The 111946-nt window shown below is 68.3% G+C and carries 107 protein-coding genes, 2 tRNA genes, 3 pseudogenes and 1 riboswitch (1 of these 113 only partly in view); of the genes and pseudogenes, 70 read left to right on the forward strand and 42 right to left on the reverse strand.

Features of this window, described 5'->3' with window-relative positions:
- Positions 1-81: 81 nt before the first annotated feature.
- The 5 genes from E3T40_RS05040 to guaA are packed head-to-tail and all read left to right on the forward strand — an operon-like array spanning position 82 to position 4960.
- On the forward strand, positions 82-609 hold the full coding sequence (locus E3T40_RS05040; RefSeq protein WP_104100916.1) for a cation:proton antiporter regulatory subunit: 528 nt from the start codon (positions 82-84) through the stop codon (positions 607-609).
- A 3-nt stretch (positions 610-612) separates the two neighbouring features.
- Entirely contained in the window at positions 613-2121 is a 1509-nt protein-coding gene (locus tag E3T40_RS05045; RefSeq protein WP_104194008.1) for a cation:proton antiporter, read from the forward strand.
- Positions 2118-2903 (forward strand): SURF1 family protein, encoded by a 786-nt coding sequence (locus tag E3T40_RS05050; protein ID WP_104194009.1) that lies wholly within the window; start codon positions 2118-2120, stop codon positions 2901-2903. Before E3T40_RS05045 ends, E3T40_RS05050 begins: the two co-directional genes overlap by 4 nt.
- A gap of 9 nt (positions 2904-2912) precedes the next feature.
- Complete coding sequence (locus tag E3T40_RS05055) at positions 2913-3371, forward strand: DUF3817 domain-containing protein (protein WP_134542823.1); 459 nt, start codon at positions 2913-2915, stop codon at positions 3369-3371.
- A complete protein-coding gene (gene guaA / locus E3T40_RS05060) occupies positions 3368-4960 on the forward strand; it encodes a glutamine-hydrolyzing GMP synthase (RefSeq protein ID WP_241981674.1) in 1593 nt (530 codons plus the stop codon). Before E3T40_RS05055 ends, guaA begins: the two co-directional genes overlap by 4 nt.
- A gap of 249 nt (positions 4961-5209) precedes the next feature.
- Here the strand turns inward: guaA and E3T40_RS05065 are convergent, their stop codons facing one another.
- Both E3T40_RS05065 and E3T40_RS05070 read right to left on the reverse strand, forming a co-directional pair.
- Entirely contained in the window at positions 5210-6016 is an 807-nt protein-coding gene (locus E3T40_RS05065; RefSeq protein ID WP_134542824.1) for a Bax inhibitor-1/YccA family protein, read from the reverse strand.
- 77 nt (positions 6017-6093) lie between these two features.
- Positions 6094-6630: a hypothetical protein gene (locus E3T40_RS05070; protein WP_134542825.1), complete on the reverse strand. Its 537-nt coding sequence runs from the start codon at positions 6628-6630 to the stop codon at positions 6094-6096.
- A 38-nt stretch (positions 6631-6668) separates the two neighbouring features.
- Here E3T40_RS05070 and E3T40_RS05075 point away from each other — a divergent pair, with 38 nt between their 5' ends.
- The 8 genes from E3T40_RS05075 to E3T40_RS05105 all read left to right on the forward strand — a co-directional run bounded on the left by E3T40_RS05075 (position 6669) and on the right by E3T40_RS05105 (position 14491).
- On the forward strand, positions 6669-7685 hold the full coding sequence (locus E3T40_RS05075) for a glycerophosphodiester phosphodiesterase family protein (protein WP_104171798.1): 1017 nt from the start codon (positions 6669-6671) through the stop codon (positions 7683-7685).
- Between the two features lie 59 nt (positions 7686-7744).
- Positions 7745-10201 carry an ATP-dependent helicase gene (locus tag E3T40_RS05080; RefSeq protein WP_104194013.1) on the forward strand — a complete coding sequence of 819 codons (2457 nt, stop codon included), beginning with the start codon at positions 7745-7747 and terminating at the stop codon, positions 10199-10201.
- A gap of 61 nt (positions 10202-10262) precedes the next feature.
- Positions 10263-10907 carry a hypothetical protein gene (locus E3T40_RS16935; RefSeq protein ID WP_241981675.1) on the forward strand — a complete coding sequence of 215 codons (645 nt, stop codon included), beginning with the start codon at positions 10263-10265 and terminating at the stop codon, positions 10905-10907.
- Between the two features lie 6 nt (positions 10908-10913).
- On the forward strand, positions 10914-11315 hold the full coding sequence (locus E3T40_RS16940; protein WP_241981676.1) for an FUSC family protein: 402 nt from the start codon (positions 10914-10916) through the stop codon (positions 11313-11315).
- Between the two features lie 66 nt (positions 11316-11381).
- Positions 11382-12797 (forward strand): ferric reductase-like transmembrane domain-containing protein, encoded by a 1416-nt coding sequence (locus E3T40_RS05090; protein WP_233193966.1) that lies wholly within the window; start codon positions 11382-11384, stop codon positions 12795-12797.
- The gene (locus tag E3T40_RS16310) at positions 12794-13303 is read left to right on the forward strand and encodes an FMN-binding protein (protein WP_166786582.1); all 510 of its coding nucleotides are present in this window, start codon (positions 12794-12796) and stop codon (positions 13301-13303) included. The genes E3T40_RS05090 and E3T40_RS16310 overlap by 4 nt, the downstream gene beginning before the upstream one ends.
- Positions 13287-14099 carry an FAD:protein FMN transferase gene (locus E3T40_RS05100; protein ID WP_241981677.1) on the forward strand — a complete coding sequence of 271 codons (813 nt, stop codon included), beginning with the start codon at positions 13287-13289 and terminating at the stop codon, positions 14097-14099. The genes E3T40_RS16310 and E3T40_RS05100 overlap by 17 nt, the downstream gene beginning before the upstream one ends.
- 158 nt (positions 14100-14257) lie before the next feature.
- On the forward strand, positions 14258-14491 hold the full coding sequence (locus tag E3T40_RS05105) for a hypothetical protein (protein ID WP_104194015.1): 234 nt from the start codon (positions 14258-14260) through the stop codon (positions 14489-14491).
- A gap of 317 nt (positions 14492-14808) precedes the next feature.
- On the opposite strand, the gene E3T40_RS05110 is transcribed toward E3T40_RS05105, so the two are convergent.
- The gene (locus E3T40_RS05110) at positions 14809-15201 is read right to left on the reverse strand and encodes a DUF3054 domain-containing protein (protein ID WP_104194016.1); all 393 of its coding nucleotides are present in this window, start codon (positions 15199-15201) and stop codon (positions 14809-14811) included.
- A gap of 78 nt (positions 15202-15279) precedes the next feature.
- Positions 15280-15990 carry a VIT family protein gene (locus E3T40_RS05115; protein ID WP_104171802.1) on the reverse strand — a complete coding sequence of 237 codons (711 nt, stop codon included), beginning with the start codon at positions 15988-15990 and terminating at the stop codon, positions 15280-15282.
- Between the two features lie 234 nt (positions 15991-16224).
- Between E3T40_RS05115 and sucC the strand changes: the two genes are divergently transcribed.
- The 9 genes from sucC (at position 16225) to E3T40_RS05160 (ending at position 29168) form a co-directional block, all read left to right on the forward strand.
- Positions 16225-17394: an ADP-forming succinate--CoA ligase subunit beta gene (gene sucC, locus E3T40_RS05120; protein WP_104194029.1), complete on the forward strand. Its 1170-nt coding sequence runs from the start codon at positions 16225-16227 to the stop codon at positions 17392-17394.
- Positions 17395-17407: 13 nt separating this feature from the next.
- Positions 17408-18295: a succinate--CoA ligase subunit alpha gene (sucD, locus tag E3T40_RS05125; RefSeq protein WP_134395088.1), complete on the forward strand. Its 888-nt coding sequence runs from the start codon at positions 17408-17410 to the stop codon at positions 18293-18295.
- A 301-nt stretch (positions 18296-18596) separates the two neighbouring features.
- A complete protein-coding gene (locus tag E3T40_RS05130; RefSeq protein WP_134542826.1) occupies positions 18597-20141 on the forward strand; it encodes a DUF6350 family protein in 1545 nt (514 codons plus the stop codon).
- Between the two features lie 9 nt (positions 20142-20150).
- Positions 20151-20744 carry a phosphoribosylglycinamide formyltransferase gene (gene purN, locus E3T40_RS05135; RefSeq protein ID WP_134542827.1) on the forward strand — a complete coding sequence of 198 codons (594 nt, stop codon included), beginning with the start codon at positions 20151-20153 and terminating at the stop codon, positions 20742-20744.
- Entirely contained in the window at positions 20741-22417 is a 1677-nt protein-coding gene (gene purH / locus E3T40_RS05140; protein ID WP_134542828.1) for a bifunctional phosphoribosylaminoimidazolecarboxamide formyltransferase/IMP cyclohydrolase, read from the forward strand. Before purN ends, purH begins: the two co-directional genes overlap by 4 nt.
- Before the next feature lie 94 nt (positions 22418-22511).
- Positions 22512-23708 (forward strand): mechanosensitive ion channel family protein, encoded by a 1197-nt coding sequence (locus E3T40_RS05145; protein ID WP_104194019.1) that lies wholly within the window; start codon positions 22512-22514, stop codon positions 23706-23708.
- A 119-nt stretch (positions 23709-23827) separates the two neighbouring features.
- Positions 23828-24913: a Glu/Leu/Phe/Val dehydrogenase family protein gene (locus E3T40_RS05150; protein WP_134542829.1), complete on the forward strand. Its 1086-nt coding sequence runs from the start codon at positions 23828-23830 to the stop codon at positions 24911-24913.
- Between the two features lie 731 nt (positions 24914-25644).
- Complete coding sequence (locus E3T40_RS05155; protein WP_134542861.1) at positions 25645-27366, forward strand: ABC transporter ATP-binding protein; 1722 nt, start codon at positions 25645-25647, stop codon at positions 27364-27366.
- On the forward strand, positions 27363-29168 hold the full coding sequence (locus tag E3T40_RS05160; protein WP_134542830.1) for an ABC transporter ATP-binding protein: 1806 nt from the start codon (positions 27363-27365) through the stop codon (positions 29166-29168). Before E3T40_RS05155 ends, E3T40_RS05160 begins: the two co-directional genes overlap by 4 nt.
- A 28-nt stretch (positions 29169-29196) precedes the next feature.
- Here E3T40_RS05160 and E3T40_RS05165 read toward each other — a convergent pair whose 3' ends face one another.
- The 3 genes from E3T40_RS05165 to E3T40_RS05175 form a co-directional block, all read right to left on the reverse strand.
- Positions 29197-29643, reverse strand: a complete 447-nt coding sequence (locus tag E3T40_RS05165; RefSeq protein ID WP_198411933.1) for a cupin domain-containing protein — start codon at positions 29641-29643, stop codon at positions 29197-29199.
- A gap of 64 nt (positions 29644-29707) precedes the next feature.
- Complete coding sequence (locus E3T40_RS05170; protein ID WP_104171810.1) at positions 29708-30028, reverse strand: MGMT family protein; 321 nt, start codon at positions 30026-30028, stop codon at positions 29708-29710.
- A 10-nt stretch (positions 30029-30038) separates the two neighbouring features.
- On the reverse strand, positions 30039-30491 hold the full coding sequence (locus E3T40_RS05175) for a GNAT family N-acetyltransferase (protein WP_104171811.1): 453 nt from the start codon (positions 30489-30491) through the stop codon (positions 30039-30041).
- A gap of 173 nt (positions 30492-30664) precedes the next feature.
- On the opposite strand from E3T40_RS05175, the gene E3T40_RS05180 reads away from it, so the two are divergent.
- The 5 genes from E3T40_RS05180 to E3T40_RS05200 all read left to right on the forward strand — a co-directional run bounded on the left by E3T40_RS05180 (position 30665) and on the right by E3T40_RS05200 (position 40153).
- Positions 30665-31879 (forward strand): NADP-dependent isocitrate dehydrogenase, encoded by a 1215-nt coding sequence (locus E3T40_RS05180; RefSeq protein WP_104100190.1) that lies wholly within the window; start codon positions 30665-30667, stop codon positions 31877-31879.
- 137 nt (positions 31880-32016) lie between these two features.
- On the forward strand, positions 32017-33942 hold the full coding sequence (locus tag E3T40_RS05185; RefSeq protein WP_134542831.1) for a heavy metal translocating P-type ATPase: 1926 nt from the start codon (positions 32017-32019) through the stop codon (positions 33940-33942).
- 148 nt (positions 33943-34090) lie between these two features.
- The gene (locus E3T40_RS05190) at positions 34091-37180 is read left to right on the forward strand and encodes a S8 family peptidase (RefSeq protein WP_241981678.1); all 3090 of its coding nucleotides are present in this window, start codon (positions 34091-34093) and stop codon (positions 37178-37180) included.
- A 197-nt stretch (positions 37181-37377) separates the two neighbouring features.
- Positions 37378-38595: an MFS transporter gene (locus E3T40_RS05195; protein WP_233193931.1), complete on the forward strand. Its 1218-nt coding sequence runs from the start codon at positions 37378-37380 to the stop codon at positions 38593-38595.
- Positions 38596-38692: 97 nt separating this feature from the next.
- On the forward strand, positions 38693-40153 hold the full coding sequence (locus E3T40_RS05200; protein WP_166786583.1) for a DUF222 domain-containing protein: 1461 nt from the start codon (positions 38693-38695) through the stop codon (positions 40151-40153).
- 208 nt (positions 40154-40361) lie between these two features.
- On the opposite strand, the gene E3T40_RS16315 is transcribed toward E3T40_RS05200, so the two are convergent.
- The 3 genes from E3T40_RS16315 to E3T40_RS05215 all read right to left on the reverse strand — a co-directional run bounded on the left by E3T40_RS16315 (position 40362) and on the right by E3T40_RS05215 (position 41992).
- Positions 40362-40652 carry a hypothetical protein gene (locus tag E3T40_RS16315; protein ID WP_104193844.1) on the reverse strand — a complete coding sequence of 97 codons (291 nt, stop codon included), beginning with the start codon at positions 40650-40652 and terminating at the stop codon, positions 40362-40364.
- An 82-nt stretch (positions 40653-40734) separates the two neighbouring features.
- Positions 40735-41091, reverse strand: coding sequence for a YrdB family protein (locus tag E3T40_RS05210; protein WP_233193932.1), 357 nt, complete (start codon positions 41089-41091; stop codon positions 40735-40737).
- Positions 41092-41119: 28 nt separating this feature from the next.
- Positions 41120-41992, reverse strand: coding sequence for a formyltetrahydrofolate deformylase (locus tag E3T40_RS05215; RefSeq protein ID WP_104171818.1), 873 nt, complete (start codon positions 41990-41992; stop codon positions 41120-41122).
- 166 nt (positions 41993-42158) lie between these two features.
- On the opposite strand from E3T40_RS05215, the gene E3T40_RS05220 reads away from it, so the two are divergent.
- On the forward strand, positions 42159-43475 hold the full coding sequence (locus E3T40_RS05220; protein WP_134542834.1) for an MFS transporter: 1317 nt from the start codon (positions 42159-42161) through the stop codon (positions 43473-43475).
- 81 nt (positions 43476-43556) lie between these two features.
- On the opposite strand, the gene E3T40_RS05225 is transcribed toward E3T40_RS05220, so the two are convergent.
- Both E3T40_RS05225 and E3T40_RS05230 read right to left on the reverse strand, forming a co-directional pair.
- The gene (locus tag E3T40_RS05225; RefSeq protein WP_104100180.1) at positions 43557-43976 is read right to left on the reverse strand and encodes a GreA/GreB family elongation factor; all 420 of its coding nucleotides are present in this window, start codon (positions 43974-43976) and stop codon (positions 43557-43559) included.
- A 106-nt stretch (positions 43977-44082) separates the two neighbouring features.
- Positions 44083-45678, reverse strand: coding sequence for an amino acid permease (locus E3T40_RS05230; RefSeq protein WP_134542835.1), 1596 nt, complete (start codon positions 45676-45678; stop codon positions 44083-44085).
- Positions 45679-45797: 119 nt separating this feature from the next.
- On the opposite strand from E3T40_RS05230, the gene E3T40_RS05235 reads away from it, so the two are divergent.
- From E3T40_RS05235 to E3T40_RS05270, 8 genes are all read left to right on the forward strand, one after another.
- On the forward strand, positions 45798-48713 hold the full coding sequence (locus E3T40_RS05235) for a Na+/H+ antiporter subunit A (RefSeq protein ID WP_134542836.1): 2916 nt from the start codon (positions 45798-45800) through the stop codon (positions 48711-48713).
- Positions 48710-49198 (forward strand): sodium:proton antiporter, encoded by a 489-nt coding sequence (locus tag E3T40_RS05240; RefSeq protein WP_134542837.1) that lies wholly within the window; start codon positions 48710-48712, stop codon positions 49196-49198. Before E3T40_RS05235 ends, E3T40_RS05240 begins: the two co-directional genes overlap by 4 nt.
- Positions 49195-50754, forward strand: coding sequence for a Na+/H+ antiporter subunit D (locus E3T40_RS05245; RefSeq protein WP_134542838.1), 1560 nt, complete (start codon positions 49195-49197; stop codon positions 50752-50754). The genes E3T40_RS05240 and E3T40_RS05245 overlap by 4 nt, the downstream gene beginning before the upstream one ends.
- Positions 50751-51377 carry a Na+/H+ antiporter subunit E gene (locus tag E3T40_RS05250; RefSeq protein ID WP_134542839.1) on the forward strand — a complete coding sequence of 209 codons (627 nt, stop codon included), beginning with the start codon at positions 50751-50753 and terminating at the stop codon, positions 51375-51377. The genes E3T40_RS05245 and E3T40_RS05250 overlap by 4 nt, the downstream gene beginning before the upstream one ends.
- The gene (locus E3T40_RS05255; RefSeq protein WP_104100174.1) at positions 51377-51640 is read left to right on the forward strand and encodes a monovalent cation/H+ antiporter complex subunit F; all 264 of its coding nucleotides are present in this window, start codon (positions 51377-51379) and stop codon (positions 51638-51640) included. The genes E3T40_RS05250 and E3T40_RS05255 overlap by 1 nt, the downstream gene beginning before the upstream one ends.
- The gene (gene mnhG / locus E3T40_RS05260) at positions 51637-51975 is read left to right on the forward strand and encodes a monovalent cation/H(+) antiporter subunit G (protein WP_104171824.1); all 339 of its coding nucleotides are present in this window, start codon (positions 51637-51639) and stop codon (positions 51973-51975) included. The genes E3T40_RS05255 and mnhG overlap by 4 nt, the downstream gene beginning before the upstream one ends.
- A 6-nt stretch (positions 51976-51981) precedes the next feature.
- Positions 51982-52071: riboswitch (ZMP/ZTP riboswitch) on the forward strand.
- 42 nt (positions 52072-52113) lie between these two features.
- On the forward strand, positions 52114-53412 hold the full coding sequence (gene glyA / locus E3T40_RS05265) for a serine hydroxymethyltransferase (RefSeq protein WP_134542840.1): 1299 nt from the start codon (positions 52114-52116) through the stop codon (positions 53410-53412).
- Positions 53413-53656: 244 nt separating this feature from the next.
- Positions 53657-54541, forward strand: a complete 885-nt coding sequence (locus E3T40_RS05270) for a bifunctional methylenetetrahydrofolate dehydrogenase/methenyltetrahydrofolate cyclohydrolase (RefSeq protein WP_134542841.1) — start codon at positions 53657-53659, stop codon at positions 54539-54541.
- A 172-nt stretch (positions 54542-54713) separates the two neighbouring features.
- Here the strand turns inward: E3T40_RS05270 and E3T40_RS05275 are convergent, their stop codons facing one another.
- Positions 54714-55262 carry a gamma carbonic anhydrase family protein gene (locus E3T40_RS05275; RefSeq protein WP_134542842.1) on the reverse strand — a complete coding sequence of 183 codons (549 nt, stop codon included), beginning with the start codon at positions 55260-55262 and terminating at the stop codon, positions 54714-54716.
- Positions 55263-55311: 49 nt separating this feature from the next.
- On the opposite strand from E3T40_RS05275, the gene E3T40_RS05280 reads away from it, so the two are divergent.
- Entirely contained in the window at positions 55312-55788 is a 477-nt protein-coding gene (locus tag E3T40_RS05280; RefSeq protein ID WP_104171828.1) for a YbaK/EbsC family protein, read from the forward strand.
- Positions 55789-55988: 200 nt separating this feature from the next.
- Complete coding sequence (locus E3T40_RS05285; protein WP_104171829.1) at positions 55989-56885, forward strand: ABC transporter substrate-binding protein; 897 nt, start codon at positions 55989-55991, stop codon at positions 56883-56885.
- 178 nt (positions 56886-57063) lie between these two features.
- Here the strand turns inward: E3T40_RS05285 and galK are convergent, their stop codons facing one another.
- Positions 57064-58224 (reverse strand): galactokinase, encoded by a 1161-nt coding sequence (gene galK, locus E3T40_RS05290; RefSeq protein ID WP_104193852.1) that lies wholly within the window; start codon positions 58222-58224, stop codon positions 57064-57066.
- Positions 58221-59432, reverse strand: coding sequence for a galactose-1-phosphate uridylyltransferase (galT, locus tag E3T40_RS05295; protein ID WP_134542843.1), 1212 nt, complete (start codon positions 59430-59432; stop codon positions 58221-58223). Before galT ends, galK begins: the two co-directional genes overlap by 4 nt.
- Positions 59433-59516: 84 nt before the next feature.
- Between galT and E3T40_RS05300 the strand changes: the two genes are divergently transcribed.
- Complete coding sequence (locus tag E3T40_RS05300; protein WP_134542844.1) at positions 59517-60395, forward strand: DeoR/GlpR family DNA-binding transcription regulator; 879 nt, start codon at positions 59517-59519, stop codon at positions 60393-60395.
- A 9-nt stretch (positions 60396-60404) separates the two neighbouring features.
- Complete coding sequence (locus E3T40_RS05305; RefSeq protein WP_104171833.1) at positions 60405-61388, forward strand: aldose 1-epimerase family protein; 984 nt, start codon at positions 60405-60407, stop codon at positions 61386-61388.
- An 88-nt stretch (positions 61389-61476) separates the two neighbouring features.
- Here E3T40_RS05305 and E3T40_RS05310 read toward each other — a convergent pair whose 3' ends face one another.
- The 3 genes and pseudogenes from E3T40_RS05310 to E3T40_RS17530 form a co-directional block, all read right to left on the reverse strand.
- On the reverse strand, positions 61477-62829 hold the full coding sequence (locus tag E3T40_RS05310) for an APC family permease (protein ID WP_134542845.1): 1353 nt from the start codon (positions 62827-62829) through the stop codon (positions 61477-61479).
- 114 nt (positions 62830-62943) lie between these two features.
- Positions 62944-63345, reverse strand: a complete 402-nt coding sequence (locus E3T40_RS17280; RefSeq protein WP_198411935.1) for an aldehyde dehydrogenase family protein — start codon at positions 63343-63345, stop codon at positions 62944-62946.
- A 67-nt stretch (positions 63346-63412) separates the two neighbouring features.
- A pseudogene (locus tag E3T40_RS17530) lies at positions 63413-63688 on the reverse strand (aldehyde dehydrogenase family protein); the annotation flags it as partial.
- A 28-nt stretch (positions 63689-63716) separates the two neighbouring features.
- On the opposite strand from E3T40_RS17530, the pseudogene E3T40_RS05320 reads away from it, so the two are divergent.
- The 4 genes and pseudogenes from E3T40_RS05320 to E3T40_RS05335 all read left to right on the forward strand — a co-directional run.
- Positions 63717-64039, forward strand: a pseudogene (locus E3T40_RS05320) (histamine oxidase); the annotation flags it as partial.
- A gap of 69 nt (positions 64040-64108) precedes the next feature.
- Positions 64109-65443, forward strand: a complete 1335-nt coding sequence (locus tag E3T40_RS05325; RefSeq protein ID WP_233199392.1) for a DUF445 domain-containing protein — start codon at positions 64109-64111, stop codon at positions 65441-65443.
- 64 nt (positions 65444-65507) lie between these two features.
- Entirely contained in the window at positions 65508-65945 is a 438-nt protein-coding gene (locus tag E3T40_RS05330) for a hypothetical protein (RefSeq protein WP_104171835.1), read from the forward strand.
- Complete coding sequence (locus tag E3T40_RS05335; RefSeq protein ID WP_134542846.1) at positions 65946-66251, forward strand: GAF domain-containing protein; 306 nt, start codon at positions 65946-65948, stop codon at positions 66249-66251.
- Between the two features lie 23 nt (positions 66252-66274).
- Here the strand turns inward: E3T40_RS05335 and E3T40_RS05340 are convergent, their stop codons facing one another.
- Together E3T40_RS05340 and E3T40_RS05345 are read right to left on the reverse strand one after the other, a co-directional pair.
- On the reverse strand, positions 66275-66712 hold the full coding sequence (locus tag E3T40_RS05340; protein ID WP_104171837.1) for a hypothetical protein: 438 nt from the start codon (positions 66710-66712) through the stop codon (positions 66275-66277).
- A gap of 169 nt (positions 66713-66881) precedes the next feature.
- Positions 66882-66954 (reverse strand) — tRNA-Lys (locus tag E3T40_RS05345).
- A gap of 119 nt (positions 66955-67073) precedes the next feature.
- On the opposite strand from E3T40_RS05345, the gene E3T40_RS05350 reads away from it, so the two are divergent.
- The 4 genes from E3T40_RS05350 to E3T40_RS05365 all read left to right on the forward strand — a co-directional run bounded on the left by E3T40_RS05350 (position 67074) and on the right by E3T40_RS05365 (position 70357).
- Positions 67074-67703: a DNA-directed RNA polymerase subunit beta gene (locus E3T40_RS05350; RefSeq protein WP_104100162.1), complete on the forward strand. Its 630-nt coding sequence runs from the start codon at positions 67074-67076 to the stop codon at positions 67701-67703.
- Positions 67704-67949: 246 nt separating this feature from the next.
- Positions 67950-68534 carry an ECF RNA polymerase sigma factor SigK gene (sigK, locus tag E3T40_RS05355; RefSeq protein WP_104171909.1) on the forward strand — a complete coding sequence of 195 codons (585 nt, stop codon included), beginning with the start codon at positions 67950-67952 and terminating at the stop codon, positions 68532-68534.
- A complete protein-coding gene (locus tag E3T40_RS05360; RefSeq protein ID WP_134542847.1) occupies positions 68531-69385 on the forward strand; it encodes an anti-sigma factor domain-containing protein in 855 nt (284 codons plus the stop codon). The genes sigK and E3T40_RS05360 overlap by 4 nt, the downstream gene beginning before the upstream one ends.
- Before the next feature lie 69 nt (positions 69386-69454).
- Entirely contained in the window at positions 69455-70357 is a 903-nt protein-coding gene (locus E3T40_RS05365; RefSeq protein ID WP_233193934.1) for an aminodeoxychorismate lyase, read from the forward strand.
- Between the two features lie 178 nt (positions 70358-70535).
- Here the strand turns inward: E3T40_RS05365 and pstB are convergent, their stop codons facing one another.
- From pstB to E3T40_RS05405, 8 genes are all read right to left on the reverse strand, one after another.
- A complete protein-coding gene (gene pstB / locus E3T40_RS05370) occupies positions 70536-71315 on the reverse strand; it encodes a phosphate ABC transporter ATP-binding protein PstB (RefSeq protein ID WP_134542848.1) in 780 nt (259 codons plus the stop codon).
- A gap of 41 nt (positions 71316-71356) precedes the next feature.
- Positions 71357-72457, reverse strand: coding sequence for a phosphate ABC transporter permease PstA (gene pstA / locus E3T40_RS05375; RefSeq protein ID WP_104171841.1), 1101 nt, complete (start codon positions 72455-72457; stop codon positions 71357-71359).
- Positions 72457-73401 (reverse strand): phosphate ABC transporter permease subunit PstC, encoded by a 945-nt coding sequence (gene pstC / locus E3T40_RS05380; protein WP_104100157.1) that lies wholly within the window; start codon positions 73399-73401, stop codon positions 72457-72459. The genes pstA and pstC overlap by 1 nt, the downstream gene beginning before the upstream one ends.
- A 144-nt stretch (positions 73402-73545) precedes the next feature.
- Complete coding sequence (pstS, locus tag E3T40_RS05385; protein WP_370287874.1) at positions 73546-74634, reverse strand: phosphate ABC transporter substrate-binding protein PstS; 1089 nt, start codon at positions 74632-74634, stop codon at positions 73546-73548.
- A gap of 176 nt (positions 74635-74810) precedes the next feature.
- Positions 74811-75749 carry an NUDIX hydrolase gene (locus tag E3T40_RS05390; RefSeq protein WP_104171843.1) on the reverse strand — a complete coding sequence of 313 codons (939 nt, stop codon included), beginning with the start codon at positions 75747-75749 and terminating at the stop codon, positions 74811-74813.
- Complete coding sequence (locus E3T40_RS05395; protein ID WP_134542850.1) at positions 75746-77920, reverse strand: RNA degradosome polyphosphate kinase; 2175 nt, start codon at positions 77918-77920, stop codon at positions 75746-75748. The genes E3T40_RS05390 and E3T40_RS05395 overlap by 4 nt, the downstream gene beginning before the upstream one ends.
- 56 nt (positions 77921-77976) lie before the next feature.
- On the reverse strand, positions 77977-78897 hold the full coding sequence (gene mshD / locus E3T40_RS05400; RefSeq protein WP_241981680.1) for a mycothiol synthase: 921 nt from the start codon (positions 78895-78897) through the stop codon (positions 77977-77979).
- Positions 78872-79564, reverse strand: coding sequence for a response regulator transcription factor (locus E3T40_RS05405; protein WP_134542862.1), 693 nt, complete (start codon positions 79562-79564; stop codon positions 78872-78874). The genes mshD and E3T40_RS05405 overlap by 26 nt, the downstream gene beginning before the upstream one ends.
- Before the next feature lie 74 nt (positions 79565-79638).
- Here E3T40_RS05405 and E3T40_RS05410 point away from each other — a divergent pair, with 74 nt between their 5' ends.
- The 4 genes from E3T40_RS05410 to E3T40_RS05425 all read left to right on the forward strand — a co-directional run bounded on the left by E3T40_RS05410 (position 79639) and on the right by E3T40_RS05425 (position 82810).
- A complete protein-coding gene (locus E3T40_RS05410; protein WP_104171846.1) occupies positions 79639-79902 on the forward strand; it encodes a hypothetical protein in 264 nt (87 codons plus the stop codon).
- Between the two features lie 206 nt (positions 79903-80108).
- Positions 80109-80723: an FABP family protein gene (locus E3T40_RS05415; RefSeq protein WP_104171847.1), complete on the forward strand. Its 615-nt coding sequence runs from the start codon at positions 80109-80111 to the stop codon at positions 80721-80723.
- Between the two features lie 66 nt (positions 80724-80789).
- On the forward strand, positions 80790-81977 hold the full coding sequence (locus tag E3T40_RS05420; RefSeq protein WP_104193862.1) for a folate-binding protein YgfZ: 1188 nt from the start codon (positions 80790-80792) through the stop codon (positions 81975-81977).
- Positions 81978-82057: 80 nt separating this feature from the next.
- Complete coding sequence (locus tag E3T40_RS05425) at positions 82058-82810, forward strand: phosphoglyceromutase (protein ID WP_104100149.1); 753 nt, start codon at positions 82058-82060, stop codon at positions 82808-82810.
- 86 nt (positions 82811-82896) lie between these two features.
- Here E3T40_RS05425 and phoU read toward each other — a convergent pair whose 3' ends face one another.
- Entirely contained in the window at positions 82897-83553 is a 657-nt protein-coding gene (gene phoU / locus E3T40_RS05430) for a phosphate signaling complex protein PhoU (RefSeq protein ID WP_104100148.1), read from the reverse strand.
- 180 nt (positions 83554-83733) lie between these two features.
- On the opposite strand from phoU, the gene E3T40_RS05435 reads away from it, so the two are divergent.
- Both E3T40_RS05435 and E3T40_RS05440 read left to right on the forward strand, forming a co-directional pair.
- Complete coding sequence (locus E3T40_RS05435; RefSeq protein ID WP_104171849.1) at positions 83734-84888, forward strand: cell wall metabolism sensor histidine kinase WalK; 1155 nt, start codon at positions 83734-83736, stop codon at positions 84886-84888.
- Positions 84885-85565, forward strand: coding sequence for a response regulator transcription factor (locus E3T40_RS05440; protein ID WP_104100146.1), 681 nt, complete (start codon positions 84885-84887; stop codon positions 85563-85565). Before E3T40_RS05435 ends, E3T40_RS05440 begins: the two co-directional genes overlap by 4 nt.
- A gap of 70 nt (positions 85566-85635) precedes the next feature.
- Here E3T40_RS05440 and E3T40_RS05445 read toward each other — a convergent pair whose 3' ends face one another.
- Positions 85636-86112 (reverse strand): hypothetical protein, encoded by a 477-nt coding sequence (locus E3T40_RS05445; RefSeq protein WP_104171850.1) that lies wholly within the window; start codon positions 86110-86112, stop codon positions 85636-85638.
- Between the two features lie 165 nt (positions 86113-86277).
- Between E3T40_RS05445 and E3T40_RS05450 the strand changes: the two genes are divergently transcribed.
- The 4 genes from E3T40_RS05450 (at position 86278) to rlmB (ending at position 90728) form a co-directional block, all read left to right on the forward strand.
- Entirely contained in the window at positions 86278-86760 is a 483-nt protein-coding gene (locus E3T40_RS05450) for a CarD family transcriptional regulator (RefSeq protein ID WP_104171851.1), read from the forward strand.
- A 205-nt stretch (positions 86761-86965) separates the two neighbouring features.
- Entirely contained in the window at positions 86966-88204 is a 1239-nt protein-coding gene (ispD, locus tag E3T40_RS05455) for a 2-C-methyl-D-erythritol 4-phosphate cytidylyltransferase (protein ID WP_134542852.1), read from the forward strand.
- Positions 88201-89616 carry a cysteine--tRNA ligase gene (gene cysS, locus E3T40_RS05460; protein ID WP_104193778.1) on the forward strand — a complete coding sequence of 472 codons (1416 nt, stop codon included), beginning with the start codon at positions 88201-88203 and terminating at the stop codon, positions 89614-89616. The genes ispD and cysS overlap by 4 nt, the downstream gene beginning before the upstream one ends.
- Positions 89616-90728, forward strand: a complete 1113-nt coding sequence (gene rlmB, locus E3T40_RS05465) for a 23S rRNA (guanosine(2251)-2'-O)-methyltransferase RlmB (RefSeq protein ID WP_104100141.1) — start codon at positions 89616-89618, stop codon at positions 90726-90728. Before cysS ends, rlmB begins: the two co-directional genes overlap by 1 nt.
- Before the next feature lie 121 nt (positions 90729-90849).
- Here the strand turns inward: rlmB and E3T40_RS05470 are convergent, their stop codons facing one another.
- Together E3T40_RS05470 and E3T40_RS05475 are read right to left on the reverse strand one after the other, a co-directional pair.
- The gene (locus tag E3T40_RS05470) at positions 90850-92178 is read right to left on the reverse strand and encodes a DUF4032 domain-containing protein (protein WP_104193780.1); all 1329 of its coding nucleotides are present in this window, start codon (positions 92176-92178) and stop codon (positions 90850-90852) included.
- A 93-nt stretch (positions 92179-92271) separates the two neighbouring features.
- Positions 92272-93369, reverse strand: coding sequence for an ABC transporter ATP-binding protein (locus E3T40_RS05475; RefSeq protein ID WP_104171855.1), 1098 nt, complete (start codon positions 93367-93369; stop codon positions 92272-92274).
- A gap of 252 nt (positions 93370-93621) precedes the next feature.
- On the opposite strand from E3T40_RS05475, the gene E3T40_RS05480 reads away from it, so the two are divergent.
- Both E3T40_RS05480 and E3T40_RS05485 read left to right on the forward strand, forming a co-directional pair.
- A complete protein-coding gene (locus E3T40_RS05480; RefSeq protein WP_104171856.1) occupies positions 93622-94536 on the forward strand; it encodes a thioredoxin domain-containing protein in 915 nt (304 codons plus the stop codon).
- 73 nt (positions 94537-94609) lie between these two features.
- Positions 94610-94682 (forward strand) — tRNA-Thr (locus E3T40_RS05485).
- 16 nt (positions 94683-94698) lie between these two features.
- Here the strand turns inward: E3T40_RS05485 and E3T40_RS05490 are convergent.
- Positions 94699-95277 carry a nitroreductase family protein gene (locus E3T40_RS05490; RefSeq protein WP_104171857.1) on the reverse strand — a complete coding sequence of 193 codons (579 nt, stop codon included), beginning with the start codon at positions 95275-95277 and terminating at the stop codon, positions 94699-94701.
- Between the two features lie 3 nt (positions 95278-95280).
- Entirely contained in the window at positions 95281-95682 is a 402-nt protein-coding gene (msrB, locus tag E3T40_RS05495) for a peptide-methionine (R)-S-oxide reductase MsrB (RefSeq protein ID WP_104171858.1), read from the reverse strand.
- A gap of 191 nt (positions 95683-95873) precedes the next feature.
- On the opposite strand from msrB, the gene E3T40_RS05500 reads away from it, so the two are divergent.
- The 5 genes from E3T40_RS05500 to groL all read left to right on the forward strand — a co-directional run bounded on the left by E3T40_RS05500 (position 95874) and on the right by groL (position 100164).
- Positions 95874-96185: a DUF3263 domain-containing protein gene (locus E3T40_RS05500; protein ID WP_104171859.1), complete on the forward strand. Its 312-nt coding sequence runs from the start codon at positions 95874-95876 to the stop codon at positions 96183-96185.
- A 62-nt stretch (positions 96186-96247) separates the two neighbouring features.
- On the forward strand, positions 96248-96826 hold the full coding sequence (locus E3T40_RS05505) for a LytR C-terminal domain-containing protein (protein ID WP_104171860.1): 579 nt from the start codon (positions 96248-96250) through the stop codon (positions 96824-96826).
- A gap of 212 nt (positions 96827-97038) precedes the next feature.
- Complete coding sequence (locus E3T40_RS05510; RefSeq protein WP_104100133.1) at positions 97039-97242, forward strand: cold-shock protein; 204 nt, start codon at positions 97039-97041, stop codon at positions 97240-97242.
- A 157-nt stretch (positions 97243-97399) separates the two neighbouring features.
- Positions 97400-98413 (forward strand): DUF3048 domain-containing protein, encoded by a 1014-nt coding sequence (locus E3T40_RS05515; protein ID WP_206750354.1) that lies wholly within the window; start codon positions 97400-97402, stop codon positions 98411-98413.
- Positions 98414-98544: 131 nt separating this feature from the next.
- Complete coding sequence (gene groL / locus E3T40_RS05520) at positions 98545-100164, forward strand: chaperonin GroEL (protein WP_104100131.1); 1620 nt, start codon at positions 98545-98547, stop codon at positions 100162-100164.
- A gap of 172 nt (positions 100165-100336) precedes the next feature.
- Here the strand turns inward: groL and E3T40_RS05525 are convergent, their stop codons facing one another.
- From E3T40_RS05525 to E3T40_RS05535, 3 genes are all read right to left on the reverse strand, one after another.
- On the reverse strand, positions 100337-100627 hold the full coding sequence (locus tag E3T40_RS05525; RefSeq protein ID WP_104100130.1) for a WXG100 family type VII secretion target: 291 nt from the start codon (positions 100625-100627) through the stop codon (positions 100337-100339).
- 144 nt (positions 100628-100771) lie between these two features.
- Positions 100772-102487 carry a cell wall metabolism sensor histidine kinase WalK gene (locus tag E3T40_RS05530; protein WP_104193784.1) on the reverse strand — a complete coding sequence of 572 codons (1716 nt, stop codon included), beginning with the start codon at positions 102485-102487 and terminating at the stop codon, positions 100772-100774.
- A gap of 30 nt (positions 102488-102517) precedes the next feature.
- Positions 102518-103210, reverse strand: a complete 693-nt coding sequence (locus E3T40_RS05535) for a response regulator transcription factor (protein WP_104171863.1) — start codon at positions 103208-103210, stop codon at positions 102518-102520.
- A 108-nt stretch (positions 103211-103318) separates the two neighbouring features.
- Here E3T40_RS05535 and E3T40_RS05540 point away from each other — a divergent pair, with 108 nt between their 5' ends.
- From E3T40_RS05540 to E3T40_RS05550, 3 genes are read left to right on the forward strand one after another with little or no spacing between them, the layout of a single operon-like run.
- Positions 103319-104563, forward strand: a complete 1245-nt coding sequence (locus tag E3T40_RS05540) for an NAD(P)/FAD-dependent oxidoreductase (protein WP_134542853.1) — start codon at positions 103319-103321, stop codon at positions 104561-104563.
- Between the two features lie 10 nt (positions 104564-104573).
- On the forward strand, positions 104574-105482 hold the full coding sequence (gene folP / locus E3T40_RS05545) for a dihydropteroate synthase (protein WP_104171865.1): 909 nt from the start codon (positions 104574-104576) through the stop codon (positions 105480-105482).
- A complete protein-coding gene (locus tag E3T40_RS05550) occupies positions 105482-106210 on the forward strand; it encodes a pyrimidine reductase family protein (protein WP_104193786.1) in 729 nt (242 codons plus the stop codon). The genes folP and E3T40_RS05550 overlap by 1 nt, the downstream gene beginning before the upstream one ends.
- A 19-nt stretch (positions 106211-106229) precedes the next feature.
- Here the strand turns inward: E3T40_RS05550 and E3T40_RS05555 are convergent, their stop codons facing one another.
- Genes E3T40_RS05555 through E3T40_RS05565 form a run of 3 tightly spaced genes read right to left on the reverse strand, consistent with a single transcriptional unit; the run spans position 106230 to position 110078 of the window.
- Positions 106230-107885 (reverse strand): DNA repair helicase XPB, encoded by a 1656-nt coding sequence (locus E3T40_RS05555; protein WP_134542854.1) that lies wholly within the window; start codon positions 107883-107885, stop codon positions 106230-106232.
- Positions 107886-107925: 40 nt separating this feature from the next.
- Positions 107926-109800 carry a helicase-associated domain-containing protein gene (locus tag E3T40_RS05560; RefSeq protein WP_134542855.1) on the reverse strand — a complete coding sequence of 625 codons (1875 nt, stop codon included), beginning with the start codon at positions 109798-109800 and terminating at the stop codon, positions 107926-107928.
- A gap of 2 nt (positions 109801-109802) precedes the next feature.
- The gene (locus E3T40_RS05565) at positions 109803-110078 is read right to left on the reverse strand and encodes a hypothetical protein (protein ID WP_134542856.1); all 276 of its coding nucleotides are present in this window, start codon (positions 110076-110078) and stop codon (positions 109803-109805) included.
- A gap of 95 nt (positions 110079-110173) precedes the next feature.
- Here E3T40_RS05565 and E3T40_RS05570 point away from each other — a divergent pair, with 95 nt between their 5' ends.
- Positions 110174-110554 (forward strand): cold-shock protein, encoded by a 381-nt coding sequence (locus E3T40_RS05570; protein WP_104171911.1) that lies wholly within the window; start codon positions 110174-110176, stop codon positions 110552-110554.
- On the forward strand, positions 110547-111170 hold the full coding sequence (locus E3T40_RS05575; RefSeq protein WP_233193922.1) for a DUF3027 domain-containing protein: 624 nt from the start codon (positions 110547-110549) through the stop codon (positions 111168-111170). The genes E3T40_RS05570 and E3T40_RS05575 overlap by 8 nt, the downstream gene beginning before the upstream one ends.
- On the opposite strand, the pseudogene E3T40_RS05580 reads toward E3T40_RS05575, so the two are convergent.
- Together E3T40_RS05580 and serC are read right to left on the reverse strand one after the other, a co-directional pair.
- A pseudogene (locus E3T40_RS05580) lies at positions 111099-111266 on the reverse strand (DUF2530 domain-containing protein); the annotation flags it as partial. The gene E3T40_RS05575 and the pseudogene E3T40_RS05580 sit on opposite strands and share 72 nt — an antisense overlap.
- An 8-nt stretch (positions 111267-111274) precedes the next feature.
- On the reverse strand, positions 111275-111946 hold the 3' portion of the coding sequence (gene serC, locus E3T40_RS05585) for a phosphoserine transaminase (protein WP_104193788.1). It continues 447 nt past the right edge of the window; the window shows 672 of its 1119 coding nt (coding positions 448-1119); the start codon falls outside the window, past its right edge; it ends in the stop codon at positions 111275-111277.

Here is a 111946-nt window from a genome sequence, read left to right on the forward strand (position 1 = left end):
GCGGCGCGACAGCGGGCGGGAGGCACGCAAACTCGCTCCGGTAGACTGGGCTGACTGCCCACAAACCTCAGGAGTTGCACCATGGTTGACGTTCGGCGGGTCAAACTTCCCGGGGTGGGAGTGCTGCACACCTTCATCACGGATGACGGCGGCAAAGTGGGCGTCATCGCCCACCGCTCGGGGCACAGCGACCTCATCACCTTCGCGGACGACGAGGGCGGCCCCGACGCCGCCAAGGTGTCCCTGCGGCTGAACGAAGACGAAGCGCACACACTCGCCGAGCTCCTCGGCGGCACCCAGATCACCGAGTCGCTCACCGCGCTCGACCAGATCCCCGGCCTCAGCATCGACTGGTTCACCGTCGACTACGAAGACCACATCGCCGGCCAGGCGCTCGGCAACCCCGCCGACCGCGGCATAGCCGGTCTGACGGTCGTGGCCGTCGTCCGCGGGGAGTCCGCGAACCCGGCGCCCGCCCACGACTTCCGTGTCTTCCCCGGCGACACGCTCGTCGTCGCCGGCTCGCCCGAGAAGGTCGCGAAGGCCTTCGCCTTCTTCCGCACCGGCGAGGTTAAGGCCAAGTCCGTCGACGCGCCGCCCGGGGGCTAGTTCATGCAACTCGGCGAAGACCTCATCACTCTTGGCATCCTGCTCGTCGTTGCCTATCTCCTCGGTCGTGCCGGAAAGCTGATCGGGCTGCCGTCCATCCCCATCTACATGATTGTCGGGCTCCTGGCCAGCCCGAACACCGGCTGGTTCCCGCTGGACTTCCAGTCGGCGGACATCGAACTGATCGCCATTTTCGGGCTGATCCTGCTCCTGTTCAGCCTCGGCCTCGAATTCGACCAGGAGGCGTTCTTCGGCGACGCCGGAAAACTTCTGATTTCCGGCGGCTCCTACGTTCTGATCAACATGGGAGTCGGCTTCGCGTTCGGCCTGATGGTCGGCTGGGGCAGCCGGGAGGCCCTCGTGATCGCCGGAATGACCGGCACCTCCTCGAGCGCCATCATCACCAAGCTCCTGATCGAACTGCGCCGGCTTGCCAACAAGGAAACTCCGATGATCCTCGGCGTGACCGTCGTCGGCGACATCTTCATCGCGGTCTACCTGGCGATCGTCTCCGTCGTGCTCAGCGGCAAGACCGAGGCCTGGCCGATCGTGCTGCAACTGAGCATCGCCTTCCTCTTTCTCGTCGTGATGTTCTCGGTGGCCCGCTGGGGCGCCAAAGTCGTCTCCCGGCTGATGCGCACCAAGGACGACGAACTGTTCACCATCCTCTTCTTCGGACTCGCGGTGCTCTTCGCCGGGATCGGTGAGATCATCGGCGTGACGGATGCGATCGGGGCCTTCCTGATCGGGGTGGTGCTCGGCGCGAGCACGTACCGCGGCCGGATCGAGCGCGTCGCCGTGCCCCTGCGCGACGTGTTCGGGGCTTTCTTCTTCCTCAACTTCGGCCTCGCGCTGAACGTGGCCGAATTCGGGTCGGTGATCACCATCGTGTTTGCGGCCGTCGGCATGACCTTCGTGCTCAGCCTGATCTCCGGAATGCTGATGGCGAAACTGCACGGCATGGGCCCGCGGGAGGGACTCAACACCGCGGCCATCTTCGTCAACCGCGGCGAGTTCACGCTGATCCTGGCAACCCTGTCGGTGACCGCTGGTCTCGACCAGCGGCTGCAGCCCTTCGCCGGCCTCTACGTGCTCACGATGGCGATCCTGGGGCCGCTCTTCGCGGCGAACTCCGAGAAGATCGGCGCGGCCCTGCGGCGACGCCGGAACGCCGTCCCGGCCCGGAAACGCGCCCACGACGTGATGCTGGCGGAGGAAATCGCCCTGGTCGAGGCGGCCACCGCCGCCGACACCGGCACGGATGCCCAACGCGCCGCCGACCGTCTCCTCGCCGACCACCGCCAGCGCCCGGCCGCCGCGGCACCCGGCGCAGTGGCGGCCATGGCGCCTGCCGACGCGACCGCCGACTCGGAAGCAGACGCCGCCGCGGCCGACGGACCGGCGTCCGCGGCCCCGGACTCCATGCTCGACTTCATCTCCGGCCGGCGCCCGGCCGAAACCGGCCCGGTTGACAAGCCGGCGCGTGACACCGCTTCAGGGGACTACTCATGATCACAACCATGCTCCGGCCGCGCTGGCTGATCGCGCTGCTGCTGGCGCTCGCGATCGCCGCGGCCTTCGCCCTGCTCGGCCGGTGGCAGCTCGAACGCGCCATCGCGTCCGGCGAAGTCGTGGAGCGCAGCACCGAGACCGTGCAGCCGCTCCACGAGGCGGTGTCGCCGGACGGGCCGCCGCGCGAGTCAGCGACCGGCCAGCTGGTCACCGTGGCCGGCTCCTTCGTGCCGGGGGACGACGTGCTGATCAGCGAACGCCTCAATGGGGGCGACAGCGGTTTCTGGGTGGTGAGCCGCTTGTCGACGGTGGAAACGGCATCCGTGCCCGTCTCCACCATCGCCGTGGCTCGCGGCTGGGCCGCCACCGAGGAGGAGGCCAGGTCGGCGATCGAGGCGCTCTCGGCGCAGGCCGCCGCGCAGCAGCAGACCGTGACCGGCCGCTTCGTTCCCTCCGAGGCTCCCGTCGTGCCGGACGAGGACAGCGACCCGCGCACCCAGACCACGGTCTCCACCGCCGCGCTGATCAACCGGTGGGCGGACTTCACCGACCAGTCCGTCTACGCCGGCTACATCGTCGACACGGATGCTGCCGCGAACCTCACCGTGATCGACTCGCCCGTGCCCGGCAACGACGCATCGGTCAACTGGCTGAACATCTTCTACGCCCTCGAGTGGGCAGTCTTCGCCGGGTTCGCGGTGTTCCTCTGGTACCGCCTGGTTCGGGACGACTGGGAGCGTCAGCAGGAGCAGGCCGCCATCGACGCGGCGGAGGCCGTCTAGAATTGGCCCATGCCACTTGACCCCAAGCCTGCCGACATCCCCAAAATCCCCGGTGCGCTCCGGCTCTACAAGGTTTCCTCGGTCATCACCGGTGTCTTCCTGCTGCTGCTCTGCGTCGAGGTCTTCCTGAAGTTCGTGCTGCAGCTCGAAATCGAAGTCGGCGGCCCGAACGGGATCATCGCCCTCGTCGCCCGGGACTCGGTGACCGCATTCAACCTGAGCACCGGCATCCTGATCGTGCACGGCTGGCTGTACGTGCTCTACCTGTTCAGTGACTTCCAGCTCTGGAGCCTGATGCGCTGGTCATTCCCCAAGTTTCTGCTGATCGCACTCGGAGGCATCATTCCTACCCTGTCCTTCTTCCTCGAGGTGCGAGTCGCGCGCGAGGTCAACGCCTTCCTGGCGACGCACGCCGACTCGTCTGCCGCTGCCGCTGCCGCTGACGCTGGGGCCGAGGCCCGCTCGTGAGCGCCGCTGTGAGCGCCTCGACCGGCGCCCGCCCAGTCTTGGTGGTCGACTTCGGTGCCCAGTACGCGCAGCTGATCGCGCGCCGGGTGCGCGAGGCATCCGTCTACTCCGAGATCGTGGCTCACTCGATCACCGCGGCCGAGGTCGCGGAGAAGAACCCGCTCGGCATCGTGCTCAGCGGCGGGCCGTCCAGCGTCTACTCCGAGGGTGCCCCCACCTTCGACCCGGACATCTTCGACCTGGGCATCCCGATCCTGGGCATCTGCTACGGCTTTCAGGTGATGGCCACGACCCTTGGCGGCGAGGTGGCCCGCACTGGCCGGAGCGAGTACGGTGCGACCCCGGTCAGAGTCACCGACAGCGGCAACGCGCTGCTGGCCGGGCAGCCGGCCGAGCAGACGGCGTGGATGAGCCACGGTGACTCCGTGTCGAAAGCCCCCGCCGGCTTCTCGGTGCTCGCGTCCACGAGCTCCACCCCGGTCGCCGCCTTCGCGAACGATACGCGCCGGCTCTACGGCGTGCAGTGGCACCCCGAGGTCAAGCACTCCGAATTCGGCCAGAACGTGCTCGAGAACTTCCTGCACCGCGCCGCCGGCATCCCCGCCGACTGGAACAGCGGCAACGTCATCGCCGAACAGGTGGCCCGCATCCAAGCCCAGGTCGGCACCGGCAAGGTCATCTGCGGGCTCTCCGGCGGAGTCGATTCCGCCGTGGCCGCTGCCCTCGTGCACAAGGCCATCGGCGACCAGCTCGTCTGCGTGTTCGTCGACCACGGCCTGCTCCGCCAGGACGAGCGCCGTCAGGTCGAGGAAGACTTCGTCAGGGCCACCGGCGTGCGTCTGGTCACCGTCGATGTGCGTGAGCGGTTCCTGACCGCGCTGGAGGGCGTCAGCGACCCGGAGAGCAAGCGCAAGATCATCGGTCGTGAGTTCATCCGCACCTTCGAGCAGGCTCAGGCCGAATTGATCAAGGAAGCGGCAGCAACGAATGAAGACCCGATCCGCTTCCTCGTGCAGGGCACCCTGTACCCGGACGTCGTCGAGTCCGGCGGCGGCAGCGGCACCGCCAACATCAAGAGCCACCACAACGTCGGGGGCCTGCCGGAAGACCTGCAGTTCGAATTGATCGAACCGCTGCGCACCCTGTTCAAAGACGAAGTGCGCGCGATCGGCGCCGAGCTGGGACTGCCGGCCGAGATCGTGCAGCGCCAGCCGTTCCCCGGACCCGGCCTCGGCATCCGCATCGTGGGCTCGATCACCCAGGACCGGCTCGACCTGCTTCGCCACGCGGATGCGATCGTGCGCGCCGAGCTGAGCGCCGCGGGCCTCGACCGTGAGATCTGGCAGTGCCCGGTGGTGCTGCTCGCCGACGTGCGCTCCGTGGGCGTGCAGGGTGACGGCCGCACCTACGGGCACCCGATCGTGTTGCGCCCGGTGTCGTCGGAAGACGCCATGACGGCCGACTGGACCCGCCTGCCGTACGACCTGCTGGCGCGGATCTCGAACCGGATCACGAACGAGGTGGACGGGGTCAACCGCGTCGTGCTCGACGTCACGTCCAAGCCGCCGGGGACCATCGAATGGGAGTAGGGGAATGCTCCCGGTTGTGACGCGGGGAGTGGGCGTGTCGCTCCTCAGCTCAAACAATGGGCGGCGGATGCCGTACCCTCCGCTTCGCTCCGGGGCCGGCATCCGCCGTCCATAACTCGACACCCCGCGACACACCCTCTCCCCGCCTCGCGATCGCTGAGGGACAAGCAACTTTGGGGGTGAGGACGACGAAAGGGCCGCTCCGATGGGGCGGCCCTTCCTACGTGCGGTCGTGCGGCGGGGTGGGTGCTACTCGCGGGCGATGGCGAAGATGCGGAGCATCTCGACGTAGAGCCAGACGACGGTGAGCATGATGCCGAAGGCGCCGGTCCAGCCGTACTTGCGGGGGATTCGGTTGTTGACGCCGCGCTGGATGAAGTCGAAGTCGAGCACCAGCGAGTACGCGGCCATGATCACGGCGAGGACGCCGATCAGGAGGCCGAGTGGGATGCCCATGAACGTCGCGCTGCGGAGACCGAACGCAGCGTCGGTCGCGCCGAAGACCATCATGCCGAAGTTGATCAGCGAGAACACGCCGTAGCCGATCATGGCGATCATGAAGACCTTGGTGGCCTTCTTGGAGGCGCGGATCTTGCCGCTGGCGAAGAGGGCCAGCGTGACGCCGACGACGACGAGCGTGGCGAGCACGGCCTGGGTGACGACACCCGGGTAGATCTGCTCGAAGACGATGGAGATGCCACCGACGAAGAGGCCCTGGGCCGCGGCGTACGCGAGGATCAGGGGCGGCGACGGCTCCTTTTTGAACGCGTTGACCAGTCCGAGGACCAGACCCGCGATCGCACCGACGATGAGCGGCAGCATCGTCACCGGGGTGACGAGCCAGCCGATGGCTGCGGTCACCAGCAGCAAGGCGAAGCTGAGCACCGTCTTGCGGATGGTGTCGTCGTAGCTCATCCGGTCGGTGTCCTGTGAACCGGCGGAGGGAGCGTTGAACATGCCCTGCAGGTCGCTGTCGGAGAGCACCTTGCCACCTGCAGTGGCGCCAGGAGCGCCGAACGCGGCGTTTCGGGAGAATGCGGGGTTGGAGGATGCCATGGTTGCCGTAGCTCACAATCAAGTGCGTAGAGAGCGGAGCCAACACCGGTAAGTGCTGGACAGTTCCTAGATTCTATTCAGATCTGCTGGGGATCCGCCGTATTCACGTTTGCGACTCGCGGTGACCGGGGGCGGCGCCCCGCCGACCAGCCGGCCAGCCACCAGGCGAGCCAGGAGGCGGCCGCCGTGGTGATGAAACCGACCAGATAGCCGACCCAGTTCTGGTCGTAATTGTTCAGCGCGTCCTTGAGCAGGAAACTCATCGTGATCGACGGGATCAGGGCCAGGTAGCTCAACCACGGGCGGTGCCGCACGAGCAGCCAGCAGGCCAGCAGCACGGCGAAGACACCGTTGAAATCGGCTCCGCCCAGCAGCAGGATGCTGCAGAGCAGGGCCGGAACCAGAACCGTCAGTCGCCGCCACAGGGCCCCCGGCAGAATCAGCCAGGCCAGCACGTGCAGGGGCGGGCCGATGGCCAGAAGGAACAGGCTGTAGGTACTGGTGAAGTTCGTGGCGAGCACCCCGAGCACGACCAGCGTCAGTCCGGTCACGTAGCGGGCGCGGTAGCTGCCCCACCGGTGCAGGCGGGTCGGTGGAACGGTCCAGGGTGTCATCGCCTCGATTCTGGCAGGTGCACGCGTAGGGTTGGCAAATGCAGCCGATTGTGATCGGTCACCGCGGGGCGAGCGGTTACCGGCCAGAGCACACCCGTTCCGCCTACGAACTGGCCGTCGCTCTCGGCGCGGACGCGGTCGAGCCTGACATCGTTGCCACCCGCGACGGTGTACTGGTGGTGCGCCACGAGAACGAGATCGGGGCGACGACGAATGTCGCAGCGCACCCCGAGTTCGCCGGCCGCCGGGCGACCAAGGTGATCGACGGCATCCGGCTCACCGGCTGGTTCACCGAGGACTTCACCTGGGCCGAGCTGCGAACCCTGCGCGCCCGGGAGCGCCTGCCCGAGGTGCGGAAGGCAAGCGCCACCTTCGACGACCGGTTCCCCCTGCTGCGCCTGCGGGACGTGTTCAAGCTGATGGACCGGCTCTCCGGACGGGTGCGCCGGCCCATCGGCGTCGTCGCCGAGCTCAAGCACGCCACCTACTTCGAGTCGATCGGGCTTCCGCTCGACGAGCTGTTCGCCGCTGAGGTCAACGACGCCGGTTGGAACGCCGGCGACGGCCGCCTCACCATCGAGAGCTTCGAGCGCAGCCTCCTCGACAAGGTCTACGCGCGCGGCATCTACGGCAAGCGTGTCTTCCTGCTCGAGGCGCGCGGCAAACCCGTCGACGAGGTCGCGCTGCTCGGGCCGAAAGCGCCCCACTACGCCGACTACCTCTCCGACACCGGGCTTTACGGGCTGAGCGGCACGGTCGACGGGATCAGCGTGCCCAAATCGCTCATCCTGGCCACGGATGCCGACGGTCACGTCTCCGGCGCCTCCGACCTGGTCGACGCCGCGCACGCCGCGGACCTGGAGATTTACTGCTGGACGCTGCGCCCGGAGAACCGGTACCTTGCGAAGACGTTCCGCCGTGGGCGGCTGCGGGCCGACTTCGGAAACTGGCAGGCCGAGTTCCGCACCATCCTCGGCACCGGGATCGACGGGGTCTTCGCCGACCACCCCGACCTGGCGGTGCTCGTGCGGGACGAGCTGGCCGCGGAGGACTGACCGGGGCGCTGCGCCGCACCGGGGCGGTGTCAGACGCAACACCTAGAATTGGGAGCGATATGACGACCCTCTCCGACCCGGACCACACGCCCGCCCGCCAGGTTCCCTCCGCGGTGCCCATCATCCTGGACGGAGCGGCTCCGCGCGACCGGGAGAGTCCACTGCTCGAAGGGCTCAACCCCCAGCAACGCGAGGCCGTGCTGTACCGCGGACCGGCGCTGCTGATCATCGCGGGCGCCGGCTCCGGGAAGACCAGCGTGCTCACCCGCCGCATCGCCAGCCTGCTGGAGAGCCGCGAGGCCTGGCCGAGCCAGATCCTCGCCATCACCTTCACCAACAAGGCCGCGGCGGAGATGCGCGAGCGGGTGCGGGCGATCCTCGGCCAGGGGGCCGACGGCATGTGGATCAGCACCTTCCATTCCTCCTGCGTGCGCATCCTGCGCCGCGAAGCGGAAAGCGCGGGCCTCTCCGCCACGTTCAGCATCTACGACTCGGCCGACACCAAGGTCACGCTCAAGCGCATCATCAAGGCCCTCGACGCCGACACGCTCGGCTTCACGCCCGGCAATGCGTCAGCGAAGATCTCCAAGCTCAAGAACGAGCTCGCGGACGCCGACTCCTACGCCCGCAACGCGAACATGAGCGACCCGCAGGAGGTCATGTTCGTCGAGATCTTCCGGCAGTACACCCACCGGCTGCGCGCGGCCAACGCCCTCGACTTCGACGACCTGATAGGCGAGACGGTCTACCTGTTCCGCGCGTTCCCGAAGGTCGCGGCCCTCTATCGGCGCCGGTTCCGCCACATCCTGGTCGACGAATACCAGGACACCAACCACGCGCAATACTCGCTCGTGCGCGAGCTGACCCGTCCCGTTGAGCCCGACCTGGCCGAGGAGATGGAGGCGACCGGTGTGCACGTGCGCAACCTGCGCGACGCCTCCGGCGGCATCCCGGGAGCCTCGCTCACCGTGGTCGGCGACTCCGACCAGTCGATCTACGCCTTCCGCGGCGCGGACACCCGCAACATCAGCGAGTTCGAGCGCGACTTCCCGGGCACCAGGGTGATCCTGCTCGAGCAGAACTACCGCTCGACCCAGAACATCCTCTCGGCCGCCAACGCGGTGATCGGCCACAACTTCGACCGCACAGACAAGAAACTGTGGAGCGCGGGCGGCGACGGCGAGAAGATCGTGGGCTACACGGCCTATTCCGGCCACGACGAGGCCCAGTTCGTCTCCGACGAGATCGAGGTGCTGCACCGAGCCGGCATGGCCTACCGCGACATGGCCGTGTTCTACCGCACCAACGCGCAGACCCGTGCGCTTGAAGAAATCCTGGTGCGCTCCGCGGTGCCCTACCGGGTCGTCGGCGGCACCAAGTTCTACGAGCGGGCTGAGATCAAGGATGCGCTGGCGTACCTGATCGCCGTCGCTAACCCGAACGACGAACTGGCGCTGCGTCGCATCCTGAACACCCCCAAGCGCGGGATCGGCCCAGCCACCGAGACGGCGCTGGCGAGCTTCGCGGAGGCGAACCAGATCAGCTTCCGGCAGGCGATGCGCGACTCCGCGTCGCTGGGCCTCGGCCCCAAGGTGACCGGGGCCATCCTGAAGCTGGCGACCCTGCTCGACGAGGCGGCGCTGAAGCTCGACCCGGAGAACCCGGCCGGCACGGCGAACGTGTCCGAGCTGCTCACCTTCCTGCTCGACGGCAGCGGACTGCTCAGCCTGCTGCGAGGCAGCCGCGACCCGCAAGACGAGGCGCGCGCCGAGAACATCGAGGAACTCGTCGCCCAGACCAAGGACTTCAACAAGGAGAACCCCGACTCGGGGCTGGTCGACTTCCTCACCCAGGTGTCCCTGGTCGCCGCCGCCGACGACCTCGACGACGCCTCCGGAACGGTGTCCCTGATGACCCTGCACACGGCGAAGGGACTCGAATACGAGGCCGTGTTCCTGACCGGCGTGGAGGAGGGCCTGCTGCCGCACCAGATGTCGGCCAACGAGCCCGGCGGGCCCGCCGAGGAGCGGCGCCTGTTCTACGTGGGCATCACCCGCGCCCGCCAGAGGCTCTACCTCTCCCTGGCGATGACCCGGGCCCAGTTCGGCGACATCAACGTGGCCATGCCCAGCCGCTACCTGCAGGAGATCCCCGTCGACCTGATCGACTGGAAGCAGTCCCCGGGCATGGCGAACTCCCGCGGCGGCACCCAGCCCCGGGCGCTGAACGCGAGACGCGACGGCTTCGGCGGCGGGTTCGCGGGGCGCGGTGACCCGCAGGCGCTGCCGCCCGCGCCGAAGAAGAAGACCGAATGGGCCAGCCGGGTGCCGAGCCAGGTGCGCGACAACGGTGACCTCACCCTGATGCAGGGCGACCGCATCCGTCACGTCGATTTCGGCGACGGCCGCGTCAACCAGGTCACCGGTGACGGCACCAAGCGCATCGCGCACGTCCAGTTCGACACGGTGGGCGCAAAGAAGCTTCTGATCAAGATCGCGCCGATCGAGAAGCTCTAGTGGCGGAGCCGCGGGCCCCGGCGCGCCGGAACCGGGCAGACCGGAAACCCTGCTCGAACGCGTGAAATCGGTGCGCGCCCTCGACCTCGAGGTGGCGTCCCGGGCCAGCATCGCCGTGGTCGTGCCACTCGTCGTGCTCGTTCTGCTGGGCCGGATCGACTGGGCCGCCTACGCGTCGTTCGGGGCGATGACGTCGCTCTACGGCCGGAGCGAGCCGTACCGGATTCGCGCGCGCACGGTCAGCGTCGCCGCGGCCTTCATGCTGGTCAGCGTCGCCGCCGGGCTTGTGATGAGCGTGGCCGAGGCAACCCTGCCGGCCCTGGTGCTCGGGCTTCTGCTCGTGATCACGGCGGGGATCCTGCTGGCATCGACGTATGGCTTGTTCCCCGGCACGCCGATCTTCTTCGTCTTCGCCTACCTGGTCTGTGCGCAGGTGCCCGCGCCGGTCGACGAGATGCTGCCGCGCCTGCTGGTGGCAGTGGCGAGCGCCGCGCTGGCTTGGCTGCTCACCATGTCCGGCTGGGCGTTTCGGCGCCTGGTCGGCGACCGCTTCGGCGACCTGTTCAAGGAGCTGCCGCGCACGCCGCTGCTGCGACCGGCCGCGTTCCGCGACGTCCAGGTGTGGCTCACCATCCTGCAGCACCAGGTCGGCGTGCTGCTGGCCGGCGGGCTCGCCCTCTTCGTGGGCATCGGGCACCCCTACTGAGCAGTGGTGAGCGTGGTCGCCGTGCTCCCGCCGCCCCGTGCCGCGCACTCCATCTCCCGGGCGGTGCACCGCATCATCGGTACCGCGCTCGGAGTGGCGGTGACCGCCCTCGTGCTGCTGCTCGGGCCATCCGTCTGGGTGCTGATCGCGGTGATCGCGATCGGCCAGTTCGGCGCGGAAATCCTGATCGGCAGGCACTACGGCGCCGCCCTGCTGTTCGTCACGCCATTGGCGCTGACCGTGGCTCACTTGGCCGACCCGGTCGCCGTGCCGACGCTGCTGGTCGACCGGGTGGTGGAAACCGCGCTCGGCGGCGTGGTCGCGGTGCTGATCGTGCTCGCGGTGCGGGGCCTCGCCCGGCAGCGTTCGCGTCGGCTCGGTGGACAGCGTCCACCCCTGAACGCTTAGGAACTGCACAGGTTGCTCCCAGCTTTTCGATAGCCCGTCGATTGGTACGCTCGCGAGGCTCTTCGCATGAGCATCGACACCCGCACCACCCCGCCGCGGCGGCTCACTGCTCCCGCGCCGCGCGTGCGCCCCGAATACCGGCAACGGATGCGGCTGGCTGACACCCTGCAGGTTCTCTGTACCGTCTCCGTCGCCCTCGTCATCGCCCTGTTCCTGGCCGATGGCGGCGCTGCCCGCTTCGCCACCCCCGCAGACGTGCTCACCTCCCTCGGCGTGCTGGCCGGACTGGTCGGCACAGATCTGCTCCTGATCATGATGCTGCTGGCCGCACGGTTGCCCGCCATCGACCGGGCCTTCGGCCACGACAGCGCCATGGCCCTGCACCAGTCGCTCGGCAAGCCGGCGCTCTCCCTGATCCTCGCGCACGCCGGGCTCCTGATCGTGGGCTACGCGCTGGCCGGCGAGATCAGCGTCGTCGCCGAGGTCTGGCGCATGCTGACCGTGCTGCCGGACATGCTGCTGGCCGTCATCGGCCTCGGACTCCTGGTGCTGGTGGTCGTCAGCTCGATCGTGATCGTTCGGCACCGCCTGCCGTACGAGGTGTGGCACATCGTGCACCTGCTCTCCTACGTGGCCGTGCTGGCGTCGCTGCCGCACCAGCTCACCGTCGGGGCCCTTCTGGTCGCAGGCTCGCCGCAGTGGTTTTACTGGCTGGTCCTGTACGTGGGGGTGGCCGGCTCGATCCTCGTCTTCCGGGTCATCCTGCCGTTCGTCCGCTCGCTGCGGGCCCGGCTGCGGGTGGAGGGCGTCGACCGGGTCGCCGACGGCGTCGTCTCGATCCGTGTGTCCGGCCACCGCCTGGCCCGGCTTCAGGCCGACGCCGGGCAGTTCTTCATCTGGCGGTTCTGGACTCCCGGGCTCTGGTGGCAGGCGCATCCGTTCTCCCTCTCGGCCGCGCCCACCGGCAACTCCCTGCGCATCACGGTGCGCTCCCTTGGCGACGCCTCTGCCGCGCTCGGCGGCCTGCGCCGGGGCACCCGGGTGAGCGTCGAGGGCCCATACGGACTGTTCACCGACCGGGCCAGGACGTCACCGCGGATCGTGCTCGTGGCCGCCGGTATCGGCGTCGCCCCGATCCGCTCCCTGCTGGAGACGGCGAGCTTCCTGCCCGGGCAGGCCACGGTCATCCTGCGCTCCCACACGCTCGCAGACAGCTACCTGGCCGACGAACTCGCCGAGCTGTGCCGGGCGCGGGGTGCGGAGTTCCGCGTCATCGTGGGGAAGAGGCCGCCGGGTGTGGCCAGTTGGCTGCCCGCCGACGCGGTGGCGGGCCCGGTGAACCTGCTGACCCTGGTGCCGCGGCTGCGTGACGCGGACGTGTATGTCTGTGGTCCACGGCGGTGGACCGACGAGGTCGTGCGGGATGCCCGCTCGGCCGGCCTTCCCCCGCGACAGATTCATTTCGAAAGGTTTGACTGGTGAGAATTCGAGCAGCGGCTGCGGCCGCCCTGGCTTCCGTTTCCGTTCTGTCGGTGGGTTGGCTCGTCGGAGCCCCCGCCGTGCAATCCCTGCAGGCCACGCTGACGACGACCCTGACGACGCCGACGTCCAACGAAACGACGGGCGGTGCGACGGGCGATGGCACGGGCGGTGCGACGACCACGATCGACGCGTCGACACCTGTCGACGAGGCGCTCGCGCCCACCGGCGTCACCGGCACGTTCGAGGGCTCAGCCGTGCAGACCCGGTTCGGCCCGATGCAGGTGTCGGTGACCATCGACAACGGCACGATCACCATGGTCACCCCGCTGCAGCTGACCAATGACGACCGGAAGTCGGTCCAGATCAGCAACCGGGCGGCCCCGATCCTGCGGGACGAGGTGCTCGCCGCGCAGTCCGCCAACGTGGCGAACGTCAGCGGCGCGACGTACACGTCCCAGGGGTACCTCCGTTCGCTCCAGGCAGCCCTCGATGCCGCGCAGTTCTAGCGCGGTGGCCGGTCACACGGCGATCACGGCCCTGAGCATGGGGACCGTCATCAGCATCCGTCTCGGTGACGGCGCCGCCCCGCACGACGACGCCCGCCTGGCTGCTGCCCGGACCGCGGTCGTGGAGGTGTTCCGAGGCTGGAACGAACGCTTCAGCCTGCACCGGGAGGGGTCGGAGCTCAGCCGCGTCAACCGCGGCGAGCTGCGGCTCACCCAGGCCGGGCCCGAACTCCGCGACTGCTACGCGCTCGCCCTGGCGTGGCGGGGCCGCACCGACGGGGTCTTCACCCCGCACCGCGCCGACGGCGCCATCGACCTGTCCGGCATCGTCAAGAGCCTCGCGATTGCGGAGGCCGGGGACCTGCTGAACCGGCTCGGAGCCCGGGACTGGTCGCTCAACGCAGGCGGGGACATCCTCGTCGGCGGTGACCGGGCGTCCGGCCTCGGCTGGTCGGCCGGGATCGTCGACCCTCTGGATCGAGGAACCCTGCTCGCCACGGTGCCGCTGACCCTGCCGGTGCGGGCCGTGGCCACCTCGGGCAGCGCGGAGCGCGGCGACCACATCTGGACCACCGTCGACGGCGGGGTGTCGCCCTACCGCCAGGTCACCGTCTTCGCCCGGGACATCGTGACCGCGGATGTGCTGGCCACGGCCATCGTCGCCGGCGGGCAGGCGGCACTGGACCGCAGCGCGGAGGCATTCCCGATCGATGTGCTGGCGGTGCTGCGCGACGGTTCGCTGCTGGCCACGCCGGGCCTGCGGGCAGCGTCGGGCCTGCGGGCAGCGTCGGCCTGACCGGGCTCGCGGGCAGCGTCGGCCTGACCGGGCTCGCGGGCGCGGGGCCTGTCGCCCTGCCTGGATGCCCTTCCTTGTCGCTTGCGGCTCGGGAGCGTAGCGTTGCCGCCGCGGGGATGCCCAAACGGGGCGGCTCCCATCAAGCTGGAGGTGTCATCATGGCGAGCGACCCGGAGAGACTCTGGCCGCGGCGAGCGGATGCGACGAGCGACGGACTCGACGAAGACCGCGAGATCGATGACATCGAACTGACCCTCGACAAGGATGTGCCGCTCGCCGAGGACGGAGATGCGGTGTGGAAGATCGACGCCGACCAGCGCCCGGTTGAGCTTGACGACGAGGACGACGACCGGGAAACCGAGGAGCCCGGCGAGCCCGGACCCCGGGAGTAGCCGGCCTCGTCAAACCGATTAGTTCTGTCGCTCTCGGAAGATCAGAGCCGACCGCACCGCGCGGACGCCGTTCACCCCCAGAGGAGCGCCGTGCTCGCGGCGAACCAATTCGACGGAGATTCTCCTGAAAAACGGCTTTTCGAGGGTAATCAGGGCCGTTTCGGCCAAAATCTCCGTCGAATTCGTTCAGTCCGGAGTCGCTGAAGCGCCGCGTACTCGAGAGACTCGCCGAGCCGTGAATTCGGCTCCTCAACCCTGTGGCCCGTGGGGAGAGGAGCTCTGCTCACCGTTCGGCGAGCGTACGTGCGTCGGAGCGGCTACGCGACGGCGCGGGTGCGAGCCTGCCGGTGGCGGAGGAGCACCGCGAGCCCGCGCCAGCCGAGCAGGAACACCCCGAGCACGACGGTCGCCACGACGACGAAGCTGAATTCCGTTCCCTGCCCGCTCACGGTGCGCAGCAGCATCCCGACGCCGACGGCGAAGAGCCAGATTCCGGTGCCTGTCCAGACGATCTTTTGCGGGCTGCGCCAGGCGCGCATGATGAGCCAGCCCACGAGGAGACCGCCAAGGAAGGGCAGCCCGGTGATCAGGGTGCCGAGAATATCCTCTTGGTGGCTGGCCCGGCCGATCAGCACGAAGACCAGCACCAGGGCGGCGTCGAGTCCCGCCGCGAGGAGGAGACTGGACCGACTGCTCTGCTGGATTGCCATGCTTCCAGCCTACGGGGGCCCGGAGGGTCAGACCGCGGTGCCGATCCGGTCGCGTTGCCGATCCGGCCGCGGTGCCGATCAGACCGCGGTGCCGAGCAGGGAGCCGATCGCCCAGGTGACTCCGAGCGCGAGCAGGCCGCCGACGAGCACCCGGGAGATCGCGCGGGCTTTCGGACTGCCGCCGAGGTAGGAGCTCAGCCAGCCGGTGATGACCAGGGCGATCGCGACGGCGAGGAAGGTGGCCGGCAGGCGCCACTCCGGCGGCGGCAGCAGCACCGCCAGCAGCGGCAGGCTCGCGCCGACCGTAAACGCGATGGCGGAGGCGTAGGCGGCGTGCCACGGGTTCGACAGCTCGTCGGCGCCGATGTGGAGTTCCACCTCGAGGTGCGCGGCGAGGGCGTCGTGCGCGGTCAGCTCGAGGGCCACCTGCTTCGACGTCCGGGGGGTGAGCCCCTTTGCCTGGTAAAGGTCGGCCAGTTCGGCGAGCTCCTGCTCGGGCATGTTCTCGAGTTCCCAGGTCTCCTTGGCGATCAGGGCGCGCTCGGTGTCGCGCTGGCTGCTCACCGAGACGTACTCGCCCAGGGCCATCGAGATCGCGCCGGCGAGCAGGGCGGCGACGCCCGCGATCAGGATCGCCGAGGCATCCGTGGTCGCCGCCGCGACGCCGACCACCAGGGCCGCAACCGACACGATGCCGTCGTTGGCTCCGAGCACGCCGGCCCGCAGCCAGTTCAGGCGCGAGGCATGGTCGGCGGAGTGGGGATCGACGCCGTGTTCGGGTTCAGTCATGACTGAATCCAAGCAGGCGGATGCGTGCCGCGCCAGCAAGGACTGGCTTGCCTCACGGCGGCAACTTCACGGCGACCGACGTGCGGCGCACGGCGTGTTCGCGATGTCGGCGGGGACCGATAGAGTTTGGAATGGTACGTATGTCTTGATGTCGAGCTATCTGCGGCGCGGGCATCCGTGCCCTTGCCCCTCAAGACCTTGCAGGAACGCTACGACGCGGATTGGAAGAGCAGCGTGGATCTTTACGAATATCAGGCACGAGACCTGTTTGAACAGTATGGAGTCCCGGTTCTGCCGGGCATCATCGCGGACACTCCGGAGGAGGTGCGTGCCGCGGCCGCGAAGTTGGGCGGCGTCGTTGTCGTCAAGGCCCAGGTCAAGGTCGGCGGCCGCGGCAAAGCCGGCGGCGTGAAGGTGGCGAAGACCCCCGACGACGCTGAAGCCGCCGGGCGCGCCATCCTCGGACTCGACATCAAGGGCCACACCGTCAACCGGGTCATGGTGGCCGGCGGAGCCCGCATTGCGCAGGAGTTCTACTTCTCCGTGCTGCTGGACCGCACCAACCGCTCCTACCTCTCGCTCGCGAGCTACGAGGGTGGCGTGGAGATCGAGGTTCTCGCTGTCGAGAAGCCCGAAGCGCTCGCCTACACGGCCATCGACCCGATTGCCGGGATCGACCTGGACACGGCCCGTCAGATCGCGGTCGACGCGAAGTTCCCAGCCGACCTCGTCGACAAGGTCGCACCCGTCTTCGTGCAGCTCTACAACGTATTCACGGGTGAAGACGCGACCCTGGTCGAGGTCAACCCGCTCGTGCTGACCGAAGAGGGCGACGTCATCGCCCTCGACGGCAAGGTCACGATCGACGAAAACGCCGGCTTCCGCCACCCGAGGCACGCCCTCCTCGAGGACGCGGCCGCTGCCGACCCGCTCGAGGCGAAGGCCAAGGAGAACGACCTCAACTACGTCAAGCTCGACGGCGAAGTGGGCATCATCGGCAACGGCGCCGGACTCGTGATGAGCACCCTGGACGTCGTCGCCTATGCCGGCGAAAACCACGGCGGCGTCAAGCCTGCCAACTTCCTCGATATCGGGGGCGGAGCATCCGCCGAGGTCATGGCCGCCGGCCTCGACGTCATCCTCGGTGACCCGCAGGTCAAGGCCGTGTTCGTCAACGTCTTCGGCGGCATCACCGCCTGTGACGCTGTGGCCAAGGGCATCGTGGGCGCGCTCGCCGAACTGGGCAGCGCCGCCAACAAGCCGCTCGTTGTGCGCCTCGACGGCAACAACGTCGAGGAAGGCCGTCGCATCCTCACCGAGGCCAACCACCCGCTCGTCACACTGGCCGCCACCATGGACGAGGGTGCCGCCAAGGCCGCCGAACTCGCCCACGCCGCGAAGTAAGGGATTTTCGAACATGTCAATCTTCCTCAACAAGGACTCCAAGGTCATCGTGCAGGGCATCACCGGCGGTGAGGGCACCAAGCACACCGCCCTCATGCTGAGGGCCGGCACCCAGGTCGTCGGCGGCGTGAATGCTCGCAAGGCCGGCACCACCGTCGTGCACGGCAGCGTTGAGCTGCCCGTGTTCGGCACGGTTGCCGAGGCGATCGAAAAGACGGGCGCGGATGTCTCCATCGCGTTCGTGCCGCCGGCCTTCACCAAGGACGCCGTCATCGAAGCCATCGACGCCGGCATCCCGCTGCTCGTCATCATCACCGAGGGTGTGCCCGTGCAGGACTCGGCCGAGTTCTGGGCCTACAACAACGCCAAGGGCAACAAGACCCGCATCATCGGTCCGAACTGCCCCGGCATCATCACCCCCGGTGAGGCGCTCGTGGGCATCACGCCGGCGAACATCACCGGCAAGGGCCCGGTCGGCCTCGTCTCCAAGTCGGGCACCCTGACCTACCAGATGATGTACGAACTGCGCGACCTCGGCTTCTCCACCGCCATCGGCATCGGCGGCGATCCCATCATCGGCACAACGCACATCGACGCGCTCGAGGCGTTCGAGGCTGACCCCGAGACGCTCGCCATCGTCATGATCGGAGAGATCGGCGGCGACGCCGAGGAGAAGGCGGCAGAGTACATCAAGGCCCACGTCACCAAGCCCGTTGTCGGCTACGTAGCCGGCTTCACCGCCCCCGAGGGCAAGACCATGGGCCACGCCGGCGCCATCGTCTCCAACGGGGCCGGAACCGCCCAGGGCAAGAAGGAGGCCCTCGAGGCCGCCGGGGTCAAGGTCGGCAAGACGCCGAGCGAGACCGCCACCCTGCTGCGTGAGGTTCTCGCGGCGCTGTAACCGGCATCGCTGCACCGGCACCGAACGACAGGGCCCGCCTCACCAGGCGGGCCCTGACGCGTTGTCGGCCGCGGCCGGCGAGCCTGCCGTTCCTCTGCCTGCCGCCTGCCGTTCCTTTGCCGCCCTGCCTCTGCCGTGCCTCTGCCGTGCCCTGGGCCCGAACGAATTCGACGGAGATTTTGGTCAGAACCGGCCCGAAACATCCGTTTCAGCCTGGATCGAGCAAAATCTCCGTCGAATTCGTCAGCGCGCGGCGGGGGGCAGGGGAGCCGGGGCGGCGGAAACGGTAGGCTCCGATCGGATGAAACGCTTAACGACCGCCCTGCTTGCCGCGCTCGACGCGCTCATTGTCGTAGCCATCGGGGTCGGAATCGCGCTCGTTCCGCTCACGGTTCTGTGGGCCACGCAGTTCGACATGGCCGTCAACTGGCTCGTGTTCTGGCGTGCCGCGGTCGACGTCTGGCTCGTCGGCAACGGCGTCGACCTGGTCGTCCAACTCGACCCGACCCTCGTCGCCGCCCTGAACCTGCCCGGCTCGGACGCCGCGTTCCCGATCACGATCGCACTGCTGGGCTTCGCGCTGATGGCCGTGCTCTTCGGCTTGCGCACCGGCCGCCGGGCGGCGGAAACCCCCTACCGCTGGGTCGGGGTGACGGGCGCCATCGCCGGCTACGCGCTGCTGACCGCTCTGCTCGTGCTGTCGGCCGGCACGGATGCCGTGCGCCCCCAGACGGTACAGGGTCTGGTTCTGCCTCCGCTCATCTTCGCCGCCGGCGTTCTGATCGGCGCCGGCCAGGGTCAGCTGGGCCGCCTGATCGGTAGCATCCCCGGCCTGCCCGGCCGCCTCCCGGGAGTCGTCCGGGGCGCGGGCCGCGGCGCAACCGGCAGCAGTGCCGACAGCGCCGGCAACGTCGCCAGCGTCAGCGGTTCCGGCGCCGGCAGCAGCGCCGGCAAGAGCGTCCACGGCCTCAATGGCACCAGCAACACCAGCAACACCAGCAGCAACACCAGCAGCACGGGTGCCGCAGCCGGCCTGCTCCCGGTCGCGGTGCGCGCGGGCGCCGCCGCGGCGCTGCGGAGCGGAGCGGCCGCGGCCGCCGGTATCCTCTGCGTCTCCGGGATCACCGTTTTCGTGCTGATCCTGACCAGCTACGCCACCATCATCGGACTCTACGAGACCGTGCAGGCCGGCGTCCTGGGCGGCATCGCGCTCACACTCCTGCAGCTTTCGCTGATCCCGAACCTGGTCATCTGGGCCGCGGCCTGGTTTGCCGGACCCGGCATCGCGGTAGGCGTGGGCACCAGCGTGTCCCCGGTCGGCACCTCGCTCGGCGCCGTACCGGGCCTGCCGATCCTCGGCGGGCTGCCGCAGGGCAGCCTGGCGTTCGGGTTCGTCGGCCTGCTCGTGCCGCTGCTGGTCGGTTTCCTCGCCGCCGTCATCCTGAGGCAGCGGGCGACCGCGGATGTCCCTCCTTCCATCTCGGAACGGCTCCTCACGGGCCTCGGCACCGGGTTCGTCACCGGTGTGCTGCTCGGGCTGCTGGCCTGGTGGTCGGGCGGAGCTCTCGGCCCGGGCCGTCTTGTCGAGGTCGGCCCGAACCCGCTGCTGGTCGGGGCGTTGGTCGCGCTCGAGGTCGGCATCGCGGCCTGCCTCGGTCTCCTGACTCCCGCGCCCCCGGTCGGCGCGAACGGCTCCGGGCACGGTGCGACGGGCGGAATGCCGGGAACGAAGCCGGGCACGAAGCCGGGCACGAAGCCGGCAACCGCGTCACGTGCCGCGCGCAGTGGGACTAGCGGGGTCGGTCGTCTCCTCGGCCGGCTGCGCGCCGCGCTCCCTCGCCGGTAGGCTTCTCCCGTGCTGAACTTGGTCGTATTGATCTCCGGCGGGGGATCCAACCTTCGCTCCCTGCTCGAGGCCTGCCGCGACGCCGAATACCCGGCCCGCGTGGTGGCCATCGGCTCCGACAGGGACGCCGACGGGCTCGTGCTCGGCGAGGAATACGGCATCTCCACTTTCACGGTGCCGTACACGTCGCATCCGTCCCGGGAGGCCTGGGGCGACGAGCTCCTCGCGCAGATCCAGCAGTGGGACGCCGACCTCATCGTGCTCAGCGGCTTCATGCGCCTGCTGCCGCCCCGGGTGGTGGCGGCGCTGACCCCGAACCTGCTCAACACACATCCGGCCTACCTGCCCGAATTCCCCGGGGCGCACGGGGTGCGTGACGCGCTCGCCGCCGGGGTCGCCGAAAGCGGCGCCAGCCTGATCGTGGTCGACACGGGCGTCGACGACGGACCGATCATCGCGCAGGAACGGGTGCCGGTGCTGCACGGTGACACCCAGGCATCCCTGCACGACCGCATCAAAATCGTCGAGCGTCGCCTGCTGGTGCAGGCCGTGCTCGATATCGCCAACGGACACGTCGATCTCAAGGAGCATCCCCACATATGAGCGGTCCCACTAACGCCCCGAGCCTGTACCGCCACCGCGACGTCGTGCCCGTGCAGCGCGCCCTCATCTCGGTGAGCGACAAGACCGGTCTGGTCGAACTGGCCGCAGCTCTCGCGGCGACCGGCGTCGAAATCGTGTCGACCGGTTCGACGGCGGCCTTCATCCGCGCCGCCGGCCACGACGTGACGGATGTCTCCGCCGTCACCGGCTTCCCCGAATCCCTCGACGGCCGGGTCAAGACCCTGCACCCGGGAGTGCACGCCGGTATCCTCGCCGACCTGCGCCTCGAGGCGCACGAGGCGCAGCTCGCCGACCTCGGCATCGCCGCATTCCAGCTCGTCGTCGTGAACCTGTACCCGTTTGTCGAGACCGCCCTGTCGGGTGCGGTCCCGGCCGACGTGATCGAGCAGATCGACATCGGCGGCCCTGCCCTCGTGCGCGCCGCGGCCAAGAACCACGCCAACGTCGCCATCGTGGTGGACCCCGACAACTACGACGAGATCATCGCAGCCGTCGAGGCCGGCGGCACCCCACTGACGCTGCGCCAGAAGCTGGCCTCGCTCGCCTTCGAGCACACCGCCGGCTACGACCTGAGCGTCTCCGCCTGGTTCACGGAGAACGTCTACGACCAGTGGCAGGACGACGCCGCGGCCCTCAACGAGGAGATCCTCGAGGAGTTCGACGCCGTGATCGGCGAGGCCCTCTCCGAGGAGATGCCGTTCCCCGAGACCCTCGTCATCGAGGCCACCCGCAGTGCGGTGCTCCGCTACGGCGAGAACTCGCACCAGGCCGCGGCCCTCTACCTCGGCGAGGGCGGCCAGGGCATCGCGCAGGCCGTGCAGCGCCACGGCAAGGAGATGTCGTACAACAATTACGTCGACGCGGATGCCGCCGTGCGCGCCGCCTACGACTTCGTCGCACCGGCCGTCGCCATCATCAAGCACGCCAACCCCTGCGGCATCGCCGTCGCCAACCCCAAGGCGCCCGACGCGATCGCCTCCGCGCACCACCGCGCGCACGACTGTGACCCGATCTCCGCGTTCGGCGGCGTCATCGCGGCCAACCGCACGGTCACCCTCGGCATGGCCGAGACCGTCAGTCAGATCTTCACTGAGGTGCTCGTCGCCCCGGGTTTCGAGCCGGCCGCGTTCGAGCTGCTCAGCGCCAAGAAGAACATCCGCCTGCTCGAGCTTCCGGTTGACTACCACCGATCCTCGCTCGAACTGCGCCAGATCTCTGGCGGCCTGCTCGTGCAGGAGTCCGACACGTTCGACAACCTCGACTCGTCGACCTGGACCCTCGCGGCCGGCGACGAGGTCGACGCGGCCACCCGGGCGGACCTCGAGTTTGCGTGGAAGGCCTGCCGCTCCGTGAAGTCGAACGCCATCCTGCTGGCGCGCGGCGGGGCATCCGTGGGCGTCGGAATGGGCCAGGTCAACCGGGTCGACTCCTGCCACCTCGCGGTGCTGCGGGCCGGCGACCGGGCGGCCGGCTCGGTCGCGGCCTCGGACGCGTTCTTTCCGTTCGCGGACGGCCTGCAGGTGTTGCTCGACGCGGGCGTCACCGCCGTTGTGCAGCCCGGCGGCTCCGTGCGCGACGCCGAGGTCATCCAGGCGGCCGCGGATGCCGGCGTCAGCATGTACTTCACCGGGGAGCGCCACTTCTTCCACTAGGCGTTCATCGGGGCAGCCCCGGTGCGGCCACGGAATCTGGCACGATTGAAGGAACCGTGGCTTCGCCAGACCCGTCCCGGCAGGAAGGAACGCCGTGCCAGACCTCGAGGGATTCATCCAGACCGGCTACCTCGTCGCCCTGGCGGTCGCGGTCGTGGCCGCGGTGGCGATCACGGCGATCATCGCCTTGGTCTTCCGGGTGGTGGGCCGCAAGGAAGCCTGGGCGCGCACGCTGGTCGGCCTGGTCAGGGTGCCGTTCCGGTTGATGCTGCTGGTGGGCGCGATCTGGACCGTTCACACGCTGTTCCTGCAGACCTCCGAGGGGATCGAACGACTGGTCGACTTCTTCTTCCGGGCCCTCTTCATCGCCGCGTCCACCTGGCTGGTCTGCGCGCTGCTCTACTTCTTCGAGGAGGTGGCGGCCGCCCGCTACCGCATCGACGTGCGCGACAACCGCGTCGCGAGAAGGGTGCGTACCCAGCTGCGGATGCTGCGGCGCATCGGCGTCGCCGTGATCGTCATCTGCGCGATCGGGGCCGTGCTGCTCAGCATCCCCGGCGCCGCGACCCTGGGCGCGAGTCTGTTCGCCTCAGCCGGTCTGCTCAGCGTCGTGGCCGGCCTGGCCGCGCAGTCCACTCTCGCGAACGTGTTCGCCGGCATCCAGCTGGCCTTCAACAACGCCCTGCGGGTCGACGACGTGGTCATCGTCGAGACCGAGTGGGGCAAGATCGAGGAGATCACCCTCACCTACGTGGTCGTGCACATCTGGGACGACCGCCGCATGGTGCTGCCGTCGACCTACTTCACCACCAACCCGTTCCAGAACTGGACCCGGCACAACAGCGAGTTGCTCGGCGCGGTCGAGTTCGACCTCGACTGGCGTGTCGACCCAGCCGGCATGCGCGTGGAACTCGACCGCATCGTCGCGCAGACCGAGCTCTGGGACGGCCGCGTGGTCGTGCTCCAGGTGACGGATGCCGTGGGCGGCTTCGTGCGCGTGCGCGTGCTGGTCTCCGCCGCCGACGCTCCCACCCTGTTCGACCTCCGCTGCCTCGTGCGCGAGAACCTGATCGACTGGCTCAACACGCACAACCCCGAGGCACTGCCGGTGGGACGGATGGAACTGCGGCGGGAACCCCCGCGTGCGGAGGTTCCCGCGCGCGCCGCGCCGTCGGCCCACCCCGTCACCGCGCCCATCGGGCTGTTCTCCGGCGACGAGAACGCCAAGGCGCGGGCGGCCGAGTTCACCGCGACCATCCCCGTGCAGGAGGGTCCGGCCGAGAAGCGCTGACGCGCCGCCGGTCACGACGCGCAGTCGGGGAGTCGCGCGGCTATTCTGGTGCAGTCGACGCGTCACGATCGCGGCGGCACAGCCAGCCCACAAGGCCGACCAGCGAGGAGAACCACCCCATGACGCTCACGCACCCCACCACCTCGCTGGATGCCCTGATCGGCCTCCCATTCACGCACGAGCGCGTGTTGATCACCACCGGCATCCGTTCGGGCCTCGTGATCACCGTGGCCGTGCACTCCACCCGGCTCGGCCAGGCCCTCGGCGGCGCCCGCCTGTGGCAGTACGAGAACTGGACGGATGCCGTCGCCGACGCCCTGCGCCTGTCCGCGGCCATGACGCTGAAGAACGCGGCCGCCGGGCTGAACCTGGGCGGCGGCAAGTCCGTGATCCACGTGCCGCTCGGCACCGAGTTGAGCGAGGCGGAGCGGCGTGACGTCATGCTCGACCTCGGCGACGCCATCGAGAGTCTGGACGGCGCGTACATGACGGCCGAGGACGTCGGCACGAACGCCGAGTCGATGGCCATCGTGAAGGAACGCACCGACCACGTCTGCGGTCTCCCGGCCGCCAGCGGCGGCGTGGGCGAACCGGCCGACGCGACCGCGGCCGGCGTCTATGCCAGCGTGCTCGCCACCCTCGACGCCCTGTTCGGCAGCCGCGAGGTGTCCGGCCGGCACATCGTCATCTCCGGCCTCGGCCAGGTCGGCGGCCGCCTTGCCGGCGAGCTCGCCGCCGCCGGGGCCCGCCTCACGGTCAGCGACGTCAACCTCGGCAAGCAGCAGTTCGCCGCCAGCCTCGGCGCGACCTGGGTCCCCGTCGACGAGGTGCACCACGTGCCGGCCGACCTGTTCGTGCCCTGCGGGCTCGGCGGGGTGCTCACCGCCCGGGTGATCGGTGAACTCAACGTGCTCGGGGTGGTCGGGGCCGCCAACAACCAGCTCGCCCAGCCGGAGGGTGCCGCCCAGCTAGACGCGCGGGGCATCCTCTGGGCACCCGACTTCGTCGTGAACGCCGGCGGCGTCATCTACCTGGCCCTGGCCTCGGAGCCGAACGCCGACCGGGCCGTCGTGACCGAGCGGGTCGCCGCGATCGGCGATGTCGTCGCGCAGATCTTCACGGATGCCCGCGAGCAAGGCATCACAACGCTCGCCGCCGCAGAGCGCCTCGCTGCCGCGCGGCTGGATGCCGCCCGCCCGCGGTAGCCGCCCCGGGCAGCTCCCCGGTCGCTTCGCTGGCGGTGCGCGCGTGCTGCGCCGCTCCGCGCACGGCACGCCACGCGCGGAGCGGCGCATGACCGGCGCGCCGAATCCGAGCCACCCATCTCCGACTTCGAGAAGCTCGAGGGCTGCGATACCTGCCTGAGCGTACGGGTGCGCTGAATCCCGATCCCCGAATTCGGCGCTTGCGCCCGAGGCCACGGAACCGTAGTCTGAAAAGCTGCCTGATCAGGGGGGCACAGCTCAGACACCACGCGCTCAGGAGGCCGACATGACCAAGACAGCATCGTTCACCATCGCAACGTCTGCGAACGACGGCGCGCGCTTTGGCGCAGCCACCTCGTTCCCGCGCGCCGCTTAGCCGGCCCCCTCCCGCGATCTCCCGCCCCGCCTCGGGCCTGACTCCGGGCCGCTGACACCCAGCGACCGGCTCCGCCCCGCAGGCCGGCAGCCATGCTGCTCCCGGAAGCTACGGCTTCCACCCCCGCCGGCCGACGTGCTCGTCGTCGGCCTCCCGGCGCCGCGCGCCGCCGTTCACCGGAACCAGACTCGTTCAGGACTCACTCGTGACCACGCTCACCGACCACAGCCATCCGCCCGACCCCGACCCCGCAGCGGGAACCGACCCCGTTGACCTGCCCCGGAGGAACACACTCCAGGTGCTGCTGCGCCTCTACCCCTTCGCCCGGCCGGCCCTGCCGCGGCTGGCCCTCGGCATGCTCGCCGCCCTGCTGGCGGCGCTCGTGGCGCTCGCCATCCCGCAGGTGCTGCAGCGCCTCGTCGACGGTGCCCTGACTCAGCAGGACGCCGCCCAGATCTGGCCGGCCGTCATCGTGGTACTCGCCCTCGGCGTGATCGAGGCGGTGCTGATCGCACTGCGCCGCTGGTTCGTTCTCGGCCCCGGCACCCACATCGAGGCCCGGATGCGCAACGCCCTCTACGCCCGGCTGCAGGACCTCCCGGTCACATTCCACGACAAGTGGCCGAGCGGCCAACTGCTCTCCCGCGCCGTCAGCGACCTCAACCTGATCCGCCGCTGGATCTCGTTCGGGCTCGTGCTGCTCATCGTGAACGTCGTCACCGTTGTGATCGGCGCCGCCATCCTGGTGTCGATGAACTGGATCCTCGGCCTCATCTTCCTCGTCTGCTCCGTGCCGCTGTGGATCGTCGGCTACCTGTTCGAGGAGAAATACTCCGTCGTTGCGCGGCGCAGCCAGGACCAGGCCGGCGACCTCGCGACGGCCGTCGAAGAGTCGGTGCACGGCATCCGGGTACTCAAGGCCTTCGGGCGAGGCAAGTTCGCGTTGAAGAACTTCTCCGACCAGGCCGAGAGCCTGCGCGGCACCGAGATCGAGAAGGCGCGCGCCATCGCCGGCATCTGGCTGTGGCTGCTGATGATCCCGGATGTGGCCTTCGCCCTTTGCCTCGTCGCCGGTGTCTGGCTGGCTGGCCAGGGCGAGTTCAGCGTGGGCGGGCTCGTGGCCTTCTTCGCCACGGCCACCGTGCTGCGCTGGCCGATCGAGTCGGTCGGGTTCCTGCTGTCGATGACCTTCGATGCCCGCACCGCGACCGACCGGTTCTTCGACGTGCTCGACGCGCCGAACGCGATCACGGACCCCGAGCATCCCGTCACTGTCGACCGGCCCCGCGGCCGCCTCGCGTTCGAGAACGTGCACTTCCGCTACCCCGACTCGCCGAGCCGCTTCCCGGACCTGCTCGACGGCGTGGACCTGGTGCTCGAACCGGGGGAGACCATGGCTCTCGTCGGTCTGACCGGCTCCGGCAAGTCCACCCTGACGGCGCTCACCACCCGCCTCTACGACGTGACGGAGGGGGCGGTGACCCTCGACGGGGTCGACGTGCGCTCCCTCGGCCGCGAGGAACTGCGTCGCCACCTGTCGATGGCGTTCGAGGATGCGACGCTGTTCTCGGCATCCGTGCGCGACAACGTGCTGCTCGGCCGTCCGGAGTGGGCCGAGCGCTCGTCCGAAGCGGATGCCGCACTCGAGGAGGCGCTCATGGTCGCCCAGGCCGGCTTCGCCCACGACCTCCCGGAGGGCGTGGACACGCTCGTCGGAGAGGAAGGGATGAGCCTCTCCGGCGGCCAGCGGCAGCGGATCGCGCTCGCGCGAGCGGTGGCGGCGAAACCCGCCGTGCTCGTGCTCGACGACCCGTTGTCGGCGCTCGACGTGAACACCGAGTCCCTTGTCGAAGCCGCGCTGCGCGAGGTGCTCTCCGCGACCACGGCGCTGATCGTGGCGCACCGGCCGTCCACCGTGATGCTCGCCGACAGGGTGGCGCTGCTCCAGAACGGGCGTGTCACCGCGATCGGACGGCACTCCGATTTACTCCGCGAGAGCGAACACTACAAGTTCGTCATCTCGAGCCTGGAAGACGAAGAACGACGAGAGTCCGCACGAGAGGAGGCGGCGCGATGAGCGTCACCGGTGTCGAGGGCGAAGACCGCAGCAACTTCACCGCCGCGGAGAGCAAGCAGATCCGGGGCCGGTCGCTGCGTCTGCTCGGGTCGCTGCTGCACCCGGTGCGCTTTTCGGTCCTCGCGGCAATGCTGATCGTGGTCGTGTCCACGGCCGCGCAGGTGGCCGGCCCGGCCCTGATCGCGTTCGGGATCGACCGCGGTCTGCCCGCGCTGATGGAGCAGGACTGGGTGCCGCTGGCCGCCACGGGGTTGGTCTACCTAGCCACGGGCGTGGTCGGGGCCATCCTGATCGCCTGGTACACGATCATGTCGGCGCGGATCAGCCAGGCCGTGCTGATCGACCTGCGCAAGAGGGTCTTCCTGCACACGCAGCGGCTGAGCCTCGAATTCCACGAGTCGTACACCTCGGGGCGCATCATCTCCCGGCAGACCAGCGACCTCGACGCCATCCGGGAACTGCTGGACTCGGGCATCAACCAGCTCGTGCAGGGGCTGCTGTACATGGTGTTCACCGCGATCGCACTGTTCCTGCTCGACGGGACGAGCGGGCTCGTCCTGCTCGCGTCGATCGTGCCGTTGGCGCTGCTCACCCGCTGGTTCCAGGTGCGCTCGCAAACGCTCTTCCGCCGGTCGAGAACGGCGTCGGCGAGCCTGATCGTGCAGTTCGTGGAGACCATGACCGGCATCCGTGCGGTCAAAGCCTTCCGGGCGGAAAAACGCAACGAGAAGGTGTTCGGCGAACTGGTCGAGGACTACCGCAAGGTGAATGAGCGGGTCATCCAGCTGTTCGGCATCTTCGATCCGGGTCTCGTGTTGATCGGGAACGTGGCCGTCGCGGTCGTGCTCCTGGTCGGCGGGTTCCGCGTCGTCGACGGCCAGCTCTATATCGGCGCGCTGCTCGCGGCCCTGCTCTACACCCGCCGGTTCTTCGACCCGATGGAGGAGATGGCGATGTTCTACAACTCCTACCAGTCGGCCGCCGCGGCGCTGGAGAAGATCTCCGGGGTGCTTGAGGAGCATCCCGGTGTGCCGGACCCGGTGACGCCGGTCGACCTCTGGGCGGCAAAGGGTGCGGTCTCGTTCGAGAACGTGCAATTCGAATACCAGAGCGACCGGGTCATCCTGCCGCAGTTCGACCTGACGATCCCGGCCGGGCAGACCATCGCCCTGGTTGGGTCGACCGGGGCCGGCAAGTCCACCCTGGCCAAGCTGATGGCGCGTTTCTACGACCCGTCGGAGGGTCAGGTGACCCTCGACGGCGTCGACCTGCGCGACCTGCACCCCAAGGACCTGCGCCGAGCGATCGTCATGGTCACCCAGGAGGCCTACCTGTTCAGCGGTTCGGTCGCCGACAACATTTCGATCGGCAAACCGGATGCGACGCCCGCCGAGATCGTGGCGGCGGCGCAAGCGGTCGGCGCGCACGACTTCATCGCGGGGCTGCCGAACGGGTACGACACCGACGTGAACAAGCGCGGCGGGCGCGTCTCCGCCGGGCAGAGGCAGCTTATCTCGTTCGCTCGGGCGTTCCTGGCCGACCCGGCGGTGCTCATCCTCGACGAGGCCACCTCGAGTCTGGACATCCCGAGCGAACGTCTTGTGCAGCAGGCGCTGCAGACACTGCTCGGGGGACGCACCGCCGTGATCATCGCGCATCGCCTGTCGACCGTGGCGATCGCCGACCGGGTGCTCGTGATGGAGCACGGATGCATCGTCGAAGACGGCACGCCCGACCAGCTGATCGCCGGCACCGGCCGGTTCGCGCAGCTGCACGCCGCCTGGCGCGACTCGCTGGTGTGATCGGCGACGCGACTCGCGGCGCGAGCGGTTAGGCGAACCCCCAGGCCTTCTCCTCGTCGCTCGAGTCGTCGGAGAGCGGCGTGCCCGTCAGGGGGCGGTTGGAGGCGACCGGTCCGAGCGGGTGGTAGCTGGGATCCCGCGGGATCGCGGGTGATTCCTTGAGTTCGACGAAGATCGCGTGCGTCGGCGTGCGGCCGACGTTCACGCCGGCGTGCTCCTGGGCCGGCAGCCAGCGGGTCTCGCCGGCGGGCAGCTCGACGTCGATTTCGCGGCCCTCCGATGACAGGCGCCGGGCGTAGGCGCTGAGCGTGATCATGACGCTGTCGGGATGCTCGTGGGGATTGGTCTCATCGCCGGGAGCGTCGAGGAACTCGAGCACGCGAACGCGGTCGTTCTCAAGCAGTACTCGGTAGGCGCCCGGGTCGGTGACGACGGGATCGAGGGCGGTGTGTGCGGCTGTGCTTTCGCTGTCCATGAAAAACGGTAGCATCCGGCGCAGCCTCGAACCAAGCATTGCGGGCAACCCCGGGCGGTGATCGCTATGCGGGCCTCCAGCGCGCCGCCGCGTAGTCGATGCGGTAGCCGTATGCCCCGGGCTTCAACGGGGTGCCCTCCGCGGTGTAGTGGGGGAGCGCGCGCTCCTCGTGCCCGATCGGCGGGCGTCCGCCGGCCCGGATCACACGCCACCAGGGCAGCGCGGCGCCGTGGCGCGCCATGATCTGCCCGACCAGGCGGGCTCCACGGGAGCCGAGCACGGCCGCGACGTCACCGTAGGTCATCACGCGACCGGCCGGGATCGACTCCACGATTCCGAGAACGTGCGTGACGAAGGCAGGTTCCCGGGTGCCGGCATCCGTCATCGGCTGCGAGTCAGAGCTGCAATGCGCCGATGGTCTCGCCGTAGTCGGTTTGGCCGATGTCGCTGAAGCCGAGGCGGTGGAAGAACGACTCCGGCCCCTCTTCGCCGGGTTCCCAGATCACGGTGATGTGGTCGAAGCCGCGCTTGCGGGCCTCGGCGGCGAGTGCGTCTGCGGCGAACTTGCCGACACCCTTGCCCTGGGCCTCCGCGTCCACGTTGATGCGCCAGATGCAGGCACGGAATTCTTCGTGCGGTGAGTCGGGGTCAAAGTTTCCGTGGATGAAGCCGGCAACCTCGCCGTCCAGCAGAACGACGCGCTGCCAGGCGGTAGCAGGGTTGATGACGGACGCCGCGACCGCGTAGGAGACGGGGGCGATGAACTGCTCCTGGCCCGGTTTCAGGCTCAGGCTGTTCGCCGCGACGATGTTGCGCGCGGACAGTTCTTCCAGTCGTAGTTCACCCATGCGAACAGGCTAACGTGCACCGGAGCCGGCCGGTAGTCGGGTTTTCGGACGACAGAGCGTGGGGGTGGCCCATCCGGAAGATCCGGAAACTGTCTCGATGTCAAGATAGTTACGTCGCTCCACTAGAATCGGTGTGGCTATTCTTGCCCCCCGATATTCTGAGGAGATTTCCATTGGCGAAGATCAAGGTTGAAGGCACTGTCGTCGAGCTCGACGGGGACGAGATGACCCGCATCATCTGGCACGCGATCAAGGAGACCTTGATCCACCCGTACCTCGACATCGACCTCGAGTATTACGACCTGTCGATCCAGAAGCGCGACGAGACCGACGACCAGATCACGATCGACTCGGCCCGCGCCATCCAGAAGCACGGCGTCGGCGTCAAGTGCGCGACCATCACGCCCGACGAGGCGCGCGTCGAGGAATTCGGCCTGAAGAAGATGTGGGCGTCGCCCAACGGCACCATCCGCAACATCCTCGGCGGCACCATCTTCCGCGAACCCATCATCATCTCGAACATCCCGCGCCTCGTGCCGGGCTGGAATAAGCCGATCATCATCGGCCGCCACGCGTTCGGCGACCAGTACAAGGCCACCAACTTCCGCTTCGAGGGCGAGGGCACGCTCAGCATGACCTTCACCCCGAAGGACGGCTCGGCCCCGCAAGAGTTCGAGGTATTCCAGGCCCCCGGCAGCGGCGTCGCGATGGGGATGTACAACCTCGACGACTCCATCCGCGACTTCGCCCGCGCGTCGTTGAACTACGGCCTCGAGCGCAAGTACCCGGTCTACCTGTCGACGAAGAACACGATCCTCAAGGCTTATGACGGCCGCTTCAAGGACATCTTCCAGGAGATCTTCGACGCCGAGTTCAAGGCCCGCTACGACGCGGCCGGCCTCAGCTACGAGCACCGCCTGATCGACGACATGGTCGCCTCTGCTATGAAGTGGGAGGGCGGTTACGTCTGGGCCTGCAAGAACTACGACGGCGACGTGCAGTCGGACACCGTCGCGCAGGGCTTCGGCTCGCTCGGCCTGATGACCAGCGTGCTCTCAACGCCGGACGGCAAGGTCGTCGAGGCCGAGGCCGCGCACGGCACCGTGACGCGCCACTACCGCCAGCACCAGCAGGGCAAGGCCACCTCGACCAACCCGATCGCCTCGATCTATGCCTGGACCCGCGGCCTCGCGCACCGCGCCAAGCTTGACGGCAACCCGGCGCTCGCCGAGTTCGCCAACACGCTCGAAGACGTGGTCATCAAGACCGTCGAGAGCGGTAAGATGACCAAGGACCTCGCGCTTCTCGTGGGCCCGGAGCAGGCCTTCCAGACGACCGAGGAGTTCCTCGCGGCCATCGCGGAGAACCTCCAGGCCCGCATGGCCTAACCCGCAGCGACAGGGTGGCAGTCTCACCCGCGGGGTGAGGCTGCCGCCCTTTTTTGGGCGTTTTCCCGGGTTTTCCCGGCCCTGAGGGGAGGCTTTCCTTGCTGGCGGAGGCCGGCGAGTGAGGCAAGAATATGACCATGTCGTCTCTGGTCGCCGCCGTTCGTCGTTACCCTCTCGTCGCAACGACCGTGCTGCTCGGGCTCATCGGCGCGGTGCTCGCCCTGGGCGGTCAGACGGATGCCGTGCGCTGGCTGTTCAGTGGATTCGGCCTGCTGGTCGCCGGTTACGAAACGATCGGCATGGTACGACGGCTGCTGCGCGGCACCCTCGGTGTCGACGTGCTCGCGATCACGGCCATCGTCGCCACGGTGCTGGTGGGCGAATACGTGGCCACCCTGATCATCGTGCTGATGCTCACCGGAGGCGCGGCCCTCGAAGACTTCGCCGTGAACCGGGCCAAGCGCGAGCTCGACGCCCTGCTCCGGCGGGCCCCGCAGATCGCGCACCGGCTCGGCGCCGGCACCGATACCGATACCGATACCGACACCGGAAAAGGCGAGGTCGAGGACGTGCCGGCCACCGACGTGCGGCCGGGCAACCTGCTTCTCGTTCGCCCCGCCGAGATCGTGCCGGTCGACGGCGCTCTGGTCTCCGTCAGCGCAGTCTTCGACGAGTCCTCGCTCACTGGGGAGAGCCTCCCGGTCGAGCGCGAAGCCGGCGACGCCGTGCTCAGCGGGTCGATCAACGGCCAGGCTGCCGCCACCATCCGAGCCACCGCGACCGCCGCGGACAGCCAGTACCAGCAGATCATCGCGCTGGTCGAAGAGGCATCGGCCAGCAAGGCCCCCGTGGTGCGCCTGGCGGATCGCTACGCCGTGCCGTTCACTGCGGTCTCGCTCTCGATCGGCGCCCTGGCCTGGATCGTCAGCGGCGACCCGGCCCGGTTTGCCGAGGTGCTGGTGGTGGCGACCCCCTGCCCACTCCTGATCTCCGCACCGGTCGCCTTCATGGGCGGCATGAGCCGGGCCGCCCGCAACGGCATCATCGTCAAGGGCGGTGGGGTGCTCGAAATGCTCTCCCGGGCCAAAACCGTGGTCTTCGACAAGACCGGCACGCTCACCCACGGCAGCCCCACCATCGCCCGCGTGCTTCCCGAGCCCGGCTTCGACGAGGACGAGTTGCTCGCACTCGCCGCGTCCGCGGAGCAGTATTCGTCGCACGTGCTCGCGGCATCCGTGATCGCGGCGGCCCGGACCCGCGGGCTGGAGCTGATCGGGTCGGAGACCGCGGACGAGGTTCCCGCGCACGGCGTCGTGGCCCGGCTGGGCGCCCGCGAGGTCACCGTGGGCAAGCTGTCGTTCATCCGGGAACGGGCGACGGATGCCGTGGCCGCCCCGATCGAGGGCGGCGAACTGGCCATCTACATCGCCGTCGACGGGCGCTTCGCCGGCAGCATCGTCGCCAGCGACACGCTGCGGGAGAACGCACCGCAGACTCTGGCGGATCTGCGGGCGCTCGGCCTGCGGGACACCGTGATGCTCACCGGCGACGCTCGGCCCACCGCCGAGCACATCGCGGCGCTGGTGGGGATCGAGCAGGTGCAGGCGGACTGCCTGCCCGCCGACAAGGTCAACGCCGTGCGTGGCCTGGCCCACCGCCCGGTGATCATGGTCGGCGACGGGGTGAACGACGCTCCCGTGCTGGCCGTCGCCGACGTCGGTATCGCCATGGGAGCCCGCGGGGCCACGGCCGCGAGCGAATCGGCCGACGTCGTCATCCTGATCGACGATCTGACTCGCGCCGCCCGCGCGGTCGCGATCGGCCAGGACACCATCCGGATCGCGCTGCAGAGCATCTGGCTCGGCATCGCTCTGAGCCTCGGCCTGATGGTCCTGGCCGCGTTCGGCTTCATTCCCGCCACTGCGGGGGCGCTATTGCAGGAATTCGTCGACCTGGCCACGATCCTGAACGCGTTGCGGGCGATCGGCGGTCGCCGGGACGCCTCGGTGCAGGCTCAGATCGCCGCTCGCAAGCCGGCGGCGGCCGGCGCGCTGAGTCGCTGAGTCGCGTCACCCTATTGTGCTGGATGCCCCCAGTTCAGGTGTCAACGCGTGCAAGTTGCACAGTCTGAGGTCGAATTCAGCTAGCTTCAAGTTCATGTCCCTCCGTTGGGGGTCAACCTTTCGTCGTTGAACGGATTGGATGATGCACGTGAACTCACGAAATCGGCATTTCTCACCCTGGGACCTCGACCCCCGGCCGCCGCGCGCACTGTGCCGGGCCACCGCGGTGGCCCTGACCGTCGGGCTGGTGGCTACCGCGGCCCTCGTCGGCGGCACCGTCGCAGCCGGCGCCGCACCGCAGCAGGCTCCGCGGTTGGCCATCGAAAAACCGGCCGCCGCCTTCGAGGCCGGCCGCTACGTCGTCACGCTGGCCGCCAGCGCGGTCGCCGCCTACTCCGGCGGCGTCGCCGGTTTCGACGCCACCAAGCCGGCCCCAGGCCGGCAGCTCGACGCGAGCTCGAAGAACGCGACCGCTTACGCCGCGCACCTCGCAACCGAGCAGAGAAGGGTCGCCGCGACCGCCGGGGTGAGCGTCAGCGTCTCCTACACGACCGCACTCAACGGATTCGCCGCCGAACTCACCACGGCCCAGGCCGCCGCGCTCTCCGCGAACCGAAAGGTTCTCGCCGTCGAGAAGGACGCGATCCGCCGGGTCACGGCGCAGTCCTCGACCGACTTCCTCGGGCTTGGTGACGCCGCCGGCGCCGGCGGCGTCTGGGACGCGGTCGGCGGCGTTGACGCGGCCGGCACCGGCGTCGTCGTCGGTATCATCGACACCGGCATCGCCCCGGAGAACGGGTCCTTCGCCGGCGGCCCCCTCGGCACCGACTCCGGCGACGCTCCGTTTCGCACGGCCGACGGCGGCATCCGCTTCGGCAAGTCCGACGGCGGCACCTTCACCGGCGCCTGCGTCGTGGGTGTGCAGTTCACCGCGGACGACTGCAGCACCAAAATCGTCGGTGCCCGGTACTACGTCGACGGGTTCGGCGCCTCCCGGATCGGTGCCGAAAGCGTCGGCGAGTACCTTTCGCCGCGCGACGGCGACGGCCACGGCTCACACACCGGCGGCACCGCAGCCGGCAACCACGCCGTCGCCGCGTCGGTCGGTGGCATCGACTTCGGCACCATCTCGGGCGTTGCGCCCGCGGCGAAGATCGCCGCGTACAAGGTCTGCTGGTCCGGCCCCGACCCGGTCAGCCAGGACGACGACGGATGCGCCACCAGCGACCTCCTCTCGGCGATCGACCAGGCCACGGCCGACGGTGTCGACGTGATCAACTTCTCGATCGGCGGCGGTGCGGCCCAGACCACGGTCTCCGCCACCGACGTCGCCTTCCTGGGCGCGGCATCCGCCGGCATCTTCGTGGCGGCGTCGGCCGGTAACGCCGGTCCCGACGCCTCCACGCTCGATAACGCATCGCCGTGGATCACCACCGTGGCGGCCAGCACCATTCCGAGCTACGAGGCCACCGCCACCCTCGGCAGCGGCCCTGCCTATGGCGGCGGCTCGATCACGGTCCCCGCCGTCGGCGTGACCGGTGCGCTGGTGCGCGGTGACCTCGTCGCCGCCCGGCGCGGAACAGACCCCTTGCTCTGCGGGCCGAACTCGCTCGACCCGGCCAAGGTGACCGGCACGATCGTGTTCTGTCAGCGCGGCGTCTATGACCGGGTCGCCAAGTCCGTCGAGGTGAAGCGCGCCGGGGGTATCGGCATGGTGCTGGTGAACAAGACGGCCAGCTCGCTCGACCTCGACCAGCACGCGGTGCCGACGGTGCACCTCAACGCCGAAGCGTTCGCCACGGCCTTCGCCTACGCAGGCACCGCCGGGGCGACCGTGACCCTCACGCCGGGCAACGCGCTCGGGACCACTCCGCCCACCCCGCAGGTCGCCGGGTTCTCCTCGCGCGGACCGGTACTTGCCGACGGCAGTGACATCATCAAGCCGGACGTCTCGGCGCCCGGGGTTGCGATTCTCGCCGGCGGTGCCAACGCCGCGGGCGCGGCAGGCACGTACCAGTTCCTGTCCGGAACGTCGATGTCGTCGCCGCACGTGGCGGGCCTTGCCGCCCTCTACCTGGGCCAGACGCCGAGCGCGAGCCCGGCCGAGGTGAAATCGGCCTTCATGACCACCGCCTACGACACGGTCGCCGGCTCCGGCGCTGCCGTGACTGACCCGTTTCTGCAGGGCGCCGGCCACGTCGACCCGACGAAGTTCTTCACGCCGGGACTCGTCTACCTGAACGGGGAGAGCGACTGGATGTCCTACATCAAGGGCGCCGGCTACACCGGGGGCGGCCTGGACGCCGTCACCGCGGTCGACCCGTCGAACCTCAACCTGGCCTCGATCGGCATCGGTTCGCTCACCCGGCCGGAGGCGATCACCCGCACGGTGACGTCGACCCAGGCGGGCACCTTCGACGCCTCGGTGTCCGGCCTCGCTGGCATCGACGTGACGATCGAGCCGTCCACGCTGACCTTCGGCGCGGCAGGGGAGACTCAGTCCTACACGGCGACGTTCTCCCGAACGGATGCGCCCGTCGACACGTTCGCGACCGGCTCGCTCAGCTGGACCAGCGGCGCGACCGTCGTGCACAGCCCGGTGGCGGTCAAGCCCGTCACCCTCGAGTCGCCGATCACCGCCGACGGAACCGGTCTGGCCGGCTCCGTCGGCATCCGCGTGACGCCCGGCACGACCGCCGACATCCCCCTGGCGACCGACGGCCTCGCGGCCGGCGTGCTGCTCAGGGAGAAGAAGGGCGGCCCGGGCAAGGCCTACACCGGAACGGGGCTCCCCGGAACGGAGATCGTCTTCACCGTGCAGGTTCCGGCGGGAACGGTGTTGCAGCGCTTCGACCTTGATTCACTGACCGACGCCGCCGACCTTGACCTGGTGGTCAACCGGTTGAGCGGCAAGGGCGGCACGCCGATCGAAGGCTGGCAGTCGGCCACGGCGGCGACGGACGAACACGTCGACCTGCTGAACCCGACGGCCGGGTACTACCAGGTTGTCGCGTCGGTCTTCAGTGGCACCGACCGGTACGACCTGACCACCTTCACGGTCGCGCCGGGTGCCGGCGCCGGAGCGTTCACCGTTGCCCCGAACCCTCTCCCGGGAGTGCAGGGCGTTGAAGCGACCTACACGGCCTCGTGGAGTGGTCTGGCCGCGGGCACGGATTACCTCGGGCTGGTGCGCTACGGCGACACTGGCTTCTCGACGGTCGTGGCGGTGGAGAACTAGCGGCCGCCAGGTTCGTCAGCGAGGTCGGACTAGCCCGCTGCGTCCGGCGTCGAACCAATTCGACGGAGATTTTGCGACACGAGGCCGCTTGCGAGCTGTTTCGAACCCGTTTTGGGCAAAATCTCCGTCGAATTCGTCAGGGGTGCGGTTCTGGGCGGGCGGCGGACGGACACCGAGCGAAGGCTTACCCTGAGGTAATGCGATTCGCACGAATGCGCCGAGGCGGCGAGACCCTCGGCGTGAGCCGGCCGCGGCTGTCCCGAGAGGTCTACGTGCTCGGCGTGATCGCGTTCTTCGTGATGGTGGGCTTCGGCGTCGTCGTGCCGGTGCTGCCCGTCTACGTGCGCAGCTTCGGGGTCGGCTACCTGGAAATCGGCGCCGTCGTCTCCGCGTTCGCGCTGATGCGCTTCGTCTCCAGCCCGTTCACCGGGCGCCTGATCGACTGGGCCGGCGAACGCGTGATCCTCGCCTCCGGCATCGGGATCGTCGCCGTTTCCAGCGGGCTGGTCGGCGTGGCCCAGAACTATCCGCAGCTGCTGCTCCTGCGCGGAGCCGGCGGCGTCGGTTCGGCCATGTTCACGGTTGCGGCCATGACTCTCCTGCTCGGCTCCACGGCACCGGGATTCCGGGCCAGGGCCATCGGGTTCTACCAGGGTGGGTTCCTGCTCGGCGGGATGGCCGGCCCCGCGCTCGGCGGACTCCTCGCCACGATCTCGCTCACCGCGCCGTTCTTCTTCTACGCCGCGACGCTCGCCGTTGCCGGCATCCTCGGGCTCGTGCTGCTGCGCCCGGTGCGGGGTGGGGTCGTCGCCGCGGCCGGCCCGGCGCCCGAGCGCATCCCGTTCCGAACGGTGCTGCGGGACACCCGGTTCCGCGCGGCGTGCATCGCCAACTTCTCCACCGGCTGGAACTCGTTCGGCGTGCGCAACGCGCTGATCCCCGTGCTGGTCGTCGAGGTGCTGCGGGGTCCGACCGTCTGGACCGGCATCGCCTTCGCCTTCGCGGCCGTCGCCCAGACGGTGGCACTCGCGCCGGCCGCGCGGTTCGTCGACACTGTGGGCCGTCGCCCGGCCATCATCGGGGCATTCCTGGTTGCCGGGCTCACCATCCTCGCGGTCCCGTTCGCGCCGAACATCATCGTGCTCACGGCGCTGCTTTGCCTCTACGGCGTGGCCTCGGCGTTCATGGGCACCGCCCCGGCCGCATCCGTCGGCGACGCGGCCGGCGCCGGTGGCGGTCGACCCGTGTCGGTCTTCTCGATGTTCTCCGACCTGGGTGCCATCGTCGGCCCGCTCGCGGCCGGCTTTCTTGTCGACAGCGTGTCCTATCCGGTAGCCTTCGGCGTCGGCGCCTTGCTGTTCTTCGCGACCTCTGTCTACGCGCTGCGGATGCCGCGGCAGGCCCACCCGGCGTAGTCCCGCCCCGAGAGGGGTCGAATGCAGCTACGAAACTGTCACCAATAAATAGTGACAGACACTCGACTTCATGTGCGCAACGAGGTATCCTCGTAACATGACGAACCTCGCGGAAGACTTCAGGCAGGCGGCCGACGCCGTCGCGCTGTTGGGTTCCTCGAGCGCCGACCTCGCAGCCCTTCCCGACGCCGAGGCGCTGGCCGGTCAGAAGCGAATCGCATGCGCCCGCCGTCTGCTCGACACCTATGCCGCGTTGATGGCCGCAACCATTGCTGACCGTTCGCGGCCGGAGCTCGGCCATTCGGGGTTGGCCGCGCAGCAGGGGTACTTGTCCCCGGAAGCCCTGATCCAGAACTGGACGGGCTCGTCCAAAGGTGACGCCTACAAACTGGTCGCAGTCGGCACGATGATGGCCGACACCGAGGCGGCCGAGAAGCTGGTCGAGGAGGTGCTCTCGTCGCCCGACACGGATGCCGTCGAGGTCGCCGAATTCGTCGCGAAGGTGCCGTGGCAGGCGCCGATCGCCCGGGCCGTCACCGCCGGCACGCTCTCGGTCGACGCGGCCGAGTCGATCCGCGCCGGCCTCGGCCAGATCGACGCCGCCGTCACCGCCGAGAAGCTCGGAGCGGCGCTGGAGTCCCTGCTGGCCGAGGTGTCAACGTTGAACGCCGACGAGGTCTTCAAACGCGCAAGACGGATGCGTGACCACCTTGACGAGGCCGGCATCGCCGCCCGGGAGAAGCAGGCCCACGACGACCGCTACCTGAAGGTCTACCGGCTCAGCAACGGGAACGTGCGCCTGAACGGCCTCTTCGCCCCCGAAGACGGCGAGTTCGTGCTTTCGACCTTTGACTCCATCACCGGCCCGCGCCGCGGCGGGGTGCGATTCGTCGATAAGGAGCGGGCCGCCTGGGCCGAGAAGATGCAGGACGACCCGCGCAGCAACGCGCAGATCAACGCGGACTCGCTTGTGCAGCTGCTCACGATCGCCGGCGAGGCCGACCCCGGCCGCGTGTTCGGCGGGCGACGCCCCTCGGTGCGCGTGATCGTGACCGAAAAGGCGCTCAAGACGGGGCAGACGGTGCAGGCCGGGCAGACCGGGCCGGATCAGGCGGCCGAACCCGCCGCGCACGGGCAGATCGAGGGCAACCCCGTCCCGATCTCGCAGGACACCATCGACCGGTTGCTCTGCGACACAGGCACCCGTGGCATCAAATTCGACGAAGACGGTCAGATCATCAACGTCGGCCGTGACGAACGACTCTTCACCGAGGCACAGCGCGCCGCGATGGCAGTGCGTGACGGCGGATGCCTTTGGGTCGGCTGCGACCGATCACCGGCCTGGAGCGAGGCCCACCACATCAGTGAGTGGCTCACGGACAATGGGTACACCGACCTCGCCAACGGAGTGCTGCTGTGCCACCCGCACCATTTGCTGCTGCATAATCAGCACTGGAAGATAACCCGCACCAAAACCCAGTACTGGCTGCGTCCACCGGCGGAAGTCGACCCGGAGCAGACGCGTATTGTGTTACAGAGCAAGAGAACAGGGCTGTAGGGCGGGGGTCTGGCCTTTGGTCTCGACAGGCTCGATCAGCGTCGCGGGAACCTCCGGAGGACCGGTCGCCGGGTCTTGACAAGCTCGACCAGCGTCGGGGAACCTTGGGAGGGTTCGTCACCTGGTCTGACAACCTCGGCCGGCGTCAGGGGAACCTTGGGGCCGGGATCCTCCCGGCTCAACCCGGCTCAACCCGGCTCAACCCGGCTCAACCCGGTTCTGCACGGTCCTGCCCGATGCGGCCGCCAGCGCCAGCGCACCGACTCTCCCCGAGCAGTTCCCGGTGCAGCATCGCGGTTGCCACGTTATCCTTCGGGAACCTCATCTCGGCCACGGCGCCGAGCACGACCAGGGAGACTCCGGTCCTCTCGGCAAGCAGGATGGTGCCCAGCGGGAGGGCGGCGAACTTCGCCAGGAGCAACTGGCAGCGCCCGATCGGGTTAGAGACCAGGAGGTCAATGGTGCCTCGGGCATCGGCGCCTGCCCGGACGTCGGCCACGGCATGCCCAACGGCAACCGGATGGTCGTCGTCTTTCCGGCGCCGTTCGAGCCAAGGCAGCCTGACTGTGCGGCGGCCGTCCTCAGCGCAGTTCTGCGCGGCCCGAGATGACGCCGCTGACCGTGGCCACCAGGGCGAAGATCACGGCGACCAGCGGCAGGCCGAGGTCCCACCAGGCCAGCGCGGCGGCCCCGAAGACGCTGATCTCGACGATGGCCTTGCCGAACGGGTCGAGGCGGAAGACCGCCTTGGGCGAGCGGAACAGCGCCCAGAGCACAATGGCGAAGGCAGGGGCGAGGATGCCCATGAGCACGCCCGGCCACGGCAGCGGCCACGCGGTGAAGCCCCAGATGCCCAGGCTGATGAACGCGAACAATTCGAGCAGGAAGCGCACGATGTCGTTGGGGCTGGTACTGGTCGTCGCGCTCGTATCGGTCACTCGCCCCATCCTACCGAGAGGCGGGAGGCTACCTGAAGATGATGGTGCGGGCGCCGTCGAGCAGGACCCGGTGCTCGGCGAACCAGGTGACCGCCTGGGTCAGGGTGCGGCTCTCCTCGTCCTGTCCGATGGCGACGAGTTCGGCCGGGCTGCGCGAGTGGTCCACCCGCACGACGTTCTGCTCGATGATCGGACCCTCGTCGAGGTCGCCCGTGACGAAGTGGGCCGTCGCCCCGATCAATTTCACCCCGCGGGCGTGCGCCTGCTTGTAGGGGTTGGCGCCCTTGAACCCGGGCAGGAAGGAGTGGTGGATGTTGATGGCGCGGCCTTCCAGCAGCGTGCAGAGTGCGGGGGAGAGGATTTGCATATACCGGGCGAGCACCACGAGCTCGATGTCGTGCTCGGTGATGGCATCGACGACGCGAGTCTCGAAGGCCGCCTTGCCGGCGGCATCCGTCACCGGACGCGACTCGAACGGCACCCCGTAGAAGCCGACCAGGTCGCGCAGCGTGCCGTGGTTGCTCAGCACCAGCGGAACCTCGATAGGCAGCTGGCCCCCGCGCTGGCGGAAGAGCATGTCGTTGACGCAGTTTCCGGCGGTCGAGGCCAGGATCAGGGTGCGCTTGGGACGCCCGACGACATCGATGACGGATTCCATGGCGTATCTGCGCACGACCGGGGCGAGCTCGTCCTCGAGATCAGCCTGGCTCGCCGCGGATTCCACCTGCAGCCGCATAAAGAACCGGCCGGTGTCGGCGCTGGTGAACTGCTGGCTCTCGGTGATGTTGCCGCGCGCCCGCACGATCGCGCCGCTGACCGCGTGCACGATACCCGGCTGGTCGACGCAGACGAGAGTGATCACCCAATGGTGGCGCGGGTTCGGTGCAAGGGAAGAGGTCATCGGACTAGGTTACCGGCCCCCTGCCGCACACTCGGCCCGTCGGCTAGGCTAGGTAGCGGTCGGCGCAGCACGCCGGCCCCGGGCGCGCACGTCGGCGCGCAGTCGATCCGGACCGGCCCGCGGCACACCCGCGCTGCCCCTGTCCCCGTCTGTGAGCCACAGAGCCATGTCATTCACCGCACCTATCAACCTGCCCTCGCTGGAAGCGGCGGAAGCGCCGCACGCGCCGGAGAGCATCGCGGCCGCCGCCCGACCCTTCCCCTGGGTGGGCCTGCTCGCCCTGGCCGCCGCCGTCTTCCTCTCCGTCACCTCCGAGATGCTTCCGACGGGCCTTCTACCCGACATGAGCCGGGCGCTCGGGGTCACCGAGGGACAGGTCGGCCTGCTCGTTTCCTGGTTCGCGTTCACCGTGGTGCTCACGAGCACCTCGCTCGCCCACCTCACCCGCCGCCTGCCGCGGCACGGTCTGATTGTGCTCGTGCTCGTGGTGCTGGCGATCAGCAATGTGCTCACCGCCATCGCCCCCAACTACGCCTTCATGGTCGGCGGGCGCATCATCGGCGGAATGGCCCACGGCCTATTCTGGGCCGTCGTCGGCGCCTACGCCGCGCACCTCGTGCCGCGGGAACAGATCGGCCGCGCCGTGGCCATCACCGTCTCGGGCGGCACGCTCGCCTTCGTGTTCGGGGTGCCCATCGCCACCGCCGCCGGGCACCTGCTCGGCTGGCGGCTGTCGTTCCTGGCCCTCGCCGCCCTCATGCTGATCGGCGCGGTCGTCGTCTGGCGGTTCCTGCCGCCGGTGTCGCACTATGGTGCTCGCGTGACGGATGCCACGGCAAGCGATCCGACCGCGGCCGGCAACGCGGGGGCCGCCGCCGCACATACCGCCACTGCTATCGCTGAACCGCGTCGCGACCCGACCATGCGCGCCGTGATCCTGCTTTCCGTGATCACCGGCCTGACCATGGTCGGGCATTACACGTTCTACACGTACATCGCCCCATTCCTGATCGACGAGATGGGCGTGGACTCCGGCGCGGTCGCCCCGCTCCTGTTCGCCTATGGGATTGCCGGCGCGGTCGGCCTGGTGCTCTCCGGCACGGTTTTCGGCCCCCGGCCGCAGCTCGGGCTCGTCATCGGCATCGCCGTGTCGGCGCTGAGCGTGACCGTGCTGGCCCTCTTCGCGGCGACGCTGCCGGTTGCCATCACCGCCTTCGTGCTCTGGGGTCTGGCCTTCGGCATGCTGCCGCCGCTGCTGCAGACGCGGCTGCTGCGTACGGCCTCGCTCCGCATCCGTGACACCGCCAGCGCCATCTACACGACCGCGTTCAACGCCGGGATCGGCGGTGGCGCCCTTCTCGGCGCCGCGCTTCTCGGCTCGGCCGGAATGCAGGCCGTGCCGCTGGTCTACGTCGGAATCCTGGTGCTGGCCTTCGTGCTGGTGATCGTCAGCGACGTCGTCGTGCGCCGCCGGGCGGCCTGACCGACGGCGTGTCGACCTGAAACGGCTGAGACGACACGATTGAGGGGCGCGGAAGCATCCGCACGCCTCAAGCGTGTCGGTTCACCGGCCGCCGGTGTACGGGACCGCTGCGAGGATCTCGATCTGGATGCTGACGTTGGTCGGCGTCGTGTACGCGACGGTGTCGCCGACGTGGGTTCCGATGATGGCCTGGCCGATCGGTGACGAGGGGGAGTACACGTCTACCTTCACCTCAGGGTCGAGGGAGACAAGTTCACGCTCGCCGAGGAGGAACACGGTCGCCCGGGTGTCGCCGGAGAGCATCGCGGTGATCCTCATCCCGGGCTCGACCAGGCCGTCGTCCGGTTTGACCGAGGCCTCGGCCTGGCGGAGGGTCGTGCGCAGCTCCCGGATTCGCTCGGACGTGGCCGCGTTCGGGGTGGGGTCGCTGCCCAGCACAGCGAGTTCCTCGATCAGGAGGGCGAGCGAGCGGGGTGGCAGCCACACCGATTCGGTGGTCATAGAGTTCTCCGTAAATCGCGAGGCAATCTGCCGCGCAGTGATCAATCGGCCATGCTAGCCGCCCCGGCTCCACGCATGGGGGAATCGGCGATCGGTGGCGTGGCGGCTACTCCTCGCGGTCGGTGTCCTTCCGGTCGGCGCCCCGCAGCTGGTCCGACAGCGGGCGGCTGGGGAGGATCGGCACCTGGCCGGTGAACCCCTCGCGGGCGCTCGCGATCTCGAGAATGCGGCCGCGGCAGGCGTACCAGCCCACGATCAGCAGCGGGATGATGATCACGAGCGAGCTGATCGTGAGCGTGCCGACCGGCCAGTCGAAGGCCATCAGCACGAGCACGGCGACGAGGAAGACCAGGCTGGCGTACCCCGTATACGGTGCTCCGAACATCCGGAACGCCGGTCGCTGCAGGATGCCGAGCTTCGACCAGGCGTGCAGGCGCAGCTGGCAGAGCACGATCATGCCCCAGGCGCTGATGATGCCGATGGCGGCCATGTTCAGCACGATCTCGAAGGCCTTGTCGGGCACGACGGCGTTCAGGGCGACGCCCAGCAGGGTGACCACGCCGGTGAGCAGGATGCCGCCGAACGGCACACCCGTGCGGCTCACCTTGCCGGCGAAGCGCGGCGCCGATCCCGCCAGCGCCATCGACCGCAGGATGCGCCCGGTCGAGTACAGGCCCGCGTTGAGCGAGGACAGGGCCGCGGTGAGCACAACCAGGTTCATGATCACGTCGACGCCGCCGACGCCGATGGTGCCGAAGAACGTGACGAACGGGCTCTCGCCGGCCTTGTACGCGGTGTAGGGCAGCAGCAGGGAGAGCAGCAGGATCGAGCCCACGTAGAAGACGGCGATGCGAATGATGACGGTGTTGATCGCCTTCGGCATCACCTTCTCCGGGTTCTGGGTCTCCCCGGCGGTCGTGCCGACCAGCTCGATCGAGGCGTAGGCGAAGATGACGCCCTGCACCACGAGAACGGATGCGATCAGCCCGTTCGGCAGCCAGCCCCCGCTGTCCCCGATCAGGCTGAAGCCCGTCTCCTGGCCGGGGATCGGCGTGCCGAAGATGACCATCCAGGTGCCGACCAGCAGGAAGGCCACGATGGCGAGCACCTTGATCAGCGCGAACCAGAACTCGAGTTCGCCGAACACGCTCACTGACAGAAGGTTCAGGGAGAGCACGACGGCGAGGGCGGCGAGCGCGTACAGCCACTGCGGCACATCACCGAAGGGTGCCCAGTACTTCGCGAAGAAGTTCATGTACAGCGCCACGGCCGTGACGTCGACGATGGCGGTCATCACCCAGTTCAGCCAGTACAGCCAACCGGTGACGAACGCCGTCTTCTCGCCGAAGAACTCGCGGGCGTAGGAAACGAACGAGCCCGACGAGGGGCGGTGCAGCACGAGTTCGCCGAGCGCGCGCAAGATCAGGAACGCAAAGAAACCGCAGATCGCGTACACGAAGACGAGGGAGGGCCCGGCGATGGCCAGGCGTCCGCCTGCCCCGAGGAACAGGCCGGTGCCAATGGCCCCGCCGATGGCGATCATCTGCACCTGGCGGGCCTTGAGGCCCTTGTGCAGCCCCTCATCCTCGTGCACATTGAGGGCGTCCGAGATGTGCTCGAACGGCGTCTCCACGCCACGACCGTGGTACTCGGGGTGGTCAGGTTTAAGAGGGAGTTGTGGCTTCCGGCTTGCTCGCGTCATGGGGCTCTTCCGATAGATCCGGTTTTGGCCAACCCTAGCCGCCCGCGCACGGGGCCGGCGTCCACGGCCTCCGGTAGACTGAATCCGACATTCTGACTTCACGAGAGCCGGGAGGCCGCATGGCGACAATCCTCCTGACTTTTGCTGCCCTGTCCGCGCTCACCCCGATCCTCACGCGGTGGCTCTCGCTGCGTGTTTTCTACGTCATCGCATTGCTCCCCGCGGCCGTCTTCGGCTATACCCTCACCCAGACCCGGGCCGTGTCGACCGGCGGAGCGATCACAGAGAGCGTCCCGTGGATTCCCGCGTTGGGTATCTCGCTCTCGTTCCGCGTCGACACCCTCGCCTGGCTGCTCGCCCTCGTCGTGACCGGGGTCGGCGCCCTCGTGCTGGTCTACTGCGCCCGCTACTTCAGCGCCGACGAGCCGGCGCTCGGGCGCTTCGCCGCGGTCCTGCTGGCGTTCGCCGGCGCGATGTACGGCCTGGTGACATCCGACGACATCGTCGTCATGTTCATCTTCTGGGAGATCACGAGCGTGCTCTCCTACATTTTGATCGGGCATTACACGTTCAAACGGGCGAGCCGCGGCGCCGCCCTGCAGGCGTTGCTGGTGACCACCTTCGGCGGGCTGGTCATGCTGGTCGGGGTCGTCATCCTCGCGGTGGAGGCCGGAACCACGTCGCTCGCAGCGATCGTCGCCGACCCCGTCACCGGCCCGGCTACCACCTGGTCGGTGCTGCTCATCCTGGTCGGCGCGCTGTCTAAGTCCGCGCTCGTGCCCTTCCACTTTTGGCTGCCGGCCGCGATGGCGGCGCCCACCCCGGTGAGCGCCTACCTGCACGCGGCCGCGATGGTCAAGGCCGGCATCTACCTGGTGGCGCGCCTCGCCCCCGGCTACGCCGACACGCCGGGCTGGATGCCGGTGCTCGTCACCCTCGGCGTCGTCACCATGCTGGTCGGCGCGTGGCGTTCGCTGCGCCAGTACGACCTCAAGCTGGTGCTCGCCTACGGCACGGTCAGCCAGCTCGGGTTCCTGATGGTCGTCGTCGGCTTCGGCACCCGGGACTCCGCGCTCGCCGGGGTGGCACTGCTCCTCGCCCACGCCCTCTACAAGTCGGCGCTGTTCCTGACCGTCGGCATCATCGACCACCGGGCCGGCACCCGCGACTGGCGACAGCTCTCCGGCGTGGGGCGCAACGCGCCCGTGCTGGCTGTGATCGCCCTGCTATCGGTCGCATCTATGGCCGGTATCCCGCCGCTGCTCGGCTTCGTCGCCAAGGAGTCCGTGTTCACGGCATTCCTCGAGGCAGGCCTGGCCGGCGACGGATGGGGCTGGGTGGCCCTGGTCGGCACCGTGGTCGGCTCCGTGCTGACGGTCGCCTACAGCGCCCGCTTCTTCTGGGGTGCCTTCGGCACCCGGGTCAGCCTCGCAGACACCGCCCTGCACCCCGCCCGCTGGGACTTCCAGCTGGCGCCGGGACTGCTCAGCGTGGCCACCCTCCTGCTCGGCCCCCTCGTCTTCCTGCTCGACCCGGTGCTGGCCTCCTACGCCGACACCGTTCCCGGCGGCGGCGACTACCACCTCGCGCTCTGGCACGGCTTCGAACCGGCGCTCGCCCTGAGTGCCGTTGTTCTCCTGCTCGGCGCCGTGCTGTTCTGGAAGCGGCCGGGCGTGGCCCGGCTGCAGGGCACGGTGCCGGCCTACATCGACGCCGGTCAGGGCTACGGCTCCACCGTGCGCGGCATCGACCGGGCCGCGGCGCGCATCACCCACTTCGCCCAGCAGGGCGGGTTGCCGCAGTACCTGTCCACCATCCTCGTCGTCTTCGTGCTGGCCCTGGGCTTCGCGGCCTTCGTCAACCGCAGCTGGCCCGAGGAGGTCGTGCTCTGGGACTACCCGGGCCAGGTCGTGATCGCCCTCATCATGGGCGTCGCGGCGGTGATGGCGGCTCGCGTCGGTGAGCGCATCACTGCCGTGCTGCTGGCCGGCGTCACGGGCTACGGCCTCGTCGCGTTCTTCGCCTTCCACGGCGCTCCCGACCTGGCCCTGACGCAGGCCCTGGTCGAGACGATGACCGTCGTCGTTTTCGTGCTGGTGCTGCGCCGGCTGCCGCAGAAGATCGCCCAGCACAACCGGCCGATGCACCGGCGGCGGCGCGTGCTGATCGGCGTGCTGGTGGGCGCCGTGATGGGCACCATCGGCGTGATCGCGCTCGGTGCACGGGAGGCCCCAAGCATCGCGGCGGAGCTTCCGCGCCTCGCGGTCGAGGAGGGGCACGGACGCAACATCGTGAACGTGATGCTCGTGGACATCCGTGCCTGGGACACGATGGGTGAGATCTCCGTGCTGATCGTGGTGGCCACCGGCGTCGCCAGCCTCCTCTTCGTCTCGGGCCGCAACGCGGTCGTGCCCCGGCTGCGCGATTCCCGCAAACGCCGGTCGCTGCCGCACCGTCGCAAGGTCGTCGCCGACCCGGCCGCGTCCTCCGAGGGGCATGCGGTCACTCGCCAGTCCTGGCTCCTGGCCGGCCGTACGGTTGCCGAGAAGGACCGGTCGATCATGCTCGAGGTGCTCGTGCGGCTGCTGTTCTACCCGGCCATGATCGTCTCCGTCTACCTGCTCATCGCCGGCCACAACGCTCCCGGCGGCGGCTTCGCCGGTGGCCTGATCGCCGGGCTGGCGCTCGTCTCCCGCTACCTCGCGGGAGGCCGCTACGAGCTGGGCGAGGCGGTACCCGTCGATCCCGGCAAGATCCTCGGGCTCGGCATCGTGCTGGCGGTCGGGATGGCCGTGGTCTCGCTCTTCTTCAGCGGCATCCCGCTGGAATCCGCCTACTTCGAAACCACGGTACCCGTGCTCGGCCCCCTCTCTTTCGGCACCTCCACCATCTTCGACATCGGCGTGTACCTGGTCGTGGTCGGTCTCGTGTTGGACATCCTGCGCAGCCTCGGCAGCGAGGTCGATCGACAGCAGGAAGCCGGCGAGACCGAGCCGCACCCGCAATCCGAGCAGGGCGCGGTGGTAGCCGGATGAGCGCCTCCCTCACCCTCGTGATCGTGATGGCGGTCCTGTACGCCGCCGGCGTCTACGTGATGCTGGAGCGCAGTCTCACCCGGGTGCTGATCGGATTCCTGCTGGTGGGCAACGCCACGAACCTGCTGATCTTCATCATGAGCGGCCGCCCCGGCAACGCGCCCATCTTCACCGGCACGGCCGCCGACGCTGCGATGGTCGACCCGGTGCCCCAGGTGCTCATGCTCACCGCCATCGTGATCAACTTCGGCATCACGGCGCTCATCCTCGCACTGATCTACCGGTCCTGGTGGCTGGCCCGGCTGGGCGACGAGGGTGACACGGTCACCGACGAGCATGCGGCCGAGACCATGGCAAGCACGGAGAAATCCTTCCGCTCGGTCACCGAGGACGAGGCAGCCAGCCAGGAAGACCTCGACGCGAGCGAGCGCGAGAGCGAGTTCGGTGCTCCTGCCAACGCGCCGGGCAAGGGGATGAAGCTATGAATCTCCTCGTTCCTCTGGTCGTCACGATCCCGCTGCTCGGAAGCGCTCTGACCCTCGCCCTCGGCCGCCGTCGCCCCCAGCAGATCGTGGTCAGCGTGATCGCCCTGACGCTGGTGGCGATCATCGGCGCGGTCCTGCTGGTGCAGGTCGATCAGACCGGCCCCGCCGTCGTGCACGTGGGCGGCTGGGGTGCGCCGTGGGGCATCGTGCTCGTCGTCGACCGGCTCTCGGCGATCATGCTTCTGGTCTCCGCGCTGATGCTGCTCGGCGTGCTCCTGTTCGCCGTGGGGCAGGGCATCGTGGACGGAGACCGGGAAACCCCGGTTTCGATCTTCCATCCCACCTATCTCGTGCTGGCGGCCGGGCTGTTCAACGCGTTCATCGCGGGGGACCTGTTCAACCTCTACGTTGGTTTCGAGATGCTGCTCTCGGCCAGTTACGTGCTGTTGACGCTCGGCGGAACGGGTGCGCGCATCCGTGTCGGTGTCACCTACATCGTGGTGAGCCTGGTCTCCTCCATCCTGTTCCTCAGCTCGATCGCCCTGATCTATGGGGCCACGGGCACCGTCACCATGGCGTTGATCGCCGAGCGGGTGGCGGACCTCCCGCCGGACGTGCAGCTGATCCTCAACCTGCTGCTCCTGCTGGCCTTCTGCGTGAAGGCCGCCGTGTTTCCGCTGTCGTTCTGGTTGCCCGACTCCTATCCCACGGCCCCGGCACCGGTCACGGCGGTGTTCGCGGGGCTGCTCACGAAGGTCGGCATCTACGCGATCATCCGCACCCAGACCCTGCTCTTCCCCGAGAGCCCGCTGTCGGTGCCGCTGATGGTGGTGGCGTTGCTGACCCTGATCGTGGGCATCCTCGGGGCGCTCGCGCAGGCGGACATCAAGCGGCTGCTGTCGTTCACGCTGGTGAGCCACATCGGCTACATGATCTTCGGCATCGCGATGGGCACGCCGCTGGCGATCGCGGCCACCATCTTCTACGTCGTGCACCACATCACGGTGCAGACGACCCTCTTCCTCTGCGCGGGGCTGATCGAGCGGGTGGGCGGCACCACCTCGCTGGCCCGGCTCGGCGGACTGTTGACGGCGGCGCCGTTCGTGGCCTTCCTGTTCTTCGTTGGGGCGCTCAACCTCGGCGGCATCCCGCCGTTCTCGGGCTTCCTCGGCAAGATCGCCCTCTTCCAGGCCGGCGCGGACATCGCCGAACCGGTGACCTACATCCTGATGGGCGCCGGCGCCGCCACCTCGCTGCTCACGCTCTACGCCCTGGCCCGCGTCTGGAACATCGCGTTCTGGCGGGGGGCCGGCGAGGTCGAGGACTACGAGTCGCCGATGCTCGATGCGCTCCTGGTCGACCCGGACGACGAGGGCACGGTCACGACGCGCACCATCTCGCCGCTGATGACCGGCGCGACGACGGCGCTGCTGCTGCTGACCGTCTCACTCACCGTGTTCGCCGGGCCGGTGTTCGCGTTCACCACCCGCGCGGCGGCCAACATCGAGAACCCGGCCACGTACATCGACGCCGTCTTCCCGAACGGCACGCCATGAGCACCCCGAAGCAGCCCCTCGCCGCCATCGCCAACCAGGCGCCCCTGTTCCTGGGTCTCGTGCTGCTGTGGATGCTGCTCTGGGGCTCGTTCTCCTGGCTCAACCTGCTCACCGGCACGCTGCTGGCCACCCTCGTCTCCGTGGGCTTCTACCTGCCGGCCGTGGAGCTGGGTTTGCGCCTGAACCCGTGGTACACCGTGCTCTACCTGATCCGGCTCGGGTTCGACATCGTCCGGGGCTCGCTGCAGGTGGCCGTCCTCGCGCTCTCCCCGCGCTACACACCCAGCAACGCGATCGTGGCCGTGCACCTGCGCACCCGCAGCGACTTCATCCTGACGCTGACCGGGGTGTCGACGTCCATCGTTCCCGGGGCGATCGTGGTCGATGTGGACCGGGTGCAGTCCACCCTCTATCTGCACGTGCTGAACGTGGCGCATCCGGAACAGGTGGAGCGGTTCCGGAACGGCGTATTGGCCGAGGAGCGCCGGATCGTGATGGCCCTCGGGTCCCGGGAAGACGTGGAACGGCTCCACCGGGTGAGCGGCGAGGACCGGAGTGAAAAAGACCAGCGCGCACGCGACCAGCATGCGAATGAGAAACTGAAGCGGGGAGGAACCGCCTGATGCATATCGTTGCCGTCATTGCCGGGGTGCTGTTCGGGGCCGGTGCCCTGTGCGCCCTCTATCGAATCGTGCGGGGACCGACCGTGCTGGACCGGGTTATCGCCTCGGATGTCCTGGTCGCGACCGTGATCTGCGCCATGGGTGCGGAGATGGCATTCAACCGGCACACCGACACGCTGCCGGTGCTGCTGGTCCTCGCCCTCTTCGCGGTGCTCGGCTCGCTGAGCGTCGCCCGCTTCCTGCCCGTGCGGGACACCGAATGAGCGACGAACTGCGCGACGTGATCTCGGCTGTCCTGGTGCTCGCCGGGGCCGTGATGTGCCTCGCGGCCGGAATCGGCGTCATCCGTTTCCCCGACGTACTATCGCGGCTGCACGCCGCCACCAAACCGCAGATCTTCGGCTTCATGGCGATCACGGCCGACGTCGCCCTAAACAACTTTACCGTGGGCACCGTCACCCTCGTCATGGCCATCGTCGTGTTCCAGGCGTTGACCGCCCCGGTCGCAGCGCACATGGTGGGCCGGGCCGCCTATGACACCCACCATGTGCGCGTCGACGTGCTCATAATCGATGAGCTCGGCACCCGGCCCGACTGATAAGATCGACCCTGTCGCGACTGGCGTAGCACGAAAGATGGGTCACCATCGGGGAGCGACTGACACGGTTAGTGACCGCACGCCTGGGCCACGACGATTGATCATCACGTCGTTAAACAAGAAGTCTGAGGAGACCCCGTGCCCGAATCCGTGCCATCCACCGTTCTGCGGTCCACATTCAACGAGCCCCTTGAGGTCGTCGACCCCGAGATCGCCGCCGTTCTCGAGCAGGAGCTCGGACGCCAGCGCGACTACCTCGAGATGATCGCCAGCGAGAACTTCGTGCCGCGCGCTGTGCTGCAGTCGCAGGGCTCCGTGCTCACCAACAAGTACGCCGAGGGCTACCCGGGACGCCGCTACTACGGCGGCTGCGAATACGTGGACGTCGCCGAACAGCTCGCCATCGACCGGGCCAAGTCCCTCTTCGGCGCCGCCTACGCCAACGTGCAGCCGCACTCCGGCGCCACCGCGAACGCCGCCGTGCTCTCGGCCATCGCGACGCCCGGCGACACCATCCTCGGTCTGGAACTTGCCCACGGCGGCCATCTCACCCACGGCATGAAGCTCAACTTCTCCGGCAAGCTCTACAATCCCGTCGCCTACGGCGTCGACCCGACCACCTTCCTGGTCGACATGGACGTCGTGCGCGAGACGGCACTCGAGACCAAGCCCAAGGTCATCATCGCCGGCTGGTCCGCCTACCCGCGCCACCTCGACTTCGAGGCCTTTCGCAGCATCGCCGACGAGGTCGGCGCCCTGCTCTGGGTCGACATGGCCCACTTCGCCGGACTCGTCGCCGCCGGCCTGCACCCGTCGCCGGTTCCCTACGCGGATGTCGTGTCCACCACCGTGCACAAGACCCTCGCCGGTCCCCGCTCCGGTCTGATCCTCTCGCGCGACATGGTGCTGGCGAAGAAGCTCAACTCCAACGTGTTCCCCGGCCAGCAGGGCGGCCCGCTGATGCACGTGATCGCCGCCAAGGCGACCGCGTTCAAGCTCGCGGCCGAGCCCGAGTTCAAGGAACGTCAGGAGCGCACCCTGCGCGGTGCCAGCATCCTCGCCGACCGTCTGATGGCGGATGACTCGCGCGCCGGCGGCGTCGACGTGCTCACCGGCGGCACCGACGTGCACCTCGTGCTCGCGGACCTCCGCAACTCGCCGATCAACGGCCAGCAGGCCGAGGACGCCCTGCACGCGGTCGGCATCACGGTCAACCGCAACTCGGTGCCGTTCGACCCGCGCCCGCCGATGGTCACCAGCGGCCTGCGCATCGGAACCCCTGCCCTGGCCACCCGTGGCTTCGGCGACGAGGAGTTCACGGTCGTCGCCGACGTCATCGCCGAGGCGCTCAAGCCCGACGCCGACATCGAGGGCCTCCGCGCCCGCGTCAAGATGCTCACCGAGGCCTTCCCGCTGTACCCCGGTCTGCAGCAGTAACGTCCGCCGCGCACCCGGCCGCCCTCGACCCGGGTGTCATCGCCGCAGGCTCCGCACCCTGGCGTACGGCCTGCGAACGAATTCGACGGAGATTTTGCTGCGAAAGCCCACTGGAGGCATCCGTCACCGGCGTGTTGCCCAAAATCTCCGTCGAATTCGCACGTGCCTCCGGCACCTGCGCACCTGCGCACCGGAGCACCGGAGCACCTCTAAACGTCAGAACGACCGACTGAATGGATCCACAATGACGGCAATAACCCTCGACGGAGTCACGACCGCCTCCGTGGTCAAGACCGAGCTCATCGACCGGATCGCGGAGCTCCGCGCGCACGGGATCGTGCCCGGGCTCGGCACGCTCATGGTCGGCGATGACCCGGGCTCGCGCTCGTATGTCGCGGGCAAGCACCGCGACTGCGCCGAGGTCGGCATTGAATCGATCCGGGTCGACCTGCCCGCGTCGGCGACCAGCGCCGATGTGCGCGCCGCAATCGCCGACCTGAACTCCGCCCGCGAGGTGACCGGCTACATTATTCAGCTGCCGCTGCCGGTCGGCCACAACGACAACGCCATGCTCGAACTGATCGACCCGTCGAAGGATGCCGACGGCCTGCACCCGACGAACCTCGGCCGATTGGTGCTCGGCATCGAGGGCGAGCTGGACTCGCCGCTGCCCTGCACCCCGGCCGGCATCGTCGAGCTGCTGCGCCGCTACGACGTGCCGATCGTCGGCCAGCGCGTCGTCGTCGTCGGGCGCGGCCTCACCGTCGGGCGCCCGCTCGGACTGCTGTTCACCCGCAAGGGTCTGGATGCCACCGTCACCCTGACGCACTCCCGCACGGTCGACCTGCCCGGCGAGGTGCGGCGCGCCGACATCGTCGTGGCCGCCGTCGGCGTGCCGCACCTGATCCAGGCGGACTGGGTGAAGCCCGGCGCCGCCGTGCTCGACGTGGGCATCACCCGGGTGACCGACCCGATCACCGGCAAGGGCACCCTGACCGGTGACGTGCACCCGGATGTCGCGAACGTCGCCGGCTTCCTGTCCCCGAATCCGCGCGGCGTCGGCCCGATGACCCGCGCCATGCTGCTGTGCAACGTGGTGAAGGCAGCCGAGCTGTCGCTCAGCAGGTAGCCGGGCGCCACGGGCGGTCGCCTCGTGACGGTCGCCTCTCGGGGCTCGCGCAGGTGGCCGTGCGGGCGAGGCTCGGTGGTGCCGCCGTCGCGGCGCACGCTGTGGAAGCCGGCGCACGGTATTCCCTGCGCCGTGAGTCGCAGCCCGCGCCGCGAGCGTGAGGCAGACCGGCTCAGCGCTGCGGCAGCGCCGTCACCGAGGCGTGCAGGGCGCAGTGGCGCAGATACTCCGCTGCGTTGTGGCCGAGGCCGGCCACCTCCTCATCCGTCAGGGGCCGCCGCACCTTGGCGGGAACGCCGGCGACCAGCGACCTGGGCGGGATGACGGTGCCCTCGAGCACGACAGCTCCGGCGGCGACGAGGGACCCGGAACCGACGACGGCGCCGTTCAGCACCGTCGCCATGATGCCGATCAGCGAGCCGTCCTCGACCGTGCAGCCGTGCAGCACGGCCCCGTGCCCGACGGATACATTCCGGCCAACGATCAGCGGGAATCCGTGGTCCACGTGGCAGGAGACATTGTCCTGCAGGTTGGAGCCGGGGCCGATCCGGATGGGTTCCGCCTCGGCGCGCAGCACGGCGTTGTACCAGACGCTGGCGTGTTCGGCCAGTGTGACGTTGCCGACGACCACGGCGCCCGGGGCGACGTAGGCGGTCTCGGCCACGACCGGTCCGGGTCGGTCGGGCAGGGTGATGATGCGGGCGGCGCTGTCGGCAGTCATACGCGTCAGCCTATCGGGCTGCCTCGTGCGCAGGCTCTAGGATTTCGGCATGGTCAATTCCGCGCATCCGTCCGTCGACCGGGTTCGGGAGGCTCTCCGCGCCCACGGCCTGGACCCGGAAATTCGCTGGTTCGACGATGCGGCCACAACCGCGGCCGCCGCCGCGGAGGCGCTCGGCATCTCGCGTGGCGCCATCGCGAATTCGCTCGTCTTCACCCTCGATGGTGAGCCGCTGCTCGTGCTCACCTCGGGGGCTCACCGGGTCGATGCGGCGTGGCTGGGGGACAGACTGGGCGGCACGATCGGACGCGCCTCGAAGGATGTCGTCAGGCAGGCCACCGGTCAGGTGATCGGCGGGGTCGCGCCGCTGGGACATCCGTCGCCACTGCGCACCCTGGTCGACGTCGCCCTCGCCGAATTCCCGGTCGTCTGGGCGGCTGCGGGCCACGCGCACACCGTGTTCCCGACCACGTTCGACGAACTCGTGCGGATCACCGGCGGCGAGCCCACCGCAGTCGCGCCCTAGATCCCGACGGCCTCATCTCCGCCACTCGCGCACCGCCGGGCCGGGAGAATGGCTCCCTCGCCGGTGGGCAAAGTCACAGTTCGGCGGCGTACGGCGACGGATGCCCGGCACGTCCCGGGCGTGACCGGCACTGAACATAGACTCGGCAGAGTTGCACCTCTGATCACTTCGATGGCGAAAAATTCACAAAGGATGCTCAAATGCGCGCTCGACATGCTCTTCCGGCCCTGGCCGCCGTGGCCGCCCTCCTGCTTACCGCCTGCGTGGACAACTCCACTCCGACGACTGGCGTCACGGAGGGATCCGCGGCCGAGGTGGTGACCACCGACGAGGAGGCCGCCGCGCTCCTCCCGGAAACGACCGCGACCCCGGGCAAGCTCGTCTTCGGCACCAGCCCGAATTACGCGCCGAACGAGTTCAAAAACGACGCCGGCGAACCGATCGGCTGGGCGATCGACCTGAGTGATGCGATCGCCGCCAAGCTCGGGCTCGAGGCCCAGTACACGGTGGCCAAATTCGAGAACATCATCCCGAATGTCGTCGGCGGCAAGATCGACGTCGGCATGTCGTCCTTCACCGACACGGCGGAGCGTGAAAAGCAGGTCGATTTCGTGAACTACTACCTCGCAGGCATCCAGTGGGCCTCGCCCGCGGGCACGACCGTCGACCCCGACGATGCGTGCGGCCTCAAGGTCGCCGTGCAGTCCACGACCTACCAGGACACCGTCGAGATCCCGGCGAAGAGTGACGCCTGCGTCGCCGCCGGCAAACCGCCGATCCAGAAGGTCCCCCTCGACACGCAGGATGCCGCGGCGAATGCCGTCGCGCTGGGCCAGGCCGACGCCTTCAGCGCCGACTCCCCGGTCACCCTCTACGGGATCGCACAGTTGACGGGCAAGCTGCAGACCGCGGGAGAGACGTTTGAGGCGGCACCATACGGTATGGCCGTGCAGAAGGATTCCGGGATGGCCGAGGCCGTGCAGGCCGCGCTGCAGTCGCTGGTCGACGACGGCACCTACGAGGCGATTCTGGACGACTGGGGGGTCGTCGACGGCGGCCTCGACACGATCACACTCAACGCCGGCGCGAGGGGCTAGGCACGTCGCCGCCGCTGCGCGCCGCCTCGACCCCGGGCACCGATTTCGGCCGTCGCGTGCGTGGCTAACTCAGGAGATCCCCGCCGAACCTCGTTCGCACCCGCACAGGTCTGGGGATGCGCACGGGGGGCGGCACGACTTCTCCTGAATTAGCCACGTGGGGCGAGTTCCCGCTGCGTTACTGCTCCCGCGCCGCCCCGTCCGCCGCGCGCACCACGAACAGGTCCGGGACCGCGAAGCCCCGGGCTGCGAACGCGGCCGTGACCGCCGCCGTGACCGCGGGGATCAGGGCGCGCGGGGTAAGGGCGATGGCGGCGCCGCCGAAGCCGCCGCCGGTCATCCGGGCGCCGATCGCTCCGGTGCCGCGCGCGGTCTCCACGGCGAGGTCGAGTTCGGGCACGGAAATCTCGAAGTCGTCCCGCATTGACAGGTGCGAGGCGTCCAGGAGGGCGCCGATCGCGGTCGGTCCCTGCTCGCGCAGGGTGCGCACGGTGTCCTGCACGCGCTGGTTCTCGGTGACCACGTGCCGCACCCGGCGGAACGTCTCGTCGTCGAGCACGTCGGCGGCCCGGCCGAGGTCGTCCACGGTGAGGTCGCGCAGGGAGGGGACCCCCAGCATCCGTGCACCCAGTTCGCAGGATGCCCGGCGCGAGGCATACCCGCCGGTCGAGTGCGCGTGGCTCACCCGCGTGTCGATGACCAGCAGGTCGAGGCCGGCCCCGTCGAAGCCGAGCGGGATCACCTCGGCCTCAAGGGTGCGGCAGTCCAGGAAGACGGCGGAGTCGGCCTCGCCCAGCAGGGACGCGGACTGGTCCATGATGCCGGTGGGAGCCCCGACGGCCCGGTTCTCGGCCAGCTGGCCCACCCGGGCGAGCATGCGCCGGTCGAGTCCGAGCTGCCAGAGGTCGTTCAGGGCCACGGCAACCGCACTCTCGATCGCGGCGGAGGACGACAGTCCGGCCCCGATCGGCACGTCAGAGTCGATGAACACGTTAAATCCGGGCAGGGTGGCCAGGTCGGCGCCGAACTGGCCGAGGGCCCATGCCACGCCGAGCGGGTACGCCGACCAGCCGGCCAGGTTCTCCGGAGTCAGGTCGTCGAGGGAAAGCTCCACGGTTTCCGCGGCGAACGAGCTCGCCACCCGCAGCTGGCGGTCGCCGCGCAAGCCGAGCCCGACGAGCGTGCGCCGGTTGATCGCGAAGGGAAACACGAACCCGTCGTTGTAGTCGGTGTGCTCGCCGATCAGGTTGACGCGGCCGGGGGCCGACCAGAGTCCGGCCGGGGCCGCGTCGAAGCGGCTCGTGAAGCCATCCGTCACGGTCTGGATGAGATCGGTCATGCGTGGGCCTGCCCTTCGAGTGTGGTGCTGATAGCGGGAACGGATGCCGCGGCGCCGGCCGCCGCTTCGGTCGCGTCCGTCCCGGCGGAGCGTTCGACCGCGCGGCGAATGTTGTCGGCCGCCTGCTCGGGCGTGACGTCTCCGATCCATGCACCCATGGCGGCCTCCGACCCGGCCAGGAACTTCAGCTTGTCTGCGGCCCGGCGCGGACTCGTCACCTGCAGCATCAGCCGGATCTCGTCGCGGCGCACCGAGACCGGGGCCTGGTGCCAGGCCGCGATGTACGGCGTCGGGGTGTCGTAGAGGGCGTCGATGCCGCGCAACAGCCGCCGGTAGAGCACGGCGAGCTCATCACGCTCAGCCAGGCTGGTCGCCGCGAAGTCGGGCACGTGCCGGTGCGGCAGCATGTGCACCTCGATGGGCCAGCGCGCGGCGAACGGCACGAAGGCGGTCCAGTGCTCGCCGGTCAGAATGACCCGGCCCCCGGCCTGCTCGCTGGCGAGGATGTCCGCGAACAGGTTTGGTCCGTACTGGTCGAGGGAGGCGATCACGCGCTGGGTGCGCGGCGTGACGTAGGGGTAGGAGTAGATCTGGCCATGCGGGTGGTGCAGCGTGACGCCGATCGCCTCGCCGCGGTTTTCAAACGGGAAGACCTGTTCCACGCCGGGTAGCTGTGACAGGGCGTACGTGCGCTCGGCCCAGGCCTCGATCACCGTGCGGGCGCGCACGACCGACAGGCTCGCGAACGAGCCCTCGTTCTCGGGGCTGAAGCAGACGACCTCGCAGCGGCCGACCGAGGTGCGGACGCGGTTCAGTCCGATGGTGTTCAGGTCGTCGAGCCCGGCGGGGGCGTCGGCGTCGGTGAGGAGGGGCCCGAACGAGGGCGACTTGTTCTCGAACACGGCCACGTCGTAGTTGCTGGGCACCTCTGACGGGTTCCCCGGCGTCGACGGGGCGAGCGGGTCCAGGTGCGCGGGCGGCAGGAACACGCGGTTCTGGCGGGCGGCGGCGATCGAGACCCATTCGCCACTGAGCGGGTCCTGGCGCATCCGGGCGGTGGCCGGGCGCGGGTCGAGTTCGCGCAGGTCGGCCGCCCGATCCGGCGGCAGGCTGGACTGCGGGTCATCGAAGTAGATAAGGTCCCGACCATCGGCGAGGGTGTGGCGGTGACGGATGATGCCGGTGTCGGCTACAAAGTCTGTGTTCATGGCGAAAGCAACGTTATCTGATTTGCACATGTGAAACCAGATCTTTCAGGTTGAAAACCAAAGTAAACTAAGTGAAGATTAGGCATGGCTTCTCGCGAATCGACCGAATCGACCGAATCGACCGCCACGGCCGACCTCATCGACGTGAGCGACGGGCCCGGCGACCGCGGCCCGCTCCCGGCCCACCAGCGGCGGGAGCAGATCCAGCGCCTCGTCGGGGAGCGCGGTTTCGTACGAGTGCGCGAGTTGCGCGAGGCGTTCGGAGTGTCCGGCGTCACGGCGCGGGCCGACCTCGACGTGCTTGAGTCTGCCGGGACGGTGCAGCGCGTGCACGGCGGGGCGGTTCCGGCCGCGCCACCCAGCGGCCGCCCGCTGCGGGAGTTCTCCTTCGAGGAGGCCCTCGCGTCGTCCGTGCTGCCCAAGCAGCAGATCGGCGTGCTCGCCGCGGCCCTCGTCACGAGCGGGCAGAGCATCCTCCTCGACGTCGGCACGACCACCCTCTCTATCGCCCACGCGCTGCTGGCCCGCACCGATCTGACCGACGTCGTCATCATCACGAACGGGCTCAGCATCGCCCTCGCCCTCGAGCCGGCCATCCCGCGGTACACCGTGATCGTCACGGGCGGTTCGCTCCGACCGCTGCAGCACTCCCTGGTCGAGCCACTTGCACGGACGGTGCTCAGCCAGGTTCACGTCGATTTGGCTTTCATCGGCTGCAACGGCGTCGATGCCGGCTACGGGGTCACGAACATCAACCTCCCCGAGGCTGGGGTCAAAACGCTCATGCTGGCCGCCGCGACCCGGGCGGTCGTCGTGGCCGACGCCTCCAAGCTCGGCCAGGTGCACCTCGGGCAGGTCGGCCCGCTGCGCGCGTTCGACACCCTGGTGACGGATGCCGCGGCCGACGAGGTCATGCTGGCGCCCCTCCGCGAGGCCGGCCTGACCGTTCTGCAGCCGGAGTAGGTTGACACTATGCGCGCTGCAACGGGTTTCCAGTATGAATTGAGGGTAGCCACGCCGAGTGGGCCTGCGTTGGCGATCGTCACCGAGGTGGCCGCCGGCCTCCGGCTGTATTCCGTGGACGGCATAGACCTCGTCGAGCCGTTCGCGCCCGAGGCCACCCCGCCGTGGGGCGCCGGCATCGTGCTGATGCCGTGGCCCAACCGCATCCGGGACGGCCTTTGGCGGCACCAGGGCGTCGTGCAGCGCCTGCCGCTCACCGAGCCGGAACAGCAAAACGCCATCCACGGCCTGCTTCGGTATTCGTCCTATCGCATGCTCGACCGCAGCCCGAGTTCGGTCACTCTGGCCGCTACGGTCTTCCCGCAGGCCGGATACCCGTTCCTGCTCGACACGACCGTGCGGTATGCGCTCAACGACAACGGTCTTGCGGTCACCCACACGGTGCGGAACGTGGGCCGGGACGCGGCCCCGGTAGCGCTCGGCGCGCATCCGTACCCGAAGATCGGCGGCGTTCCCACCGAGGACCTCGTGCTCACGATCGCGGCGCGCACCCATATCGACGTCGACGACCGGCAGAACCCCGTCGGGGAATCTTCCGTCGTCGGCACCCGGTTCGACCTGCGCACGGGGTGCCGGGTGGGTGACGTCGATCTCGACGACGGCTTCGGCGGGGTGGGGCCTGAGGCTCCCGAGGTGCGGTCCGACGTGACCGGCGAGGAGTCCGGCACCCCCAGCGTGGCCTCGTTGACCGCGCCTGACGGCCGCAGCGTCACGATCTGGGGCGACCGGAACATTCGCAACGTTCAGGTCTTCACGCCGCGCAACTTCCCCTTCCCGGGGCCGGGCGGCCCGTTCCTGGGCCTGGCGGTGGCGATCGAGCCGATGACGGCCCCTGCGAATGCCTTCAATTCGGGCGCGGGGCTGCGCTGGGTCGAACCGGGGGAGTCCTGGTCTGTGCGCTGGGGCATCCGCCACCAGGGATTTCGCCTCTGATCCGGCATCACCGCGCCCATCACGGTCCGCCGGGCAGAGAGACGGGGTGTCCGCCTCGCGGCGGTCACCCCGTTTCACGGCTTGCCGGCTACGAGAGGACGTCCTTGACTAGGGCCTCGTTCTCGGTGTGCGACCAGAGCGAGTGCAGGTAGCCGACGAGCAGGAGCACGAAGGGCAGGGACACGAGCACCCAGCCGATCGGGCTCAGGCCCCACGATGACATCGTCGGGTCCACGCCCTCGGCCACCGTGCCGGCGAGGAGCCCGAAGCGGCTCATCAGGAGGTACTCGCCGAGGATCAGACCGATGGTGGCCAGCACCGGGGCGATGATGGTCTGGACCACGTTCTCGCTGCCCGCATTGCGGCGGAAGAACGCGATCACCGCGATGCAGACGAGGATCTCGATCAGCACGATCGCCACCACGGCGAGGCCGCTGAACCAGTAGAACATGTTGAGCACCGGGTCGAGCCGGAAAACGGCGAAGGTCACGATGACGAAACCCGTGAGGACCGACGTGGCGAGGGAGGCGGTGCTCGGTGCGCCGCGACCGTTGACGTGGCTGAGCGGCGCGGGCAGCGCGCCGCCGCGGCCGAGGGCGAAGAGGTAACGGCTGGCCGCGTTCTGAAAGGCCAGCAGTCCGGCGAACAGGCTCGAGATCACCAGGACGCCCATCACGGTGGCCATCCACGGTGCCACGTACTGGGTCGCGAGGGAGAAGAGCACCGCGGCCGGTTCGGCCAGGGGAACCCCGTCGAGACTCGACAGCTCCACGGTCTTCTCGACGACCGAGGATGCACCCATTCCCGTGACCATGGCGAACGCCGTCAGGGCGAACAGCGCCGTGATCACTCCGACCGCCAGGTAGGTGGCGCGGGGGACCACCGTCTTCGGGTCCTTGGATTCCTCGCCGTAGATCGCGGTGGCCTCGAAGCCGATGAAAGACGCGAACGCGAAGGCGAACGCGATGCCCGCCGAGCCGGCCAGCCCGCCGGCGAGGATCGCGGCCGGGTTGAACGAGGCCCAGAAGTTCAGGCCCTCCGGCCCGCCGTCGGCCAGGATGGCGACCGAGGTGACGACCAGTGCCAGGAGTTCGAGCAGCATCAGCACGCCGAGCACCTTGGCGCCGACATCCACGCTCAGCAGCGAGAGCAGCGTGACGGTCGCCCAGGCCAGCAGCGCCCACGCCCACCAGGGGAGCAGGCCGACCTGGGCGCCGAGCAGTCCGCCGAAGAACCCGTAGATCGCCAGCTGGATGGCGAGGTAGGCGCCCGGGGCGGCCGCGCCGTTACCGAGAACGATCGCGACCGGGACCGCGCCGGTCATGCCCACGAGCGGTGCGGCCGCCGCGACCACGAAGAAGACGATGCCGATCACACCGAGGCGTCCCGTGCGTAGGGTGGTCTGGGAGTCGGACGGAGGGGTACTGCGAGTGGTCGTCATGGGTTTACTCCTCATTGAGTTGACGATTGCGTGAGTTGACGATTGCGTGAGTTGACGAGTGCGTGAGTCGACGAGTGCGCGAAAACGAACGGATGCCGCGATAAACCCGTGCGGCTAGCTGCCGTAGTGCATCCAGACGCCCTTGACCTGCGTGTACGCGTCGATCGAATACGGACCCATCTCGTTGCCCCAGCCGCTGGTCTTGAACCCGCCCCACGGCGCGGCCATATCCGGCACCGGTGGCATGTTCACGAAGATCGCACCGGCACGGATGCCGTTGGCCAGGCGGTGTGCCTTCTCGAGGTCCTTCGTCCAGACCGTGGCGGCGAGCCCATAGTCGGTGTCGTTGGCCCGGTTGATGAGCTCCTGCAGGTCGTCGTCATCGTCGTAGGACATGATCGAGAGCACCGGCCCGAAGACCTCGTCGGTCGCGATGGCCATGTCGTCGCGCACACCGGCGAACACCGTCGGCTGGAAGAAGAAGCCGACCTCGCCGGCCCGGGCGCCACCGGTCACGGTCGGCCGTGCCCTCGGCACGGCCGACCGTGACCATCCGTTCGACGTGGTCGAGGTGTTTTTGAGAGACCAGAGGACCCAGCTGGGTGCTGGGGTCCATCCCGGCGCCAAGCTTCATGCCGGAGACCCCGGCCGCCATTTTCTCGACGAATTCGGTCTCGCGCTTCTTGTTGACATAGAACCGCGTGTAGGCCGCGCAGACCTGCCCGGAATTGAGCATGCCGCCCGCCAGGTTGCCGCCGACGGCCGCGTCGATGTCGGCGTCCGCAGTGATGATGGAGGGGGCCTTGCCCCCGAGTTCGAGGGTGATCTTCTTGAGGTTCGAGGCGGCGGAGCCGGCCACGATGGAGCGGCCGACGGCGGTGGAACCGGCACGAAGGGCGGCCTTCGCGACTAAGGACCTGTGGGTGACCCGGTACGCCGAGGACGAGCGCTACCCGACCGGCGACTTCGTCAATCAGCACGCGGGCGGCGCCGGCCTGCCTACATCGAAGCCGACCGCGACATCGACGGCCAGGACATCGTGCTCTGGCACACGTTCGGCCTCACCCACTATCCGCGCATCGAGGACTGGCCGATCATGCCCGTGGACACCGCTGGTTTCAAGCTGAAGCCCGATGGCTTCTTCGACCGCAGCCCGGTGCTCGATGTGCCGCCGTCGACGCCCGTCGAAGAGGGACACTGCCATTGCTGAGTGTGCAGCGCGCCGGGGTCGAGGGAAGACGGGTTTCCCTCCCCGGCCCCGATCCGGCAGTCTGGGAGGATGGCCGAGAAGATGAGGCAGAGCAACCAGACCGAGACCGGTCCAAGTGCAGCACGGGCGGCAGCCGCCGCCCGGCCGCCGCTGAGCCTGCCGGACGCCGTGCGCCTGACGGCCCTGATCCGCATGAAGCGGCTCGCCATCGGACTGCTCCTCCTGATGGCGGTGGTGTTCGCCACCTCGTTCGCGCTGCAGGAGAGCTACCCGTGGCTGCAGTACGTGCGCGCCGCGGCTGAGGGCGGCATGGTCGGCGCCCTAGCGGACTGGTTCGCCGTGACGGCCCTGTTCCGGTACCCGCTGGGCCTGCGCATTCCGCATACGAACATCATCGCCAGCCGCAAGGACGAGATCGGGGCCAGCCTGGGTGAATTCGTCGAGACGAATTTCCTCTCCGAGGCGGTCATCCGTGGCAAGCTCGAATCGCTGGGTGCGTCCCGTCGGCTCGGCGCGTGGCTCTCCCAGGAGGAGAACGCGCGCCGGCTCACCGACGAGGTCGCGGTGGCGGGCGCCGGTCTGCTCAACCTGCTCAGCGACGACGCGATCCAGGAGCTGATCGAAACCGTGGCCCGCGAGAACCTGCTGAAGCCGGAGTGGGGTCCGACAATCGGGCACGTGGGGGCGCGGCTGGTCGAGTCGGGGCAGCAGCACGCCGCCGTCGACCTGCTGCTGGAACGGGCCGAGGGCTGGCTGTTGGAGCATCCGGAGGCCTTCGGGCGGGCCGTGTCCCAGCGCCTGCCGACCTGGCTCCCCGGTTTCGTCGACAAGCTGGTCGACGACAAGGCGCACCGGGAGGTGCTCGCCTTCGTGGCCACCGTGCGTGCGGATGCCGCGCATCCGCTCCGCCAGGCCATCGATCGTTACCTCGTCGAGGTGACCGACGACCTGCAGCACGAGCCGGCGATGATCGAACGGGTGGAGGCGCTCAAGCTCGAACTGCTCGACAGCGCCCGGCTGCGCGATTTCGCGAGCAAAACCTGGGAGGCCGTGAAGGTCTCCCTGACGGCGGCGCTGAACGACCCCTCGAGCGGGTTGCGCACGGGCATCCGCTCGACCGTCATGGAGGTCGGCGGGAGACTGTCCACCGACCCGGCCCTCGGCACCCGCGTCGACCGGTGGCTGGCCGACAGTGCAAGCTACATCGTGCGCCGGTACCGGCACGAGATCGCCGAGGTGATCACCGAAACCGTCGCGCGGTGGGACGCGGCCGAGACGGCCGAGAAGATCGAACTGCAGATCGGAAAGGACCTCCAGTTCATCCGCATCAACGGCACCGTGGTGGGCGCGCTCGCCGGCCTGGTCATTTTCGCGCTCGCCCAGGCCGTTGTGGCACTGGTGTAACGCGGCCCTGGACTCCCGCCCCGAATGGGGAATACTTGGAATCCAGCCCATCCGGTCGATCCCGGTGTACGATTCCAGGCTCGGAAATCTGGCGGACCACCACGGCCGGCTCCTGAACCGGGTGACGGTACGGCTCGTCGCCGACAGCAGCGACGGGGTCGCGTTCGTACCGTCCAGTGCGGCGCCGACGCCGCCGCCGGGCCGATACCGGTCCACGGATACGTATGCGCACTGGGCCGACGTTCTCGCCTCCCGGATGGCGCCGCTCCTCGGCGCCGACCGGGTCGCGACCCCTGACGCCGAACCGGTGCCCTCCGACGACCAGGCGAGGGCGAAGGAGGCGCGGCGCCAGCTCGCGGTCGACCAGCTCGGGATCGTCGACACCCCGCCCGAGGAGCGCTTCGACCGCATCGCGGCACTGGCGCGCATCCTGTTCGGCACCCAGTCCGCGGCGCTCACGGTGATCGATGGCGATCGCCAGTGGCATAAGGCCCGCATCTGAGTGGCCGATGCCGAGTCGCCGCGGTCCAATTCGTTCTGCGCGGTCACCATCACGGGCACCGCGGCTATGGTGATACCGGATGCCCTCCTCGACGACCGCTTCCGAGACAATCCACTCGTGGTGGGCGAGCCAAAGTTCAGGTTCTACGCCGGATTCCGGATCGAGTCGCCGTCGGGGGACCTCATCGGGGCCCTCTGCGTGTTCGACTCGGAGCCGAGGGCGGCAGGAACCGTCGACCTCGTGCTGTTGCGCGAGTTGGCGCTGATGGTGCAGCGAGAACTCGCAAGCCCGTTCACCGCCGAGTAGCGGACGCACCCGTAGACGCACCCCTAGGCGGCGTGGGCGACACCGGCGGGTGCCGATCCGGGCGACAGGCGCGTGCGCGGGGCCGCGCCGATCACGGCGTTGTCCGGAACCCGCAGATCGCGTTCGACGACCGCTCCGGGGCTGAGCCGTGCCCCGCGACCGATCCGCACATAGCTGCCCAGCCGCGTGGCGCTGCCGACGACAGCGTCCGCGCCGACGTGCACGTTCTGGCCGATGAACACGTGAGAACCGATGACCGCGTCCTGGTCGATCCAACTGCCGGGGCCGATCCACGCCTCCGCCCCGACCCGCGCGCCGCTCTCCACGTAGGCGGTTCGGGATACGAACGCCTCGGGGTGCACGCGTGCGCTGGGGGACACCAGTCCGCGTCCGTTGGGGTGACGCCGGTACCGGGTGATGATCCCGGTCTCGATTTCAACTTCTTCATTCACTCTGCCCACGGGGCCTCCTTCTCAGGTCGCCGGCATCGGGCATGCCGGCACCATGTCAGAGAAGTATGGAGCAGCTACCCGAACGCCGCCCGAATCATCGCTGGGTGCTCGCCGGGAGTCCGGAGTCGATGCTGGGCCCGGGCGAGACCCGGGTCTGCACCGACGCTGATCCTGTGAGTGGGCCCCGTCGGGCTCGAACCGACGACCCAAGGATTAAAAGTCCTTTGCTCTACCAACTGAGCTAGAGGCCCGCGGTTAATAATGTACAGGGGATTTTGGATCCGTTTTTCTAGGTACCGTGGGAGAGGGTTTTCTGCAGACGAGACGGATGTGCCCACAGCGAACACGAAACCGAGCCCAGGAGGATGCCATGGCCGAGAATTTTCACAAGCCGACCCAGTTCTCCGGCAGCAAATTCGAGTCCTTCCAGGGGGGCGAAGACCCGGCACTGATCAGCCGGGTGGCGCATGAAACCGCGCACGCGCTTCTGGCCCGCGTGCGCAGCGACCCTGACCCCGACATCGTCGAGCGGCTCGTGACCTACACCGACGAGAACGGCGTCGACGCGGTGGCCGAACTCTGGTCGCGTGCAACGCCGCGCAGCCTGCCCGGGGCGCTCTGGCGGATCTACCTGGTGCGGTTGCTCATCCGCCAGGATCCCGAGGGCACGGCGTTCCTCTACCAGCGCGGAACCGAAGTCACGGTTGCGATCGACCCGGTCATCGCCGGGGCCGCAGTGCCCACGGGCACGGCGGAGATTATCGTCCTGGCCGACCAGATCCTGCGGGGGATCTTCACCGGGGATTTCGCCGTGGCACTCGACCGCGCGGCGGCGTTCTGCCGCGTCATCTCCGTTGGCTGCACCAGCGTCGCGGACGACCTGGAGACGACCGAACCGCTCCGGTCCACCGAACTGACCACCCGCGCCCTCCGGTTCTCCACCACCGCCCAGGAGTTCGGCTCGTGCGCCCGGCTCTGGCGCAGTGACTCGCTGGACTGACCTGTCTAACTGATCGGCCGCGAGCCGTCCCGCCGGGTGCGCGATCCGCATCCGGGTCGTTTACACTGGACTCTGGTCGGGCCGCAGTAACCCCGGGCTCCAATATTCGCCGCTGTGAGCGGCCTCGCGCCGAGAGGCGTTCTGCGGTCCGGCCTTCACTCTTCCTCCGCCTGTCGTGACACACCAATCCGATTCGGTCTCCGCGCCGAACCATGGACGTGGACAAGACCTGAGATGCTTGTTCTCATGAGTGCTGAATTCAACGTCAACCGGGAGGGGACTGTTCCTGTCTCCCATGAGGAATTGCTGGGCCGGGTGGCGCAGGGAGACGAAGGAGCATTTGGAGAGCTGTATGACCGGATGGCCTCGCGTGTTCTCGGTCTCGTTCGACGTCTTCTGGTTGACCCTTCGCAGTCGGAGGAAGTGACGCAGGAGATCTTCCTGGAGATCTGGCAGACGGCGACGAGGTACGAGGCCCAGCGCGGCGGGGCGTCGACCTGGATCCTGACCATGGCGCACCGCCGGGCGATCGACCGGATTCGGTCGTCGCAGGCCAGCCGCGACCGGGATATCAAAATTGGCATCCGTGATCTTGCGGTTGCCTACGACGAGGTGTCCGAAACGGTCGGAGTACGAATCGAGCACGAAAGAGTGGAAAAGGCGATGTCCAGATTGACGGAACTGCAACGCCAGGCGATCAGCCTCGCCTACTACGGCGGCCTCAGCCAGAGTGAAGTCGCCGAGCGGTTGCAGATCCCTCTCGGAACTGTGAAAACGAGGCTGCGCGACGGCATGATCCGCCTGCGCGACGAGTTGGGAGTGGCGTCATGAGCGACAACACCCGGAATGACGACCCCCGCAACGCCGCCGGGCAGAACCCGGGCGAGCTCGCCGGCGCCTACGCCCTCCACGCCCTGGGCGCGGAAGAGGCCGCCGTCTATGAGGAGCACCTCAAGGCGTCCGAGCCGGCCCGCATCGAGGCGGCCGAGCTGAGTGACACCGCGGTGGCGCTGGGCCTTGCCGCCACCCCCGTTCAACCCTCGGCCGGACTCAGGGCCTCCCTGATGGCCAAACTTGCCGCCACGCCGCAGCTCGCGCCCCTGCCGGCCGATCAGACGGCACCGGCCACCCCCGCGCCGCGCGTCGATCCCGCTCCGATCCAAGGCGCCACTGCAGCGGGCAGCGCCTCCGAGCGCGCCCGCCTGCGCTGGTTCCAGCGGCCCGTCGGCGTTCTCGCGGCGGCCGCCGCGGCCGTCGCCCTCTTCGCGGGCGGCACCTTCGTCGGCCAGTCCCTGGAGTCCGACCAATTCGAACAGGACCAGGCGGCCGGTCTCGTGCAAATCACGGCGGCCGCTGACATCCAGCGCGCGTCGGCGACCACCGCCGACGGTCAGGAAGCAACCCTGGTCTGGTCCGAAGAGAGCGGACTCTCAGCGCTCCTGGTCGACGACCTGCCGGACTTGCCGTCCGACCGGGACTACCAGCTCTGGTACATCGGCGGCTCCGGCCCGGTTCCCGCCGGAATCTTCGACTCGTCCGGCACCGGCACCGGCACCGGCACCGTCTGGCGCGTGCTCGACGGCAGCCTCACCGCCGGCGACACGATCGGCGTCACGGTCGAGCCGAAGGGCGGCTCGGAGCAGCCCACCAGCGACCCGATCCTCGCCATCCAGAGCTCCTGAGCTGCTTGATCTGAGTCGATCCCGACCTGATCCTGACCTGCTCCTGACCCGATACTCTATGCTCGTCAAATGACTGTTCGGCGAATGACGCTGCCCTTCACCTTGCTCCTCGACCCGGTTCCCGCCGACGCGCCGCAGACGGAATTCGACGATACGTTCCACGAGGTGGACTCGGATGCCCCGGCGTTGCGGGTGGGGGAGTTGAGCGCCCAGCGGGGCGACGGCGTCTTCGAGACACTTGGCGTGGTCGGCGGCCACCCTCAGGCGGTCGGCCCTCACCTTGCCCGGTTGGGCACCTCGGCCGCGACCTGTGAGCTGCCCGAGCCGAACACGGCTCAGTGGCTGGCCGCGATCGCGCACGTGGTCGACCGCGTCCCGCACGAGGGCGAAGTTGTGCTCAAACTCGTCTACAGCCGCGGCGTCGACTCCGGCCCGGCACCCACGGCCTGGCTTCACGCGACCCCCGCGCCCGACTTCGCCGTCGTCCGCGAGGACGGCATCCGGGCGGTCACCCTGGACCGCGGCTACCCGCACGGCGTCGCAGAGCAGGCGCCCTGGCTCCTGATGGGCGCGAAGACGCTCAGCTATGCGGTCAACATGGCCGCCCTCAGGGAGGCCCGCCGCCGCGGCGCCGACGACGCGATCTTCCTCACCCACGACGGCTTCGTGCTCGAGGGGCCCACCTCGACCGTGATGCTCTGTAGGGGCGACGTCTACGTCTCTCCCCTGCCGAGCGGAGCAATCCTGCACGGCACCACCCAACAGAGCGCGTTCGAGCACCTTCGGGCGGCAGGGGAGCGCACGGAATACCGCGACATGAGCGTCGACGAGCTACGGTCGGCGGATGCCGTGTGGCTGCTCTCCAGCCTGCGCCTGGCCGTGCACGTGACCGAACTCGATGGCAGACCAATGCCCGTCGACTCCGAGCGCACCCGCACCCTCAACGCCGCCCTGCTCGCCCGCACCGTCTGACGCCCCACCCGCAGCCCGTCGCCCCGCAGCCCGCTTGCTAACCAATTCGACGGAGATTCTGCTCCAATCGTGCCGTTTCACGCGTAATCGGCGCGTTCAGGGCCCTATCTCCGTCGAATTCGTTCGGGGCACGGAGCCAGGGCGCAGTGCTGTCCGCGCGCCAGGCACGGAACCGGGCTTAGCCGAAGCGGCCGGAGACGTAGTCCTCGGTGGCCTGCTCGCTCGGGTTGGAGAAGATCGTGGTCGTGTCGTCGTACTCGATCAGCTTGCCGGGCTTGCCGGTGCCGGCGATGTTGAAGAATCCGGTGCGGTCGGAGACCCGGGATGCCTGCTGCATGTTGTGAGTGACGATCACAATCGTGAAGTCGGCCTTCATCTCTTCGATCAGGTCCTCGATCGCCAGCGTCGAGATCGGGTCGAGGGCCGAGCACGGCTCGTCCATCAGGATGACGTCGGGCTGCACCGCGACCGCGCGTGCGATGCAGAGGCGCTGTTGCTGCCCTCCGGAGAGGCTCGAGCCGGGCTTGTCGAGGCGGTCCTTGACCTCTTTCCAGAGGTTCGCGCCCTGCAGCGACTTCTCGATCAGGTCGTCGGCGTCGGACTTGGCCATCCGGCGGTTGTTGAGCTTCACGCCGGCCAGCACGTTGTCGCCGATCGACATGGTCGGGAACGGGTTCGGGCGCTGGAACACCATGCCCACCTGGCGGCGCACGAGCACCGGGTCGACGCCCTGGCCATAGAGGTTGTTGCCGTCGATGAGTACATCGCCCGTGACGTACGCCCCGGGGATGACCTCGTGCATGCGGTTCAGCGTGCGCAGGAACGTGGACTTGCCGCATCCGCTGGGCCCGATCAGGGCCGTCACGGTTCGCGGCTCGATCACCAACGACACGTCTTCGACAGCCAGAAACTTGCTGTAGTAGACGTTGAGGTCGTTGACTTCAATGCGCTTGGACATGCATTCCTTTGGATCAGACGGCCGAGGCCGGGAGGTGGAGCCTAGCGGCCGAGCTTGGGGGAGAAGATTTTGGCGATGACGCGCGCGCCCAGGTTCAATAGCATCACGATCAAGATAAGCGTCAGGGCGCCGGCCCAGGCACGGTCGAGGTAGGACTGGGTGTCTGCGCCCTGGTTAGCGTACTGGGTGTAGACGAACACGGGCAGGGTCATCATGCGCTCGTTGAACAGGTCGTAGTTCATGCTGGCCGTGAACCCGGAGATGATCAGCAGCGGCGCCGTCTCACCGATCACGCGGGAGATCGAGATCATGATCCCGGTCACGATCCCGGCGAGGGATGTCGGCAGCACGACCTTGACGATGGTCAGCCATTTCGGCACACCGAGCGCGTACGCCGCCTCGCGAAGCTCGTTGGGAACAAGCTTGAGCATTTCCTCGCTCGAACGAACGACGACGGGGATCATCAACACTGTGAGGGCGATGGCGCCGCCGAATCCGAAGCGGATGCCGGGGTCGTTGAACAGGAGAGAGAACAGGGCGAACGCGAAGAGTCCCGCGACGATCGACGGGATGCCGGTCATAACGTCGACGAAGAACGTGATCGCCCGAGCCAGCCGGCCTCGGCCGTACTCGGTGAGGTAGATCGCTGCCAGGAGGCCGATCGGCACCGAAATGAGCGTGGCCACACCGGTGATCAGCAGCGTGCCGATGACGGCGTGCAAGGCGCCGCCGCCCTCGCCCACGACGTTGCGCTGGGATTGGGTGAAAAAGCTCGGGGTGAGGAACGCCGGCAGTCCGTTGACCAGGGTGGTTATGACGAGCGAGAAGAGCGGCAGCAGGGCGACCGCGAAGGCCACGGTCACGAGGGCGGTGACCAGGCGGTCCTTGGCCTTGCGCACGCCCTCGACGAAGTACGAGAGCAGGTAGATGGCGACGCAGTAGACGACGGTGCCGAAGAAGAGCGTTCCGACGACGTTGAATCCCTCGGCGGCGCCGGAGAGCATCACCACGAAGAAGAACGCGCCTGTGACCAGCCAGCTGGCCAGGAGCACGGCCAGAGAGGTGTGCCGAGGAAGCTTGCCCGCGGTGAGGGAGTTCGTCAGGGGCGCGGCCGTGTTCGTGGCCGTGGTCGTCAGGCTCATCAGTTCGCTCCGGAGAATGCCTTGCGGCGGTTGATGATGACGCGGGCGATCATGTTCACCACGAGCGTGATGACGAAGAGAATGAGGCCCGTCGCGAGCAGAATATTGACGCCGACGCCGTGCGCCTCCGGAAAGTTGAGGGCGATGTTCGCGGCGATTGTGGTGGGGTTCTGCGAGGTCAGGAGCTGGAAGATGACGTCCCGGCTCGGTGAGAGCACCATGGCGACGGCCATGGTTTCACCCAGGGCCCGGCCGAGGCCGAGCATCGAGGCGGAGATGATCCCGGCACGGCCGAAGGGCAGCACGGCCATGGCGATCATTTCCCAGCGGGTTGCGCCGAGGGCCAGTGAGGCCTCCTCGTATAGCACGGGGGTCTGCAGGAAGATCTCCCGGGACAGCGCCGTGATGATCGGCAAGACCATGACAGCCAGCACGATGGCGACCGTGAGCGTCGTGCGCCCGGTGCCGGAAACCGGGCCGGCAAAGAGGGGGATCCAGCCGAACCACTCGACCAGGTTCGTGTAGAACGGCTGCACGAGCGGCGCGAGCACGCCGATGCCCCACAGCCCGAAGACGACGGAGGGCACGGCGGCGAGAAGGTCGATCAGGTAGCCCAGGCCCTGCGCGAGCTTGCGGGGGGCATAGTGCGAGATGAAGAGCGCGATGCCGATGGCGACGGGCACGGCCATGATCAGCGCGAGGAACGCCGCCCAGAGTGTGCCGAACGCGAGCGGCCAGACATACGACCAGAAGTTGGTGGTGTCGCCCTTGAACTCCTCCGGGTCGGCGAGAAAGGCCGGCAGGCTCTGCACGAGCAGAAAGGCCGCGACGGCGGCGAGAATTGCCAGGATGAGGCTGCCGGCCACAATCGTGCTCGTGGCGAAGATGCGGTCGCCGGGGCGTTCCTTGGCCTTGAGCGAGGGTCGCTCTACTGCGGTCGTCATGCCGGGTATCTCCCTGGGAGGGTTGGGGCAAAAGCTAAGAAAGAGAGGTTCAGGTCACAGGCCACGAACCCCAGTCTGCCCGACCCGGTGCCCGCAAGCCATGCGAGTCCCGGATCGGGCAGCTGAGGAACGGCGAAACAGGAGCTACTTGATGGTATCGAGAACCGCTGCGACCTTGTCCTGAAGTTCGGTCGTCATCGATGCCGCGCCGGCGGATGCTACCGCTTCGGCCTGGCCCTCGGCGCTGGCCATGTAGCCGACGTAGGCCTTGACGAGCTCAGCCTGGGCGGGGTCGGCGTACTCGGTGCAAACGATCGCGTAGCTGACCAGGACCAGCGGGTACTCGGCCGGGTTGTCGGTCATGCGGTTGAGGTCGAACGCGAGGTCGTTGGCTTCGCGGCCCTCGACGAGAGGAGAACCGTCGACGACGGCGGCGGCGGCTTCGGCGCTGTACGCGACGAACTCGTCGCCGACCTTGAGCTTGGCGACCCCGAGGTCTCCGGCGCGCGACGCGTCGGCGTAGCCGATCGTGCCCACGCCGTTGGTGACGGCGTCGACGACGCCCGAGGTGCCCTGCGCACCCTCACCGGTCTGGAACGGGAAGGCGTCGGAAGCCTTCTCGGTCCACACGTCCGGGGCGTTCTGGCCGAGGTAGTCCGCAAAGTTCTTCGTGGTGCCCGAGTCATCCGAGCGGTGCACGGCGGTGATCGCGGTCGACGGGAGCGAGACGCCCTCGTTCAGTGCGACCAGGGCCGGGTCGTTCCAGGTGGTGATGGCGCCGGAGAAGATCTTGGCCAGCGTGTCGGCGTCGACGTTGAGGTCGTCGACCCCATCGACGTTGAAGATCACAGCGATGGGGGAGATGTAGACGGGCAGGTCGACCGCGGTGGTGTCCGCTGCGCAAGAACCGAAGGTGCCGGCGAGCTCGTCGTCGCTCAGGTAGGAGTCGGAGCCTGCGAAGTCGGAGCCACCGGCGATGAACGCCTCCCGACCTGCGCCGGAACCGGACGGGTCGTAGTTGATGGTGACGTCCGGGTTCGCGGTCTGGAACGCTGAGATCCAGGCTTCCTGGGCTGAGCCCTGGGAGGACGCGCCACCGGCGTTGATCGTGCCGGTGAGGGCGCTGGCGGAGTCGGACTCCGGAGCGGCGCCTTCGTTCGCGGCGCAGGAAGACAGTGCCAGTGCGGCGACGACGGCGATGACCGCGGGTCGGCCAAAACGCATGAAATTCACAGATATCCCTTTCGAGGGTTGACTTCATAACAAGTGACTGCAGGTTCGAGACCGGTGCTGGCCTCACCGTGACCATATTCCGCCTGGTTAACGACACCCCTGCGAAAAGGTTAACGGAAAGTGAACGCGGCGGGGCAGGCCGAAAGAAGCAGCGGGGTATTCACTGAATACCGTGGTCAGAGGGCAGGCGAGTGTGTTTCGATCGCGACGATTCCCGCGCTCGGATTGTCGGCGGAGAGGTGCACCACCGAGAACGACCCGGTTTCGAGGGCCGCCGCGTCGGAGATGTACGCACCGTGGGTGGTGCCGGTGGCCAGGGCGATCTCGTGCAGGATCTCGGGGAGAACCGGCCCGTGGCTACAGATCACAGCAGTCTTTCGCGACCGCACCCGCTTGCCGATGCCGGAACGGACATCCGCCAGGCCCTGCTCGAACGCGTCCTGGCTGTAGCGTTCGGTGCGCTTGATCTGGATGCCGGTGGCCGCCGCGAGCGGGGCCACGGTGGTCACGCAGCGGGTCGCCGTGCTCGACACGATCCGCAGGGGCTGCCAGGCGGTGATCGTGGGCACGATGGCGGCGGCCTGCTTGACGCCGCGCTCAGTCAGCGGCCGGCTGCAGTCGGGGCCGTCCCAGTTGCCGGGCTGCACGGCCTTGCCGTGGCGGAGCGCGATCAGGGCGAAGGTGCGGGTGACACCGGTGTCGACGAGCTTGGCGAACGCGTCGATGATCTCCACGTCGGGCGTGTAACTGAGGTAGGTGCGGGCCTTCTTGATGGTGACCCACTCGATCGCCGCGACCTCGCCGTTGGGCACGAAGGTCGAGTGCTGGATGGCCTCGGGCGTGATCTCTGCGGCCCAGTAGTGAACGATCTTCTCGCGGCCGTTGAGCAGCGAGTAGGCGGAGATGCCCAGTGGCACGCCGAGGGCCACGGCCAGGCCGGTCTCCTCCCCGATCTCGCGCACGGCCGTCTGCGGCAGGGTCTCGCCTGGGTCGACCTTCCCTTTGGGAATGGTCACGTCGCCGTACACGGTGCGATGGATCAGGAGAACGTGGATCTTGCCGTCGATCAGGCGCCAGCAGACGGCGCCCGCAGCGTAGATGGCAGGGTCGCTCATCGGCGCCCCGCCGGGCGCTTGCGGAGGGAGATTTGTTGCATGAGCCTGTTCTGCATGTCGTCGAGCGGATGGCCGGAGCCGTCCAGGTGGTGGCGCGTCCATTCGCCCGAGCTGTCCAGCCACCAGGATGAGGTGCGGTCGTCCATGGCCCGGGTGAAGAGGGCGTCGATTTCGGTCAGGTGGTCAGGGTCGACGAGGCGCACCAGCGCCTCGACCCGGCGGTCGAGGTTGCGGTGCATCATGTCGGCGCTGCCGATGTAGACCTGCGGGTCACCGTTGGTGTGGAACGAGAAGATCCGGGAGTGCTCCAGGTATCGCCCGAGAATCGAGCGCACCTTGATGGTCTCGCTCATCCCGGGGACCCCGGGCTTCAGGCTGCAGATGCCGCGCACCCAGATCTCGATCGGCACGCGCGCCTGGCTGGCCCGATACAGTGCGTCGATGATGGCCTCGTCGACCATGGAGTTCACCTTGATCCGGATGCCCGACGGCTTGCCGGCCTGGGCGGCCGCGGTTTCCGTCGCGATGCTCTTGAGCAGGGCGCGGCGCAGGTGCAGCGGCGCCACCAGCAGGCGCTTGAATTTCTTCTCGATCGCGTAGCCGGAGAGTTCGTTGAACAGACGGGTGAGGTCCTTGCCCACCTGCGGGTCCGCGGTCAGGAGCCCGAGGTCTTCGTAGAGGCGGCTGGTCTTGGGGTTGTAGTTGCCGGTGCCGATGTGGCTGTAGTGGCGCAAAACGCCGTCTTCGTTCCGCACCACGAGCGCGAGTTTGCAGTGCGTCTTCAGGCCCACGAGGCCGTAGACCACGTGCACGCCGGCCTTCTCGAGCTTGCGGGCCCAGGTGATGTTGGCCTGTTCGTCGAAGCGGGCCTTGATCTCCACCAGGGCGAGCACCTGCTTGCCCGACTCGGCGGCTGCGATCAGCGCCTCGACGATGGGGCTGTCGCCCGAGGTACGGTACAGGGTCTGCTTGATGGCGAGCACGTCCGGGTCGGCCGCGGCCTGCTCGAGGAACGCTTGCACGCTGGTCGCGAACGACTCGTACGGGTGGTGCAGCAGGATGTCCCGGCGCGAGATGGCGCTGAAGATGTCCGGTTCCGCGTTCGGTTCCGGGGCGAGCAGCTGAACGGCCGTCGTCGGCACGTGCTTCACGTAGCGCAGGTCCGGGCGGTCGATCCGCAGGTCGAAGAGGCCGCCCAGGTCGAGCGGGGCCGGCAGGCGGTACACTTCCTGATCGGTGACGTCCAGCTCGCGCACGAGCAGGCCGAGGGTGACCTCGTCCATGTCTTCGGTGATCTCGAGACGGATGGGCGGGCCGAACCGGCGGCGCAGCAGCTCCTTCTCGAGGGCCTTGATCAGATTCTCGGTCTCGTCCTCTTCAATCTCGACGTCTTCGTTGCGGGTGACCCGGAAGACGTGGTGCTCGAGGATGTCCATGCCCGGGAACAGGTCTCCGAGATGGTTCGCGATCAGGTCCTCGAGCGTGATGAAGCGTACGCTGTCTGCCTTCTCGCGGCGGTCCACGCGCACGAAGCGGGGGAGCATGGTGGGCACCTTGAGCCGGGCGAACTCCTGCTTGCCGGTTTTGGAGTTGCGCACCCGGACCGCGAGGTTCAGCGAGAGCCCGGAGATGTAGGGGAATGGATGCACCGGGTCGACCGCGAGGGGCATCAGCACCGGGAAGATCTGGTTCGAGAAGTAGTCGCGCAGGGAACGGCGGTCGGCGTCGTCCAGGGTGTCCCAGTTGACGATGTCGATCCCGGCTTCGGAGAGGGCCGGGCTGACGAGGTCCTGGAAGGCGTGGGCGTGCCGGGCCTGCAGAACGTGGGCCGTGGTGGAGATGTCGGAGAGGGCGTCCTGCGGGGCGCGCCCGATGTTGGTCGGCACGGCCAGCCCGGTGAGGATGCGGCGCTTCAGGCCGGCGACCCGCACCATGAAGAATTCGTCGAGGTTGCTGGCGAAGATGGCCAGGAAGTTCGCCCGTTCCAGAGCCGGGAGATCGGGGTCCTCCGCGAGCTCGAGCACCCGCTGGTTGAAGGCCAGCCAGCTCAGTTCCCGGTCGAGGTAGCGCTCGGTAAGGAGCGCCGGATCGTTCACGCCGATCAGGGGATCGAAATCATCGTCAAAGTCGCTGCCCAGGCCCGAGTCGGTCTGAATGTTATCGCCGTCCATTCAACCATCTTGACACTGCGGACCGCGCGAATGCGACGATCTTGGATGAACACTGGTCAACGCGGGCTCCGGCGGTACTGCACATCGATCGTTCGCTCGGTGAACCCGAGCGAACGATACAGGGCCACCGCGGCGGCGCTGTCGGCCTCCACATACAGGTCCGCGGTTCGGCACCCGCGTTCGCGGAGGCGGTCGAGCCCGGCCAGCATGAGGCGGCGGCCGACGCCGCGACCGGCGGCATCCGGGTGCACGCCGACGACGTAGATCTCGCCCACCGGGGAGCCCGACTCGATCTTCAACCAGTTGTAGCCGACCATCCGACCGGTGCCAGTGCCGGCGTCGCGGGCCACCAGGAAATCACCGGCCGAGAACCACGGTTCGGCACAGCGGGCGGCCAGATCGCTCGCGGTCAGAGCCCCCTGCTCCGGGTGCGCGGCGAACACCAGCGCGTTCAGCGCCACCCACTCCGCGTCGTCCGTCCCGGGGCGGAACGCGTCGATCTGGATGGCGGCACGGATGCCGGTGCGGGCAGGGGCTCCGGGCTCGGCCGGCGCGCTGCCGCCTGTCTCCTTCGACAGGTCCAGCCGCAGCTGCAGCAGAGTGCGCTCGGCCGTGAAAGCGAACCGATCGGCGAGCGCCCGGGCAGCGGGGTGGTCGCCGTGCGACCAGATCGTCAGCTCCCCGGGCGCGTCCGCCAGGATTTCGGCCAGGGCGGCCGCGCCGTACCCGTGCCGGCGTCGGGCCGGGTCGACGACGAGGTCGAGTTCGCCGGCGCCGAGGATGCCCGCACCCACGACGACGTTCCCGTCCTTCTCCACGACCAGGAACGGGGCGCGGTGCCCCGCTGCCACGTCGAAAAGGGACTGTTCGTTGAACGGCGCGTAGCCGTCGCCCTGGGTGGCGGCGGCGCTGACCCGGTGGAACTCGGCCGCGAAGGCGGCATCCGTCAGATCAGGCGCAAACCGGATGAATGCCACGGGTGCCGTCCTGTTCCTGCACATTGAAGCGGTAGCCCACGTTGCGCACGGTGCCGATCAGGGATTCCTGGTCGCCGAGCTTGGCCCGCAGTCGCCGCACGTGCACGTCCACCGTGCGGGTGCCGCCGAAGTAGTCGTAGCCCCAGACCTCGCTGAGTAGCTGTTCCCGGGTGAAGACCCGCGACGGATGCGCGGTCAGAAAGCGCAGGAGCTCGAATTCCTTGTAGGTGAGGTCCAGCGGCCGGCCGTGCACCTTGGCGGAATAGCTGGCCTCGTCGATGATGACCCCGGCGGCGCGGATGGTGGCGGATTCCTCAACGCGGGGCACGCGCCCGACGGCGAGGCGGATGCGCGCATCCACCTCGGCCGGCCCGGCCGTCTCGAGGATGACGTCGTCGACGCCCCAGTCCGTGCTCACCGCGGCCAGGCCGCCCTCCGTGATCACGAGCAGCAGCGGAACGGTGTTTCCCGTGGTGCGCAGAATCTGGCAGAGCGACTTGGCCGCCATCAGATTGGAGCGGGCATCGACGAGCATGAGGTCGGCGTCGGGCGCCGTCACGAGCTGGTCCGGCTGGGCGGGGATGGTGCGCGTGCCGTGTGACAGCAGGGCGAGGGCGGGAAGAACGTCACTGTTGACCGCCGAGGTCAGGATCAACAACTGGGCCACACTCACCCTCCAAGGATTGTGCGCCCAATCCTAGCGTGCCGCGGAAAGGGTCCCGGGCAGGGCAGAATGAGAGGGTGAGCTGGCAGTGGAAGAGCGTCGTCGTGGTGTGGTTGTTCGCGTTCGCGTGCGCCGTGCTGGCCGGATGGCTGTCGCTGCCCGGCCAGCATCTGATCTGGATCAGCCTCTCCTTCGCCGGCTGCACGATCGGAACCCTGAGCGTACAGCTCGCGACCGGACGCAAGGAAGGCTACGTGGACCGGGTTACGACCAGCCTCGTCGGTGCCGTGGCCGTGCTCGCCGCCGCCACCGGAATCTTCGCTCTCGCCGGGCTCCTCTGACTCTGATCTGAGTCAGCCCGTGCTCGTGTGGTTCTGCTGAGGCGTGCCGAGGGGTTATCGCGCGCGAGCGGGCTAGAGTAAGGAGCATGTCTATCCTCGCTATCGAAATCTTCTTCCTGGGGCTGCTCGCGCTGGCGAGCCTGTCGATCGCCTGGGTGTCCGGCTTGGTTCTGTTCAAGCTGTACCGGGGGCAGCGGTAGCCCTCGATGTTCGAGCTGCCCCCTCAGCTTCCCTCCGAACTGGTGCCGCTGTCGTGGCTCCTCGGGGTGTGGGAAGGTTCGGGAGTCATCGACTATCAGATCGGCGAAGAGTCCGTCAGCCGGGAGTTCGGTCACCGGTTGAGCTTCAGCCACGACGGCCTGCCGCACCTGAATTACAACTCCTACACCTGGCTCGAGCCCACGCCCGACGCCGACGGCGGTGAGTCGACGCCGCTGATGACGGAAACCGGGTACTGGCGGCTGAGCCGTGCCCAAGGGCTCGGCGATCCCGGTCCGGGTCTGCTGCCGGCCGTGGGTGAGCATCCGTTCGTCACCGCTGCGGCGGTCGAAACCCTCCGCAACGCCGACAACGGCTTCGATATCGACGTGACCATCGTGCACCCCGGCGGAGTCGCGGAAATCTACCTCGGCCAGGTCAAGGGTCCGCGCATCGACCTGGCGACGGATGCCGTGATGCGCACCCAGGGTGCCAAACCCTACTCGGCGGCGACGAGGCTCTATGGTCTGGTCGACGGCCATCTGCTCTGGGCCTGGGACATGGCCGCCTTAGGTCAGAGCCTGCGCACCCACGCGTCCGGCCGCCTCAAGCGCGTCGAATAAACCGGGCATCCCTGCGCCTCACATCCAGGCGCCCCGGCGCCGAACCGTCCGTTGGAAAGAGCTCCCATGACCGATGCACCCGTGTCCCTTCTCCCGTCCTCGCCGCTCAGATCCCCGCTGCTCGAACTCGACGGCGCGGTGCAGGCCGAGGGCATCGACGCCGGCGTGGCCGCGCACTACGGCGGACCTCTCACGGAGCAGCGCCGGCTTCTCGCCGGCGGAGCCGTCGTCGACCTGTCCCACCACGGCGTGCTGAGCGTCGCCGGACCGGACCGGTTGACCTGGCTCAACTCCATCTCCAGCCAGGAGCTGCGCCGCCTGGCGCCGGGGGAGTCCACCGAGACGCTCCTGCTCGACCCGAACGGCCACGTCGAATACGCCATGGCGGTCATCGACGACGGGGTGGAGACCTGGCTGCTGGTCGAGGCAGCCCAACTGCCCGGGTTGCACGCGTGGCTCGACACGATGCGCTTCACACTGCGGGTGCAGGTCGTCGACCACACTCTCGCCTACGCCGTGATCGGGTCGATGGGTGACCCTTCGGTGTTGCCGCTCACACCGGCCGCGCCGAGCGGAGTGCCTCTGGTGTGGCACGACCCCTGGACCCAGGTCTCCGCGGGCGGATACCAGTACGCGCCTGGACCGGCGCATCCGGCCGCCGCGTGGCACTGGACCGAGACCCTCGTCCCCCGCGCGTCCCTGCCGGCTCTGCGCGACGCCGTGCGGAACGGAGGGGTCGCCGCGGCCGGCCTTCTCGCCGTCGAGGCCCTCCGGATCGCGGCGTGGCGCCCGCGCCGGGCCACGGAGGTCGACGAGAAGAGCCTGCCGCACGAACTCGACTGGCTGCGCAGCGCCGTGCACCTGAACAAGGGCTGCTACCGCGGCCAGGAGACCGTGGCCAAGGTACACAACCTCGGGCATCCGCCCCGCCGCCTGGTGCTGCTGCACCTGGACGGCTCCGACGCGGTGCTCCCCGTGCACGGGGACGAAGTGCAGGCCGTGAAGCAGCTGGCCGATGGAACCACCGAGCACCGCGGTATCGGCCGGATCACCTCCAGCGCCATCCATTACGAGCTGGGCCCGATCGCGCTCGCCACGGTGAAGCGCACCGTTCCCGCCACGGTCACCCTGTACGTGGCCTCCCAGGACATCCTCGTCGCGGCCGCGCAGGAGGTCATCGTGCCTCAGTCGGCGGGCTCGGTGGCCGATATCCCGCGCCTGCCCCGGCTCGGCATCCGCACGCCCGGCCACTGACGCCGGTCACTGACGCCGGTCACTGACCCGGGCCGCCGACCCAGCCCCGGCGCGCTCGCCACGTCGGTAGAGTTGGACTCATGTCAGATGCATACAATCTCATCCTTCTCCGTCACGGCCAAAGCCTATGGAACCAGGAAAACCTTTTCACCGGCTGGGTGGATGTCAGGCTGAGCGAGCAGGGCGCGGGCGAAGCCAAGCGCGCCGGCGAGCTTCTCGCCGAGTCGGGCCTGCTGCCCGACATCCTGCACACCTCATTACTTACCCGTGCCATCCAGACCGCGAACATCGCTCTGGAAGAAGCCGACCGGCTGTGGATCGACGTCAAGCGCTCCTGGCGGCTCAACGAGCGCCACTACGGCGCCCTGCAGGGTCTCGACAAGGCGGAGACCCTCGCCAAGTTCGGGCCCGAGCAGTTCCAGCTGTGGCGCCGCTCCTTCGACGTTCCGCCGCCCGTGCTGGCCGACGATTCCCGCTGGTCTCAGGCGCACGACCCGCGTTACGCGGCGCTCGGCGACGACCTGCCCCGCACCGAGTGCCTCAGCGACGTCGTCGACCGGATGCTGCCCTACTGGGAATCCGACATCACCCCCGACCTGCGTGCGGGCAAGACGGTTCTCGTCACCGCCCATGGCAACTCGCTGCGCGCGCTGGTCAAGCACCTCGATGGCATCAGTGACGCGGACATCGCCGAGCTGAACATCCCCACCGGCATCCCGCTGGTCTACCGCCTCGGCGCGGACATGATGCCGCTCGGCCCCGGCCGTTACCTTGACCCCGAGGCTGCCGCCGCCGGTGCCGCCGCCGTCGCGGCCCAGGGAAACAAGAAGTAGCGTCCAACCCACCAGGAACGAGAAAGCCCCGGAAGCGACTGCTTCCGGGGCTTTCTCGTTCCTGGTGACGCCGGAACGCCTGGACTCTAGGCGTTCGTGTTCTGCTGCCAGGCGCCGGTGCCGAGGTACTGCACCTTCTTCGCGATCGAGACCGCGTGGTCGGCGAAGCGCTCATGGTAGCGGCTGGCGAGGGTGGAGTCGACCGTGTCGGCCGCCTGGCCCTTCCAGGTCGCCCCGAGCACGGCGTCGAACACGCTGAGGTGCAGCGCGTCGACCTTGTCGTCTTCGTTGCGGATGGTTTCGGCCAGCTTCATGTCCTCATTGGTCAGAAGCGCGGTGAGCATGTGCGCGATTGCCGTGACGAGCGTGCCCATCTCGGCGAAGGTGGCGCGCAGGCTTTTCGGCACGACCTTGTCGGGGAACCGGTAACGGGCCAGCTGGGCGATGTGCGTGGACAGATCGCCCATCCGTTCGAGCGACGCGCTGATGCGCAGGGCGCTGACGACGATGCGCAGGTCGCGTGCGACCGGCTGCTGGCGGGCCAGGATCGTGATGGCCAGCTCATCGAGTTCGATGGTCAGCTCGTCGATCTTCTCGTCTTCGGAAATCGCTTCTTCCGCCAGACCGACGTCGGACTCGTTGAAGGCGCGCGTCGCCTTGTCGATGGAGATCGCCACGAGTCGGGAGATCTCGACAAGGCGATCCTGCACTTCGGCGAGTTCCTGCTGGAATACTTCACGCATGGTGTGTGGTCCTTCCTGGGCGCGCGTAACACGCAGACGCGTGAGACCCACCTGGCCCCACCGAATCATGGGGGAGGGAGGTTAACGGCAGGTGCCGTGGTCTTGAACTCTACCTAAAGTAGTCTGCGCGCCGGGACGGCCCCGTCACCCACCCGGAATAAACGTCAGTATTCTGGATGAATGGAATCGACAGGGCTTGTGCTTCTGGCGCTGGCCCTCGGCCTGACTGTCGGGGCCGGTTTCATGACGCTGCTGCACGTGGCCGAGCGTCACGGTCGGCGCGCCGCCGAGGTCGTCAACCCGGCCGTCCCCGACGGAATCGACCAGGTGCTCGACGCGCTGGAGACGGCCGGTGCCGTCGTCGACCCGTCCAACAACGTGATCAAGGCATCCCAGGCCGCGGTGTCGATGGGACTGGTCTGGAACCGGCAGCTGGTGCACTCCGAGCTCCTGAACCTGATCAGCCAGGTGCGCCGTTCCGGCGAGCCGATCTCGGACCACCTGGTCCTCTCCCGCGGGCCCTTCGGTGATGCCAGCATGCGGGTGCGGGTGCGGTTGGCCCGGCTGGGAACACGGTACGTTCTGGTGCTGGCGGAGGACCGCACCGAGGCCTTCCGGCTCGACGAGGTGCGCCGGGACTTCGTCGCCAACATCAGCCATGAGTTGAAGACGCCCATCGCCGCCGTGGGGCTGCTGGCCGAGGCGCTCACCCAGGCGGCGGACGAGCCGGTGCAGGTGCGCCGCTTCGCGAACCGCCTTACCACTGAGTCCGGTCGCCTCAGCCGCCTGACCCAGGAGATCATCGAATTGTCCCGCCTACAGGCGCAGGATTCCCTGACCGAGCCCGAGATCCTCAACGTCGACGTCATCGTGGCCACGGCGGTGGACCAGAGCCGGGTCACCGCGGAGGCGGACCGGATCACGATCGCCCTCGGCAAGAAATCGGGGGCCGAGGTGAGCGGCGACGAGCGGCTCCTCGTGATGGCCGTGCACAATCTTGTGGCCAACGCCGTGAACTACTCAGCAGAGGGTTCCCGCGTCGGGGTCGGGGTGCGCAAGAACGCCGGAGTCGTCGAGATCAGCGTCACCGACCAGGGCGTGGGCATCGAGGAAGCCGATCTCGATCGGATCTTCGAACGCTTCTTCCGGGTCGACCAGGCCCGCTCGCGGCACACCGGCGGTACGGGGCTCGGCCTCGCGATCGTCAAGCACATCGTTCAGATCCACGGCGGCGACATCCGCGTCTGGTCGCAGCCGGGCAGCGGTTCGACCTTCACCATCCGCCTCCCGGAGGCGCCGCACCCCGCTTCGGCGGCGATAGGAGACACCCCATGACCCACATCCTTCTAGTCGAAGACGAGAGCGCGCTCAGTGAGCCGCTGAGCTTCCTGCTCGAGCGGGAGGGGTACGAGGTCACCGTCGCCGAAGACGGTCCGAGCGCCATCAGCGAGTTCGACCGCACCGGCGCAGACCTGATTCTGCTCGACCTCATGCTCCCCGGCATCCCGGGCACGGAGGTGTGTCGGGAGATCCGCACGCGGTCGTCTGTGCCGATCATCATGCTGACCGCCAAGGACTCCGAGGTGGACATCGTGGTCGGGCTCGAGCTCGGCGCCGACGACTACGTCACCAAGCCGTATTCGACCCGGGAACTGCTCGCCCGCATCCGTGCCGTTTCCCGGCGCCGCACCGACGAGGTCGGGGAGGACCTGAGCCTGCTGTCGGCGGGCACAGTGCGGATGGACACCGAGCGGCACACCGTGACAGTGTCCGGCGAGATCGTGAACCTGCCGCTGAAAGAATTCGAGCTGCTGGAGTTCCTGCTCCGCAACGCCGGCCGGGTGCTCACCCGAGGTCAGCTGATCGACCGGGTCTGGGGCAGCGACTATTTCGGGGATACCAAGACCCTGGACGTGCACATCAAGCGGATCCGGTCGCGGATCGAAGCCGCCCCCTCGGATCCGACCATGCTGGTCACCGTGCGCGGCCTGGGCTACCGCTTCGACGCCTGAGGCCGGGCGCGACGGAGGGCGCCCGCGCGGGAATGCGTGCCGCGATCCGGAGCGGCCAGTCGGCCTCGCCCTACGGGGCGGAGGTCGGCAGCAGCGTCGAGTACTCCTCGAGTGAGCCGTCGAGCACCGGGACGAGAACTTCGACGCCGGTCTTGTTGCCGTACTGGAAGAAGACGGGGAACAGCGACCCTGGCGCGACGTCGGCCGTGACGGTGACGGTCGGGGCATCTGGTGTGCCGAACGTGACGCTGGAGTTCGCGTCCACGTTCACCTCCTGGGTGAACTTCTCGGTGCCGTCGTCGTACTGCACGTTCAGGCTGTGTGCCGAATCGCCCGAGTTGACGACGGTGACCACGAGGTTGGCGATGTTGCCGTCGTCCGACAGGAGCATGGCGTTGCGGATGGCGAGGTCGCCGACATTGCCGCTGACTCCGTCGCTTGCGTCGTATTTCGCGGTCGTCGACTGCGGTGCCAGGAGATTGCAGCCGCTGGTCCCCAGAAGGATGCCGGTCGCCACAACGACGGACACGATGATACGAGCTTTCACAACGCCTCCAACAGATCACCGTTCCGCCTGACGGCCAAACGCTGCAAATTTAGCTTTCCCCTTCAGCCTACCGGCTCCCGTCGGGCTGAGCCGCGCGCGCCCGGGCGCGGCGCACCTTACCACTGGCGGCTGTGGTAGCCTCGTCGTTGCTGAAGGGATACACATATGCTGTTTGAGGTTGGCGAAACTGTCGTTTATCCCCACCATGGTGCTGCGACGATCACCGAGGTGAAGACGCGCATGGTCAAGGGTGAAGAGAAACTGTATCTGAAGCTGAATGTCACCCAGGGCGACCTGACCATTGAGGTTCCCGCCGAGAACGTCGACCTGGTCGGCGTTCGCGACGTGATCGGCCAAGAGGGTCTCGACAAGGTGTTCGAGGTGCTGCGCGCTCCCTTCACCGAAGAGCCCACCAACTGGTCCCGCCGGTACAAGGCCAACCTGGAAAAGCTCGCATCCGGCGACGTCATCAAGGTGTCGGAGGTCGTTCGTGACCTGTGGCGCCGCGACCAGGACCGGGGCCTGTCCGCCGGCGAGAAGCGGATGCTGGCCAAGGCCCGTCAGATTCTTATTTCAGAGCTGGCCCTGGCGGAGAAGACCGACGAAGAGAAGGCCTCCACGTTCCTCGACGAGGTCCTGGCGTCCTAACCGGCACAGCCGGAACCGGCAGAATCAGAACCCACGTAACCAGACTTGCTTTCGATGGAAGGCGGCGCCGCGAGGTGCCGCCTTTCGCATTTCGTTCCTCCGACGCCCGCACCGACGCGGTCTTTTGCCGCAGTACCTCCCGCACCACTTCGTACTCACCGTCTCGCGTCCATTCGTCGCCGACCTCACCAGATAGCCTCCAGATATGACTGAAACCCCTGCGCCCCAGGTCGCAGTCATCGTCGTCGCCGCCGGGAGTGGCAGCCGGCTCGGGCACGCCGAGCCGAAGGCGTTCGTCTCGCTGGCCGGACGCACGCTGCTCGAACGCGCGCTTGCCTCTGTGTTCGGGATGCGGGACCCGGTGCAGGTCATCGTTGTCGCGCCCGACACCCACCTGGCCCACGCCCGCCGGGTCGCCTCGAGGGCGGGCGGGGCAGCATCCGTCGACGTGGTGGCCGGCGGCGCCACCCGACAGGAGTCGGTGAACCGCGGCCTGGCCGCGCTGCACCCCGGCGTGCGCACCGTCCTGGTGCACGACGCCGCGCGCGCCCTCACGCCCGCCGCGCTCTGCGACGCCGTCGTCGACGCGGTGCAGTCAACCGGTCACGGCATCGTTCCCGGCCTGGCCGTGGTCGACACCATCAAGAAAATCTCCGCTGCCGGCGAGATCCTGGGCACGGTGGACCGCGCCGCACTCTCGGCCGTGCAGACCCCGCAGGGCTTCCCGAGGGAGATGCTCGCCGCCGCGGCCGCCGCGGCATCCGCCGGCTCGTCGCTCGAGGCGACCGATGACGCGGGCGTGGTGGCCGCCGCCGGCTACCCGGTCAGCGTGATCGCCGGGGACCCGCTCGCCTTCAAGATCACAACCCTGTGGGACCTGGGCCGGGCCGAGGCCCTGCTCGGCGCGCGCGTGCCGGCCCACTCCGCGCCCGGCACCGACACCGCGCCCCGCGTGGGCACCGGGCTCGATGTGCACGCCTTCGACGACGACTCCGAACTGTGGCTCGCCGGCCTGCACTGGCCGGGGGAGCGCGGACTGTCCGGGCACAGCGATGGCGATGCCGCCGTGCACGCCATCTGCGACGCCCTGCTCTCCGCCGCCGGGTTGGGCGATATCGGTGGTGTCTTCGGCACATCCGATCCGCGCCTCGTCGGCGCCCATGGCGACGTGTTCCTCGGCGAGACCCTGCGCCTGCTGGCGGCCGCCGGGTTCCGGGTCGGCAACGTCACGGTGCAGATCATCGGCAACCGGCCCAAACTCAACACGCGCCGGGCCGAGGCGGAGGCGCTGCTCGGATCGCTGCTGAAGGCGCCGGTCGCCGTGTCGGCGACCACGACGGATGCCCTGGGCTTCACTGGCCGCGGCGAGGGCCTCGCCGCCATCGCGACGGCGCTCATTCTCCCCGAACCCCCGGCAGACCCTGACCTAAGCTGGGAAGCGTGACCATGCGACTCTACGATTCCAGGGCCCAGGCCCTCCGCGACTTCATACCCCTCACGCCCGGCGCGGTGGGTATTTACGTTTGTGGACCCACCGTGCAGTCCTCGCCCCACATCGGCCACCTGCGCAGCGCCCTCGTCTACGACCAGCTGCGCCGCTGGCTCACCTACCGCGGCTTCGATGTCACCTTCGTGCGCAACGTCACCGACATCGACGACAAAATTCTGGCCCACGCGGTCGGGGGCACCGAGCAGTGGTGGGCGCTCGCCTACCGCTACGAGCTGGAGTTCACCGCCGGATACCAGCGGCTGGGCATCCTCGCCCCCAGCTACGAACCCAGGGCGACCGCCAGCATCCAGCAGATGCAAGACCTGATCACCCGACTGATCCAACTCGGGCACGCCTACCCGGCCGATGACGCCTCCAGCGACGTCTACTTCGACACGGCGAGCTGGCCCGACTATGGTGACCTCACCCGCCAGCGGCGCGGCGACATGGAACCGGCAGCGGATGCCGACCCGCGTGGCAAGAATGACCCACGCGACTTCGCCCTGTGGAAGGGTCGCAAAGCCGACGAACCGGAGTCCGCCTCCTGGCCGTCCCCGTGGGGAGCCGGCCGTCCCGGCTGGCACATCGAGTGCTCGGCCATGGCGTCCCGCTACCTCGGCTCCCACTTCGACATCCACGGCGGCGGGCTCGACCTGCGATTCCCGCACCATGAGAACGAGCTGGCCCAGTCCGCCGCCGCCGGCGACGGCTTCGCGAGCTACTGGGTGCACAACGGTCTCGTCAACGTGAACGGGCAGAAGATGTCCAAGTCGCTGGGCAACTCGGTCTTCGCGGCGGAGCTGCTCGACCAGGCGCGCGCCATCGTCGTGCGCTACTACCTGGGGGCGGCCCACTACCGTTCCACCATCGACTACCACGAGGGTTCCCTCGTGGAGGCCGAAGCGGCCCTCGAAAGAATCGAGAGCTTCCTCGACCGCGCCGACCGCCGCCTGGCGGACACCCGCTTCGCCGGATCCGGCGTCGAGATCGTCCCGGACGAATTCGCGTCCGCCATGGACGACGACCTGGCCGTGCCTCAGGCTCTGGCCGTGTTGCACGACACCGTGCGTACCGGCAACGCGGCGCTGGACGCCGAAAATCTGCACGCGGCCGCCGCCGCGCGTGGTCACGTGCTCGCCATGAGTGAGGTTCTCGGAATCAACCCGCTCTCACCGGGCTGGTCCGTGGCCACGGACGAACCGGCCATGATCGCACTCACCGCCCTCGTCGAGCGCCTGCTCGACGATCGCGAAATCGCAAGGCAGGGCCGCGACTATGCGGCCGCAGACCGTATCCGGGACGAGCTCGTCGCCGCCGGAATTACCATCGAAGACACCCCCTCGGGTGCCCATTGGAGTTTTGACTGATGAAGAACACAGACCGTAAGTCCCGCACCGGGGCCGTGCGCAAGGGCAGCCGGGGACCACAGGTCGGTTCCGGCGGCCAGGGACGCCAGGCGCTCGAGGGCAAGAAGCCCACGCCCAAAGCGGAAGACCGCCCCTACCACCCCGCCGGCAAACGCAAGCTCGCCCAGGACCGCTTCGTCGCGGCCGGCGGCGGCCGCAGCCGCGGTTCCGCGGGTCCCAAGAGCGCGCCGCGCAGCGCCACCACCGGCAACACCGGCGGCGGCGGAGCGTCCACCCGCCGGGCTAAGCAGATCGACGAGCATGAGGTTGTGACCGGGCGCAACTCCGTACTGGAAGCGCTGCGGGCGAAGATCCCCGCCACGGCCCTGTACATCGCCACGCGCATCGAAATGGACGAACGGGTGAAGGAGGTCCTCACCCTCGCGACGACCCGCGGCATCCCCGTCCTCGAGGTCATGCGCCCGGAGCTCGACCGCCTGGCCGGCCGGGACTCGGTGCACCAGGGTCTCGCGCTCAAGGTGCCGTCCTACGAGTACGCCCAGCCCCTCGAGCTGCTGGAACTGACGATCAGCCGCGGCCACAAGCCGCTCTTCGTCGCCCTCGACGGCATCACCGACCCCCGCAACCTCGGCGCCATCATCCGCTCGACGGCCGCGTTCGGCGGACATGGCGTGATCGTGCCGCAGCGTCGGTCCGTCGGCGTGACCGCGTCGGCGTGGAAGACGTCGGCCGGCGCCGCTGCCCGACTTCCCGTCGCCATGGCCACCAACCTGACCCAGTCGCTCAAGGCGCTCAAGGAGCGCGGCGTGCTCGTCATCGGCCTCGCCGGTGATGGCGACACCCAGCTGCCCGAGCTCGGCATCGGTTTCGCCGAGCGCCCCATCGTGATCGTGGTCGGCAGCGAGGGCAAGGGGCTGTCCCGCCTCGTCACCGAGACCTGCGACGCGATTGTGTCGATCCCGATCAGCGCCTCGACCGAATCCCTCAACGCGGGGATCGCGGCCGGCGTGACACTGTACGAGGTCTCCCGACTGCGCGCGGCTGCCAAGGCCGCCAAGGTCGCGAAGCAGGCAGCCGCCGCGACGGCGGCAGCCGCCTCCGCAGCCTCTTAACCCGACCCGCCGGGCGCCCGTCAGGCAGGCCGAACCGCGAGAAAAACCCCTTAATCCCACAATCGGCGGGCTTTTCTCACGGTTTGGCTGGGTACACGGACCCGGCGGAACGCCGGCCGGATCAGACCTTGAGGCGCCAGTCGGCCGCGTCGTCGGCGGCCGACTCGGCCGCGTCCGCCAGGGCGGCGGACTCATCGTCGGTCACGTCGATCGGGATCGTGATCTCGCCGGTGGCCGGCTCGATCACGGTGGCCTCGTCGCGGCGGTGCCGGAGCACGTTCTTGACATAGGAGGTGACGGCTTCGGCCAACGGGATGTCCCTGGACTGGTTCTGGGCCATGAACCAGCGGTGGTCGAGCAGCTGGTGGAAGACCTCGGCCGGCTCCAGCTTGCCCTTGAGATCGCGGGGAATGGCCCGGATGACGGGTTCGAAGACGCGCACCAGCCACTCGTGCGCCAGCATCTCCTCGTCGGCCTCCGGGTCGCCGTAGGAGACCCGGTAGGAGTCGAGGTCGTTGAGCAGGCGCCGGGCCTGGTTCTCCTCGGCGTCGAGCCCGGTCAGCCGCAGCAGGCGCCGCTGGTGATGGCCGGCGTCGACGACCTTCGGCTGGATGCGCACGGTCGTACCCGTGTTGTCCGTCTTGATGGCCAGTTCCTCGATGTCGAACCCGAGGTCGTTGAGGCGTTCGACGCGTTCCGTGATGCGCCAGCGTTCGGAGCTGGAGAAGGATTCCGACCCGGTGAGCTCTTTCCAGAGCAGCCGGTAGGCGGCCACGATCCCATTGCTGACCCGGATGGGATCCAGCTCGTCGGCCGCCCGACCGCCGGCCTCGAGGTCCATGAGCTCACCGGCGATGTTGACGCGCGCGATCTCCAGGTCGTTCTCGCGCTGGCCGTTGGAGAGCCCGCCTGGATATAGCTGCCCGGTCTCGGCGTCGACCAGGTAGGCGGCGAACGCGCCGGCGTCACGGCGGAAGAGGGTGTTGGACAGCGACACATCACCCCAGAAGAGGCCGGCCATGTGCACGCGTACCAGCAGCAGGGCCAGGGCGTCGACCAGCCGGGTGGCGGTGTCGGGCCGCAGGGTCTGCGAGTAGAGCGCGCGGTAGGGGAGCGAGAACTTGAGGTGCCGGGTGACGAGCACCGAATTCAGCGGCTCGGCGTCGTCATCGGTGCGGTTCGTGATCACGGCGAGCGGCTCGACGCAGGGAATTTCCAGGCCCTGCAGGGTACGGAGCATCTCGTACTCGCGCTTGGCCATCTCGCTGGTGGTCTCCTTGATGGCGACGACACGGCCGCTCAAATGAGCGAAGCGCACAAGGTGGCGGGAGATGCCTTTGGGCAGGGCTGCGATGTTCTCGTTCGGCCAGGCATCCAGCGGGAGGTGCCAGGGAAGGTCAAGTAGGGCTGGATCGGCAGTGGCCGATGTGATGTTGAGTGAACCGCTCATCCGTCGAGTTTACCGGTGTGCTCCGCAGTCGGGGAACGACAAAACGGCCGAACGGAGCATGCTCCATCCGGCCGTTCGTTGACGAGCGGGTGCCTAGTCGGCGACTGCTCCACCGAGGCGCAGGCCGGTCTCGGCGTCGAACACGTGCATGTGGTGCGGCGTCGGGGTGAGGTAAACGGTGTCGCCGGCGGACGAGTGCGAACGACCATCGACGCGAGCGACGATATCGGTGCGCTTGCCCTCGACCGTGGAGTGGCCGTAGAGGTAACCGTCGGCGCCGAGCTCCTCGACCAGGTCGACGGCAACTTCGAGGCCCTCGCCATGCGTGGTGGACAGGTGGATGTCCTCGGGGCGAACGCCGATCGTGACCTTCTTGCCGGTGGAGCCGGCCAGGGTCTCGCGGGGCACGGGGATCGTTGCGGTGCCGAACCTGACGCCGCCGTCGACGGTGTCGGCCAGGAACAGGTTCATGGCCGGGCTGCCGATGAAGCCGGCAACGAAGACGTTGTTCGGCTTCGAATACAGGTCGCGAGGCGTGCCGACCTGCTGGAGCACGCCATCCTTGAGGACCGCGATGCGGTCGCCCATGGTGAGGGCTTCGGTCTGGTCGTGGGTCACGTAGACCGTCGTGACGCCGAGGCGGCGCTGGAGCGAAGCGATCTGGGTGCGGGTCTGCACGCGCAGCTTGGCGTCGAGGTTCGACAGAGGCTCGTCCATCAGGAAAACCTGGGGCTGACGCACGATGGCCCGGCCCATGGCGACGCGCTGACGCTGGCCACCGGAGAGCGCTTTCGGCTTGCGGCTCAGGTACGGCTCGAGGTCGAGCAGCTTGGCGGCCTCGAGAACGCGGGCGGCGCGCTCATCCTTGTTGACGCCGGCGATCTTGAGCGCGAAGCCCATGTTCTCGGCGACCGTCATGTGGGGGTACAGAGCGTAGTTCTGGAAGACCATGGCGATGTCGCGGTCTTTTGGCGGGACATCCGTCACGTTGCGCTCACCGATGAAGATGTTGCCGTCGTTGACTTCTTCGAGGCCGGCGAGCATGCGCAGGGACGTGGACTTGCCGCAGCCGGACGGGCCGACCAGCACGAGAAACTCGCCGTCGGCAACCGACAGGTCGAGCTTGTCAACGGCGGGAATCGAGGAACCCGGATACAGGCGGGTCGCCTTGTCGAACGTGACTGAAGCCATGGTTGATTACTCCTTCACCGGCAGGTACGTGCCGGACGATCCGTTGTGATGGGTTACTACGCCTGCCACGCGTCATGTGCGACAGGTCAACTTTCTTAGTATGTCATGTCGGGGGATCGCGGCGACGGCGGGAATTCTGCGGCGGAGCCCGCCCACAGGCCCCGTCTGGACGTTTCCCAGAAAGGGGACCTACTATTTGGTAGGCATTCGCAAATGGCTTGCCTCTGCACTAACTACTCGGAGCGAGCTTTCATGACTATTGGCGGATCGGGCGACAGCCGTCCCTCTAAGAATCAGCGACGTGACGCGGTGCGCACCAAGGCCAAGCGGATCCGCGAGGAGCAGAAGAAGAAGGACCGCCGTTACCGGGTCGCCCTGCGCGGCGGAATCGCCGCCGCCGGCGTCGCCATTGCCGCCGTCATCGCCGTGGTCATCATCAACTCGATCCCCCCGGTCGGCCCCGGTCCGGCGAACATGGCCAGTGACGGCGTGCTGATCTCCGAGGGGATGACCCCGGTCACGACCTCCGCGCTCCAGCCCGAGGCCAAGCCGATACCGTCCAAGCCGGATGCGACCGGCACGGTCGCCGACATTCGCGTCTACGCCGACTACCTCTGCCCGTTCTGCAGCGAGTTCGAGGCCGCCAACAGTGACCAGATCAGCCAGTGGGTCACGTCGGGTGCCGCGACCGTGGAGATCCACCCGGTTTCGATCCTGACCCACAAGTCCTCCGGCACGAAATACTCGCTTCGGGCTGCGAACGCCGCCGCATGTGTGGCCAATTACGCCCCCGCAAACTTCTACGACTTCAACGCCATCCTGTTCCAGGAACAGCCCAAGGAGGGCACTGCCGGTCACGACGACGCGGCCATCAAGGGCCTCGTGAAGGATGCCGGCGTGAGCGACCGGGTGTCGCAGATCAACGCGTGCATTGACGACACGACCTTCAAATCGTGGGTCATCGCATCCACCGACCGGGCTCTGTCCGGTCCGTTGCCGAACACCGAGGTCGAGGCCATCACCGGCACACCCACCGTGCTCGTCAACGGAAAGCAGTACGTCGGCGCACTCGACGACCCGAGGGAGTTCGCGGCCTTCGTGCTACAGGCGGCCGGCGCGACCTACTCCACCTCGACGCCGACCCCCGAGCCGCCACCGGCAGGGTAGTCGCCCCGCTTCGATGGCGGCACAGCACGGGTTCGTCATTTAGGATGGTGTGTCGAGGCGTCAATCGCCTCATGCCGGCCTGGCGCAATTGGTAGCGCACCACTCTTGTAAAGTGGGGGTTACGGGTTCAAGTCCCGTGGCCGGCCCTGTTCTCTCATCGCTTCAGATCGTGGTTCTCTCGGTGACGGTTTCCTTGAGGGCGCTGAGAAAATCCGTCGGATCGATCGGTGAACGCACGCCCGGTTTTGCATCGGCCGGAATGCCCCCGACGTACAGCCAGCCGAGCAATTCTTCCGAGGCCGCGAGGCCGTGGGTTTCGTTCACCGGCTGCGTGCGGGCCAGGGTGCCGGAACGCCACATGACGCCCCAGCCCTGGGCGGCGAGGAGAAGGCTCAGCATGTGTGCGACACCGGCCGCGACGGCGTCCTGTTCCCAGACCGCCACCGTGTCGCTTTCGCGACGGCTCGCGACCACGGCGATCAGAAGTTCGGCGCGCAGCGGCTTAGCGGCGAGCCTGGCGGCTTCGGCGCCGTTCAGCCCGGCGGCCTCGACCATGGCCTCGCCCAGGCGGCGCCGGGCGTCACCGCGCAACTCGATCAGCCGCCACGGACGCAGAGCGCCATGGTCGGCGACACGGGCCGCGACAGCCACCAAAGGCAGCAGTTCCGCATGGCTCGGCGCCTGCCCGGTGACCTTGGAGTGGGAGCGTCGATGATTGACCGTATCGAGGAGGTCGGACAATGCTTACTCGACCGGCTTGAAATTGAGCGAGATGGAGTTCATGCAGTACCGGTCGCCGGTGGGCGTTCCGAATCCGTCGTCGAAAACGTGGCCCAGGTGCGAGCCGCACTTCGCACAGCGCACCTCGGTGCGCACAACGCCGAGGGTGCGGTCTTCGAGGAGTTCAACGGCCTCGGGACGCACCGATTCGTAGAAGCTCGGCCAGCCGCAACCGGAGTCGAACTTCGTGCCGCTCTTGAACAGCTCGGCATTGCAAGCCCCGCAGGTGTAAATCCCGGAGCGGCCCTCATCGAGGAGCTCGCCGGCCCACGCCCGCTCGGTGGCGGCGCCGCGAAGTACGGCGTACTGCTCGGGGTTCAGCTCCGCGCGCCACTGCGCATCCGACTTCTCGACCTCGTAGTCCATGTTCCGTTCCTCCCTGCTCGACCCCGGAGAGGCCGAAATCTGTCCGTATCAACACTAAACTCGCCAGACCGCGGCGGTATTCCTCGATCAGGAGATAGGCAGGTTTTTCCACCTTGGACAGCACGGCACGACGGCCCAGCGAGTACGCAGGCATCGACAATTAGGATTGCAGAGATCGAGGGAGGTGGCACGTGGACGGAACTCCCGGTTCGTCGACTCCCGCGGAGCCTACCTCGGAGTCCTCCTCGCCGGCAGACTTGTCCGCTCGCGACCGGTTGATCCTCGCCTTCGAGCGGCAGTGGTGGAAGCATGCCGGCGCCAAGGAACAGGCGATCCGGGCCGAGTTCGGCCTCTCGGCCGCCCGGTACTATCAACTACTGGGGGTTGTGATCGACTCGCCGCTGGCCCTGGCCCACGACCCGATGCTGGTGAAACGCCTGCAGCGGATGCGCGACGCCCGGTCGCAGGCAAGGGAGCGCCGGTCGCTACAGTCCACCGATTGACTCCCTAACCTGCACCCTTCCCGTGTCTCATCACCACCACAAAGGATCTGACCAGCCTCACGATGCCGAACTCCTACGCGAAAGACCGCTTCGACCACCTCCCGCACTCCCTGGAGCGGGTGGGGGCCCACCGCGCGCCCGGCAAGAAAGGGCGCGGCTGGGTCGCAGTGTGGTGGTCTCTCGGCGCAACCGTGCTGCTGGTCGGCATCGGAGTCGTCGGCCTGGCCGTCCTGAACAACAACCTGAACTTCGAGTTGCCGGGCACGGCGACGACTGCTGACAGCGCGGCCGAGCCGAGCGCCACTCCGAGTGACACTCCGGCGCCGGTGCCGACGCCGGCCGCGACCGTGGACCCTGACTCGACCGTGACCGTTTTGAACGGGACCGCCGGCGAGGGGATCGCCCGGTCCGTTGGCGATGTCCTCGAGGCGGAGGGCTGGACGATCGAAGAGCTGGACAACGCGAGCACGGAGGATGTGCAAACCACGACGGTTTACTACGCCGACGCGGCCCTGGAGGGAGCGGCCCGCGGAGTCGCGGAGTCACTGCCCGGCTCGGAGGTGCTGCTTTCAAGCGATTTCGCCGATTCCGCAGCGGACCTGACCGTTGTCGTCGGCGCCGACTACGAGCCGGCCGAATAGCCGTCGCCTATACGTCGGGCGCTCGTGCGTCAACCCCCTTTCGTTCTTCCGGAGCTTCCGTAAATTGAGCATTGGTCCCTCATTTTGTTTGTCCGGGCGTTCTCGCAGGAGACGTATTCCATCGGTCGAATGCAATGGACGCAATCCCTGCGCCAGGCCCGGTACGGCCAACGGGCGCGTGTCGACGAATTCACAGCAACAAGGAGTTATACATGGCGAACGGAACCGTCAAATGGTTCAACGCTGAAAAGGGTTTCGGCTTCATCACCGTCGATGGAGGTGGCCAGGACGTCTTCGTCCACTACTCGGCCATCGACATGCACGGCTACAAGGTTCTGGAAGAGGGACAGCACGTCATCTTCGAACTGGGTACAGGGGCAAAGGGGCCCCAGGCAGAAGCGGTTCGTCCGATCTGATCCAGCGGGGGATGTTCCAGCGGTCGACCGAAGAGTCGAGTCGCTCCCGGGTATGTGTGCGCGGCAGTGCAGCCGCGTTAGGGTTTGGGGCGTGACAACGAAAATAGTGGTTCAAGCGCAGCGACGAAGTGCGGCACCGAGAATTCGGTCCATCCGGATGCTCGGGGTCGTCCTTCTGCCGACCCTTCTGCTGGTCTCCGCATGCGCAAGTGACGCGCCGAAGCCGCCGACAAGCTCGACCAGCACGCCCTGGAACTCCACCTTCGAGTCGGCCGCAGACCCGGCGGTCGCCCCATTGCGTGGCACGAGTGTGCCGGCCGGGAGCCTCCAGAACCCTGCCCTCTCGGTGAAGATCGACAACCACGAAGCGGCCAGGCCGCAGCTCTCTCTCGAGCGCGCCGACATCGTCTTCGAAGAACTGGTCGAGGGCGGGCTGACCCGTTATGTCGCGGTCTGGCATTCCGACGTGCCCGAACTCGTCGGGCCGGTGCGATCGATCCGACCCATGGACCCGGACATCATCGCGCCCTTCGGCGGGATCGCGGCTTATTCCGGCGGCCAACAGAAATTCATCGACCTGATGGACGCGACGGATGTCGTCAGCGCCGCCTTCGATACCGACGACACCGGCCTCTTCGCGCGTTCGGATGACCGGGAAGCCCCGCACAACGTCATCCTCCAGGCCTCAGCGCTCGTCGCGCGGAACGCCACCGTGCCGCCGCCGAACCAGCAATTTGCCTACTCCGCGACCGTGCAGGGATCGTCCGCGGCCGTCGACGGCGCGCCCGTCGCGGCGATCAACTCCACCTTCTCCACCGCCCGTTGGCCCGGCTGGACGTGGGATGCGGCCGGTGCTGCCTACCTGCGCTCGCAGGAGGGCGCACCTGACCTCGACGCCACCGGTGCGCAGCTGCGGGCGACCAACGTCCTGGTCCTGCGGGTCGCGATCGACGGCACCTACGGAGATGTTCCCACGACGACAATGATCGGTTCGGGGGAAGCCTGGGTCTCGGCCGGCGGCAAGTCCGTGCATGCGGTCTGGTCCAAGGCCGACCAGACCGCCCCCATCCGTCTCGTCGATGACTTCGGCGTGACGATTCGTCTCGCCGCCGGTAACACCTGGATCGAGCTGGTGCCGTCGGACCGAGGCACGGTTGTGCTGGTGCCGTAGCCGCGGCTGCGGCACCTTGCCGTTCACTTGCACTCTCGACCCCAGAGTGCCAGAATCAACTTGGCACTCTCTCTGTTTGAGTGCCAACCCATCACCGTTTTGGTAACGTCCGGGAGGGACGAGAAACACATATGGCAAAGATCATTGCTTTCAACGAAGAGGCCCGTCGCGGCCTTGAGCGTGGCCTGAACATCCTCGCTGACACTGTCAAGGTCACCCTCGGCCCGCGCGGACGTAACGTGGTGCTGGAAAAGAAGTGGGGCGCTCCCACGATCACCAACGATGGCGTGTCCATCGCCAAGGAGATCGAACTCGACGACCCGTACGAGAAGATCGGTGCCGAGCTCGTCAAGGAGGTCGCCAAGAAGACCGATGACGTCGCGGGCGACGGAACCACCACCGCCACCGTCCTGGCTCAGGCGCTCGTTCGTGAAGGCCTGCGCAACGTCGCGGCCGGAGCAGACCCGATCAGCCTCAAGCGTGGCATCGAGAAGGCCACGGCCGCCGTGATCGCTGAGCTCATCGCCAACGCCAAAGAGGTCGAGACCAAGGAAGAGATCGCGGCCACCGCTTCCATCTCCGCCGGTGACGCCGAAATCGGCGCCATCATCGCCGAGGCCATCGACAAGGTCGGCAAGGAGGGTGTTGTCACCGTCGAGGAGTCGAACACTCTCGGCACCGAGCTCGAGCTCACCGAGGGCATGCGCTTCGACAAGGGCTTCCTGTCCGCCTACTTCGTGACCGACCCCGACCGTCAGGAAGCGGTCTTCGAAGACCCCTACATCCTGATCGTCAACTCCAAGGTCTCCAACATCAAGGACTTGCTCCCCATCGTGGACAAGGTCATCCAGACCGGCAAGCAGCTCCTCATCATCGCCGAGGACGTCGACGGCGAGGCCTTGGCCACGCTCGTGGTGAACAAGATCCGCGGAATCTTCAAGTCGGTCGCCGTCAAGGCTCCCGGCTTCGGTGACCGTCGCAAGGCCCAGCTGCAGGACATCGCCATCCTCACCGGTGGACAGGTCATCAGCGAAGAGGTCGGTCTCAAGCTTGAGAACGTCACGCTTGACCTCCTCGGCAACGCGCGCAAGATCGTCATCACCAAGGACGAGACCACCATCGTCGAAGGCGCCGGAGACCCCGAAGCCATCGCCGGACGTGTCCAGCAGATCCGCAGCGAGATCGAAAACACCGACAGCGACTACGACCGCGAGAAGCTCCAGGAGCGTCTCGCCAAGCTCGCCGGCGGAGTCGCAGTCATCAAGGCCGGCGCCGCGACGGAGGTTGAGCTCAAGGAGCGCAAGCACCGCATCGAGGATGCCGTCCGCAACGCGAAGGCTGCCGTCGAAGAGGGCATCGTCGCCGGTGGTGGCGTTGCGCTGATCCAGGCCGGCAAGACCGCGTTCGAGAAGCTCGAGCTGGTCGGCGACGAGGCAACGGGAGCGAACATCGTCAAGGTTGCCATCGACGCTCCACTCAAGCAGATCGCCCTCAACGCCGGCATGGAGCCGGGCGTTGTCGCCGACAAGGTGCGCAACCTGCCGATCGGTTGGGGCCTCAACGCCGCGACCGGTGAGTACGTCGACATGCTCGCCGCCGGAATCAATGACCCGGTGAAGGTCACCCGTTCCGCGCTGCTGAACGCAGCGTCGATCGCCGGACTGTTCCTCACCACCGAGGCCGTAGTCGCCGACAAGCCGGAGAAGAACGCTGCTCCGGCCGGCGACCAGGGCGGCGGAATGGACTTCTAAGTCCACACCGCTTCACCGCTTCACAACACAGGGCGCCTCCGCCGGGAGGCGCCCTGTGTCGTTAATGCAGGCCTCGCTAAAACAGGCGTCGTTAATGCAGGCGTCGCTAAAACAGGCGTCGCTAAAACAGGCGTCGTCAAAACAAGCGTCGCCAATGCGCAGGCGGTCGCGGCTAACGCAGGAAGAGGCGCGCGTTGGCCTGCTCGATCTCGGCGTACTGCTGGCCGGCTTGGTTCAGGGCCAGATTCAATCCCTCCGCGCTCTGGGCCACCTGCTGTTGGGTGGCACGCCAGTCCGAGACCGCCGCCTGGAACGCGGTGGCGGCCTGGCCCGTCCACGAGCCCTCCAGCGCGGTCAGCTGGGCGATGAGCCCGGCGACCTCGCCCTGGATGCGCCCGATCGTGGCGCGCGCCACGGAGGTGGTGTGGAGCACTGCTTCGCTGTCGACCTGATAGCGGGTCATGGGGGTCCTTTCGGCAGGGGAAGATACCGATCAGACTACGGAGCCGCCTGCAGCCGTTCCCGTTGGCTGCCGTTGTGCCATGGCAAATCATCCTCCCGGACCGCGGGGGAGGAACCGCGGGGGGTTTGACGCCGCGGCACGCGGCTACGACGTGATGACGGGGGCGACGCGCTGGGGCGCGCTCGGAGAACAGGCCAGTGGGAACCAGACCCGGAACGTTGCGCCGCCGCCGGGGGTGTCCACGACCTGGACGGTGCCGTTGTGGCTGGCGACGATCGAGGCGACGATCGCCAGGCCGAGCCCGCTGCCGCCGGTCTCCCGTGCACGGGAGGTGTCCGCACGCCAGAAGCGCTGGAAGATTTTCTCCCTGATCTGCGGTGGGATACCCTCACCATGGTCGATGACGGCGATGGAGGCGCGCTGGTTTCGGCGGTCGACTGCGACCTCGAGCTCGACCGGGCTGTCCGTCGGGCTGAAGCGTAGCGCGTTGCCCATCAGGTTCGTGATGACCTGGCGGATCTTGTTCTCCTCGGCCATCACCACGGCCTGCACGGTGCCGGGCTCGGTCACCGGAGTCTGTTCCGGAGCCGGCAGCGCAACATCCGCTTTGCGCGGTTTGCGGGTGCGCAGCCGCGCCAGGGTTGCCCCGGCGAAAGAGACGGATCCGCCCGCCGGGTGGTTCGGCTCGTCGGGCTTCGAACCTGGTGCGGCAGCGGAGGGGACTTCTCCCGTTGAGTGAGCGAGGTCGATGGCGGGGCGTTCGGTGCTGTCCTCGATCTCGGTGGGGATCGGCGTGACGACGGTGATGGTGCGACCGGGGGAGGAGGCCATGGCGTCGAGGGCCGCGTCACGGGCGAGCGGCATCAGGTCGACCGGCGCGAGGGCAAGCGGCTTTGTCTCGTCGAGCCGGGCCAGCTCGAGCAGGTCTTCGACGAGGCCGCCCATGCGGATCGCTTCTTTCTCGATGCGCTCCATGGCCTGTGCGATTTCTTCCGGGGTCTGCAGGGCACCCATTCGGTAGAGCTCGGCGTAGCCGCGCACCGAGACGAGGGGAGTGCGCAACTCGTGGCTGGCGTCGCCGACGAAGCGGCGCATCTGGTCGATGGTGCGGGCGCGGTCCTTGAAGAGGCGGTCGATGCGGCTCAGCATGGTGTTGAGCGATCGGTTGAGGCGACCGACCTCGGTGTTGGGCGTGGCGCCGCCGAGCCGCTGGCTGAAGTCGCCATCGGCGATGGCCGCGGCCGTGCGCTCCACCTCTCGCAGCGGTGCAAAGGTGGTGGTCACCAGGAGCCGGGTGAGCAGGGCGCCCACCAGCACGACCCCGAGCCCGAACCCCAGGAAAATGGTGAGGTAGGTGGCCATGGTGTTCTCGGTCGGCCTCAACGAGACCGCCATGACCAGCGTGCCCAAGGTTCCCTGCGGCGAGATCACGAGCGGCACGGCGACGGCCAAGAACTCGGTGTCGTGTGCCGAGTCCACCAGAGTCATCGTCTTGCCGTCGAGCTCCATCACGGTCTGCAGGTCGAGCGGTGCGGTCAGGATAGGCAGCTCACTGCGCGGGACATCCCGCCAGGTGTGGTCCTTGAGGCTGCCGTGCTCGTCATACAGGGCGACGTAGTAGTCCGAAGAGACCACGGCTGTGGTGCCCTGGCCGAGAGCCGCCGCCGAATAGCTGTTCGAGGCGGACTGGGCGTCGATCTGCAGCTGCGAATCGACCTGCTGGATCACGTATTGGCGAAGCATGGCCATCGTGCCGATGCCGGAGACGAGCAGGCCGAGCGTCAGCATCAGGACCGTGACGCCCGTGATTTTGGAACGCAGGGAAATGCGGCTCCACCGCTCCATAAGTGACTGATGCATAGGAGCCCAGTGTATGAGCGCAGCCTGTGACTACGCCTTGGCGGCTTTGAGCATGTAACCGAAGCCGCGCTTGGTCTGGATGAGGGGTTCGGTCGAGTGCGCGTCCACCTTGCGGCGGAGGTAAGAAATGTAGGACTCGACGATGCCGGCGTCACCGTTGAAGTCGTACTCCCACACATGGTCCAGGATCTGAGCCTTCGACAGGACCCGGTTCGGGTTCAGCATGAGGTAGCGCAGAAGCTTGAACTCGGTCGGACTGAGTTCGATGGGGGCGTCGCCGACCAGGACCTCGTGGGTGTCCTGATCCATGGTGAGTTCGCCGGCGCGGATGACCGCGTCTTCGTCGGCGTGCATGGTCCGGCGCAGGATGGCCTTGATCCGGGCCACAATCTCATCGAGGCTGAACGGCTTGGTGACGTAGTCGTCGCCGCCGACCGTCAGACCGGTGATCTTGTCTTCGGTGTCGTCCTTCGCCGTGAGGAAGAGGATCGGGGCCGTGTAGCCGGCGGTCCGCAGGCGCTTGGTCACTCCGAAACCGTTCATGTCCGGCAGCATGACGTCAAGGATGATGAGGTCGGGTTCTTCCTCGAGGACGGCGGAGATCGCCTGCGCGCCGTTTCCGACGGCTCGCACGGCGAATCCGGCGAAGCGCAGGCTGGTGGTGAGAAGATCCCGGATATTGGGTTCGTCGTCGACAATAAGGATGCGTGGGCCGTCAGTCATGATATCAGTATCTGCGCGTTAGCTGAAGGTTTACTGAAAATGCCCGGTATGCGCGCTGGCGAGTAGATTAGTGAGCAAACCAGACTGCCGCGGCGTGGGGAGACCAGAATGACTGTTCCGACTTTTGCGATTGTGGGGGCCGGCTTGGCCGGGGCCAGAGCGGCCGAGGCCATCCGTTCCGAGGGGTTCGACGGGAGCATCGTGTTGCTGGCCGAGGAGACCGAGTACCCCTACGTGCGGCCGCCCCTCTCCAAGGACTACCTGGCCGGGCGGGCCGCCCGGGACACGATCGACGTGCACCCGGCACCGTGGTACGACGAGCGGGGCATCGACGTGCGGCTGGGTGCCCGGGTGACCGGGCTGGCGCTCGACACCCACGAGCTGACCCTGCGGGAGGGCAAATCGGTGCGCTACGACAGGTTGCTCCTCGCGACGGGGGCGTCGTCACGGCGCTTTCCCGGCCCGGGCGCAGACCTGGCCGGGGTGCACCATCTGCGCACGGTCGGCGAGTCGCAGGCGCTGCGAGCCGAGCTGGAGCCGGGAAACCGCCGGGTCGTGATCGTCGGGGCCGGCTGGATCGGTCTCGAAGTCGCCGCGGCCGCCCGCGGTTACGGCAACACCGTCACGGTGCTCGGGCGGGACGGCGTGCCGCTGGCCCCGGTGATCGGCGACGAGGTCGGGTCGGTGTTCGCGGAGCTGCACCGCGTGAACGGGGTGGATCTGCGGATGGAAACGCACGCCGACCGACTGATCGGGGCGCAGGGGAGGGTCACCGGAGTGGGACTCCCCGGCGGCGAGGTCGTTTCGGCCGATGTCGTCGTCATCGGCATCGGCGCGGTGCCGAACACGGATCTGGCCCGGGACGCGGGCCTGGCCGTCGACGACGGCATCGTCGTCGACGCGGCGTTCCGGTCCATTGACCCGGACGTCTACGCGGTGGGTGACGTCGCCACGGTCTTCCACCCGGTGCTGCGGCACCATCTGCGCGTCGAGCATTGGGACAACGCCGAGCGGGCCGGCGCCGCGGCCGGCCGCTCGATGCTTGACCAGGCGGTCAGCTACGACGCGATCCCGTACTTCTACACCGACCAGTTCGACCTCGGGATGGAGTACTCGGGGTACGGCGCACTTGCCCGGGATGCGGAGGTCGTGTTTCGCGGTGACCCGGCGAGGCGGGAATTCATCGCGTTCTGGGTGTTGGGCGGCAGGGTCGTCGCCGGCATGAACGTCAACGTGTGGGACGTCAACGAGACGGTGCAGCGCTTCATCCGGACGGAGGTGCGGGTCGACACGACCCGGCTCGCGGATGAGAACATTGAGCTGGACGAACTTCTCGCCGGAGCACCCGACTGAAGGACCTGACATGGACAACGCGACCACTCGACCTGGCCCTGCGCTGCCCGACCTGATCCATCCACGGCGACTGATCGGGGAGAGACTGTTCGATTTTTCCCGTGAGGTGGCCGTGATGGCCATCGTCAACCGCACGCCGGATTCCTTCTACGACAAGGGGGCGACCTTCGCTCTTGACGAGGCCGTCACGGCCGCCCGGCGCGCCATCCTGGACGGCGCCGACTGGGTCGACATCGGCGGGGCGAGATTCGCGCCCGGCCCGTCCATTCCGATTGAGGAGGAGATCGACCGGGTCGTCCCGGTGGTCGAGGCCCTGCGCGGCTCGGGCGTCGTCATCTCCGTCGACACCTTTCATCCCGCCGTGGCGCGCGCCAGCCTGGCCGCCGGCGCCCACGTGATCAACGACACCACCGGGGTGCACGACCCGGCCATGGCTGACGTCGTCGCGGACAGCGACGCGACGCTGGTGATCACCCACAGCCTCGCGCCGCCGCGCACACCGTGGCCGGGGCCCACCTACGGCGACGTGGTGCACGAGGTCGCAGCCTTCTTGGATGAACGGATCGAGCTGGCCCGGAGTCGCGGCGTCCCGGCATCCCGCATCATCGTCGACCCCGGGCACGACCTGAACAAGAACACCTACCACTCGCTCGAGCTGACCCGGAGGCTCGGCGAGATCACCGCGCTCGGCTACCCCACTCTGGTCGCAGTCTCGAACAAGGACTTCATCGGGGAGACGCTGAACCGTGAGCGGGGCGACCGGATCGCGGGATCGCTCGCCGCCGCCGTCTACAGCATCCTGCAGGGCGCCCGGATCGTGCGGATGCACAACGTCGTCGCCGCGGTCGACGCCGTGCGGATGACCGAGGCGATCCTGGGCTTCCGCGAACCGGCGTACGTGCGCCACAACCTGGCCTGATGCTGCTGGATCGTGACGAGCTGATCATCCGTTACCGGGTGCCTGACCGCACTCTGCCGCACCTGCGAGTAAATTTCATCGCCAGCCTCGACGGCGCCGCCACCCGGGAGGGCGTGAGCGGCGGGCTCGGGAACGCCGACGACAGGCTCGTTTTCGATACCCTTCGGATGCTCGCCGACGTGATCGTGGTCGGTGCGGGCACGGTGCGCGCCGAGGGGTACGTCGGCATCCGTCAGGGCCCCGCAGATGCCGCGTGGCGGGTCCGGCACGGACTTCCGGCGCAGCTGCCCGTCGCCATCGTGTCCTCACGGCTGGACCTCGAGCCGAGCCACTCGCTGTTCGCGGACGCCGCCGTGCGACCGCTGGTCGTGACGCACGCAGCGTCACCGCTGCGGCGACGCGCGGAGCTCGCAGAGGTGGCGGACGTGCTGGTCTGCGGGGAGGACGTCGTGGACCCGCGGCTGATGCGGGCGGAGCTGGCTCGGCGCGGTCTGGCGCAGATGCTCTGCGAGGGTGGGCCGAACCTGTTCGGTGCGCTGATCGAGGCCGACTGCGTCGACGAGCTGTGCCTCACCGTCAGCCCCGTGCTCGAGGGCGGCCCGGCCGGACGGATCTCCGCCGGTGCCGCCGCCATCACCCGGGAGATGTCCCTGCTGCACGTGCTGACCGCCGGGGACATGCTGTTCCTGCGCTATGCCCGCCGGAAGGCTTCCTTTCCGACCGCCTGACCGGCCGTTTCACCGCCGGTCAGACGGAGACGACCTGCGCGTCCAGATTCTGCGAGTCAAGGATCGTGTAGCTGTAGCCCTGCTCGGCGAGGAAGCGCTGGCGGTTCTGGGCGAAGTCCTGGTCGACGGTGTCGCGGGCCACCAGCGTGTAGAAGTTCGCGGACAGACCGGACTCCTTCGGCCGCAGAAGCCGGCCGAGGCGCTGCGCCTCCTCCTGGCGTGAGCCGAAGGAACCCGAGACCTGGATGGCGACGGTGGCCTCCGGCAGGTCGACCGAGAAATTCGCGACCTTTGACACCACGAGCAGTTTCTCCTCGCCGACTCGGAAGGCCTGGTAGAGGCGCTCGCGCTCGTCGACAGGGGTCGCACCGGTGAGCTTGGGGGCATTCAGGGCCTCGGCGAGCTCGTCGATCTGGTCGAGGTACTGTCCGATCACGAGGATGCGTTCTCCGGGGTGCTTGGCCACCAGGCGCTTGACGACGTCGAGCTTCGCGGGTGCGGTCGCGGCCATCCGGTAGCGCTCGTCGTCGGCGGCGGCGGCATAGCTGAGTCGCTCGGACTGGGGCAGGTCGATGCGCACCTCGAAGCAGGAGGCTGGGGAGATGAAGCCCTGGGCCTCGATCTCCTTCCAGGGCGCGTCGAACCGCTTCGGGCCGATCAGGCTGAATACGTCGCCCTCGCGGCCGTCCTCGCGCACCAGGGTGGCGGTGAGGCCGAGGCGGCGGCGGGCCTGCAACTCCGCGGTCAGCTTGAACACGGGGGCCGGCAGCAGGTGCACCTCGTCGTAGATGACGAGGCCCCAGTCCATGGCGTCGAGTAGCTCGAGGTGCGCGTATTCGCCCTTCCGTTTGGCGGTGAGGATCTGGTAGGTCGCGATCGTGACCGGCCTGACCTCCTTGACCTGCCCGGAGTACTCGCCGATCTCGTCGGCGGTGAGGGTCGTGCGCTTGAGCAGTTCGTCGCGCCACTGACGGGCGGAGACCGTGTTGGTGACGAGGATGAGCGTGTTGGTCTTGGCGGTGGCCATGGCCCCGGCGCCGACCAGCGTCTTTCCGGCCCCGCAGGGCAGCACGACCACGCCGGAGCCGCCGTCGAAGAAGCTGGAGACGGCCTTGTTCTGGTAGTCCCGGAGCGCCCAACCGTCTTCCAAAAGACCGATCGGATGCGGCGTTCCCGGCGTGTAGCCGGCGAGGTCCTCGGCCGGCCAGCCCAGTTTCACCAGTTCCTGTTTGAGCTGGCCGCGCGCCCACGGCTCGACCAGGAACGAGTCCGGCGACGGATGCCCGATCAGGAGGGGCGCGATGCGCCGGGCCCCGGCGATCTCGGTGAGCACGGCCTGGTCGTTGCTCTGCAGGATGAGCTGACCCTCGGTGTCACGTTCGATGATGAGCCGGCCATACCGGCCGACCGTCTCGGTGATGTCCACGCTGACGGTCTGCGGGATGGCGAACTTCGAGTACTTTTCGAGCGTGGCCAGCATGTTAGAGGCGTCGTGCCCCGCGGCGCGGGCATTCCACAGCCCCAGCCGGGAGATGCGGTAGGTGTGGATGTGCTCGGGGGCACGCTCCAACTCGGCGAACACGGCCAGGTCGTGGCGCGCATCCTCGGCAAGAGGGTGGGCGACTTCGAGCAAAACCGTACGGTCACTTTGGACGATCAGAGGGCCATCAGACATAGCCGTTAATCCTACGCCCGGTCAGCGTGAAGGCCCGCACCTACGGCGCCGGCGTGATGCTGATGATGCTGGACAGAGGCAGCGTGCGTTCGATGTCGGCGCGACGGTCCCGGGCCCGGAAGCGCCCGCCGCCCACACTGGCCGGCTCGAGCAGATAGTCGACCACCACACCGCCGGGCATGGCGATGCTGACGACGACGGTCTGCTTCGCCTTGATTGCCAAGTCGAGCTGGCGGGCGAGCCAGGCATCCGCTGCCTGGCCCTCGCCGCCATCGGCGGCACGCAGCCTATCGACCAGGGCGACGGCCGGATCCGGGGCGTCCACCGGCACGACCCGAGCGAGCTGGTGGCGGCGCAGGTGCACGATCTCATGGGTGGCGTCCTCCGCGGCGACGGGGTAGCGCGCATCGCTGAGCGCCCAGAAGACCACGTCGGAGGGGAACCGGCTGGTCAGTCGGCTGCCCTCGGCAGGCACAAGGCCGAGGGAGGCGAGCGTCTGGTCCACGGCGATGGTGCTCAGCAGGGCCGCGTCGTCGGACTGGACATAGGCCTGGGCCGGGGACTCCATCGGGTCCGTCGGGCCGACGCGCACGCGCCCGTAGCGGGCGGCGGATTCCCGGATCAGGTAGTCGACGGGCTGTGGGATGCCGGTCAGGGAGACCGTGCGCAGGAAATCGAGCAGTGACTCCGCGCTTTCGCCGGCCGCCAGGGCGCGGTTCACGGAGTTGGCGGTGATGCGGTAGCTCAGGGCGAGTTCCCGGCTCTCCACGTCGGCGAGCCCGCGCAGGCGGCTGTCGATCGAGGGGGCGAGCGGTCCGGGGGACACGATCGACAGGTCGTTCTGCAGGTACACCGCGCCGCCGGTCGCCGGCAACGCGGCCGCCATGGTGGCGACGGCCGCCTCGAGGTCACCGGCCAGCACCGAAGCACCGGCCGGGCTGGTGGTCTGGTGGGCGGTGATGCCGATCAGTTCGGCGTCCTCGGCGAACTCGGTGACCCGGTCGTCCATCCACTGGCCGCCGGCCGGGTAGAGCCAGGCCACGAAGCCGCGCAGCACGTCGCCCCAGGACACGCCGGGCCGGCGGGCGAGTATCCCGCGCACATCCGGCGGCAGGGCCGCATGCCAGGCGTCGGCCAGGGTCGCCCAGCGGCGGGCGGTGCTCTCGAGCAGCCAGGCCTCGCCGGCTTCGGTTTCATTCCAGTAGCCGTCGGAATGGGCGATGAGTTCGGCTCGGGCCGCGGTCGCGACGAAGGAGGGCACGAATTCGAGTTCGACCCCCATCACGGCGGCCAGACGCTTGGTGTCGGGCAGGCCGAGCCCGCCCCGGCTGAGCTCCCTGGCCGGCTCGCGGGCGAGCTCAGTGACCAGTTCGGCGATGGAGGACACCGCGGCGAAGGCACGCTCCGCCGCGAGACGGTCTGTGAAGCGGGTATCGGTGGTGTCGACACTGGCCAGCGCCGCGGGTGCGGGCGTCGAAGCCAGCTCGAGCGCGGTCGGCAGGCCCAGGTCCGGCCAGGTCAGCAGTTGCGCGGCCACCGCCGGGTAGGGACTGAACCGCCCGTCGGTCAGGCGCGCGAGCATGAGGGAGTCCAGTTCGGCGGCACGGCCGGCGACCTCGGCCACGTCGACGGGCGAACCTGCCAGTTCGGACAGGCGCTCGGCGAGGTCGAACAGCGAGGGCGCGGCAGCCGTGCCGACCTCCGTTCCCTGGCTGAGCTCACCGGCGACGGCGAGAACGGCGAGGGTGGCCCGATCGAGCCGTGCCAGCACCCGTTGGATTGCGGTTGGTTCGAGGAGAGCCTCGGCCAGGTCGAAGAAATCACGGATGCCCGTGGCCGAGACCATGCGGATGTCGATCGTGCGACGCAACGTTGCGTCATCCAGCGCCCGAAGGCGCGAAGCGAGTGTGAGCATTGCTACTCCTTATTCTGTCGTGCCTCACGAGCGCGACGCATGCCGGACATCACCATGAGGACGATGATCAGCACGAATCCGAGAGGCAATCCAAACAGCGGCAAAGCAAGCACCGCCGGCCAGACCCCCTGGCCGAAACCGTTGTCCGCCCCGGCCCCGGCCGCTGTGCCGAGGATGACGGCAAGGAACGCGAGGATGGACAGACCCACCACACCCGCAACCATGTAAGCAAGGATGCGTTCGAGCCGGCTCGCGGCGGGTGGAGTTTGATTGGTCACAGACTCAAGGATACGGGGCGGGAACCGGTCCGACCGAATAGGCTGGGGGTGGTTGGCGCGCAATCCGCGCGCGCCCGGAATTCAGCGAGGTCCAGATGCCCACCGGCAAGGTCAAGTTCTACGACGAGGAGAAAGGTTTCGGCTTCATCACCTCTGATGACGGCCACGAGGTCTTTCTCCACGCTTCTGCACTGCCCGCCGGAGTCACGGTCAAGGCAGGAACGAAGCTCGAATTCGGCATCGCCGACGGCAAGCGGGGCGCTCAGGCGCTGTCCGTTCGCGTTCTCGAGGCACCGCCGAGCCTGGTCAAACTCAGCCGCAAGCCGGCTGACGACATGGCCGTCATCGTCGAGGACCTGGTGAAACTCCTCGACGGCATCGGAGCGAGCCTGCGTCGCGGCCGCTACCCCGACAAAACCCACAGCCACAAGATCGCGGCCATGCTGCGCAAGGTCGCGGAGGAACTCGATGCCTGAGGCCGCTGCCGACGAGCGCCTGCTGTCCGCGGTCGACCAGGCGCGCACCGCGCTGCTGGAGATCACGCCGGCCGACAGCATCGGCGAACCCCTCGGCCACCTCGTCGAAGGCGAGCATGTGCTCTCGCTGCTGTTCGACTGCAACCTGTCCGGCTACCCGGGCTGGCGTTGGACGGTCACCCTCGCCCGGGTGGACAAGAGCTCCGAGCCGTCGGTTTTGGAAGCCGAGCTCACGCCGGGCGACGACGCCCTGATCGCGCCGGAGTGGGTGCCGTGGTCTGACCGCCTGGCCGACTACCGCACGGCCCAGGAACTGGCTGCGGCCGTGGCCGACGCCGAGGCGTTGGGCGATGATGGCGAATCGGACGACGACGACGAATCTGACGATGACGGCGATGACGGCGATGACGGCGACGAGTCAGACGACGACGAAGACCGCGGCGAAGATGTGCTTGACGGGATCGACTTCGGTGAGGCCCTAACGGCGCCGGAACCGTACCCAGGCAATCCCGAGCAGGCCGAGGCCGAGGCCGATGAGGGCAGCCCAGAGCCACCAGCCCACTCCGGCGGCGGCGAGTTCGTCCCGGAAGACGAGCGCGAGCGCGAGCGCCACTAGCCAGCCGGCGGAGCCCGCAAGGAAAGCCTTGCGGGAATCCGTTCGAGCCGGCAGCGGGTCTGGCCGACGCTCACTGTCTCTCAGCCAGAGCCGCATGTCGAGGCCTACTTGCCCAGGTTCTGCACCACGAACTCGATCGAGCGGACGAGCTGGCGCACGTCTCCGGGCTCGATCGCGGTGAAGGTGGAAACCCGCAACTGGTTGCGGCCGAGCTTGCGGTAGGGCTCGGTGTCGGAGATCCCGTTGGCGCGCAGGGTCTTGGCGATGGCGGCGGCATCGATCGCGTCGTCGAAGTCGATCGTCGCGACCACCTGTGACCGGTGCTCCGGGTCGGTGACATACGGCGTCGCGAACGGCACGCTCTCGGCCCAGTCGTAGAGAACGGATGACGATTCGAGGGTGCGCGCGGACGCCCACGCCAGGCCGCCGCATCCGTTGATCCAGTCGAGCTGGTTCTCGATCAAAAGAAGCGTGGCCACGGCCGGAGTGTTCAGAGTCTGGTTGAGGCGCGAGTTGTCGATCGCGTTCTTCAGGCTGAGGAACTCGGGAATGTAGCGCCCGCTCGCGGCGATCTGCTCGACGCGCTCGATCGCGGCGGGGGAGAAGAGCGCCATCCACAGGCCTCCGTCGGAGGCGAGGTTCTTCTGCGGCGCGAAGTAGTAGACATCCGCCTGGTCGGCCTCGTAGTCGATACCGGCCGCCGCGCTGGTGGCGTCGATCACCGTCAGGGCGTTGGGGTCGGCAACTACGCGGGTGACCGGAGCCATGACGCCGGT

It is taken from the genome of Cryobacterium sp. TMT1-19 (assembly GCF_004403055.1).
In the GTDB taxonomy this organism is placed as follows: domain Bacteria; phylum Actinomycetota; class Actinomycetes; order Actinomycetales; family Microbacteriaceae; genus Cryobacterium; species Cryobacterium sandaracinum.

What these genes read in the sequence shown, in the direction of transcription:
- E3T40_RS05065 (WP_134542824.1), bottom strand. Translation starts at nt 6,016, where the DNA reads ATGGCATCCTCCAACCCCGCATTCTCCCGAAACGCCGCGTTCGGCGCT.
- E3T40_RS05350 (WP_104100162.1), top strand. Translation starts at nt 67,074, where the DNA reads ATGGCCGAGAATTTTCACAAGCCGACCCAGTTCTCCGGCAGCAAATTC.
- E3T40_RS05045 (WP_104194008.1), top strand. Translation starts at nt 613, where the DNA reads ATGCAACTCGGCGAAGACCTCATCACTCTTGGCATCCTGCTCGTCGTT.
- E3T40_RS05100 (WP_241981677.1), top strand. Translation starts at nt 13,287, where the DNA reads ATGCCGCGCAGTTCTAGCGCGGTGGCCGGTCACACGGCGATCACGGCC.
- E3T40_RS05515 (WP_206750354.1), top strand. Translation starts at nt 97,400, where the DNA reads ATGCTCGGGGTCGTCCTTCTGCCGACCCTTCTGCTGGTCTCCGCATGC.
- E3T40_RS05525 (WP_104100130.1), bottom strand. Translation starts at nt 100,627, where the DNA reads ATGACCCGCTATCAGGTCGACAGCGAAGCAGTGCTCCACACCACCTCC.
- E3T40_RS05160 (WP_134542830.1), top strand. Translation starts at nt 27,363, where the DNA reads ATGAGCGTCACCGGTGTCGAGGGCGAAGACCGCAGCAACTTCACCGCC.
- E3T40_RS05440 (WP_104100146.1), top strand. Translation starts at nt 84,885, where the DNA reads ATGACCCACATCCTTCTAGTCGAAGACGAGAGCGCGCTCAGTGAGCCG.
- E3T40_RS05225 (WP_104100180.1), bottom strand. Translation starts at nt 43,976, where the DNA reads ATGACCACCGAATCGGTGTGGCTGCCACCCCGCTCGCTCGCCCTCCTG.
- pstC (WP_104100157.1), bottom strand. Translation starts at nt 73,401, where the DNA reads ATGACGACCGCAGTAGAGCGACCCTCGCTCAAGGCCAAGGAACGCCCC.
- E3T40_RS05165 (WP_198411933.1), bottom strand. Translation starts at nt 29,643, where the DNA reads ATGGACAGCGAAAGCACAGCCGCACACACCGCCCTCGATCCCGTCGTC.
- E3T40_RS05510 (WP_104100133.1), top strand. Translation starts at nt 97,039, where the DNA reads ATGGCGAACGGAACCGTCAAATGGTTCAACGCTGAAAAGGGTTTCGGC.
- E3T40_RS05090 (WP_233193966.1), top strand. Translation starts at nt 11,382, where the DNA reads ATGAGCATCGACACCCGCACCACCCCGCCGCGGCGGCTCACTGCTCCC.
- E3T40_RS05300 (WP_134542844.1), top strand. Translation starts at nt 59,517, where the DNA reads ATGGCTTCTCGCGAATCGACCGAATCGACCGAATCGACCGCCACGGCC.
- E3T40_RS05170 (WP_104171810.1), bottom strand. Translation starts at nt 30,028, where the DNA reads ATGACGGATGCCGGCACCCGGGAACCTGCCTTCGTCACGCACGTTCTC.
- pstA (WP_104171841.1), bottom strand. Translation starts at nt 72,457, where the DNA reads ATGAGCCTGACGACCACGGCCACGAACACGGCCGCGCCCCTGACGAAC.
- E3T40_RS05555 (WP_134542854.1), bottom strand. Translation starts at nt 107,885, where the DNA reads ATGTCTGATGGCCCTCTGATCGTCCAAAGTGACCGTACGGTTTTGCTC.
- E3T40_RS05240 (WP_134542837.1), top strand. Translation starts at nt 48,710, where the DNA reads ATGAGCGCCTCCCTCACCCTCGTGATCGTGATGGCGGTCCTGTACGCC.
- E3T40_RS05420 (WP_104193862.1), top strand. Translation starts at nt 80,790, where the DNA reads ATGACCGATGCACCCGTGTCCCTTCTCCCGTCCTCGCCGCTCAGATCC.
- groL (WP_104100131.1), top strand. Translation starts at nt 98,545, where the DNA reads ATGGCAAAGATCATTGCTTTCAACGAAGAGGCCCGTCGCGGCCTTGAG.
- rlmB (WP_104100141.1), top strand. Translation starts at nt 89,616, where the DNA reads ATGAAGAACACAGACCGTAAGTCCCGCACCGGGGCCGTGCGCAAGGGC.
- E3T40_RS05245 (WP_134542838.1), top strand. Translation starts at nt 49,195, where the DNA reads ATGAATCTCCTCGTTCCTCTGGTCGTCACGATCCCGCTGCTCGGAAGC.
- E3T40_RS05535 (WP_104171863.1), bottom strand. Translation starts at nt 103,210, where the DNA reads ATGACTGACGGCCCACGCATCCTTATTGTCGACGACGAACCCAATATC.
- E3T40_RS05325 (WP_233199392.1), top strand. Translation starts at nt 64,109, where the DNA reads ATGGCCGAGAAGATGAGGCAGAGCAACCAGACCGAGACCGGTCCAAGT.
- E3T40_RS05235 (WP_134542836.1), top strand. Translation starts at nt 45,798, where the DNA reads ATGGCGACAATCCTCCTGACTTTTGCTGCCCTGTCCGCGCTCACCCCG.
- galK (WP_104193852.1), bottom strand. Translation starts at nt 58,224, where the DNA reads ATGACCGATCTCATCCAGACCGTGACGGATGGCTTCACGAGCCGCTTC.
- E3T40_RS05155 (WP_134542861.1), top strand. Translation starts at nt 25,645, where the DNA reads ATGCTCGCCGCCCTGCTGGCGGCGCTCGTGGCGCTCGCCATCCCGCAG.
- pstB (WP_134542848.1), bottom strand. Translation starts at nt 71,315, where the DNA reads ATGTCCAAGCGCATTGAAGTCAACGACCTCAACGTCTACTACAGCAAG.
- E3T40_RS05200 (WP_166786583.1), top strand. Translation starts at nt 38,693, where the DNA reads ATGACGAACCTCGCGGAAGACTTCAGGCAGGCGGCCGACGCCGTCGCG.
- E3T40_RS05195 (WP_233193931.1), top strand. Translation starts at nt 37,378, where the DNA reads ATGCGATTCGCACGAATGCGCCGAGGCGGCGAGACCCTCGGCGTGAGC.
- ispD (WP_134542852.1), top strand. Translation starts at nt 86,966, where the DNA reads ATGACTGAAACCCCTGCGCCCCAGGTCGCAGTCATCGTCGTCGCCGCC.
- E3T40_RS05540 (WP_134542853.1), top strand. Translation starts at nt 103,319, where the DNA reads ATGACTGTTCCGACTTTTGCGATTGTGGGGGCCGGCTTGGCCGGGGCC.
- E3T40_RS05215 (WP_104171818.1), bottom strand. Translation starts at nt 41,992, where the DNA reads ATGACCTCTTCCCTTGCACCGAACCCGCGCCACCATTGGGTGATCACT.
- galT (WP_134542843.1), bottom strand. Translation starts at nt 59,432, where the DNA reads ATGAACACAGACTTTGTAGCCGACACCGGCATCATCCGTCACCGCCAC.
- E3T40_RS05175 (WP_104171811.1), bottom strand. Translation starts at nt 30,491, where the DNA reads ATGGGTGAACTACGACTGGAAGAACTGTCCGCGCGCAACATCGTCGCG.
- E3T40_RS05560 (WP_134542855.1), bottom strand. Translation starts at nt 109,800, where the DNA reads ATGCTCACACTCGCTTCGCGCCTTCGGGCGCTGGATGACGCAACGTTG.
- E3T40_RS05530 (WP_104193784.1), bottom strand. Translation starts at nt 102,487, where the DNA reads ATGCATCAGTCACTTATGGAGCGGTGGAGCCGCATTTCCCTGCGTTCC.
- E3T40_RS05055 (WP_134542823.1), top strand. Translation starts at nt 2,913, where the DNA reads ATGCCACTTGACCCCAAGCCTGCCGACATCCCCAAAATCCCCGGTGCG.
- sucD (WP_134395088.1), top strand. Translation starts at nt 17,408, where the DNA reads ATGTCAATCTTCCTCAACAAGGACTCCAAGGTCATCGTGCAGGGCATC.
- folP (WP_104171865.1), top strand. Translation starts at nt 104,574, where the DNA reads ATGGACAACGCGACCACTCGACCTGGCCCTGCGCTGCCCGACCTGATC.
- E3T40_RS05220 (WP_134542834.1), top strand. Translation starts at nt 42,159, where the DNA reads ATGTCATTCACCGCACCTATCAACCTGCCCTCGCTGGAAGCGGCGGAA.
- E3T40_RS05230 (WP_134542835.1), bottom strand. Translation starts at nt 45,678, where the DNA reads ATGACGCGAGCAAGCCGGAAGCCACAACTCCCTCTTAAACCTGACCAC.
- E3T40_RS05115 (WP_104171802.1), bottom strand. Translation starts at nt 15,990, where the DNA reads ATGACTGAACCCGAACACGGCGTCGATCCCCACTCCGCCGACCATGCC.
- E3T40_RS05450 (WP_104171851.1), top strand. Translation starts at nt 86,278, where the DNA reads ATGCTGTTTGAGGTTGGCGAAACTGTCGTTTATCCCCACCATGGTGCT.
- E3T40_RS05415 (WP_104171847.1), top strand. Translation starts at nt 80,109, where the DNA reads ATGTTCGAGCTGCCCCCTCAGCTTCCCTCCGAACTGGTGCCGCTGTCG.
- E3T40_RS05435 (WP_104171849.1), top strand. Translation starts at nt 83,734, where the DNA reads ATGGAATCGACAGGGCTTGTGCTTCTGGCGCTGGCCCTCGGCCTGACT.
- E3T40_RS05550 (WP_104193786.1), top strand. Translation starts at nt 105,482, where the DNA reads ATGCTGCTGGATCGTGACGAGCTGATCATCCGTTACCGGGTGCCTGAC.
- E3T40_RS05070 (WP_134542825.1), bottom strand. Translation starts at nt 6,630, where the DNA reads ATGACACCCTGGACCGTTCCACCGACCCGCCTGCACCGGTGGGGCAGC.
- purH (WP_134542828.1), top strand. Translation starts at nt 20,741, where the DNA reads ATGAGCGGTCCCACTAACGCCCCGAGCCTGTACCGCCACCGCGACGTC.
- E3T40_RS05425 (WP_104100149.1), top strand. Translation starts at nt 82,058, where the DNA reads ATGTCAGATGCATACAATCTCATCCTTCTCCGTCACGGCCAAAGCCTA.
- E3T40_RS05280 (WP_104171828.1), top strand. Translation starts at nt 55,312, where the DNA reads ATGGTCAATTCCGCGCATCCGTCCGTCGACCGGGTTCGGGAGGCTCTC.
- E3T40_RS05305 (WP_104171833.1), top strand. Translation starts at nt 60,405, where the DNA reads ATGCGCGCTGCAACGGGTTTCCAGTATGAATTGAGGGTAGCCACGCCG.
- E3T40_RS05505 (WP_104171860.1), top strand. Translation starts at nt 96,248, where the DNA reads ATGCCGAACTCCTACGCGAAAGACCGCTTCGACCACCTCCCGCACTCC.
- E3T40_RS05475 (WP_104171855.1), bottom strand. Translation starts at nt 93,369, where the DNA reads ATGGCTTCAGTCACGTTCGACAAGGCGACCCGCCTGTATCCGGGTTCC.
- sigK (WP_104171909.1), top strand. Translation starts at nt 67,950, where the DNA reads ATGAGTGCTGAATTCAACGTCAACCGGGAGGGGACTGTTCCTGTCTCC.
- E3T40_RS05050 (WP_104194009.1), top strand. Translation starts at nt 2,118, where the DNA reads ATGATCACAACCATGCTCCGGCCGCGCTGGCTGATCGCGCTGCTGCTG.
- msrB (WP_104171858.1), bottom strand. Translation starts at nt 95,682, where the DNA reads ATGGACTACGAGGTCGAGAAGTCGGATGCGCAGTGGCGCGCGGAGCTG.
- E3T40_RS05575 (WP_233193922.1), top strand. Translation starts at nt 110,547, where the DNA reads ATGCCTGAGGCCGCTGCCGACGAGCGCCTGCTGTCCGCGGTCGACCAG.
- E3T40_RS05310 (WP_134542845.1), bottom strand. Translation starts at nt 62,829, where the DNA reads ATGACGACCACTCGCAGTACCCCTCCGTCCGACTCCCAGACCACCCTA.
- E3T40_RS05105 (WP_104194015.1), top strand. Translation starts at nt 14,258, where the DNA reads ATGGCGAGCGACCCGGAGAGACTCTGGCCGCGGCGAGCGGATGCGACG.
- E3T40_RS05080 (WP_104194013.1), top strand. Translation starts at nt 7,745, where the DNA reads ATGACGACCCTCTCCGACCCGGACCACACGCCCGCCCGCCAGGTTCCC.
- E3T40_RS05360 (WP_134542847.1), top strand. Translation starts at nt 68,531, where the DNA reads ATGAGCGACAACACCCGGAATGACGACCCCCGCAACGCCGCCGGGCAG.
- E3T40_RS05185 (WP_134542831.1), top strand. Translation starts at nt 32,017, where the DNA reads ATGTCGTCTCTGGTCGCCGCCGTTCGTCGTTACCCTCTCGTCGCAACG.
- E3T40_RS05275 (WP_134542842.1), bottom strand. Translation starts at nt 55,262, where the DNA reads ATGACTGCCGACAGCGCCGCCCGCATCATCACCCTGCCCGACCGACCC.
- E3T40_RS05075 (WP_104171798.1), top strand. Translation starts at nt 6,669, where the DNA reads ATGCAGCCGATTGTGATCGGTCACCGCGGGGCGAGCGGTTACCGGCCA.
- E3T40_RS05285 (WP_104171829.1), top strand. Translation starts at nt 55,989, where the DNA reads ATGCGCGCTCGACATGCTCTTCCGGCCCTGGCCGCCGTGGCCGCCCTC.
- mnhG (WP_104171824.1), top strand. Translation starts at nt 51,637, where the DNA reads ATGAGCGACGAACTGCGCGACGTGATCTCGGCTGTCCTGGTGCTCGCC.
- E3T40_RS05395 (WP_134542850.1), bottom strand. Translation starts at nt 77,920, where the DNA reads ATGGACGGCGATAACATTCAGACCGACTCGGGCCTGGGCAGCGACTTT.
- E3T40_RS05250 (WP_134542839.1), top strand. Translation starts at nt 50,751, where the DNA reads ATGAGCACCCCGAAGCAGCCCCTCGCCGCCATCGCCAACCAGGCGCCC.
- E3T40_RS05255 (WP_104100174.1), top strand. Translation starts at nt 51,377, where the DNA reads ATGCATATCGTTGCCGTCATTGCCGGGGTGCTGTTCGGGGCCGGTGCC.
- E3T40_RS05390 (WP_104171843.1), bottom strand. Translation starts at nt 75,749, where the DNA reads ATGAGCGACCCTGCCATCTACGCTGCGGGCGCCGTCTGCTGGCGCCTG.
- E3T40_RS05040 (WP_104100916.1), top strand. Translation starts at nt 82, where the DNA reads ATGGTTGACGTTCGGCGGGTCAAACTTCCCGGGGTGGGAGTGCTGCAC.
- E3T40_RS05110 (WP_104194016.1), bottom strand. Translation starts at nt 15,201, where the DNA reads ATGGCAATCCAGCAGAGCAGTCGGTCCAGTCTCCTCCTCGCGGCGGGA.
- E3T40_RS05570 (WP_104171911.1), top strand. Translation starts at nt 110,174, where the DNA reads ATGCCCACCGGCAAGGTCAAGTTCTACGACGAGGAGAAAGGTTTCGGC.
- E3T40_RS05480 (WP_104171856.1), top strand. Translation starts at nt 93,622, where the DNA reads ATGACTATTGGCGGATCGGGCGACAGCCGTCCCTCTAAGAATCAGCGA.
- E3T40_RS05130 (WP_134542826.1), top strand. Translation starts at nt 18,597, where the DNA reads ATGAAACGCTTAACGACCGCCCTGCTTGCCGCGCTCGACGCGCTCATT.
- E3T40_RS05270 (WP_134542841.1), top strand. Translation starts at nt 53,657, where the DNA reads ATGACGGCAATAACCCTCGACGGAGTCACGACCGCCTCCGTGGTCAAG.
- phoU (WP_104100148.1), bottom strand. Translation starts at nt 83,553, where the DNA reads ATGCGTGAAGTATTCCAGCAGGAACTCGCCGAAGTGCAGGATCGCCTT.
- E3T40_RS05150 (WP_134542829.1), top strand. Translation starts at nt 23,828, where the DNA reads ATGACGCTCACGCACCCCACCACCTCGCTGGATGCCCTGATCGGCCTC.
- E3T40_RS05365 (WP_233193934.1), top strand. Translation starts at nt 69,455, where the DNA reads ATGACTGTTCGGCGAATGACGCTGCCCTTCACCTTGCTCCTCGACCCG.
- E3T40_RS05470 (WP_104193780.1), bottom strand. Translation starts at nt 92,178, where the DNA reads ATGAGCGGTTCACTCAACATCACATCGGCCACTGCCGATCCAGCCCTA.